This is a genomic window from Bacillus cihuensis, from assembly GCF_000504145.1.
Taxonomy (GTDB): domain Bacteria; phylum Bacillota; class Bacilli; order Bacillales; family DSM-1321; genus Peribacillus; species Peribacillus huizhouensis.
This window is the reverse complement of record NZ_AYSD01000010.1, coordinates 1-115343: the sequence shown is the minus strand read 5'-3', so window position 1 is coordinate 115343 and position 115343 is coordinate 1. Positions and strand designations below refer to the sequence as shown.

101 protein-coding genes, 3 riboswitches and 1 other annotated feature are annotated in these 115343 nt (G+C 38.0%); of the genes, 15 read left to right on the top strand and 86 right to left on the bottom strand.

Annotated features, from left to right (window positions below):
* Positions 1-149 precede the first annotated feature (149 nt).
* The 13 genes from V179_RS26765 to V179_RS0100465 form a co-directional block, all read right to left on the bottom strand.
* Positions 150-1490 carry a sialidase family protein gene (locus tag V179_RS26765; RefSeq protein WP_051404775.1) on the bottom strand — a complete coding sequence of 447 codons (1341 nt, stop codon included), beginning with the start codon at positions 1488-1490 and terminating at the stop codon, positions 150-152.
* Positions 1491-1759: 269 nt separating this feature from the next.
* Entirely contained in the window at positions 1760-3451 is a 1692-nt protein-coding gene (locus tag V179_RS0100520; protein ID WP_028389785.1) for a type 2 periplasmic-binding domain-containing protein, read from the bottom strand.
* Between the two features lie 14 nt (positions 3452-3465).
* A complete protein-coding gene (locus tag V179_RS0100515; RefSeq protein ID WP_028389784.1) occupies positions 3466-4350 on the bottom strand; it encodes a carbohydrate ABC transporter permease in 885 nt (294 codons plus the stop codon).
* 16 nt (positions 4351-4366) lie between these two features.
* On the bottom strand, positions 4367-5320 hold the full coding sequence (locus tag V179_RS0100510) for an ABC transporter permease (protein ID WP_028389783.1): 954 nt from the start codon (positions 5318-5320) through the stop codon (positions 4367-4369).
* A 342-nt stretch (positions 5321-5662) separates the two neighbouring features.
* Positions 5663-8401, bottom strand: a complete 2739-nt coding sequence (locus V179_RS0100505) for a sensor histidine kinase (RefSeq protein ID WP_028389782.1) — start codon at positions 8399-8401, stop codon at positions 5663-5665.
* An 18-nt stretch (positions 8402-8419) separates the two neighbouring features.
* Entirely contained in the window at positions 8420-10009 is a 1590-nt protein-coding gene (locus tag V179_RS0100500; RefSeq protein ID WP_028389781.1) for a response regulator, read from the bottom strand.
* A 356-nt stretch (positions 10010-10365) separates the two neighbouring features.
* Positions 10366-10818 (bottom strand): GNAT family N-acetyltransferase, encoded by a 453-nt coding sequence (locus V179_RS0100495; protein WP_028389780.1) that lies wholly within the window; start codon positions 10816-10818, stop codon positions 10366-10368.
* A 334-nt stretch (positions 10819-11152) separates the two neighbouring features.
* Complete coding sequence (locus tag V179_RS0100490) at positions 11153-12016, bottom strand: sugar phosphate isomerase/epimerase family protein (RefSeq protein WP_028389779.1); 864 nt, start codon at positions 12014-12016, stop codon at positions 11153-11155.
* Positions 12017-12088: 72 nt separating this feature from the next.
* Complete coding sequence (locus V179_RS0100485; RefSeq protein ID WP_028389778.1) at positions 12089-13072, bottom strand: Gfo/Idh/MocA family protein; 984 nt, start codon at positions 13070-13072, stop codon at positions 12089-12091.
* A complete protein-coding gene (locus V179_RS0100480) occupies positions 13069-14076 on the bottom strand; it encodes a Gfo/Idh/MocA family protein (protein ID WP_268745164.1) in 1008 nt (335 codons plus the stop codon). Before V179_RS0100480 ends, V179_RS0100485 begins: the two co-directional genes overlap by 4 nt.
* Positions 14077-14263: 187 nt before the next feature.
* On the bottom strand, positions 14264-15244 hold the full coding sequence (locus tag V179_RS0100475; RefSeq protein WP_028389776.1) for a Gfo/Idh/MocA family protein: 981 nt from the start codon (positions 15242-15244) through the stop codon (positions 14264-14266).
* A 212-nt stretch (positions 15245-15456) separates the two neighbouring features.
* The gene (locus V179_RS0100470) at positions 15457-16488 is read right to left on the bottom strand and encodes a Gfo/Idh/MocA family protein (protein ID WP_028389775.1); all 1032 of its coding nucleotides are present in this window, start codon (positions 16486-16488) and stop codon (positions 15457-15459) included.
* Between the two features lie 22 nt (positions 16489-16510).
* Positions 16511-17359: a sugar phosphate isomerase/epimerase family protein gene (locus tag V179_RS0100465; protein WP_028389774.1), complete on the bottom strand. Its 849-nt coding sequence runs from the start codon at positions 17357-17359 to the stop codon at positions 16511-16513.
* Positions 17360-17600: 241 nt separating this feature from the next.
* Between V179_RS0100465 and V179_RS0100460 the strand changes: the two genes are divergently transcribed.
* Positions 17601-18506, top strand: coding sequence for a helix-turn-helix transcriptional regulator (locus V179_RS0100460; protein WP_028389773.1), 906 nt, complete (start codon positions 17601-17603; stop codon positions 18504-18506).
* Between the two features lie 349 nt (positions 18507-18855).
* On the opposite strand, the gene V179_RS0100455 is transcribed toward V179_RS0100460, so the two are convergent.
* The 4 genes from V179_RS0100455 to V179_RS0100440 form a co-directional block, all read right to left on the bottom strand.
* Positions 18856-20094 carry an alpha-L-fucosidase gene (locus V179_RS0100455; protein ID WP_028389772.1) on the bottom strand — a complete coding sequence of 413 codons (1239 nt, stop codon included), beginning with the start codon at positions 20092-20094 and terminating at the stop codon, positions 18856-18858.
* A 126-nt stretch (positions 20095-20220) separates the two neighbouring features.
* Complete coding sequence (locus V179_RS0100450; RefSeq protein WP_028389771.1) at positions 20221-21960, bottom strand: glycoside hydrolase family 35 protein; 1740 nt, start codon at positions 21958-21960, stop codon at positions 20221-20223.
* A gap of 335 nt (positions 21961-22295) precedes the next feature.
* On the bottom strand, positions 22296-22919 hold the full coding sequence (locus V179_RS0100445) for a hypothetical protein (RefSeq protein ID WP_028389770.1): 624 nt from the start codon (positions 22917-22919) through the stop codon (positions 22296-22298).
* Between the two features lie 506 nt (positions 22920-23425).
* The gene (locus V179_RS0100440) at positions 23426-23848 is read right to left on the bottom strand and encodes a YbaK/EbsC family protein (RefSeq protein WP_407637225.1); all 423 of its coding nucleotides are present in this window, start codon (positions 23846-23848) and stop codon (positions 23426-23428) included.
* Between the two features lie 973 nt (positions 23849-24821).
* Here V179_RS0100440 and V179_RS0100435 point away from each other — a divergent pair.
* The 4 genes from V179_RS0100435 to V179_RS0100410 all read left to right on the top strand — a co-directional run bounded on the left by V179_RS0100435 (position 24822) and on the right by V179_RS0100410 (position 28436).
* Positions 24822-25076, top strand: a complete 255-nt coding sequence (locus tag V179_RS0100435) for a hypothetical protein (protein ID WP_028389768.1) — start codon at positions 24822-24824, stop codon at positions 25074-25076.
* A 237-nt stretch (positions 25077-25313) separates the two neighbouring features.
* Positions 25314-25358, top strand: a riboswitch (PreQ1 riboswitch).
* 6 nt (positions 25359-25364) lie between these two features.
* Positions 25365-25850, top strand: coding sequence for a QueT transporter family protein (locus tag V179_RS0100430; RefSeq protein WP_028389767.1), 486 nt, complete (start codon positions 25365-25367; stop codon positions 25848-25850).
* Positions 25851-26019: 169 nt separating this feature from the next.
* Entirely contained in the window at positions 26020-27666 is a 1647-nt protein-coding gene (locus V179_RS0100420) for a PAS domain-containing sensor histidine kinase (protein ID WP_028389766.1), read from the top strand.
* A gap of 557 nt (positions 27667-28223) precedes the next feature.
* A complete protein-coding gene (locus V179_RS0100410; protein ID WP_028389765.1) occupies positions 28224-28436 on the top strand; it encodes a hypothetical protein in 213 nt (70 codons plus the stop codon).
* 244 nt (positions 28437-28680) lie between these two features.
* Here the strand turns inward: V179_RS0100410 and V179_RS31415 are convergent, their stop codons facing one another.
* From V179_RS31415 to V179_RS0100350, 12 genes are all read right to left on the bottom strand, one after another.
* Complete coding sequence (locus V179_RS31415; protein ID WP_028389764.1) at positions 28681-29175, bottom strand: SEC-C metal-binding domain-containing protein; 495 nt, start codon at positions 29173-29175, stop codon at positions 28681-28683.
* A 491-nt stretch (positions 29176-29666) separates the two neighbouring features.
* Positions 29667-30725, bottom strand: coding sequence for a toxic anion resistance protein (locus tag V179_RS0100400; protein ID WP_028389763.1), 1059 nt, complete (start codon positions 30723-30725; stop codon positions 29667-29669).
* A complete protein-coding gene (locus V179_RS0100395; protein ID WP_028389762.1) occupies positions 30722-31378 on the bottom strand; it encodes a 5-bromo-4-chloroindolyl phosphate hydrolysis family protein in 657 nt (218 codons plus the stop codon). The genes V179_RS0100400 and V179_RS0100395 overlap by 4 nt, the downstream gene beginning before the upstream one ends.
* 755 nt (positions 31379-32133) lie before the next feature.
* The gene (locus V179_RS0100390; protein WP_028389761.1) at positions 32134-33195 is read right to left on the bottom strand and encodes a C45 family autoproteolytic acyltransferase/hydolase; all 1062 of its coding nucleotides are present in this window, start codon (positions 33193-33195) and stop codon (positions 32134-32136) included.
* A 226-nt stretch (positions 33196-33421) separates the two neighbouring features.
* Positions 33422-33832: an SET domain-containing protein gene (locus V179_RS26755; protein ID WP_034300148.1), complete on the bottom strand. Its 411-nt coding sequence runs from the start codon at positions 33830-33832 to the stop codon at positions 33422-33424.
* Between the two features lie 363 nt (positions 33833-34195).
* Positions 34196-35020 (bottom strand): urease accessory protein UreD, encoded by an 825-nt coding sequence (locus V179_RS0100380; protein WP_028389760.1) that lies wholly within the window; start codon positions 35018-35020, stop codon positions 34196-34198.
* Position 35021: 1 nt separating this feature from the next.
* Positions 35022-35633, bottom strand: a complete 612-nt coding sequence (gene ureG / locus V179_RS0100375; protein WP_028389759.1) for an urease accessory protein UreG — start codon at positions 35631-35633, stop codon at positions 35022-35024.
* Between the two features lie 24 nt (positions 35634-35657).
* The gene (locus V179_RS0100370) at positions 35658-36344 is read right to left on the bottom strand and encodes an urease accessory protein UreF (RefSeq protein WP_028389758.1); all 687 of its coding nucleotides are present in this window, start codon (positions 36342-36344) and stop codon (positions 35658-35660) included.
* Entirely contained in the window at positions 36337-36792 is a 456-nt protein-coding gene (ureE, locus tag V179_RS0100365; protein WP_028389757.1) for an urease accessory protein UreE, read from the bottom strand. The genes V179_RS0100370 and ureE overlap by 8 nt, the downstream gene beginning before the upstream one ends.
* 10 nt (positions 36793-36802) lie before the next feature.
* Entirely contained in the window at positions 36803-38515 is a 1713-nt protein-coding gene (gene ureC, locus V179_RS0100360) for an urease subunit alpha (RefSeq protein WP_028389756.1), read from the bottom strand.
* Complete coding sequence (gene ureB / locus V179_RS0100355; protein ID WP_028389755.1) at positions 38512-38835, bottom strand: urease subunit beta; 324 nt, start codon at positions 38833-38835, stop codon at positions 38512-38514. The genes ureC and ureB overlap by 4 nt, the downstream gene beginning before the upstream one ends.
* A 21-nt stretch (positions 38836-38856) precedes the next feature.
* Positions 38857-39159: an urease subunit gamma gene (locus V179_RS0100350; RefSeq protein ID WP_028389754.1), complete on the bottom strand. Its 303-nt coding sequence runs from the start codon at positions 39157-39159 to the stop codon at positions 38857-38859.
* 211 nt (positions 39160-39370) lie between these two features.
* On the opposite strand from V179_RS0100350, the gene V179_RS0100345 reads away from it, so the two are divergent.
* Complete coding sequence (locus tag V179_RS0100345) at positions 39371-40315, top strand: urea transporter (RefSeq protein ID WP_028389753.1); 945 nt, start codon at positions 39371-39373, stop codon at positions 40313-40315.
* 101 nt (positions 40316-40416) lie between these two features.
* Here the strand turns inward: V179_RS0100345 and V179_RS0100340 are convergent, their stop codons facing one another.
* The 8 genes from V179_RS0100340 to V179_RS0100305 all read right to left on the bottom strand — a co-directional run bounded on the left by V179_RS0100340 (position 40417) and on the right by V179_RS0100305 (position 47359).
* Positions 40417-41424 (bottom strand): histidinol phosphate phosphatase domain-containing protein, encoded by a 1008-nt coding sequence (locus V179_RS0100340; protein ID WP_028389752.1) that lies wholly within the window; start codon positions 41422-41424, stop codon positions 40417-40419.
* Entirely contained in the window at positions 41418-42206 is a 789-nt protein-coding gene (locus V179_RS0100335) for a DeoR/GlpR family DNA-binding transcription regulator (protein ID WP_028389751.1), read from the bottom strand. Before V179_RS0100335 ends, V179_RS0100340 begins: the two co-directional genes overlap by 7 nt.
* Positions 42203-43207, bottom strand: coding sequence for an ABC transporter ATP-binding protein (locus V179_RS0100330; protein WP_028389750.1), 1005 nt, complete (start codon positions 43205-43207; stop codon positions 42203-42205). Before V179_RS0100330 ends, V179_RS0100335 begins: the two co-directional genes overlap by 4 nt.
* Complete coding sequence (locus V179_RS0100325) at positions 43204-43983, bottom strand: ABC transporter permease (RefSeq protein ID WP_028389749.1); 780 nt, start codon at positions 43981-43983, stop codon at positions 43204-43206. The genes V179_RS0100330 and V179_RS0100325 overlap by 4 nt, the downstream gene beginning before the upstream one ends.
* Positions 43980-44816, bottom strand: coding sequence for an ABC transporter permease (locus tag V179_RS0100320; protein WP_028389748.1), 837 nt, complete (start codon positions 44814-44816; stop codon positions 43980-43982). Before V179_RS0100320 ends, V179_RS0100325 begins: the two co-directional genes overlap by 4 nt.
* A gap of 20 nt (positions 44817-44836) precedes the next feature.
* Entirely contained in the window at positions 44837-45661 is an 825-nt protein-coding gene (locus tag V179_RS0100315; protein ID WP_028389747.1) for an alkaline phosphatase family protein, read from the bottom strand.
* Complete coding sequence (locus V179_RS0100310) at positions 45651-46760, bottom strand: ABC transporter substrate-binding protein (RefSeq protein ID WP_028389746.1); 1110 nt, start codon at positions 46758-46760, stop codon at positions 45651-45653. The genes V179_RS0100315 and V179_RS0100310 overlap by 11 nt, the downstream gene beginning before the upstream one ends.
* Before the next feature lie 326 nt (positions 46761-47086).
* Positions 47087-47359: a phage holin gene (locus V179_RS0100305; protein ID WP_034300141.1), complete on the bottom strand. Its 273-nt coding sequence runs from the start codon at positions 47357-47359 to the stop codon at positions 47087-47089.
* 687 nt (positions 47360-48046) lie between these two features.
* On the opposite strand from V179_RS0100305, the gene V179_RS0100300 reads away from it, so the two are divergent.
* Positions 48047-49258: an ROK family transcriptional regulator gene (locus V179_RS0100300; RefSeq protein WP_028389744.1), complete on the top strand. Its 1212-nt coding sequence runs from the start codon at positions 48047-48049 to the stop codon at positions 49256-49258.
* 403 nt (positions 49259-49661) lie between these two features.
* On the opposite strand, the gene V179_RS0100295 is transcribed toward V179_RS0100300, so the two are convergent.
* The 6 genes from V179_RS0100295 to V179_RS26745 all read right to left on the bottom strand — a co-directional run bounded on the left by V179_RS0100295 (position 49662) and on the right by V179_RS26745 (position 59527).
* Positions 49662-50753, bottom strand: a complete 1092-nt coding sequence (locus V179_RS0100295; protein WP_034300138.1) for a M24 family metallopeptidase — start codon at positions 50751-50753, stop codon at positions 49662-49664.
* A 10-nt stretch (positions 50754-50763) separates the two neighbouring features.
* Positions 50764-51756, bottom strand: a complete 993-nt coding sequence (gene galE, locus V179_RS0100290; RefSeq protein ID WP_028389742.1) for a UDP-glucose 4-epimerase GalE — start codon at positions 51754-51756, stop codon at positions 50764-50766.
* Positions 51744-52946: a galactokinase gene (locus tag V179_RS0100285; RefSeq protein WP_028389741.1), complete on the bottom strand. Its 1203-nt coding sequence runs from the start codon at positions 52944-52946 to the stop codon at positions 51744-51746. Before V179_RS0100285 ends, galE begins: the two co-directional genes overlap by 13 nt.
* Positions 52947-53003: 57 nt before the next feature.
* Positions 53004-54503, bottom strand: coding sequence for a UDP-glucose--hexose-1-phosphate uridylyltransferase (gene galT / locus V179_RS0100280; RefSeq protein ID WP_028389740.1), 1500 nt, complete (start codon positions 54501-54503; stop codon positions 53004-53006).
* A 386-nt stretch (positions 54504-54889) separates the two neighbouring features.
* Positions 54890-58063: a glycoside hydrolase family 2 TIM barrel-domain containing protein gene (locus tag V179_RS26750; RefSeq protein WP_051404774.1), complete on the bottom strand. Its 3174-nt coding sequence runs from the start codon at positions 58061-58063 to the stop codon at positions 54890-54892.
* A 459-nt stretch (positions 58064-58522) separates the two neighbouring features.
* Positions 58523-59527, bottom strand: a complete 1005-nt coding sequence (locus V179_RS26745; protein ID WP_034300135.1) for a LacI family DNA-binding transcriptional regulator — start codon at positions 59525-59527, stop codon at positions 58523-58525.
* Positions 59528-60050: 523 nt separating this feature from the next.
* Between V179_RS26745 and V179_RS0100265 the strand changes: the two genes are divergently transcribed.
* A complete protein-coding gene (locus V179_RS0100265; RefSeq protein WP_028389739.1) occupies positions 60051-61166 on the top strand; it encodes a DgaE family pyridoxal phosphate-dependent ammonia lyase in 1116 nt (371 codons plus the stop codon).
* A complete protein-coding gene (gene dagF, locus V179_RS0100260; protein ID WP_028389738.1) occupies positions 61159-61914 on the top strand; it encodes a 2-dehydro-3-deoxy-phosphogluconate aldolase in 756 nt (251 codons plus the stop codon). The genes V179_RS0100265 and dagF overlap by 8 nt, the downstream gene beginning before the upstream one ends.
* 131 nt (positions 61915-62045) lie before the next feature.
* Here dagF and V179_RS26740 read toward each other — a convergent pair whose 3' ends face one another.
* The 14 genes from V179_RS26740 to V179_RS0100185 form a co-directional block, all read right to left on the bottom strand.
* Positions 62046-62840 carry an ATP-binding cassette domain-containing protein gene (locus tag V179_RS26740; protein ID WP_051404773.1) on the bottom strand — a complete coding sequence of 265 codons (795 nt, stop codon included), beginning with the start codon at positions 62838-62840 and terminating at the stop codon, positions 62046-62048.
* Positions 62824-63816 (bottom strand): ABC transporter ATP-binding protein, encoded by a 993-nt coding sequence (locus V179_RS26735; RefSeq protein WP_034300133.1) that lies wholly within the window; start codon positions 63814-63816, stop codon positions 62824-62826. The genes V179_RS26740 and V179_RS26735 overlap by 17 nt, the downstream gene beginning before the upstream one ends.
* 14 nt (positions 63817-63830) lie before the next feature.
* Positions 63831-64736 (bottom strand): ABC transporter permease, encoded by a 906-nt coding sequence (locus tag V179_RS0100245; RefSeq protein ID WP_084552149.1) that lies wholly within the window; start codon positions 64734-64736, stop codon positions 63831-63833.
* 17 nt (positions 64737-64753) lie between these two features.
* Positions 64754-65701, bottom strand: coding sequence for an ABC transporter permease (locus V179_RS0100240; RefSeq protein ID WP_028389736.1), 948 nt, complete (start codon positions 65699-65701; stop codon positions 64754-64756).
* Between the two features lie 25 nt (positions 65702-65726).
* The gene (locus tag V179_RS0100235) at positions 65727-67322 is read right to left on the bottom strand and encodes an ABC transporter substrate-binding protein (RefSeq protein WP_028389735.1); all 1596 of its coding nucleotides are present in this window, start codon (positions 67320-67322) and stop codon (positions 65727-65729) included.
* Positions 67323-67465: 143 nt separating this feature from the next.
* Positions 67466-68659, bottom strand: a complete 1194-nt coding sequence (locus tag V179_RS0100230) for an acyl-CoA dehydrogenase family protein (RefSeq protein ID WP_028389734.1) — start codon at positions 68657-68659, stop codon at positions 67466-67468.
* A gap of 35 nt (positions 68660-68694) precedes the next feature.
* Positions 68695-70083 (bottom strand): LLM class flavin-dependent oxidoreductase, encoded by a 1389-nt coding sequence (locus tag V179_RS0100225; RefSeq protein WP_028389733.1) that lies wholly within the window; start codon positions 70081-70083, stop codon positions 68695-68697.
* Between the two features lie 416 nt (positions 70084-70499).
* Complete coding sequence (locus V179_RS26730; RefSeq protein WP_235178907.1) at positions 70500-71000, bottom strand: riboflavin kinase; 501 nt, start codon at positions 70998-71000, stop codon at positions 70500-70502.
* 97 nt (positions 71001-71097) lie between these two features.
* Positions 71098-71202: riboswitch (SAM riboswitch) on the bottom strand.
* Positions 71203-71446: 244 nt separating this feature from the next.
* Positions 71447-71653: a hypothetical protein gene (locus tag V179_RS0100215; protein WP_028389732.1), complete on the bottom strand. Its 207-nt coding sequence runs from the start codon at positions 71651-71653 to the stop codon at positions 71447-71449.
* Between the two features lie 123 nt (positions 71654-71776).
* Positions 71777-71992: a DUF5381 family protein gene (locus tag V179_RS31410; RefSeq protein ID WP_235178905.1), complete on the bottom strand. Its 216-nt coding sequence runs from the start codon at positions 71990-71992 to the stop codon at positions 71777-71779.
* Between the two features lie 573 nt (positions 71993-72565).
* On the bottom strand, positions 72566-72718 hold the full coding sequence (locus V179_RS30910; RefSeq protein ID WP_154663980.1) for a hypothetical protein: 153 nt from the start codon (positions 72716-72718) through the stop codon (positions 72566-72568).
* Between the two features lie 21 nt (positions 72719-72739).
* Positions 72740-73051, bottom strand: a complete 312-nt coding sequence (locus tag V179_RS26720; RefSeq protein WP_051404772.1) for a WXG100 family type VII secretion target — start codon at positions 73049-73051, stop codon at positions 72740-72742.
* A 491-nt stretch (positions 73052-73542) separates the two neighbouring features.
* Complete coding sequence (locus V179_RS0100190) at positions 73543-74520, bottom strand: ring-cleaving dioxygenase (RefSeq protein ID WP_034300130.1); 978 nt, start codon at positions 74518-74520, stop codon at positions 73543-73545.
* Positions 74521-74894: 374 nt separating this feature from the next.
* Positions 74895-75512, bottom strand: coding sequence for an acetate uptake transporter (locus V179_RS0100185; protein ID WP_028389729.1), 618 nt, complete (start codon positions 75510-75512; stop codon positions 74895-74897).
* Positions 75513-75874: 362 nt separating this feature from the next.
* Between V179_RS0100185 and V179_RS0100180 the strand changes: the two genes are divergently transcribed.
* The 4 genes from V179_RS0100180 to V179_RS0100165 all read left to right on the top strand — a co-directional run bounded on the left by V179_RS0100180 (position 75875) and on the right by V179_RS0100165 (position 78779).
* Entirely contained in the window at positions 75875-76204 is a 330-nt protein-coding gene (locus V179_RS0100180; RefSeq protein ID WP_028389728.1) for a hypothetical protein, read from the top strand.
* A 627-nt stretch (positions 76205-76831) separates the two neighbouring features.
* Positions 76832-77203, top strand: a complete 372-nt coding sequence (locus V179_RS0100175; RefSeq protein ID WP_028389727.1) for a GntR family transcriptional regulator — start codon at positions 76832-76834, stop codon at positions 77201-77203.
* The gene (locus tag V179_RS0100170) at positions 77200-78096 is read left to right on the top strand and encodes an ABC transporter ATP-binding protein (protein WP_028389726.1); all 897 of its coding nucleotides are present in this window, start codon (positions 77200-77202) and stop codon (positions 78094-78096) included. The genes V179_RS0100175 and V179_RS0100170 overlap by 4 nt, the downstream gene beginning before the upstream one ends.
* Positions 78093-78779, top strand: a complete 687-nt coding sequence (locus V179_RS0100165) for a hypothetical protein (protein ID WP_028389725.1) — start codon at positions 78093-78095, stop codon at positions 78777-78779. The genes V179_RS0100170 and V179_RS0100165 overlap by 4 nt, the downstream gene beginning before the upstream one ends.
* Before the next feature lie 178 nt (positions 78780-78957).
* On the opposite strand, the gene V179_RS0100160 is transcribed toward V179_RS0100165, so the two are convergent.
* The 3 genes from V179_RS0100160 to rlmD form a co-directional block, all read right to left on the bottom strand.
* A complete protein-coding gene (locus V179_RS0100160; protein WP_028389724.1) occupies positions 78958-79824 on the bottom strand; it encodes an MBL fold metallo-hydrolase in 867 nt (288 codons plus the stop codon).
* Positions 79821-81239 carry a Na+/H+ antiporter NhaC gene (gene nhaC, locus V179_RS26715; RefSeq protein ID WP_034300129.1) on the bottom strand — a complete coding sequence of 473 codons (1419 nt, stop codon included), beginning with the start codon at positions 81237-81239 and terminating at the stop codon, positions 79821-79823. The genes V179_RS0100160 and nhaC overlap by 4 nt, the downstream gene beginning before the upstream one ends.
* A gap of 170 nt (positions 81240-81409) precedes the next feature.
* Positions 81410-81603, bottom strand: a binding site (T-box leader).
* Positions 81604-81905: 302 nt separating this feature from the next.
* Positions 81906-83276, bottom strand: a complete 1371-nt coding sequence (rlmD, locus tag V179_RS0100150; RefSeq protein WP_028389723.1) for a 23S rRNA (uracil(1939)-C(5))-methyltransferase RlmD — start codon at positions 83274-83276, stop codon at positions 81906-81908.
* A gap of 214 nt (positions 83277-83490) precedes the next feature.
* On the opposite strand from rlmD, the gene V179_RS0100145 reads away from it, so the two are divergent.
* Positions 83491-83712 carry a methionine aminopeptidase gene (locus V179_RS0100145; protein ID WP_084552147.1) on the top strand — a complete coding sequence of 74 codons (222 nt, stop codon included), beginning with the start codon at positions 83491-83493 and terminating at the stop codon, positions 83710-83712.
* 290 nt (positions 83713-84002) lie between these two features.
* On the opposite strand, the gene V179_RS26710 is transcribed toward V179_RS0100145, so the two are convergent.
* From V179_RS26710 to V179_RS0100080, 13 genes are all read right to left on the bottom strand, one after another.
* The gene (locus V179_RS26710) at positions 84003-84725 is read right to left on the bottom strand and encodes an alpha/beta fold hydrolase (protein ID WP_051404771.1); all 723 of its coding nucleotides are present in this window, start codon (positions 84723-84725) and stop codon (positions 84003-84005) included.
* A gap of 13 nt (positions 84726-84738) precedes the next feature.
* On the bottom strand, positions 84739-85302 hold the full coding sequence (locus V179_RS0100135; protein ID WP_028389721.1) for a GNAT family N-acetyltransferase: 564 nt from the start codon (positions 85300-85302) through the stop codon (positions 84739-84741).
* Between the two features lie 261 nt (positions 85303-85563).
* Positions 85564-86487 (bottom strand): diacylglycerol kinase, encoded by a 924-nt coding sequence (locus V179_RS0100130; protein ID WP_028389720.1) that lies wholly within the window; start codon positions 86485-86487, stop codon positions 85564-85566.
* Between the two features lie 488 nt (positions 86488-86975).
* Positions 86976-88406, bottom strand: coding sequence for an Asp-tRNA(Asn)/Glu-tRNA(Gln) amidotransferase subunit GatB (gene gatB / locus V179_RS0100125; protein ID WP_028389719.1), 1431 nt, complete (start codon positions 88404-88406; stop codon positions 86976-86978).
* A 12-nt stretch (positions 88407-88418) separates the two neighbouring features.
* Positions 88419-89876: an Asp-tRNA(Asn)/Glu-tRNA(Gln) amidotransferase subunit GatA gene (gene gatA / locus V179_RS0100120; protein WP_028389718.1), complete on the bottom strand. Its 1458-nt coding sequence runs from the start codon at positions 89874-89876 to the stop codon at positions 88419-88421.
* 20 nt (positions 89877-89896) lie between these two features.
* Positions 89897-90190, bottom strand: coding sequence for an Asp-tRNA(Asn)/Glu-tRNA(Gln) amidotransferase subunit GatC (gatC, locus tag V179_RS0100115; protein WP_028389717.1), 294 nt, complete (start codon positions 90188-90190; stop codon positions 89897-89899).
* Between the two features lie 445 nt (positions 90191-90635).
* Positions 90636-91805: a CamS family sex pheromone protein gene (locus tag V179_RS0100110; RefSeq protein ID WP_028389716.1), complete on the bottom strand. Its 1170-nt coding sequence runs from the start codon at positions 91803-91805 to the stop codon at positions 90636-90638.
* A 10-nt stretch (positions 91806-91815) separates the two neighbouring features.
* A complete protein-coding gene (ligA, locus tag V179_RS0100105; RefSeq protein WP_028389715.1) occupies positions 91816-93822 on the bottom strand; it encodes an NAD-dependent DNA ligase LigA in 2007 nt (668 codons plus the stop codon).
* 17 nt (positions 93823-93839) lie between these two features.
* On the bottom strand, positions 93840-96065 hold the full coding sequence (gene pcrA / locus V179_RS0100100) for a DNA helicase PcrA (RefSeq protein ID WP_028389714.1): 2226 nt from the start codon (positions 96063-96065) through the stop codon (positions 93840-93842).
* A gap of 68 nt (positions 96066-96133) precedes the next feature.
* The gene (gene pcrB, locus V179_RS0100095; RefSeq protein ID WP_028389713.1) at positions 96134-96817 is read right to left on the bottom strand and encodes a heptaprenylglyceryl phosphate synthase; all 684 of its coding nucleotides are present in this window, start codon (positions 96815-96817) and stop codon (positions 96134-96136) included.
* 599 nt (positions 96818-97416) lie between these two features.
* Positions 97417-97722 carry a YerC/YecD family TrpR-related protein gene (locus V179_RS0100090; protein WP_028389712.1) on the bottom strand — a complete coding sequence of 102 codons (306 nt, stop codon included), beginning with the start codon at positions 97720-97722 and terminating at the stop codon, positions 97417-97419.
* 11 nt (positions 97723-97733) lie between these two features.
* Complete coding sequence (locus V179_RS0100085; RefSeq protein ID WP_028389711.1) at positions 97734-98807, bottom strand: DUF3048 domain-containing protein; 1074 nt, start codon at positions 98805-98807, stop codon at positions 97734-97736.
* A gap of 59 nt (positions 98808-98866) precedes the next feature.
* Positions 98867-100609, bottom strand: coding sequence for an adenine deaminase C-terminal domain-containing protein (locus V179_RS0100080; protein WP_028389710.1), 1743 nt, complete (start codon positions 100607-100609; stop codon positions 98867-98869).
* Positions 100610-100782: 173 nt separating this feature from the next.
* Here V179_RS0100080 and V179_RS29465 point away from each other — a divergent pair, with 173 nt between their 5' ends.
* Positions 100783-101094, top strand: coding sequence for a YgaP-like transmembrane domain (locus V179_RS29465; RefSeq protein WP_084552146.1), 312 nt, complete (start codon positions 100783-100785; stop codon positions 101092-101094).
* A 138-nt stretch (positions 101095-101232) separates the two neighbouring features.
* Here V179_RS29465 and purD read toward each other — a convergent pair whose 3' ends face one another.
* From purD to V179_RS0100010, 13 genes are all read right to left on the bottom strand, one after another.
* Positions 101233-102501 (bottom strand): phosphoribosylamine--glycine ligase, encoded by a 1269-nt coding sequence (gene purD / locus V179_RS0100070; protein ID WP_028389709.1) that lies wholly within the window; start codon positions 102499-102501, stop codon positions 101233-101235.
* A gap of 214 nt (positions 102502-102715) precedes the next feature.
* A complete protein-coding gene (gene purH / locus V179_RS0100065; RefSeq protein WP_028389708.1) occupies positions 102716-104251 on the bottom strand; it encodes a bifunctional phosphoribosylaminoimidazolecarboxamide formyltransferase/IMP cyclohydrolase in 1536 nt (511 codons plus the stop codon).
* Positions 104252-104520: 269 nt separating this feature from the next.
* The gene (gene purN, locus V179_RS0100060; RefSeq protein WP_028389707.1) at positions 104521-105108 is read right to left on the bottom strand and encodes a phosphoribosylglycinamide formyltransferase; all 588 of its coding nucleotides are present in this window, start codon (positions 105106-105108) and stop codon (positions 104521-104523) included.
* On the bottom strand, positions 105105-106139 hold the full coding sequence (gene purM, locus V179_RS0100055; RefSeq protein WP_028389706.1) for a phosphoribosylformylglycinamidine cyclo-ligase: 1035 nt from the start codon (positions 106137-106139) through the stop codon (positions 105105-105107). Before purM ends, purN begins: the two co-directional genes overlap by 4 nt.
* A 25-nt stretch (positions 106140-106164) precedes the next feature.
* Positions 106165-107571, bottom strand: coding sequence for an amidophosphoribosyltransferase (gene purF, locus V179_RS0100050; protein WP_028389705.1), 1407 nt, complete (start codon positions 107569-107571; stop codon positions 106165-106167).
* Positions 107556-109778, bottom strand: a complete 2223-nt coding sequence (gene purL, locus V179_RS0100045) for a phosphoribosylformylglycinamidine synthase subunit PurL (RefSeq protein ID WP_028389704.1) — start codon at positions 109776-109778, stop codon at positions 107556-107558. The genes purF and purL overlap by 16 nt, the downstream gene beginning before the upstream one ends.
* Positions 109762-110448 carry a phosphoribosylformylglycinamidine synthase subunit PurQ gene (gene purQ / locus V179_RS0100040; protein ID WP_028389703.1) on the bottom strand — a complete coding sequence of 229 codons (687 nt, stop codon included), beginning with the start codon at positions 110446-110448 and terminating at the stop codon, positions 109762-109764. Before purQ ends, purL begins: the two co-directional genes overlap by 17 nt.
* Positions 110445-110699 (bottom strand): phosphoribosylformylglycinamidine synthase subunit PurS, encoded by a 255-nt coding sequence (gene purS, locus V179_RS0100035; RefSeq protein ID WP_028389702.1) that lies wholly within the window; start codon positions 110697-110699, stop codon positions 110445-110447. The genes purQ and purS overlap by 4 nt, the downstream gene beginning before the upstream one ends.
* The gene (gene purC / locus V179_RS0100030) at positions 110687-111412 is read right to left on the bottom strand and encodes a phosphoribosylaminoimidazolesuccinocarboxamide synthase (protein ID WP_028389701.1); all 726 of its coding nucleotides are present in this window, start codon (positions 111410-111412) and stop codon (positions 110687-110689) included. Before purC ends, purS begins: the two co-directional genes overlap by 13 nt.
* 87 nt (positions 111413-111499) lie before the next feature.
* Positions 111500-112792, bottom strand: coding sequence for an adenylosuccinate lyase (gene purB / locus V179_RS0100025; RefSeq protein WP_028389700.1), 1293 nt, complete (start codon positions 112790-112792; stop codon positions 111500-111502).
* Positions 112793-112815: 23 nt separating this feature from the next.
* Positions 112816-113949, bottom strand: coding sequence for a 5-(carboxyamino)imidazole ribonucleotide synthase (gene purK, locus V179_RS0100020; protein WP_028389699.1), 1134 nt, complete (start codon positions 113947-113949; stop codon positions 112816-112818).
* Positions 113933-114421, bottom strand: coding sequence for a 5-(carboxyamino)imidazole ribonucleotide mutase (gene purE / locus V179_RS0100015; RefSeq protein ID WP_028389698.1), 489 nt, complete (start codon positions 114419-114421; stop codon positions 113933-113935). The genes purK and purE overlap by 17 nt, the downstream gene beginning before the upstream one ends.
* A 139-nt stretch (positions 114422-114560) precedes the next feature.
* A riboswitch (purine riboswitch) is annotated at positions 114561-114663 on the bottom strand.
* Positions 114664-114739: 76 nt separating this feature from the next.
* Positions 114740-114976 (bottom strand): NETI motif-containing protein, encoded by a 237-nt coding sequence (locus tag V179_RS0100010; RefSeq protein ID WP_051404770.1) that lies wholly within the window; start codon positions 114974-114976, stop codon positions 114740-114742.
* Positions 114977-115343 lie beyond the last annotated feature (367 nt).

The following is a 115343-nucleotide window of genomic DNA, read 5'->3' as shown; positions in this document are numbered from 1 at the left end:
ATCACTCCATACTTTTTTAAGTAGAACTTCAATCAGTAGGAGGTACTTTATCCCCTACTGATTATTAGTTCTGTTTTTCGGAAAATATCTAAACTTCTCCAGAAACCTTTACATGGTGAACTTAATTCTTCGTTCATATAGATAAAAAATTATGACTTCAGCCATTCTAAAGAAAATTTACTAAATTGTATATCCATTTTATTCCAATCGTTATAATCGTGAACTCGTTCGTATAGGACTCCAATCTCCCCATTTTGAAGGACAGTTAAGCAAGAATATCCATAAAATCCTTCTTCAATTACTTTACTGTACGGCCATGTTTTCCCACCATCTTCACTTAAGCGAACGGTTCCTTTGATCCTTGTCTCCTCATCATTTGGATTTGAGAATAATACCCTTACTTTTCCATCTCCTAGATCAGGATAAAGCATTACACTTGACTGACAAATTGGATCAACCAAAGCCATGTTAAAGGTTACTTCTCCCCATGTTTCCCCACCATCTTTACTAGTTGTTACGGCAGTCCTTTTAATTTCATAATGATTACGTAAATAATATTTCAATTCACCCGTAGGCAATTCAATTACTTGCGATTCTGTCAAATATTGTTTAGCTTCTGAGATTGTTTTTGCGGAAAGAATTTCACCGTCCAACTCTCTACCATCATTTGGTGATTCCCCGCGTTTCCATGTTAATCCATGATCATCACTATACATACAAGCACAGGACAGGTGACCTGCTTCATTAGAGAAGTAAATCGGAAAAACTAATCTGCCTGCATGTTTCCCTTGCTTTAATTGAATCCCACGCCCTGGACCTGAGCCAATAAACCTCATCCATTCTTCTTTCACCATGACATTCAACTCTCTTGGTTTCGACCAAGTAAGGCCATCATCATCACTCTGAATGATTTGTAAAAAGCAAGTCCTCGCTTCTAGTAAACTTTCATTTGCATCGATTCCTTTTTTCAAATAGATATTTCCATGTAGCTGATTCTCTTTATTAACATTTCCTTGATCGTCTACTGTATAGTCTGTTAAATTGTTGTCTGAATCATAGACTTGCCCATCTTTTGCAAGGAAATAAATATGACCGTTTTGATCATACAATTTCCGACGCCCATCTGAATCAAAGCCAATTCCTGATTCACTATTCCAAAGACCAACTCCGCCTGGACTATGGCAGAAAATCATAAATATCGTGCCAGTTTCTTCATCTTCTAAAAGTGATGTATCAATTGCCGCTGCTCCATCTAACCCTTCCCCTGGATAGGCAACTAATTTTTGCGCAGATCCCCATGTTTCTCCGTTATCCACACTACGGCGAATCGTCACGTCAATTTTATTAGGGTTGTCTCTTTGATCAACAAGCCTTGCATCAATTCCTGCAATGACAGTTCCTTTCGATGTTGTAATCATAGATGGTATTCGATATGATTTAGAATCTGCAAAACCTGGATAAAAGATCGCTTCTGAATGGATATTAGACATGTGAATAGCTCCTTTTATTTTAATAATAGATACTCTAATTTCATTATGTTCTACATTCAAGCTGGAATATGTAATAAAAAAAGAATGCTTAATACCCTTTTCTACGCTATTTTCCTGATAATGGACATATCTTTATCAACCATATCAGGTTATCTTTAACAAAATGACAAATCCCAAGAAGACTGCTTATTATGAAAGGGTCGTACCTAGTCATCTACTATAAAGCGTGTACAGGTAGACCCTTCCATAGAAAACTGCTTATTTCCTTATTACTTCATTAAATCTGATACTTTGTCTGCTTTATCCATCTCAGCAAGAACATCTTTTCCGCCATTATTCAACCAGTTTTCAACATATTTATCCCATTCTTTATCGATGTCAATCTCCCCTACAATCGCTTTCATTCTAAATTCATCGACGATTGTTTTTAGGTTTCCTTTGTAGCGCAACTGCATTTCTTTCATTTTTGTTTTATTTAAAACATCCCATTTATATGGACGAATTAACATATTTTCTTTTACATCATCACGAGCAAAGAATTCTTTTCTCAGATTCATCGTATATTCTGATGTAAACCACTGTACTCTTTCTTTATCATACGTACGGAAGTTATAAGCCCAGAAGCCAGAATTTCCTTCTTCAGCTGCATATTCAGGGCGAACTATTAAGGCAGATTTTTCAGGCTCTCCTTCCCAATCTGAATGTACGCCAACTTCGCCATAAAGCGTCCATCTTGCATCATTATCTAAGTTGATATAATCAAAGATTTGGAGAATTCTTGCTAATTCCTCATCTGTTACATCTTTAGAAACATAGAATGCATCTGCTAAATTACCAACTGGTATAAATGAGGCAACACCCTGCTTTCCATCTTTACCAATTTCCGGAGCAGTAGCTAAAATTTTTGCAGTAGAATTTGGATTTTCCACAAGGTTTTGTGGAGCTCGTCCTTTAGTCCAGTCATCATTTGCAAGATATGAAGATTGTGCAGTATAGTAACCGATTTTACCTTGTTTGTATTTTTCCCAGCTCTTTTTAATATCAAGTGTTGTAAATTCAGGGTCAATTAAGCCCATATCATACCATTTAGCTAATAACTTCAAATACTCTTTATATTTCTTAGAAATCTCTGTAACGACTAATTGATCATCTTCGATAAAGTTATAATCCGGAGCTAATCCAAATGCCCCCATTAATGAAACTGCCCAGTGCATTTGATCATTATATGGAGAAATCGCATACGTATCATTTTTGCCGTTTCCATCTGGATCATCAAATGTAAACGCTTTAAAAATTTCTTCTACTTCTTCAAGTGTATAAGCTTTATCCGTATAGTAAATTTTCTCACGTGCACCGCTTGGGCCAACTTGTTTAATTTCCCCTGGTGGGTCAATCCCTAGTTTTTCTAACCAGTCTAGACGGAATGTTGGTGTCCAAGTTAATCCATCAACATGTGAATATAAACCTATTAAACTCAAATATTCATTATCGGAGCCTGCTGATTTGTTCATATCAAGTCCAGGTGGATTTTCCTCTAACATTTTCATATAACGTGGTGCATACTTTTCAAGCATTTCTTTCGGGATTGTTCGAATTAGACCTGCATCAAACAACTCTTTCGCTGTCTTTGGTTCTCCATTAAAAGCAAATGTATCAGGTAAATCACCAGAAGCAACCATTAAGTTCACTTGGTCTTTATTCCAAGTATCTACTTTTGTGTTGATAATTTTAACGTTAAATTGCTCTTCTAATCTCTTTTGCACATAGTTACCATCTTCCGCTTTTCCTTTTGTCACTGATCCAGATAAGTTTAATTCAAGGTTATCTGAATAATCCCCAGCATCCGGCAAACTAGCAATATCAACCTTTTTCCCTGAAGTTGCTTCATTATTGGAGCAAGCTGTTAAAAATAAAGCACTTGCTAAAGCTGCAGTTGAAAGAACCTTTGCATATTTCTTCATTGTATATTCCCCCATTATCCTTTTAATGAACCAATCATAATGCCTTTAACAAAGTATTTCTGTACAAATGGATAGATTAAAACGATTGGACCGATAGAGATGATTACAGTAGCAGCTCTCACATTACTCAACATCAGATCAGCATTAGACATGCCACCTCCACCCATTTGGCTGCCCGCTTGTGTAAGATCCATCGCAACGAGCATATCCCTTACGACGGTTTGTAAAACATCTAATGCATCGTCTTGGATATAAATTAAAGCATGGAACCACTCATTCCAATGATATACCGCTGCCCATAATGCTACAGTTGCGATAACAGGTTTCGATATTGGAATAATGATTTTTATTAAGATTTGAAAATAATTGGCACCATCAACAATCGCTGATTCTTCAAGCCCTTTATCAATCGTCATAAAATAGTTTCGCATGATGATGATAAAGAATACATTAACTGCCGAAGGCAAAATTAATGCGAAGCGGCTGTCAATTAAACCAAGATTTTTAATAAGCAAATAATCAGGAATCATCCCACCTGAAAAGAACATTGCAATCAAGAAAAAGATTGTAAAAAAGTTTCGGTATGGTAAATCTTTTTTTGAAAGCGGATACGCAGCTAATACTGTAAATGAAACAATTAATACCGTTCCTAAAACGGTCCTAATAATTGTATTTAAATACGCGATCATAATATTTTGGTATGAAAATACAAATGCATATGCGTCTGGTATCCACCTGTCCGGCCATAAATTGACTCCGAGACTAGATGCTGCTTCGGCATCTGAGAAGGATAAAACAACTGTCTGCCAAAAAGGGTATAGTACAATAAGTGAAAATAAGGTAAACCCAGTTACATTTAGAATATCAAATAAAGATATTTTACGTTTTTTTACCGCCATCTTTATATCCTCCTTCCTACCAAATTCCGTGTTCGCTCTTTCTTCGAATAATCGCATTCGCAGTAAGGATTAACGCTATACCTACAACGTTTTTAAATAAGCCTACAGCTGTTGCATAATCAAATTGGAATTGCTCTAATCCACTTCGATACACATACGTATCGATAATGTCGGCAACCTCATATACTAGCGGGTTGTACAAGTTAAGGATTTGATCAAAACCAGCATTTAAAACAGCCCCTAGTCGAAGAATAAACATAATGATAACCATTGGCATAATCGATGGAAGTGTAACATGAATCATTTTACGGAATCTTCCTGCTCCATCGATTTCTGCTGCTTCATATAGCTGAGGATCAATTGATGTAATCGTCGCTAAGTAAATAATCGCTCCCCACCCAAGCTCTTTCCACATATCAGTAAGGATTAAAATCGGGATAAAAGAAGCTTTATCAGACATAAAGTTAATAGCATCGCCACCGAAGAATGTAATAATATAGTTGATAATGCCTCGTTGTGGAGAAAATACTTCGATTACCATCGCTGATAAAATAACCCATGACATAAAATGTGGTAAGTACGAAATTGATTGACTCACCTTTTTAAATTTTTCGCTTTTAATTTCATTTAATAAAATCGCAAAAATAATCGGTGCTGGAAACACAATTAATAACTTTAACAAACTAATAACGATTGTATTTTGCAACGCCCTAATAAATAAGAAATCAGAAAATAATCTTTTAAAATGTTCAAAGTTATTCCATGGACTCTCCCAAATACCTAATCCAGGAGAAAAGTTTTTAAATGCGATCAAAATTCCATACATTGGAATGTAATGAAAGATAAATAACATGACCATTGGAATCGCCATCATAAAATAAAGCATCTTCATCTTCTTCATTCGAATCCAATTAATATTTTCTTTGCGCTTGGGCTTTGCTTCAACCGCCCTCTCAATTGCTGTTTGCATTATATTTCCTCCTCCCTCTTTTTTTGAAAGCGTTTACTGTTTTCAGAATAATATAAAACCACTTAAAATAGTTCTACTATATTTAGAAAAAATATCACTATTTTAAGCATTAGTAAAAATAGTGTAAAGAATATTTCGTTTTACCTAAAAAAATAAGCTGCCAGATGAAATCTCCTACTTCTATTTAAAAAATATTATTTATTATTCAAAAAAGTGTCCCATTTGAAGTTCTAGCTCGCACTCACATTACTATATCCAGATAATTTAATACACAAATTAAACTAAGATAGTATTGTGGGGAGAGCTGACTCCATGACTTTTGGGACACCTTTTACGTAAAACTTATTTAACAATTGGAATAACGATTGAAACTTGTGTACCTTCTCCGAACTTACTTTCTATATCAAGGCCATATGTACTACCGAAATGAAGCTTGATCCTTCCATTAACATTGTAAATACCTGATTTATTCAACACCTCTGAGATGAGTTGTTTTTTTACTATAGAAAGTTCCTCTTCCTTGATACCAAGAGCATTATCTTTTACGACAATACACACAGTATCACCTATGCGTTTGCAGGAAATATGAATCGTTACCATATTCTTTGTTTTTCTAGCACCATGGTGTATCGAGTTTTCAATAACCGGTTGTATAATTAACTTAACGGTCTTATACTCCAATATTTCTTCATCAATATCCCAAATACACTCAAAATTATCAAAACGGTATGACATAATTTTAATATACGACTTTGTATAGGCTAGCTCATCTCGAATAGCAATCATTACCTGTTCTTTATTCGTAATATAGCGGAACAATCTACTTAATGAAATGATCATATCTACCGATTTATCCGTTTCATTCGCCTCAACGAGATAAATCAAATTATCCAAAGTATTGTAGAGAAAATGAGGGTTAATCTGTGACTGTAGAGCATTAATTTGAATCTCTCGCTTCTCATATTTCAGTTGAATTCGTTCTTTATTCGCCTCTAGCGATTCATGCAATAACCCTTCCATCCTCTGAATCATAGTATTGAAGTTTCTAGTTAGTGTATCTACCTCATCAATTCCAGAAAATTGTTCAGCAATTACATGATGCGACCCTTTTAAATCGAACGTATTGAATAACTTGTTCAACTGGCTAAACGGTCTCAATATTCGTTTAGAAATCCAGTAGGAAAAAACGAGTAACAATAGAATTATCATGAATAACAAATAAAGATTACTAATAAACAGTTGATTGACCTGCTTTTGAATATCAGTATAATTATATTTCGAAATAAATTTCCAACCTTGTTCTGTTATTCTTGTACTATAAATATGGTCATTTTCCGATAAATCTTCCTTCTGTTTTAAACCCCCACCAATTTTGATTGGATTTTGATGAGAGATAATTTTATTATTTTGATCTACTAACTGCAATTCCAGCCCTGATTTTCGCCAGTTTGAATAAAAGTTTGCTAGTTGATTACTATCAATATCAGCCGTAATATAACCTATCGCTTTTGAATAATTGTCAGGTGAAAATATTGGCATCCCTATTATAATTGTCACATTATTAAAATGGTTTCTTTCCAATGTATAGCTTATTTTTCGGTCAGAATTTAATAAAGTTTGATAAAATTCATCATTTAATCGTTTCGGATGACTATAGTTGTTCGTATACAAAAATTCACCATTTTGATTATAAATCCAAATATTCTGTTTCATTAATTCAGAATATTTCTTTTTATCTAATAGTTCCTGTCCTATTTCATCCTTTTTCTTCTTCTGTATTTTATACTGGAGCGTATTATTAAGTGCGATCCGCGCCATAATGAGTTCTCGCTGTTTAATCTCGTTACTCATAATCCGTGCCATCTTTTCATGTACCGTGTGATAACTTTCCTGTAAATCCTCCGTAACGATTTTAGATGTTTGCCAATAAAAGATCACCATAAATATAACAAGAGGCAGCAAAATGGTCATTAAAAAATAAAAAAAGAAACGTTCACGTAAACTCATTGTAATACGCCTATTATGATGATTTTGAAAAAGACTGCGATAATTTCTGCTTTCCTCATATTCTTTTAATGATGATAACAATTGATACAAAGGTTGAAGTACTTTTCTACCCACTATTCTTGAAAATATAAAAGCAATTAATACTGTAAAAATAAAAATAAGAGCAATCACTATCAATGTTGTTTGAATTTGTTTTGAATAATAGCCTAATTGTTCCGCATAAATGAGTTGGAATTTATAAAAAGGGATGCTGGTATAATGAAGTTCCACATCATCTCGCTTTAATGGCAATCCTTTTTTACGATGTTCCAATCGATCTATCTCGTTAGGTATATTTCCATCTACTTGACTTCCTTTGAAAAGCTGCTCTCCTTTTCTGTCAAATAAAGCAATTTGATCTGCATAAAAAATATGGTCATCTAAACTACTCATATTAATAAAAAGTAATATGACCCCTTTATGTTGACCGTCTGCCGAGACAATATTAGCTCCAAAATACATTTGATTATTCAAGTTATTCGAGTAAGTTCCCTCTTTCCAGTTCTCATCACTTGATGAAGGATGCACAATCATTTTGTCTGTCTCACCGATCGATACAAAATGATAATTACTTTCTACTTCATTTATTAATTTCATTCCATTAAACTTGTAATCTACATATTTGCTGTCTGAGCTAAATTGAGATTCAGGTGTAATGATCAGAATATTATCAACAAGTTCGTTGCTCTTTCTAATGGAATACAAATATTCTTCAAGACTTTTCAACTGATAATATTTTTCGGAAGGACTGAGGTCGGAATTAGTCAATTCGTCGATATATCGAATCACAATTTCATTTGCCTTTAAATTGTTCATTGTCTCGTATATATTATTAAACTTAATTTGAATTTCGTTAGATATTTGGTCGATTCTTAATTGAGTAGTCTCTTCTTTTTTTTCTTCAATAAAATCCTTTATTTTCACATAATAAATAGAACTTATTAGCAAAAGGAAAATCGACACTGCAATCAATGAAAACATTAGTAAAAAGTTTTGAAAAGGGTACTTTCCCACTATCCCTATTTTTTTCCTCATGCTTGACCTCCAACAGAGTTACCTTTTTTGCTGTCTTCTGAACGTAACTGGCGTGACACCCTTTTCATTTTTAAATACTTTAATAAAATATGAATGACTATGAAATCCAACCATATCAGAGATTAGTTTCACTTTATGATCCGTCTCTCTTAGTAGCTGCACCGCTCTCTCAATTCTTACCTCATTTACATAATCGATAAAATTTTGACCTGTCTCTTTTTTAAAAATCCCACTAAAGTATGCTTGATGAAGGAAGAGGATATTCGACATTTCTATTAGTGTAATCTTCTCCTGATAATTTGATTTCACATATTCTTTCGCAATTAGCACATAGCGATTAACATTCTGATCATCATTTTGCGTTAAATCGAAAGAAATATTTCCTAAAATTTGTTGAAGCCATCTCTTTAATTCCTTTAAAGAATCAATTTCATAGATTTTTCCAAGTACTTGCTGATTATCGATAGATGGGAGTGTGAATCCCTTCTCTTTAAACTTGAAGATTAGCATTATGACAAACTCGGAACAGGAAGCACGGACTTCTGAAATATTCTGTCCCTTTGATCGTTCTAATGCTCCAAAGAAATATTGGACATCCATTGAAATTTCCGCCATCTCTCCCTTAAGGACAGAATCCATCAATTTCCCCTCAAAATCGTTCACATAGTCTAGTATATTAGACTGGATTACCTTGTCATTGTTGAATCCTTCGTTAAGAGCTAAATCTTCAAGAAAGATGACCGTCTCATATTCACTAAAATATTTATAACTACTAGCATGAACCGCTTCATGATAAGAGCGGCTAATCTCTTGAAGCGATTGAGCTTCATTGCCAACACCGACAACAATATTTGATTCCCCTTTAAAAATTTCACCTAGATTATGTTGCAATGAGTCTGCAAACATTAAAATTTTCGGTTTTAGAACATTTCTTGTCATCAGCTTTTGGTCGGTAATTATTAAAATTAAACTATTGCCGTAAAATAATACCGGAACACGATATCGCTCCCAAAAATCAACCGCCAATTCTTTAATTTTCTGTCTAATTGAGAAAGTAGATGTCTCTTTAAATACTTTTTCAAATGAAAAAATTGCTACCCTAAAATTTTGGTTCTGTTCATGCCATTCTTCAGAATACTTTTGTAAATTTTCACCTTTTATTAAATCCAAAAGCATTAATTCTTGCGCATCCCATTTCTCATTTGTTTCATTTTCTTTTCTCAATTCTGTATCTTCATCTAATTCACCCGCAAGTTGGTTAAAAACAGTGTAAAAATCCCCTTTTGTTAACGGTTTCAACATATAGCCTTTCACACCATGCTGAATGGCATCTTGTGCATATTTAAAGTCATCATAAGCACTAAGAATGATCACTTTTATTTCGGGATATAATAATTTTATTTCTTTAGCAAGCTCTAAGCCTGTCATTTCAGGCATAAGCACGTCAGTCAATACAACATTGGGAAGTTCCTGTTTAATAAGTTCAAGTGCTTCACACCCATTTTCTGCTGAGCCAACTACTTCAAATCCAACATCAGACCATGGAAAAAAATGAGTTAATCTCTCTCTTATGCTTTTTTCATCATCGACTACTATTGCTTTATACAAAAACATTCAACTCCTTTTAGAAGAACCCCTATTTGTATCACTAAATTAGTTTATTAGCTGAAGTATGTTAATAATTGATGATCTATAACGACTTTCTGCCCTACCCTTTCTGACAATTGGTACTTTTCCTATTGTATAAGAAAACGGTTAAGTATAGGGGGAAAATTGTTGAGAAAGAGCGAATTATGGTAAAGGAGGGGCCTATTGGCTGTTATTTTTGTTTCTATTTCACAATCTCATCTATATACATGAATATACAGTTTTCTTGTTCAATTATTTGGCCCTAAAATAAAATTAACGCTGATCCTTTGTTATAGGATAGCGCCATTTCTAATTATTAGGTCACTCTGTTCAGTTTATAAATCTTGAGATAAGCGAATCATATCTCTACACTGTATACCGTTCTCAAAAATCTCTTCTGGATAATGCTTAATAAAAAAGTCCATATCAACACCAATAATTCTAAAACCACATTTTTGATAAAGAGCTAATTGTTCTATACTTGAATTTCCAGTACCAATTTCCATCGTTTTATAACCTTTTATCTTGGCTACCTGTATTGCATCCATTACTAACTGTTTCCCCATACCTCTACCATGTTGTTCTTTTACAACTGCAACATTCACCAACTCTACTGTCTCAGGTCTTGTTGGAAGTAATACATAAACTCCAACAATTTGCTGTTCACTTTCAGCTATAAAACAATCGCCTCTATTGACATATTCTTCAACAATATCTTTTGAAGGATCAGCCAATAACAACAATTCCATTGGAAATTTTTCACCTATATTCAGTTTCCTAATATTCATTATTAATCTCCCTTAATTAACTTGTAATTACTTTTATTTTACTACCTCCAGTTCGCTCATTTTACCTTATTCCATTTAATCGTCCTGTAACGGAGTAACATAACAGTTTTTTTCCAATCATAACACATGCTAAAGCGAAAAAGATCAAACTATATAATTATCAATCTTTATCCGAAAATGAAACTGAGCCCACTCCCCATAACATAATGGAAACCCTGAAACATAAACAGCCCGCAATAGCTTATTATGGCTTTGCAAGCTGATTATACAGATAAATTCAATGCTATCTCTTTTAAAATCCACAATGTTCACATAAAAAACTATTCTGGACTGTTTATAATTCTTCCCAAAGACGGCGTAAATTGTCCATTCCTATTCTTGATCCTTGTTTACATTCTTCCAGCCCTTCAAATTCGACCGAAATATACCCATCATAGCCTGATTGTTTAATAGTCTTCACAATTTCTCGCATATCAACATCTCCATGACCAACGATTGCACCTCGTAAATAATTACCTGAAGCAGTCGGAAACCAACCTTCCCCAGGATTTTTATAGGATGGTCTATGATAGAAATCTTTAATATGAATCATGGATGCTATTGAAATATTCTTTTTCACAGCTGAAACAGGATCCTCGTCAACGCACATAAAATTGCCAATGTCTAGAGTCGTTTTAAAATTTGCCCTATTTACATGGTTGATCACGGTTTGCACGCGATCACTTGCTTGAATAAAATAGCCATGGTTTTCTATACTTGTTGTTATTCCAAACATTGCAGCATAATCGGCAACTTGTCTACACGCATGTACGATCTTAGGCAAATCTGCCTCAAACTGAGCAATCGAAGCCTCATGAATCGGCCGGAATGCGACATCATGACGCATGAGTTTCACACCAAGAAGATTAGTGATATCAACTTGTTTTTTGACCCGTTCAATTTCCTGCTCATATTCTTCATTAGTCGCTGCAATGAAATTAGCGCTAATCGCATAATTCGATATCTCAATTCCTACATCTTCTGCACGTTGACGAATTGACTGAATCAATTGCGGGTTATCATCCAAACTAAACCCCAGTGGTACAATTTCAATATGTTCGCCACCATGGTCTTTGATCCATTGAATCACTTGCAAAATATCCATCTCTTTCGACTGTAAGGCCGCTAATAAACTATAAGAGCTTAAACCGAGTTTCATGCCTGTTCACCCCAGTACTTAGTTTCGGTACATGAATAAAAACACGCGAGATTGTAACCTGCAAACGGACACTTATATTCTAGTAAGAGTAACAGCTTGTTTTAATTTGTTTGATTCATAAGCGGCCTGCACTACTTCCAATGTACGAAGTCCATCTTCTCCTGTAATTGATGGCTCACGCTTATGTTTGACACAATCAACGAAGTCATTAATGAGCCCCAGATCCATATCATCGCCCCAACCAATATGCTGCACTCGCTTTTGCTGATCATTAAATAAGACGAGATGCTGTTTAAAAGCATCTAGCGAGATCGTACCGTTAGTCCCCACTATCTCCATTTTTACATCCCCCCATGTCGGAAATGTACTCGGTCTGGACCAACTAGGATCAATCGTTACGATCGTACCTGACTCTAGTTCCAAAGTGACAATCCCACAATCTTCAACAGCGATATCATAAAATCTTGTATCCAGCTCTGCATACACTTGTTTCACTTCATCCTCTTTGATCCAACGGATTAAATCCATCACATGAACAATATGATCAACTGCAGCTCCTCCACCAGATTTTTCTTTCTCTATAAACCAACCTCCAGGCATTTGACCATGATTGGTTGCCTGAATTGCAACAATTTCTCCCAATGCACCTGATTGAACCACTTCTCTTACCTTTTCTACCGCTGGAACAAATCTGACAGGAAAAGCTACTTGCAATATGACTCCTTCTTCTTCGCAAACTCGAATCATTTCCTTAGCATCATTTACTTCAGTTGAAATCGGTTTTTCACATAAAATATGTTTTTTCATCTTTGCCGCTTCGATAACATGCTGCTTATGGTTTACGTTTTCAGAACAAATAACAACGGCATCAATATTTGTTTCGAGAAAGCTAGTCAGATTAGAATAATACTTACAATGAAAACGCTCGGCCATTTTACTCCCTCTCTCAATATCTTCATCCCAAATAGCCGTTAGCTCTACATCGGGATGATGAGATAAATGCTCGGCATAACTCACTGCATGCATATGGGCAAAACTAATAATCCCAATCTTCAATTTAAGATACCCCCTTTGTAAAATTCCACAGGCTTGCCCGACTTCATCGATTCGATGATACATTCTGCTACATAAATAGCTGAAACCGCATCCATAGCTGTGACAATAGGGGATTCATTATTTTCAATACAGTCCATAAAATGTTGCAGTTGTCTTTTTAGCGGCGTATCCCGTACGATATAGCTTGGGACTGCAACTCTTTCCTGGTCTTCCCTTTCCTCGTTGAACATTTCTATCACAATCGGTACATGATCATTGCTTTGGTATGTAATCATTCCGTTGCTCCCTGCTAGTTCGAAGGAACTTACGAAGCTTTTAGCCCCCCATGATACGTCTAGATGACAAATAACACCTGATTGGAAACGTAACGTAATGAGGGCATAATCAAGATTCTCTCGTTTGATTTGTTTTGCCATTACACGCTCCACTTCACCAAAAGTCCAACGAAGCCAATCAATATCATGGATTGCTAAATCTAATACGACGCCACCGCTTTTCGCCTCATCTTTATACCAATCATCCCGCCCTTTAGGATATGGCCCCTTTCTCGACAACCTCATAATACCTGGTTTACCAATTGCACCACTTAATACTTGCTCTCTTGCTTCAACATATTCAGGAGAAAATCGCAATACATGCCCAACATAAAGTGGAACTTGATATTCGGCACATTGTTCAACCATTTTTTTTGCCAAAGCTGAGCTAATTGCTAATGGTTTTTCACAGATGATTGCTTTTTTCGCCATACAAGCGATCCCAACTACTTCTTCATGAAGATGCGTCGGAACACAAATGTCCACAACATCAATCTCTACTTGTCTAAGAGCTTCTTCTAAATCAAAGAAGCCCTTCACATGATATTTTGCTGCTAGATTGCTCAAATGTTGTTCCGTTCGACCAACTAAAGCGACTACTTCGCATCCTTTTACATGCAGCCATTCTTCTACATGTAAAGCTGCCATTGTACCTGTACCGACAACAGCAATCCTCGTCATCTTCCCCACCCCACTTTTCCTTTTATTAACATTACCTAACGGCAGAAGCTGAGATAAAGTGAAACTTCAATCAGTGGGGGTTTTTCTTCATCCCCCACTGATTGTTAGTTGAACCAATCGGGCTTTTACGGGCAGTTGTCCCCCACCTCCTCTTCTTCGATTCCTCTAAGCCTTGAGGTGGGGGGCTTACTGCCCGTTAATGCGGGGTAAATTGGGACATCTGAATCGCTTGACCTGTCTCACTTGAAGTATTCGCTGCTAATGTTGCGGCTAAAGTCTTCACTGCTTCTTCATAAGGAGCTAGCAGAAGGTCCCTTCTATTAAGACGTACTGCTTCAATAAACGCATCATCTTGCTCTTTATAAAAATCTACTTTCGATTTAAAGGTAGTCGTACGCTCTTTTTCAATGATGTGTAACGTCGTATTTTCAAGTAGTAATCTAAAATCCCGGCCTAAAATTTCAATACCTGAATAATGGTCTGCTTGTGTGAAAGATGAAGCAAGATGGCCAATCGCACCTGATGCTAATTTGAGGTTTACAGAAGTAACATCTGGTATATCAATACTAGGAATATCCTCCATCACCTGTAATGCCATATTCGCATATACAGTATCCACATCTCCTGCTAAATAACGAATTAAATCAAGCGTATGGGTTGATTGTTCCACTAATTGCCCACCAGACTTATCCATTTCCCGATACCAAGGTGTTTGAACAAACGATGTAATATAATGGCCGCGTATCATCGCGATTTGCTTATCTTGTAAATAGTCTTTTGCTTTTTTTACCGTATCTAAATAGCGCAAGCAATAGCCTGAGCCACAGATAATGCCCGCAGCCTCGATTGCCTTCTGTTTTGCTAGGACTTTTTCCATTTCAAGTCCCAATGGTTTTTCCACAAGTAAATGAATACCACGCTGCGCCGCTTTTTCTTCTATTTCACCATGCGCAAAAGGTGGCACACAAACGAATAATGCATCGATTATTTCGTTTCCGAGCATTTCATCTACATCCGTATAACTTTTGGCACCATACTGCTCGCCCACTTGTTTCACTCTATCTGCTGAAATATCACACACCGCTACGATCTTTGCATGTTCATTTTGATTAATATGTTTTAAGTGTTCCGCAGCAATCCCACCAACTCCGATAAATGCCACATTTACATTTGCCATATTCACAACTCCCCTAGATTGTTTATGTCTTTCTAATCTTTCTAGTAAAATAAAAACAATCATTGCTTAAATCGATATGTTATATAGGTCATATATACAGTAATCCAAGCAATCGCAATCTAATGACTTTTAAACTAACAAAATATTCATTTTTCCGATAACTCGACATGCCAAACTACTCGCGAATCGTGAAAGCTATGTCAATGATAGTGCTAGATCGCTGTTGTCGCCTTTTTAGATACCTCAACAAGTTCACCATGATGGTCAGCCGAACGTATTTCAGCTTCAATGATTTCAAGAGAACCTAAAGTACTTTCAGGTGGTGCCACTGTAATTTGTGTATTATTAATAATCGCATCAATAAAATAAGAAAGTTCTCGATAATACCCTCGATCTGCTGATAGCTCAGCGATAAATCCTGGTGCATCATTTGGATTAACTTTCACTTGATCGTTTTCAAAAATGATATTTCCACGTTCAAAATTGACACGATATGTCATCGAAAATCCAAAATCTCCTTGTAATGTCCAATCCGACTGAGCGTTTAATACTTTATCTCCATATATATAATTCGTCGAAACGATATCATAACCGCTCCCCTGTATAACGTTGCTTCCTAGTGAAGATACTTTTTCTGGTTTACCGAATAGCCAATGAATCATATCCGTATCATGAATATGCATATCAACTAAACAGCCGCCGCTCTTTTCTTTTTCTCTAAACCAGCCATTTGGAGTCGCACCGCCTCTAAAAAAATATCCCCCTGTTACTTTTCCATAACGTTCATCGTCTACACAGCTTTTCAAATATTCATATGCTGGCCAAAAACGGAGACAATGACCAATCATTAGTTTTTTCCCTGCTTTCTTTGCTGTTTCAACCATGCGAGTTGCCTCAATCGAGTTTAATGCCATTGGTTTTTCACAAAATACATGATAGCCGCGTTCCAATAAATCACATGAAACATCTGCATGTAAATAAGTTGGCAAGGCAATATCGACAATATCCAACTGTTCATTTTTGAGCATTTCTTCTATATCCGAATATAAGTTAAATGACGATAAATCATATGATGATTGATCTGTTGAAATATTGCCGGCCACTTGTTCATTTTTCAACTCTTCAATCCGAATATCACAGATTGCGGTTAACTGTACAGGAACTCCTTCTTTTGCCAAACGGAGATAGTTTTCAAAATGCATATGCCCCATAAATCCGAAACCGATAATCCCTACTTTTAACATACGATCTACCCCTTTCCTTTACTTACTCCACAGAACCTTTTAAAATAGCATCCATCGATTTAGAAGTATTATAGATAATTTGTGTAGAATGATGTGTATAACTCGGAATCATTTCAGCAATCACATAATTGTTATAGCCAATCTCATGAAGCGCTTTAACGACTGCTGGATAATTCACATCCCCCGCAAGTAAATCTACGAAACCAGCAAGTCCACCTACTTCACGGCGATAATCTTTAAAATGTACCTTTTTGATGCGCTCTCCTAAAATTTGAATCCAATGTTCTGGATAGCCTGAGTACACAACATTGCCCACATCGAAATACGAACCAACAAATGGCGAATCAATCGTGTCGATAAAACTTCTCATTTCTAATGGTGACAATAAAAACTTATTCCAAACATTCTCAATCCCAATATTGACACCAGCTGCTTTAGCAGATTGTGACAATTCCTGCATGGCATTAAGTGCATACTCATAAGCTCTTTCATAATTGACAGTTGGGAAATTCGGTTGGAAATCTACGCCGACACCGCCTGGGATCACTAAAATCGTATCGACTTCAAAAGCCGCTGCAAGCTCTAACTGCCTTTTACAAATATCGATCGCCTTTTGACGAATTGCCACATCTCCACTTGTCATCGAATAAGACCAATATAACCCAGTCGCAAGTCCGCTAATTTCAATACCATGCTCATCCGCCATAGATCGAATTTCTTTTATTTTTCCATCTTGAATTTCCAGACCTAATTCCCCTGTTTCTGTTAAAGCCAGTTCGATTCCATCAAAGCCTGCATCTTTCGCAATGCGCATACATTCCGCGATTGCCATCTGTTCTGGAAAAGACCAAATATTTATCCCTTTTTTCATTTGAAATGCCTCCCTTTTTATCGTACTTACCATACATAAACGAAATATCCCGATTCGGTCCGCGTTTGATTACGCTTACATTTCTAGTTGCACTTTCCAAGATTAAGATATAGCTGTACCACCTATTTTTTGTACAATACCTACTTGATTGTTATTAGGGTTTAATTATGCTAATAATTAAATAACTACAACAATTATAACAATTTTTCACAGAAAGAATTTAGAGGAAGGAGAGTCCTTTTTGCATAATCCCGAGTTTTTTCCACCTAAAAAAAAGCAAGCGGCATTCAGTGAGTGGTCGCCAAACATTCATTATGCACAATCTCAAAAACTGCCTCCTTGCAAATTACCTAAAAGGCGGATTTACGATTTCGAATTACTATATGTCCAACAAGGCGAAGCAGCAACGATACTGGATGGCAAACACTATAGTTTATCTGCTGGACAAATGATATTCATCCCTGCTGGCATCTATCATCAAAATGAAGTCGTTTCATCTCCATTTGCTCAATTCATCGGAATTCATTTTGACTTCTTTGGAGATTTAGATATTCAGACAGAAGCGGATATAGTGGTGAATGAGTCAGCTGTACAGTTTGATAAGTTCGGGGTTGAAGCGATTGCTGAATCATTTGCTCCCCTTTCAATGAATCCGTTATACACGCCCTCATTATCTTGTGTTCAATTGATGAAACAGCTAGTCCATGAATTTACGATGCGCCCTCTCGGGTATACTTTAATTTGCAAAGCACTTTTATTAAATATCCTTGGTCTTTTGCTGCGTACACAAACCGAATATAATCCAGCTCATTTTCCAATGCACGGTGATCGAATCCTTGAATTAATGGTACTCATTGAAGAAAAACCTGCCGAAATGTGGACCAATCAAAAACTCGCTAAACACTTAAATATGAATGATGACCATATGAGTAAAATTTTTAAAAGAATTGCGGGCATGCCTCCTGGTGAATATGTTCAAATGATTCGGCTTCGTAAAGCAAGATTACTATTGCGTGAAACGAATCTTTCAATTGAAGAAGTTGGGAGAGAAATCGGTTATGCCGACATTCATTACTTTAGTCGCCTCTTCCGAAAATATGAAGGCATATCGCCAAGTAAATATCGCAATCTATCACGGATTTTATAGATTCATGTGAAGTGATGAAAGAACCTTATATTTATCTAGCTTTTTATTTGTTAAAACCATTACGAGCCAGAAATCGAATTTGCGTGCCAAATTTGGATATTTCCGTGCCAGTATGAAGAAGGGGGTTCGTGCGGGAATCTACACTTTTTGAGCGAGATTTGAGATGCGTGCCAGATTAATATTTTTTCCTTCCCTTTACCTAGCTTCTAATTATTATCAAAAACAAGCAATGCCCTTCAGCTCACTTGGGCCAAAGGGCATTGCTTGATCTTAGATGTCGTATAAGTAATGGAAACTGGCAGCTCAGATTAAGAACCATAAGTAATTTATCTTCTACTCCTATTAAAGGCTACCTCCCCGTATTATAACAGGCAAACTCCAATATTTTAGGCGTTTTTATTGATTCTACTACTATTAACCTTAAAGCATTCGTACGAATCGAGTCTAATTTATCAATTTTTTTATGCCCAATTGCTGTTCCATTAGCCACGTTATGCCAAGTGCCACTTTGCCAAGCTTGGACCTCATACTTTCTTATTCTTTCACCAAATTGGATATCTTCCTTTAAGATAACATGATCTATATCCATTTCAGATGGTAATTCCAAAATCAGTTCAGTTCCTTCTCCAGAACAAATGGCAAGCGGATTTGAAAATCTATTTTTTACTTCATTACCGAATTCCAGTAATCTATCTACATCAAGTTTAGGAATTAATCCTCTAGTATCAGGCGCAGCATTTAATAATAAATTTGTCCCATGTCCAACTGAATTATAGTAGATATTAAGTATTTCGTCGATGGAGAGAAGACTATCTTCGTCGTTAGGATGCCAAAACCAATGATTTTTCCTGATAGGAACATCACACTCAGCCGGTAGCCATTCAGGTGTTCCAGGTAGCCAATTTACTTCTTCATTTGTAAACATACTGGTTCTCGCTTTTCCTTTTGAATTCCAACATGGATAAGGTGCCACACCATCTTCATTCCCTACCCATCGAATAGTCGGCTGCCCCATGTTAAATATCATCGCATCTGGTTGATATTTTTTCACAACTCCTGTAATTCGCGCCCAATCGTACTCTCTCCCTTCAGAGCCAGCACCATCGAACCAGACCTCAACAATAGGTCCATACCCTGTCAATAGTTCAGTTAATTGAGTACAATAAAAATCATCATACGCTTTCTTGTCCGAATAACATGGTTCATGACGATCCCAAAGTGACAAATAGATTCCAAAAAGGATGCCTTCTTCCTGACACGCTTCTGCACACTCTCGAACAATGTCACCCTGACCATTTTCCCATGGACTATACTTCACTGAATAGTCCGTCGTTTCAGTTGGCCAAAGGCAAAATCCATCATGATGCTTAGCAGTGAGAATAAAGTATTTCAATCCTGTCTTTTTGGCAATCCTTACCCATTGTTTTGCATCCAGTTCTGTCGGATTAAATACGTCTGGTGAATCCGTCCCTTCTCCCCATTCTTGATCGCAAAAAGTATTAATTCCGAAATGAACAAACATCCCCATTTCAAGGTTTTGCCATGCAATTTGCTGCTTTGTCGGTACGGCAATCTTTTCTTCAACCATTTAGTAACCCCACCTAACGCTTCATATTGTCTGCATACTTCATCCTTGAACTGAAATCTTGTTGGAATAACAAGCAAAATATAAAACAAGCATTATATCATTTCTCTTACAGTGCACTCAGAACGATTACCCTAAAATAGGCGTATCAACAAATGTTACTCCTTGTTTATGTTTGTGTAATTCTAATAAAATTATCTCATTTTCTCCTTCACGCAAGAAAGGCGCTGGTACATAAAGTGTTTGTTGCGGTCCAATCTCCCAATATCGACCAAGATTATGACCATTTACAAACACGACTCCTTTTGTCCAGTTCGACACATCTATGAAAGTATCTGCCACCTCATTTATTGTCAAGATTCCACGGTGAAAATAAGGATGGTTTTCTTTCGTTTCACAATTGGAAAACTGTAAATGATTGATTTCATTTAATGGGATTGGGTAAACTGTCCAATCAAATAAAAATTGGTTCCCCATTCTTACCCCTTCTGTTATCCCTTTAAAATCGACAAGGAATGGACCATAATTGATGCGTCCCATATTCTCCACAATAATTTGCAACGTTGTCTCTTCCTCAGTGATATCAACATCTATCCGGGAATCACCACTAATTCGGTCGACTAAGCCAACATACTTGCCATTCAAATAGACTTGCCCACGATCATGGACATTTTGAACGGTCATCGTTTGTTTGCCGTAAGCTCCTTTTATGACTGTTTCATACACAATAAATCCATAGTCCTGACCATAATACTCCATCGTTAAAGGAGCTTGGCTATGCTGTGGAGTAGAAAGGTGATTCAATGAATCTAACAATGCAACACGCTCCATAAATTGGACTTCACCGTATTGTTTCTTCGGTATGATTATCGGTAATTTCATCTCTGGCAGTTCAACATATTTTTCAAAAACCTTCCGTACAGCAAAGAATTTGTCGGTAACATCTCCTGATTCCGTCAATAAACCATCATAATCATAGCTAGTTATCGTAGGCTGATAGATTTCCTCATTATGGTTTGCTCCATTATAAAAGCCAAAATTCGTCCCACCATGTGCCATATAGAAATTAACAGAGCCATTTTGTTGCAATATTTCCTCTAACGCCTCCACAACATTATCCGAGGACCTTGTATGGTGCTCCTCCCCCCAATGATCAAACCAGCCATGCCAGAATTCCATACACATTAAAGGAGCTTTCGGCTGATAAAGCTTTAATTGTTCAAATGCCGATTCCGCTCTCGATCCAAAATTCACTGTTTCGAGCACATCTTCAATCATTCCGCCATTTAACATACTGTGGTCAGGACCATCAGATGTGAAGATCAGTTCATCACCTATTCTTTTTTTGATCTCGTCTTGCATATGCTGTAAATATTTTTGATCATTACCAAAGCTCCCATACTCATTTTCAACCTGTATAGCAATAATTGGTCCGCCATTTGAACGTAGGAGTGGCTGCAAGCGCTTAAATAACTCATCGAAGTATGCCCCTACTTTTTCTAAATATGGCTCATTGTAGCACCGTAATTTTATGTTCGGAACAGTCATGAGCCAGTATGGAAAACCACCAAATTCCCACTCTGCACATATATAAGGACCAGGTCTTACGATAACATGGAGGCCAACCTTCTCGGCCGTTTTAATAAAACGCTCAATGTCTGCAATGCCTTCAAAAACAAATTTCCCTTCCTCTGGTTCATGTAAATTCCATGCAACATACGTTTCTACTGTATTAAATCCACACTCTCTCAATTTGATAAGCCGATCTTCCCAATATTCAGGTACTGTTCTAAAATAATGCATCGCACCACTTAATAATAAAATTTCTTTTCCATCCATTAAAAATGATTTTTCATTGAACGTTAACATTGGCAATTTCTCCTTCTTCCAAAAGCAGACCATTCGTATAGCGACGGAGAATTCTGTTTAATAAAGGTGTGATATATTTTCATTTACCTTCACAACTAGGTTTGCTTTATCGTTTTTTTGTAGTATTGAACGGTGGATTGAGCATATGTAACGGCCATTTTTAATTGATCTCATTCAATTATCATAGCTTTGTTCAATTTAGAAATGGCTCTTTAATAAGATGACTCTGTAGATACATCTGTAGTATCTATATGTAGAACATTTTCTTTCACCCTATAATTGAAGGAATATTCCGTAATTATAATCTACACTTCTTTATTAAATGCTTCTTCTTTTCACTCAGTAAGAAGATGAACGAAATTCTCTACACCATCCATTCGTTCTGTATTTGCCATAACAACAAATATAAGCGGTTCGCCTTTTGTAACTATTGAGGATAGAATAGGGACTTCTGAAACATCAATACCGGTTATTGTGGTAGAATCGTTATCTGTAGGATACTTTATTGTTTCCCAATTATCGAACGCATGAAAGTTATTCAAATTATATAAATTACCCTCTTTATTAAATTGATGAAACACATCTTTATCTACCAAAAGAACGTCCACCTCTTTTGCTGTTATTTCAGCGCCTAGCTTTTGGAGTTTTATAAGTGCTTCTGAATTCTCTCTAATATCCTTCATATTTATAGTCTGGACAGAAAGAATCTCTTTTTTATTATCAATAAATACTTTTTCTAGACTTCTGTGTAACTCCTTTGCTTGTTTATCGCTAATATCATTTTTAACAATACGAATAGATAACAATTCATTTGGTTGATTAGTAAAGTTATTGAATCCCATCACTAAGACAGAAAGGACAACAATTACACCAATTATATGAAATGAATAATACTCAATTAAATACTCGACTTTTTCTTTCATCGTTAAAGATCGCAATTGTTCTATTAACTTTTTCAAAAAACTCCCTCCTTTTTTGGCTTGATTATATCATACGTATAGATCATATAATAAAACGCTTTCATTATTAAATAATTATATAGCAAAAATTTCTCTCTATTAAATTCCTAACACATCCATAGTTCTTTTCTATCCGATAGAAACTACTGATAATATACAATAATCTCCTTATTCTATCCCAAATGATTTCACCATACAAAATTATTATTTAAGTTGTTACTACATTTATCAGTTTTTTGTCTGTCCTATCCGTGCTTCTCATTTTTAAGGCTTCTGAAAAGTAGCAGGATAAATAAAGCGATCCAAAAGAGTCTGAACACTTATACACAGTTCATTAAACAAGTAATTTGAGTATATTGTGGTACGGGCTCTGACTCTTTTGTTATGGTCCTCCTTTTAACAACTGATGGCGAATTTCATATAATCACAATAAAAGATCAATGGCTCATTAATTATGTCTTTTCTATTTTTGCAATGGCTTATTCAATGTGAATAAACCTATCAACTTATCCTTCCCCCCACCCTTTACAAACATCAACCCACTCCAATGCATTTGAATATTGAAATAATTCATCACATGTAAGTTCGATTGCTGAATTTGTGCTTCCACAAGCCGGGAACACCGTGTCAAATCGTTGCATCGAGATATCAAGAAAAACGTCTAGGTCACGCACTAGTCCAAAAGGACAGACACCACCGATTTCGTGACCAGTTTGCAAATATACTTCTTCTGGAGGGAGCATTCTTGCTTTGAATCCAAATAGGTTCTTGAATTTCTTATTATCAATCTTTGCATCACCTGCCGCTACAATTAAAAGCGCATTTTCCCCTTCTCCTCTAAACGATATCGTTTTAGCAATGCGAGCCGGAATAACCTGAATCGTTGCCGCTGCCTCATCTACTGTTGCGCTTGAAGTTGCGAATTCCATCACATCATCTTCACGATCATACTTTTTAAAATGAGCTCTTACCTTTTCAATTGCCAACCAAAATCATCCTTTCTGCTTCTAATTTATCATTTTAGGCGCGAAGACCCTCACTTCAATTTTGTGCAGGCCATAACAAAAAAATAAGTGGGAGATGTTCGCCTTTTTGTGTAGCGAAACATTTGCTCTTATGATAGAACGTTCCTGTAAGTTGTTCTTTGAAAGCTGAAGATATAAGGTTGTGACAAAAAAACATCTCTCATATAAAAATCTTCAACGTTCTAAGCGTCCCACGTCTTTCGAAATAGCGATAACCAGGCAAAGTAGAATGTCTGGGGGGAATTCAATTATTAGGATACACTCCTTACCCTAGTATAGCAACATGAATGAATGGCATTCTATACCTATCGTATTATTCCTAATACTCCTATTAGCGTATCCAACTATTATATAAATGAGTGCAAAACCCGAGCTACGTGGTTCGAAATCATCCCGAGATTAATATTGAGAAAGATTGAACAACTTTAATTTTTCTATTAAACTCTTGTTTAAGCCTGCACCATTTATGTATCCAGCCTTCAGTTGAATTAAATTCTACTTCACCATGGAAATACTCGTCTAAACTTCAATTTCATCACGAAGTTTTTCAGTTCGCAACTAAGCATGGAAAGATGCGCATCAAAAATTGTCCCTCCGATACTTTCAGATATGCAACTATACTTTTAATCATCCACTTTTTCCAATAAAAATAGAAGTGGATGAGTGAAAAAACCAATCGAGTGGATGGTCAAAAAGTTCAAAATTATATTATGATGGAAGAGTAGATCAACTTCCTCAATAATTTATCGAGAATCAAGCGTCCTGGTCCTCCCATTCAGATGTATATTTTTCATATACTTTTTTCAAAAGTAAGAATAAAGCCATAAAATAGTTGGCCCCAAAATCTACTTATCTTTTACTTTAGGAGTGAATATTAATGATTACATTCATGATCATCACTGTTATTTTGGTAGGTATCTTAGCACTTGTTGGAACGTTATTAATCGGGAAAGGTATTAGTACTCAACTAAAAGATTATGAAGAAAAAGAGGATACTATTAAAAACGAACTAAAGAGATCTCATGAATATGAAACTAGTTCACTGCGTGTAAACATTAAATCATTAACATGGATTTATGTAGGTTTGGCTCTAGTCTCATTTGTTGTTTGTCTTGGAATTTACTTTTACTAAATCATCGAAAACAAGTATGTTGGGTGGAGGAACCTTATCGTTTTTCCACCTTTTTTGTTTAAAGTAAAAGTGTTACTCCCCGCATAATTAAAATGCAATCTTTCAATCCATCCCGATTGTTCATTTCAAAACTAAAAGAATATAATCGATATATAATTGTGAAAATTCATCATAATTGAATTCATTTTTTTAACATATACGAAAGTATTTCACTATGGTACACTTATTAGACTTTCGTTATACGTGGTTCGCAACCATCCCACGATAAAAAACTAGGGAGAGATATGTATGAAAACAAAAACATTAGTAGTTAATGCGATTTTAGCTGCTTTGTATATTGCAGTGTCTTTTTTGATTCAACCATTTGGATTTACCAATATTCAATTTCGGGTTTCAGAAATGTTTAATCATCTAATCGTATTCAATAAGAAGTATTTTTACGGAATTGTACTAGGAGTCTTTTTAACGAATTTACTGTTTTCACCGATGGTGCCGTATGATTTAGTTTTCGGAGTCGGACAATCAGTGCTTTCGTTATTGATTACCATATTTGCTGGACGTTATATCAAAAACAAACTGGCGTTAATGATGGTGAATTCACTTGTGTTTACGTTCACAATGTTCATGATTGCTCTTGAGCTAAATCTTGCATTAGACTTCCCATTCCTATTCACATGGTTCACAACAGCTGTAGGTGAATTCGCAGTCATGCTCGTTGGAATTCCTGTGATTTATGCGATTCACAAACGTGTGCATTTTAATAAGTTGTTATAATTCTAAAAGGCCTCCAATCAACTGGGTGGCCCTTTTTACTTTTATCTCCCTTCTTTGGTAATATTATCATTTTTATTTCTTTCTTTTCCCCATCTCAATTCTCATATGGTAAAATTTATAGTTAAGAACACCCTTCCTAAGCTGAGCACCTAAAAAAAGGAGTGCGCCCATGCCAAAATTATTTGTATACATATACGTTATCTGCTGTTTATCCATTCTGCTTTTGATAGAGTGGTATCTTACGATTACTAATTTACCTTTTCATAAGTTGATGATCATCCAAAGAATCGAAGGGATTCTTTTCATTATTATTACAACTGTTATTCTCTATTTTTTTCTAAAAAAGAGAAAAAGCTATACATTGTTAAAAGAAGAGCAAGAACGGCTGCAAACCTTGATTCATTCCATGGCAGACTTCGTTAATTTCAAAGATGGCCAAGGTCGTTGGACCGAAGTTAATAAATTTGGCCTTGAACTATTTCAGCTGGAGCAAGTAAATTATAAAGGGAAAAAGGATAGTGAACTAGCTCAATATACTGATTTTTATAAAGAAGCACTAGAGTATTGCGAGACTTCAGATGAAGAAACATGGGTAAGTCGGCAAGTTACTCGGTGTGAAGAAATTATTCCAATGCCTGATGGGGATCACAAAACATTTGATACGATAAAAGTTCCTCTTTTTCATGAAGATGGTTCCAGAAGAGCATTTGTTGTAATTGGGAGAGATATAACAGAACGAGTGAAAGCTGAGCAGCATTTATTACAAAGCCAGCAACAATATAAATCGCTCTTCGATTATAATCCAGATCCTTTGCTTATGATGGATATTCATGGGATCATTTCAAATACTAATCCGCGCTTTAAGGGCATAACTTGTTGGGGCTTTGACGATATTATCGGTGTTTCAATCATGGATATATTAGCAAATTCGAATGATAAAGAATCATTTCAAAAGTCATTCACTGATGTCATTGAGACTAGAACAGGTATTACACATGGAGACATTAGCATTCTCACCAAACATGAAGAGGCCGTAATTCTTTATTTCACACTCGTTCCAATGCTAATAAATGACCAGATAGTCGGAGTCATTGGCTATGCACAAGACGTTACACTTATGCGTGAAACTGAAGAAATGCTGCGAAAAACAGAAAAATTATCGGTTGTTGGGGAGTTGGCTGCAAGTGTAGCTCACGAAGTCAGAAATCCACTTACTTCTTTAACAGGATTCGTACAACTCCTGAAATCCAATGAGATAGAATATCAGCATTACTACTCCATTATGTTAAGTGAGTTGGATCGAATTAACTTAATTGTCAGTGAACTGCTCGTCCTTGCCAAGCCACAGAAAATAAATTTTAGCGATCACAATATCGTGATGCTGATGAATGATGTCGTGACGTTACTTAAGCCTGAAGCGAACTTGAACGGAGCTTCCATTTCGATAAAAGAACATGAACCCATTCCGGCAATACGTTGCGAAGCAAACCAATTAAAGCAAGTATTCATTAATATTATTAAGAACTCAATTGAAGCGACTGCAACGTCAGTTTCCATCGAATTTTCTACGAAAAGTGATCAAGTTACTGTGAAAATCAAGGATAATGGACACGGGGTAGGAAAAGCAAGAATCCAACATCTTGGAGAGCCGTTTTATTCTTCGAAGGAAAAAGGAACGGGACTCGGATTGACAGTTAGTTCGAGGATCATCGAAACCCATCGTGGAAATATTTCCTTTGATAGTACGCTTGGTAGAGGTACTGAAGTGCTCCTAAGTTTACCAATCAATTGTCATTCACAACAAAGCACTGGCTAATGGGCCGGTGCTTTGCTTACCAAAATGCATTTTCCAGATACAACTAACTTCCACCTCTACATAATTCCTCGTCACATTCATGTCGAAATCCTTAATTACTTGTAGGGAAATCCCTTACAATATTTTCACGTCATAATACTGCCTTTTTCATAATCAGACGGTGATTTAAGAGGCATTTAATTAATCGATTAATTAATTCTATTTTGGCAGTACTTGTCGTTTAAAACAAGTTCTGAAGGTACAGCTCTTAAGTCAATTCGTACTGTTAAGTAATAGACGACTCGATTTGGTAAAAGGACAAGATTGGTTCTTTGAATACTTCTCACTTAGTAAGTAAACCAAACACTCATTCATGTAAAGGACCGATAGAGTAGTAACGCCTCATTTTTAATTCAACACCAAAGCCCATCACAATTTCACTTAATCCCCGCATATCCATTCCACTTTTGCTTTAGCTAATATTCCTTGTATGTTCAAGGATACAATACCCATTTTTTCAAATGAAAGGACCTAATTCTACAAACCATCATAGGCTATATGAAGTGAGGTGAGAGGAAATGATAAGGAAACGATTGGACAAAACAGAAACACAGGTTGAAGAGGCAGTGGACCAAAAAGATGCATCCTCGTCCAAAGATGACCATAACCAACTAGTTGACTTTTTAAAGGCTAACCCATATTTAAAACCACTCGTTCAGCAGATTAAAGAGAAAAGACAAACACTTCATTTCAAAAACAAACCTGCTGACAATCAAGAACACGACGAATAGCACACTTCAAAAAAGGGGGGCCTAAAGCAAAGATCAGCCCCCCACAACTAATACAGTATAAGATAGGTGTATGAAACACTACATACGGATTTTGAGTGCGAGGTCAGACCCTTTTGTGACAACTTCTTATTTGTATTTATTAAGAAAGCTTAAATCGCCATCAACTTGAAAAGGATTAATAAGCATGATAAATTCTTCTGAGAGATAGATTCTTAGCATGTCTATCATTTGAAGAATCTTCTACCTATGCAACTCCACAGCATTTTTTATATTTCTTTCCACTACCACAAGTACATGGATCGTTTCTTCCAATTACATTCTCATTTACAATTGGTTTTTTCGACTCTTTTGCTAAAATATTATGCCCTTCCAACTTCATTTGCGCATATCGTTGTTTAAATAGCTCGATAACTTCTGGACTATAGTTTAGAGCATCAGCTGCAACCTCATTTGCCTTCTGTTCTGGAAGATTTCGATCTTCAATAACTATTTCATCATTTTTAAATGATTTTCTCACACCAAAGTGTCGTCCCGTAGTCTCCGAATTTTCATCTTCTTCAACAAATTTCAAGTAAACATCGTCACAATGGCAAGCTGCATGCATGCAATAATAGTCATAAATCCAATATGTCTTCCCTTCGTAACTACTTTTCAACGCAATATTATCCTGTACCCCGAACACATCTATATACTTAATCGCTTTGCCATCTATTATCTCTGATGTATTAATTGTTCTCATGATTCACACATCCTCAAAAAGTATTTCATTGCCTTAGTATTGTATCGCCTATTTAACAATCAGTCACTTATTTATCTTCTAGCTATGGTGGATTTCATTAGTATTTCAAACTATATAAACAAGGAATCAACAATCTACGAACATTCTATAGTAAGCTTGTCGCTATAGAATTTATGTAAAGGCTGTTTTCACATACTTTGTTGCTTTTCAATCATTTTTACACTAATAACCCGGGTTGATTTCCGTTGCAGGTACTCGCTTTCCGCGGGCGGTCTCAGAAGCCTCCTCAGTGCTTTGCACTTGCGGGGTCTCCCTCAACACGCTTTTCTAAGCAGGAGTCTCGCACCTTCCACTACAATCAACATCTGTTCGAATTGGTTTCTTGCTAAAAACAACAATCTCTACGAAAAGAGCCTATGTAAAAAAGAGAAAGGCATTCGTGCACCTTTCCCTTACTCACATTATAAATCTCGACTTGTTTAAGTTTCACTTTATCTTTCCATCAGCTTTTGTTTTAACTCTGTTTCATTCGAACGAATCTTTTGCTCTACATGTTGGCGATTCGTACTGCCTTCAGCTTGAATTTCCAATGTTTCAGTAATTGTAGATTTTAAACTTTCTTGCGCATGCACAAGTTGCTCCAATTCTTTGTTTGCCACAAGTAAATTATCCGTTTTTTCAGCAACTCGCTTATGAGCATTTACCGCATAGTTTTGCCTCAAAACTGAGAGAGCAATCGACATTTGATTTTTCCAAAGCGGAATCGCCGTCATAATTGATGTTTGGATCTTTTCGACTAGTAATTGGTTTGTATGCTGGATAAGACGTATTTGCGGAGCACTTTGTAAAGTAATTTCTCTACTTATTTTTAAGTCATATACACGCTTTTCCAGTAAATCTGTAAAAGATAAGAGATCATCTAATTCCTGTTTTTTTAACGGATCCATTTCCATTTTTGCGATATGTTCCGCTTTTGGAATTGAATGGGCATGTAATTCTTCAAGCCTTGATTCTCCTGCAGCGATATAAATATTGAGCATATGAAAATATTCTTCATTACGCTCATATAATCGGTCAAGCATGACGATATCAGCCAGTAGAATGTTCTTGCTTCGATTCAATTTCACATGAATTCGATCAATTTGAGCACTTGCCTTTTGAAATCGAGACACCGTTTCTTGTGAAGATTTTGTTTTTTTTCTAAACCACCGTGCAAAGATAGAGCGGCGAACGGGCGCCAATTGATCAGGGTTCACTTCATTCAGCTTTCCAATTAGATCAGCTAATATTTCACCGACTTCTAAAATATCCTGCTTCTTTACTTGATCAAGCATTGTATTCGAGAAGGTAAGCAATTTAGATTGCGCCGGCATCCCAAAAGTGACTAGCGCCTGACGGTTATGCAATTGCAATTGCTCGGCAAGCTGTCTCGCCTTTTGTCTACTTTCTGCTGAAATTGTATCGATTAACTTCTTACCCTCACTCGGAAGTTCTGTAGTGAAAGGATGTTCGTCTATTTCTTGTCCGAGTGTTTTCTCATCTGCACTCATTTCCATTTCCTGCTTCCATTAATCAAACTCGATTCTTTTGTGTTCTTTAACGTCTGCTTTGCAACATCAATTTCATAATCAAGTTCTTGAATATCATTCGAAATTACTTCGTACAGATCTTCTTCAACTAATTTCGTTAGCTGTTCTAAAGTTCTTCTAGTTTCAATTAACGAAAGATCCAATTCTTTATTTTTCTTCGGTTGAGCCGCTAAAAATACATATTTCTCCGCTAATTCCAAAGTAGAATCCAAATGGGAGAAGTAAAATTTTTCTGCCTGATAAAAGCGTTTCGGCTCTTTTTTTGTTAAGCTGTAAATCTTTCTAATCATCCTTACAAGTTCAATTCTTTCCTTTAAAGATGGCAGATGTCGAATGGATAATAGCGCTTTGCACGCACGAAAAATTTTAGATTTTGCTTCTTTTATATTTCCTTTGATATATTGATACTCTTTTCTACTCAATCCATGTTTCTTCAAAAAACGAGCAGACATGAAGAGGGAACTTGCAAAAAAAACAAGAACGCCACCTGATATAGACCAAAGAGTAGACATAATCGCGGATTGACCAAAACCATAAAAACACACCGGCCATATGATTACAGCAATAGGACCTGATATAACGATTCCAACAATGGAGGTTACTAATCGGTTCATGTATCGACACCCCTAATATAATCTCTATCTATTTATACGTTTCATTCACAATTAAGTTTCATTTCCTTATATCGTAAACGATATAGGATTTATGTCATTCCTGCAAATATTTATATAAAGTGAAACTTCAATCAGTGGGGATTTTCTTCATCCCCCGCCTATCTTCTTTTAGCTTGCTCAGAATCTCGAGGTGAGGGTCTTACTGCCCGTTAAGAGTGGGACAAAATTTTTAGGCTTTGACTTATAAAGTTTACATAATTTCATATATAAATGTCCTGAATCACTTATTAATAAGTTCTTTAAATTATTAGCCCTTATATTTAAGCGGGCAGTTTCAGGAGCTTCGCATATCAACTACAATCAACATCTACTCAAATTTGTTACTTGCTAAAAACAACAATCTTTACGAAAAGAGCCTTATATTTTTATCATCAGTAATAATCCAGATGCAACATTGTCGAAACAGAGAATTATTTCTCAGGCAATACTTCCCCTAAATCAACATATTTCTCAAAAATATTTTTTACTTTCCCTTTATTCACAAGCTTTCTAATCAAATAATAGCCGTTTTAATTAATCGATTAATTAAAACGACTTTTTGTAAATCCAGCTAGAAATTTGCAATTATTTCCCTACTTGCGATTGCCTTTCTACAGGCAGGAAACCTTAGACCACTTAAACAAAGTAAAAAAAGATACAAGGCACCATCCAAATTTCGAATCGCGCCTTGCCTCTTCATCTTCGCCATGTAGTATTCACTTTTGAAACCAGTCCGCATTTTCATCCATGTGCAGAAACGGAATGTCTGTATCAATCTCACCTATTATTCGGTCAACCACTACATCATGTCCATCGAGCCATTTCGCAAAATCAAAGTGAATCGGCTCTTGATCTCCACCTAAAGCAATCCATACTTTCATATCTTTTGGCAAATAAGCAGACGTATGAATCGTTCCAGCCCAACTACTGTATAAATCAGAAAAGATCCCTTTATCCTTTGCATTTAATAACCGAAATGCATCCTTGACATTCATGTTCTCTTGTTGTTCAGCCAAGATTTCAAATCTTCGTTTAGAATCGATAAGATGATTACGATTTTCATGCTTCATGATCTCAAAGTGATTTGTGCAGGCACTTGATTGACGTACCTCCACTCCACGGGGAGACGTTTCTATAATATACGACTCACCCAATTGATCATAGACAACGTAACTAAATGAATGTCGATGTGGGATTTCCTTAAGCATCGCTACTGCTTCTACAGCATTGGCACACGACTCTAAAATCAACCTGCCGATCATGCAGCAAATGAATCCATCGCCTGGTTTTTTCCGATGCATAAAGTTATAGCCAAGTGCGAGACCTTTTTCATTCATGCCATCCATTCTTCCCGTAACCCGTTGACTTGGACCTGCTGTCGCATACCCTTGATCTGTTGGTTGAAAGAAAACATAGCGTCCTTCATAAGTCTTCGGATGATAATCATAATTACGGATTAAATAATGTTCACCTGTCAATATCGAGCAGCCAGATTTCACGTAATTCAAACGGTAGCCACCATATTCCTGCAACACATGTTCCATTGGCCATTCAAGCGCAGCTTGCAGTCCAAGCAACTCCTCCCACAAGCCAGGGGCGAACGGAGTGATTGCACGCTTGACCTCTTCAGCCTTTACGGTAAACCGTGGCAGCCTTACTTTCCATTGATTTTCACGATTTTTAACAGTAAGCGAATCCTTTATTTTCTCACCTTGCATAAATCCAAACTCAAAATGTGTACCACGAAATTGAATAACATCACTGTATATTTGCTTCATGTTCTATCCCTCTTTTGCATGATTCATTCAAGTGAGTTGATCATTTAGATTTAGCTTGAACGATTCCGTTTAGGGAAGGAGGTCCTGCAATAAGCATTACATTAGTTTGATTCTATATTTTGCTTCGCTTGAGGTTTCATAACACCAAATCAATGCTTGATACAGTAATTTAGTAATTTCTTCCTCAAAATAGGTGATCGTTCAAATCCCGTTTAACAGGTTGCAATTAATTCGTTTCTGTTTTACCGCTCCCACTACCATCTTCCATATTAAACCAAAGTGGTTCGTTATCATCAACTTCGCCATTATAGTTGATTAGTATCTCTTCACCGGCTTTTATATCTTTGTATGCATAGAAGTCAAACGTGTGGTTCTTAAAATTAATATCGTATGTTGCATTCGGAGTGTATGAGTGGTTAAACAGCATTCCATACCCTAAGAGGATTGCGGTGTGGTTCACACCGTACTCAAACGCGTAATCTGCAAGGATTGTCTTCTCTATATGTTCATGCTCCTTATTCGGGTAAGAAATGACCGGTGCCTCATGTACAAGCTCCCCTTTTGCTATATCACGTGTTGCGAATACCCCTCTATTGAACTCCCCATCGCTGAGTGTGGAAGTCTTTATCTCAATCATGTAAGTCACCTTCGCCTTCTTTTCTATGGAGTTCATTATCTACTTAAGTTTGCCAATTGAATAGAAAATAAGCAACTGTTTTATTCTATTCCTTTTTAACCACTGTTCAGTGAACTCCTATATCTAATTAAATATGTCCTAGATATGTGGTCATTGCAAACACATACAAAATCATGCACCATGAAGGATAAATTATTTTTGTAGCACGCAACACGCACCTAATCACAGTGCAAAGCTGAAATTTTGGGTACTTTTGGATAGCTACAAAGATGGCTCATTAATAAGTCACATCACCCGTCCCTATATCCATCACACAAAAAAGAAGTATTGGCAAGTAGCCTCAACTTCTTTCTCATTCAAACATTAATATTTTCTTAGAAAACTTGGCCTTGTTCCAAACCATTCTTCACAAATCATTTGATGACAATCCGCAAATATTCGTTCAATTATTTGGGTTGAGTTTGCTAACACTCTTAGGGTAAACCCTTCAACAGGCAGTAAAGAAAAACCAACATCATATGCATCTGTTTTCGGATTAAGGGCATAATATAATCGATCCAGAAGCTCTGGAGTCATTTGCTCCCCAACGACCATCATGGAACCTAAATGTGAATACCCTTCCATGAAACCTAGTGCTTCCATATGTTGCTTTGCTGGATGCAATTTAATATGATCCAACGACACTAGTTCATCATCCAGATAAATTTCATTGATTAATTGAACTTTATCATAACTGAACCTTTTACCATTAGGTGACCAGCCTGGGGTAATAATGTCCGAATAAAGTAATGTAGCACCTTTCTCCATCCGAATTATATTTTTTTGTTTATAGCGAGCATCCTGATACGCGATTAACGGATCAGGAAAATACTCTAGATAACTACCTGCTTTAAGAAAGATTTCTGTTTCCTGGTAAGCATATGAATAGGGTGTTTTATAAACTTTTGTCGCAGATTGTGTGGTTAAAGTTAGCCTAGCTTGTTTCTCCAATGAAATCTGCAGGTGATAGCGATCTCCGTCTAAATAGCCGCCACCTGGATTTAAAATATAATAACAAACTTGTCCAGAATCGTCGTGGTAAACTGGACGCATGACTTTCAATGCGCCCTGAAAATAAACATTCTTTGCCACGGTTTTTCCAAGTCGTTCTTCAAGGTCTAAACGTAAAACGCCTGTCCAGTCTCCCATTTTAATCTAGCCCTTTTAAAAGAGCATTTTTCTTAAGCCAATCAATGACTTGGTCAAGCCCCGTATTATCCTTTAAATTAGTAAAAACAAACGGTTTATTTCCACGAAAAACCTTCGTGTCTGACTCCATTACTTCTAAACTTGCACCAACATAAGGAGCTAAATCCGTTTTATTAATAATAAATAAGTCAGATTTAATCATCCCTTGTCCGCCTTTGCGTGGGATCTTTTCACCTTGAGCAACATCAATAATATAAATCGAGAAATCAACAAGCTCTGGGCTGAATGTTGCCGCAAGATTATCGCCGCCACTTTCAACAAAAATAAGCTCAACATCTGGATGTTTCTCGATTAATTCATCGATGGCAGCAAAATTCATCGAAGCATCTTCACGAATCGCTGTATGAGGGCATCCGCCTGTTTCAACCCCAATAATACGGTCATCAGGCAGCACCCCATTTTGCATTAAAAATTTTGCATCTTCTTTGGTGTAAATATCATTCGTCACAACCGCCATGCTAATCTCATCTTCTAATTGCCGGGTCAACTTTTCAACGAGCATTGTTTTGCCTGCTCCAACAGGTCCTCCTACCCCAATCTTTATAGGTTCCATATAAAGCACTTCCTTTCTTTTATGTTAAGACATGAATATACGAATATTCACACGCTCATGTTTCATTTGAGATAACTCCAGTCCAGGCGAAATGATGCCAAAATCTTCATCATCCAAGCTTTGAATTTTTTCTGTTGCATCTACTAATTCCCCTTGAAATTCCTGAATTATTTTCTGTCCAGCTGTCTGGCCTAAGGGAATCGCTCGGACTGCATTTTGGACAAGGCTCGATACAGTAGAATACAAATAATAGAGGGTGGTTGTTGATTTTGGAACGCAAAGATGATGTCCAATCATTGTAAAAATAATCGCCGGATGTCCAAATGATTGCTTCTCTTTTATTCGTTTTTTATACTGTGAAAGAATAGGCACCTCGTATAATGTTTCTACGAGGTTTAACATTCGCTCGCCCATTCTTTGTGTGCCTTCTCGCGTTTCACGTGGCAAATTTTGTACAGTCAACATCCGATCTACCTTCCACACTTTTTGGAGGTCTTGATTCTCTAATGCCTCATATACAAGAAAAGAAGCAAGCCCATCCGAATAGACGAGCTGTTCATTCAAATAAACGTGAAGCCATTCTGAGAAAGTAGCTTGATCATGCACTTGATCCTCTTGAATATAACTCTCTAAGCCATATGAATGACTAAAGGCACCAGTCGGAAAATTAGAATCACAAAGTTGAAATAGAGAAAGTGTGTGATCAGTCATGGCTATGTCCAATATGCCGAAATGCCTGTTTCACTTTCCGTTCTTCTCTTTTGAAAGGTATTTGAAGCTCTTGAAGCAATTCTTCTACAAGATAATCATATTGAACAAGCATTTCGTTTTCTTCAAATTGTGCAGGTAAGTGACGATTCCCTAATTGATGAGCAATCGTTCCCATTTCTTGCAACGATCGTGGGCTAATAATCAATAAATCATCAGATAAGACATCAATGATAATCATGTCATGATCATCCATATATAATACATCACCTGCGACAAGGTCACGGGGATCCTTCAAACGGATCCCTATTTCCTTGCCGTGATCGGTTGTCACCCTTTGAATACGCTTCATTAGATGAGCGCTTTCTAGATAGACTTTTTCTATATGGCGTTTATCCAGTTCCTCTTTTGCCATTTGATCAATATTCGTTACAATTTTCTCAACGATCAATACATTCACCTCAAAATAAGAAATATCGTTGTGCCATCGGCAATTTTTCAGATGGGGTACCCGTAATTAATTCTCCGTTTACCCTTACCTCATACGTTTGTGGATCAACTGTTATTTCAGGCGTTTCGGAATTAAGCTTCATATCCTTTTTCGTTAACTTTCGAATGCCGCGAACGGGTAAAATCAATTTTTCTAATCCTAATTTTTCATGCACTTTCTCGTCAAAAGCAGCTTGGGATATAAACGTAATTGAACTTTTGGACAATGCTTTCCCTACCTGCGCGTACATCGGACGATAAATCATCGGTTGCGGAGTAGGAATGGAGGCATTGGCATCTCCCATTAAACTCTCGACTGCAAAGCCATTTTTCAAAACCATTTCAGGCTTTACTCCGAAAAATGCCGGTGACCAAAGTACAAGATCGGCAATTTTTCCTACTTCAACAGACCCTACATATTCAGAAATCCCATGTGCAATCGCTGGATTAATCGTATATTTAGCAACATACCGCTTCGCACGATTGTTATCAGCATGCTGGGTATCACCTTGCAACAAGCCCCGATCTTTTTTCATTTTGTCCGCTACTTGCCATGTTCGTAGAACTACTTCACCAACTCTTCCCATCGCTTGAGCATCCGAACTAGTGATACTAAATATCCCCATGTCTTGGAAAACATCCTCAGCTGCAATGGTTTCTTTTCTAATTCGTGAATCAGCAAAAGCAAGATCTTCTGGAATCTTCGGATTTAAATGGTGACACACCATTAGCATATCTAAATGCTCATCAACCGTATTAACGGTATATGGCAATGTTGGATTTGTTGAGGCTGGCAGTACATTCATATAGCTTGCTGCTTTTATTAAATCTGGAGCATGCCCTCCACCTGCACCTTCAGTATGATACATATGGATGACTCGGTTTCTGATAGCAGCCATCGTATTTTCCATAAAGCCGCCTTCATTTAATGTATCCGCATGAACGGCAATTTGAATATCATATTTATCAGCTACACGTAATGCATAATCAAGTGCAGAAGCTGTAGCTCCCCAATCTTCATGAACTTTCAATGCAATGGCACCTGCTCGTATTTGTTCAGCAAGCGGCTCTTCAGCTGCTGCTTGTCCTTTTCCTGAGAAGCCTACGTTGATTGGTAAGCCTTCTGATGCCTGGAGCATTCTATGGATATTCCATTCTCCTGGCGTAACTGTGGTCGCTTTAGATCCAGCAGCTGGGCCTGTTCCTCCACCAATTAAAGTTGTTGTACCGCTAGTTAATGCCGTTCTAACTTGTTCCGGATTAATAAAATGCACATGGGTATCGATGGCACCAGCCGTCACAATCAATCCTTCTCCAGCAATGATTTCTGTCGATGCACCAATGACAATATCCACATTATCTTGTACTAAAGGATTCCCCGCTTTCCCGATTGCGGCAATTTTTCCGTCACGGATTGCAATATCTGCTTTAATAATACCTGTGTAATCCAAAATCACCGCATTGGTAATGACGACATCCGGCACCCCATCCCCCCGGGTCACAAGCGGATGTTGCCCCATTCCATCACGAATCACTTTTCCGCCACCAAACACGACTTCTTCCCCATATGTTGTATGGTCTTTTTCAATTTGGATAAATAAATCTGTATCCGCTAAGCGTATGGCATCCCCTGTCGTTGGACCATACATTTGCGAGTATTGTTGTCTTGACATTTTAAAACTCATGAGTTAAATCCTCCTTGAATAGACCCATCTACCTTATTGTTAAATCCATACACACGTTGTTCTCCAGCAAAGCAAACTAATTCTACTTCTTTTTCATCGCCGGGTTCAAAACGTACTGCTGCACCTGCTGGGACGTTCAATCGTTTCCCGTACGCATCATCTCGATTAAACTGTAAAGCTTCATTTACTTCAAAAAAATGAAAATGGGATCCAACTTGAATAGGACGATCCCCCGTATTAGTGACAGTAACCTTAAATATGTCACGTCCTTCATTACAAATAATATCTTCATCTTTTAAAAAATATTGTCCTGGTATCATTAAGATTCCTCCTGTCATCCCTTACCTGATTGGGCTATGAACCGTTACCAATTTCGTTCCATCTGGAAAAGTTGCTTCTACTTGAATATCGTCAATCATCTCCGGAATACCATCCATCACATCCTCGCGAGTCAAAATAGTAGCTCCATATTCCATTAACTGAGCTACCGTTTTGCCATCCCTTGCACCTTCTAATACTTCATATGTAATAAGTGCTATCGATTCTGGATGATTTAATTTCAGTCCTCTATCTTTTCGCTTCTTAGCTAGATCTCCTGCCACAACGATCATCAGTTTATCGATTTCACGCGGTAAAAGCTGCATCGTACTCCTCCTCATTTTCATGTAATTACCAACAGAATCTTTTCTAAAGATGAAAATACTAAGATGTAGATATTTGTTTGAATAAAAAAACAGACATATTTAGCATTTCCAATTCATTTGTATTTAAACAACTATTTCCTTTTACAATTGAGTTTTTATTTTATTTATGAGGATTCATTAAAATATGAGTGAAAATTGAGGGGGGATTTACATGGAAAAAAGAAAAAGCAATTTATCATATGAGCATTCATTTTTTTCTTTCATCATAGCCACTTTAAATGGCATCTCTCAAGTTATATTGATTGAAAATCCATTGACTGGAGTTTTAATTTTACTTGCGATTACGATTTCGGATTATTTCTTAGGAATGATAACCCTTGTATCAGCTATAATTGGTACACTTATCGGAACAATAGGAGGGGCAGATAAAAAAATTGTGAATCAAGGTTTATTCGGATATAATTCCGTATTGACAGGAATTGCACTCACCGAATATTTAAATGGACCTTATCAGTGGATCATTGCATTAATCGCATCTGCTATTGCTGCACTTTTTACAGCTGCCTTGATGCACATTATGCGAAAAACAGAAATCCCCATTCTTACTTTCCCATATTTTGTCTTGACGTGGTTTATATTGCTCGCTTCATATCGATTAGAAACTTTCCATTTAAGTGCAGATTTGGAGCCTCAATCATTAGCCAATTGGACGTTAAACATAGCCGGAAAAGGTAATTGGATAGAAGGAAGCTTTAAAGGAATTGGACAAATTTTTTTCCTTGATAATACTTTATCTGGGGTACTCCTCTTTATCGCTATTTTTTTTGCTGGTTGGAAATTTGGTCTTTATGCCATTATCGGAAATATTACTGCCTTACTGGTCTCCTATCAATTAGAAGGAGAACACGGACTAATTTTCATGGGACTTTATGGATACAATGCAATCTTAGCCATTTTAGCAGTTTCAATTGTTTTCAATACAGAAAGGACAAAATTTTCATTTATCACAGGGATCATTGCAGCTTGTTTAACCGTGCCCATCATGGCTGGCTTAAGCACTTTGCTTTTACCCTACGGTCTACCAGCGCTAACAATGCCATTCGTTCTCAGTACCTGGCTTTTACTAGGAGCGAAGAAAGTCCTGCCTAAAATTTGACAAATTAGTACTCAACATAAACGTATGAACCGGGGAGACACTACGTATACGTAACGACCAGATATAGGAATGGGAACACTCTTCAAAAAAACAGACCCATCTTACTGGATCTGTACTAAAATTCTTTCTCTTTGGTTAAAGGTTGCTACTTGTGAAACACCTAATCTTTGCAATAACTTCTTGTTCTCTGCTACATATTTGCCAAGATCATCTGGATAATGAGAATCGGAAGAAAGGGTTATGGGTACATCTTTTGCAACAATCGTTGTTAAAAAATCAACAGATGGGCACATTTCTTGAACTGGATAGCGATAGTATAAACCGGCATTCACTTCAGTAGCGGTATTCGTTTCTTGTAATGCTTTAGCAATTCGTTCATACCATTTATGATTAAAGGATTCATTTTCCACTTTAAAATTAAATACTTTTAAGTTATCTAAATGGGCAACAAAATCAAACATGTTGGAACGAATCATCTTTTCAACCGTTTCATAAAAACGTGTATATAGGACTTCTAGGTCCATTTTTTCAAAGCGAGTTGCTGTTTGTGGATTATCGAATCCCCATCCATCCACAAAATGAACAGAACCGATCACATAATCCCATGGTTTTCCGGTTAAAAGTGCTGCAAGTTCCTGCTCTTGTCCGACAAAATAATCCGCTTCAATCCCTAGCTTTAATGAGACTCCTTCTTTTTCCCAGCGTTTTTTTGCGGCTGAAATTGCGGAAGTGAAATCATCCATCTTTTCCGTCATGACATTTCTTAACCAATACGCTTGCAATTCCCCAATTGAATCGTTTGGATCCAAATTCAACGCTTTTTCAAAATAATTTTTTGTTTCTTTAAAACGATATAGATGATCGACAATCCCGACTTCTTTCAAACCGATTTGCTTGGCCTTTTTCAAATATAAATCCAACCACTCTTCACTATAGCATCCGGCATTTAGTCGCTTTTGAAGCTGACTAATTTGTTTTTCAATCTTATCTCTGGAACCATGCTCCAATACTTCATTATCTCGGAAATGCTCCATTGCTTTCGACGTACGTTCGAGCCAAGCAAATGAATAAGGTCCTTCTTCTAGATGTACGTGATAATCGATTAACATTCTACTCGACTCCTCTTTGTTATAGTCCAATGTTTATACCATTCTTGCCAATCTTTCGGACAAGGTTGATCACTTATTACCTCATCAAATTGGCTAGCTTGTCCGAATGAAAAGAAAGACGGGACGCCTATTTTCGATGCATCCGCAAGCAAAATATTCTTCTTGCTGATTGCCATCATTTTCGCGGAAACGAGCGACTCATCTAAATCATAATCATAGATTGTATCCGCCACGATTCCCCCACAAGAAATAAAGGCTTGGTCCACATGCATATGACTTAGCCACTCAAGTGTCATAGCACCCGAGACAGAAGATTGTGCAGGGTTCGTTAAGCCACCTAACATAATGACCTTTCCTGTCATTCGTTTCTCTTCAATCGCTTGATTAAAACGATCGGCAGCTGCAATCGAATTCGTCACCACTGTTAAGTTTTGTACGTTTTGAATAAAATCAGCTATATGAACGGTCGTCGTTCCAACATCAATGGCGATTGAATCGCCATCCTTAATACGCGATGTCGCCATTAAAGCAATTTGTTCTTTTTCTGCTCGATTCATATCAAGTTTTCGTAAAAAAACCTGTTCTTCCTCTAGTTTTGTATATAAAACAGCTCCACCATGTACTCTCGTTAATTGTCCCTGTTCTTCTAACTCGGTCAGGTCGCGGCGAATCGTTTCTGGTGTGACCGAAAACATTGTCGCCAGTTTTGCGACAGATACACGTTTCTCCTCATTTACCCATTGAATAATTAAACGCTGACGTTCTTCCTTTAATTCATTCATGATAAAGCAATAACATCCTTTGGTTCTACGAATAATTGATATTCCGTGCCTTTTTCAAATGCAGAGGATTGATGATGCAATTGTTCCATCGTAAATTGCTTATTGTCGGCATGAAAAGTTGTACGAATTACATTTCCATTCATTATAGAATCGCCAGCAATTGCACGTATTGGATAAGAGGATGTTTGAGGCCGAAATTGAATCGATTCAGGACGAATTGCATACTTCGCTGCTAAGATCGTCATCTTTCCTCCAAGTAAATTCTCTATCTGTTCTTTTGTAAAAACATTATATCGCCCAATAAAATTGGCAACGAATTCAGTTTTAGGTTGTGTATAAATTTCAAAAGGTGTTCCTTCTTGTGCAATTTTCCCTTGATTCATGACGAAAATACGATCAGAAACGGTCATCGCTTCTTCTTGGTCGTGTGTCACAAGAATCATGGTCATTTTCAGCTCACGTTGTATTGTTCGAAGTTCAACTTGTAGGTGTTTCCGAATTTGGGCATCCAGCGCACTTAATGGTTCATCGAGCAACAGTACTTTCGGACGAACAACTAGTGAACGAGCAAGTGCAACCCGCTGTTGCTGACCACCTGAAAGCTCATGTGGAAATGCCTCTTTCTTCTCTTTTAAACCAACGAGATTGATCATTTTCTCTACATGTTCTGCAATTTCATTTACTGGTTGTTTACGCATTTTTAAGCCGAACGCTACATTTTCATACACGGTCATATTCGGAAATAAGGCGTAGGATTGAAACACCATACCTACTTGCCGATTTTTCGGAGGGACTTTCTTCATGTCTTTCCCATCAATCATCACATTGCCGCCCGTTGCCTCTGTCAGTCCGGATAAAATACGTAGGATCGTACTTTTTCCGCAGCCACTCGGGCCAAGTAACGTGACAAATTCCCCGTCTTCAATGTTCATGTCAATCCCAGAAAGAACATGTGCATCTTTATATTGTTTATGAACGTCTTTTAATACAACTTTACTCATGCGTGTCTCATTCCCTTCGCCTTTTTCGTTAATGTCGCCATCACTAGCGTCAGAATGCCCATCAATACGATGTATACGAACACAATCGCACTCGCAATATGACCACTTGTACTTAATTTTTCCATTAAATAAATTTGAACTGTTTCAAATCGAGAACCAACAACAAGGTTAATCAAAACAAATTCACCAAATAAAACAGAAAAGGATAAAAGTGATGCGACAAATAATCCTGGATAAACCGATGGAAGTAACACTTTACGGAAAGCATCCATTTTTGAGGCGCCTAATAGCTCCGCCGCATCCATCAATTGCCGCCCTTGCACATTACGTAAGCTATTTCGTGTTCCTTGGTACATAAACGGAAGTACACTAATGACATACACTCCTGTCACAGCGAGGATCATTGGTAGACTCGTCCCCGAATAAAACCGAATGATTCCGACTGATAAGATAATCCCTGGGAAGGCATATACCATCACAACACTTGCCTGAAACCACTTTTCCAATGCTGGAAAGTATAGAACAATTACAAAAATGGCTGGCACAATAAACAAAATCGAGATGAAAACAGCACTACCTGAAAGAAGTACAGACCTGCCGAATGCTTCAATAAAGCGAGCATCTTGAAATAGTGTACGAATCCATTCAAACGTTAATCCTTCTGGTAAAATGGTTTTATTCCATTCCGTTGAAAATGCATACAACGCTGTCGCAAAAATCGGTAAAGCTAAATAGATACCGATTAGGATTAGCATGACGATTGTAAATTTCTTCATCGTTTCGACAAATCCTTTCTCGTTTTCTTGATAAGCCATTCACTCAGTAACATCCCGATAATCATAATTACCCCAAGTAAGACGGCGATGGCACTCGCTAATTCTGGTTGAGCAAAGATATCCCCTGAAATAAGTGACCCAATACGAATGGCTGCTAAGTTAAAATTACTTCCTGTTAATGCATAAGCAGAAGCATACGCACCCATCGCGTTGGCGAACAATATCGTGAATGTACCTGCAATACCTGGAAGTATAATGGGCAGGCCGATTTTTCTCCAAAACATCAACGGTGAAGCACCTAATAACGCAGCGGCATCTTTCCATTGTTGCTGAATTCCATAATAAATTGGATAGAGAAGCATGATCGAAAGCGGGAGTTGAAAGTAAATATAGATGAGTAATAGCCCTGACCAGCTATAAAGAGAAAAAGATAAATCCCAGCCAAATGAATCAAGCGCTAAAGTAAATAGACCACTGTTTCCCAACAACACGATAAATGCAAACGCAAGCGGTACACCTGAGAAATTAGAAGTTAAATTAGATAAAATTAATAACTTTTCCCGCACTGGTTCGGAAAAATTCGTCATCGCGTATACGCCTAGCAACGAAACGACTAACGCGATGAACGCTGACACGACGGACAAAGCTAAACTGTTTTTAAACCCTTGTAAAATATAAGAACTAGATAACGCTTCTTGATAATGTTCGAACGTAAACCCATCACTATTTGAAAAACTACTCATTAACATGTGAATAAGCGGTACGAGAAAAAAGAACGTCATCAACAAAGCGAACGGTACTAATATGAGCAATACGCCTTTTTTTCCAGACATGTTCATGATGTCTCCCTTCCTTAGTCGACTAGGCCAGGTATGAGTAGAGGGACCATCGCTTCTGATGGATCGATTCCAAGTAAATGACAAGCAAGTGGAGCCATTTGCAGCTGTGAAACAATCTGATCTTGAACAATCGGCTTTACTTTTTTAGAAGCAATAAATAATGGAACATGGCGATCATTTGTTGTATTCCCACCGTGATTCCCATCAACTGTCATCCCATGGTCAGCGGTTACGATGATGTCATAACCGAGATCCATCCATTTTGGCAAGGTAAGAGCCAATAGAGTATCTGTAGCTAAAACACGATTACGATATTGTACAGAATCAGCTGTAAATTTATGGCCATCATCATCTACATTCATCGGGTGTATATATAGAAAATCTGGGTTCTTTTCAGAAACAAGCCACTGTGCTTCGGCGAATAAGTGACTATCTGGATAATGATCTTCAAAATAAAACAGGCCATTTTCAATCGGTGCATCTTTGTCCAATTGAATTCGATCGATATCATGACGAAACGGCGCATGATTATACAGTTCACTTACCCAATAATAAGCTGCTGCAGCGGTTGTCTTCCCGCTGCGTCTAGCTAAATGAAACAGACTTTCTTGCGTCGATAATCGAACGACTCCATTACCGACGATTCCATGGACTAAAGGAGGTGTTCCAGTCAAAATGGTTTCATAAAGCGGCCTAGATAGTGAAGGTACTTCCGACTTCACTTCATAACGTGCGACCTTTCCTTGTTCAACAAGATGTTGCATAAATCCCATATGCGAACACGCCGTATCAAAACGAAGCGCGTCTACTACGATCATAATTAAACGATTATTTGACATGGATTAACACCTGCTCTTGCCACATTTGAGGAATCTTTTTCGTTGTATCTTCCCAAGCTTTTTGATCGCCAACAGGCTGTGCATTTTTATACATATTTTCTGGTAATAGCAGGGATTTAACTTCTTCTGGTAACTTCACATTTTCGCGAATTGGGCGTGCATACCCTTTTGCTAAATTTTCTTGCCCTGCATCCGAAAGAATGTATTCACGAGCTAACATAGCAGCATGCGGGTTCTTCGAATATTTGTTAATAACCGTTGCATAGCCAGATGTTACAGATGCCTCTTCCGGAATCGTTATGTCGAAACGCTTTGCATCAATTTGTTGGCGATACCCTAGTGCATTAAAATCCCAAAGTAAAGCAACATCAATTTCACCTTTTTCTAGGTTAGCAACACTTGGATCCCCAGCCGATAAACGACCTTGTTTCGCTAATTCTGCAAAGAAATCAATACCCGGCTGAATATTCTTTTCGTCTCCACCGAAAGCATACGCAGCTGCTAATATAGCAAATTGTGCTTGGTTTGCTGTTAATGCATCACCAATACTAACTTTGTAATTGCCATTTTTTAAATCGTCCCATGATTTTGGAGCATCTTTTACATTATTCTTGTCTGAAATAAAGGCCATCGTACCTGTATAGCCAACAACCCAGTCTCCATTATCATCTTTGGCCCATTTTGGAATGTCATCCCAATAAGACGTTTTATAAGATAATGTTAAGTTTTGTTCCTCTGCAATCGGTCCAAAGGCAATTCCAACATCACCAATGTCAGCTGTTGCATCCTTTTTTTCTGCTGCAAATTTAGCTAACTCCTCAGCACTGGACATATCTGTATCTGAATGTTTTAGTTTATATTTTGTTTCTAAATCGCTCCAAGTTTCACCCCAGTTTGCCCACGTATCCGGCATCCCAACTGAATTAACTTCGCCCTCTTTTTTTGCTTTTTCTTCTATTTGAGTCAATGTCAAATCATTATAATTACTTTCTTTTCCTGTGCTTGATCCTTTAGATGCATCGTTTGCTGAACACGCCGCTAACATTGATATAGCTGCTACTCCGATAATTCCTTTTTTCCAAGTACGATTCCATGACATTGTTTTTCCCTCCAGAAGATATTTGTTTTTGTTTTGTATTACACTATGAATATACAAAACAAATATTAAGCAAAAAACATTCCCACACTAAGAATGTGTAAATTTCACTTTACAGAACATTTACATCCAACATAGATACCTAAAAAAATACGTGTCAAACTTATCATGTAATTGATATGATAAGTTTGACACGCACTAACATTTATACGCTTCACTTCAATTAAATGTGGATCCATTAAAACTGGCACCCTATCACTACATTAAAGCGATTTTGTTTAATGTAGTTATGTTTTTTGGCAAAAATCTTGTTTAACAGCTACAACATATTACTGAGGCTGGTCGTATTGTTTTGCCCTCTCACTATCCTTTATTCCTTTCGTAGTTGGATCAATCACACTACCAACACCAAAGAAAGTAATAGCGATAAAGTTGACAATCCCCAACAATCCATTCATCGCATCTTCAGTAATAGAAAAACCAATAGGATGAATATACGTGTTAATAAATGCGGCAATCATTTGCACAAGAATTAAGACCCCAGGTATAAATACTGTAAAAATAAAGATTGGATTTTTAAAACGTACTTTCCAGTTAATCATGTTGTCACCTCCTAGTATGCAAAACATGGGGGAGCTTAACTTATGAGAAACAAATTGATTTAGCTGTTGGTTTTGAAAGAAACACAACTTGCGTCATATTGTAATTGTTCCATTTCTTGGGATGAAATTTCTCCCTTCTTAATAGTTTATGTAGCTTGTCTTATTCGGCTAAGGCTAATGATGGATAAATCATCTACATTTCATGCTTGTTTAGAGCTCGCTCTGTAATCATACTGAACTTGTTAGTGGGAATTCTACGATTATCCCGCATTAACTGGCAGTAAGACCCTCACTGTTTGAACGAATAACTAATTGCTTATTCTGGCGCTCAAATCTCCTTTAAGGATCGTAATGTCCCTAATCTCGCCCAAAAATCCAAATTTTGGATCATATTCTTGATTTACAATGCCTTTGCTCAAACTTTTGTAGAGTACTAAGCTCCCAAACTGATAATTTCTTTTCTATGATGCTAATTATTGTTCTGTGTTTCCTTTTATTTAGTCTTAATCTGAGGAAATACTAAAATCTTACGTAATAAAGAAGAATTCTATCAATTTCTTTTCCTTTTCAATAGTCCCGTTCTAGCGCCGCTAATACCCCGCTTCGATAGATCCGTTTTGCCGTTTACATCATTATAGTTTATAATTATATTTAATTAACTATATATTCCAGACAAGGAGCAAGGAAATGGAACCCAATATTGTAACAGGAAGCTTCCAATTAATGAAGTCTTTAAATAGATCCGTCATATTGAATACGATTCGTAAAAAAGGGGGCATTTCGAGAGCCGATATTGCAAAAACAACAAAGCTCACTCCTCCAACCGTTAGCAATCTTGTGAAGGAGTTACTTGAAACAGAAATGATCATTGAAACGTCTTTAGGTGTTTCAAGTGGAGGCAGAAAACCGACATTACTCACTTTAAACAGTGACATGTTTCATGTTATAGGCCTCGATATAGGTTCCCACCATCTCAAAATTATTCTGACCGACATAAATGGCAGAATCCGAAAAAAACAGATTCACCCTATTCCAGACTCCATAACAAATGATGGCCTGCTTGATTTAATGATTACCTCCATCTATGCCATCCAAAAGAATGAACAAATAGATCGGAACAAAATCATTGGGATCGGAATTGGGATGCACGGTATTGTGGATGTTGATCAGGGTGTTTCCGTTTTTGCCCCCAACTTAAAATTAAAAAATATCGGGATTAAAGATGCCCTAGAAAAAGAATTTCAGATGGTGGTCCTGATTGAAAACGATGCAAGGGCCATGAGTCTTGGAGAACTTTGGTTTGGAAATGGTCATGGTGATGATAGCATTGTCTGTATTAATGTCGGCAGAGGAATTGGTGCTGGAATCATTATTAACGGACAAGTGTTCAGAGGCGAACACTATATTAGCGGAGAAATCGGTCATATGGCTATTGATCTTAATGGCCCGAAATGTACATGCGGCAATTATGGGTGTTTGCAAACATTCGCTTCCGGTCCCGCAATTGTTGAAAGTCTTAAGAAAGAATTGAAACTTGGAGAATCTAGTATACTTAGTAACAAGGAAAATGAAATCGATGGTGAAGTCATTTATCAGGCTGCATTAGCGGGAGACCTGTTAAGCAAGAATATTTTAAATAAAGCTGGACGTTATCTTGGTGTAGGCGTCACGAATTTAATCCATACCGTAAATCCAAAGCGGATTGTAATTAGCGGAGGGGTTTCAAATGCCAAGGAATTCATTCTTGAAAGCGTAAAGAAGACGATTGAACAGCGTGCACTGACCGATTCAGCGAAACAGACAGAGGTCATCATCTCAAAGTTTGGAGCAGACGCCACTGTTATGGGTGCAATTGCATTAATCCTTGCTCAATTGTTTGCAACACCTGGCAACACCTGACATCTCATTTTCTATTTTTTTAGTAAAGCCATCACTAGTCTACGCTATATGAAATACCGGTTAAAATCTTAACGAGTCCACTTCAGAGGTGCATACAATCAAACACAAAGGAAAACACACTGGATTTCACAGTGTGTTTTTTATTGTAATATAAAGGATTATCAGCATTTGTGCTACTTTTTCACACTGGAATGCTAATCGGATAAAATAATTTTGGAGTGAGTGTGATTTCATTTATAATGTGAATTTTAATATATTATGTTTAGTAGCGCATCCATGATATGTCCGTGAATTTAGTGATGATAAACACGCGAATGAACCAACGTTTGACAAGTTTCTTCCGTTTTTACACCTCACAAGTAAACCTGTAAAAAACTATGGCCGTTTTTTCGTTTGGTAAAATTTAGCGTACTAGGATATCCGGGCGTACATACGTTTTCCCATTGTGATTCACCGTTAAATATACCCACTCCCCCGTGTAAGTTAGGTACTCATTTCCTTCCCTACCGACAAGGAACGTATCCTCAGATTTAATGCCACGGATGGCAGGATTCCAAGCAAATGCCTGATTTTCCAGAACCGTTCCTTCTGCATTTGGAGTGGCAAGGAATTCCCGGCTCGCATAACCCGTTGGTCCGCCTTGATGCAGGAAGCGCCAATCTTCGCCATACCCTACTTCCTCATACTTAGCAAACGCTGTCTGTAATACATCCTTAATCGCAGCTCCAGGTCTTGTAGCTGCATTCATCGCCACATCAATCTGAACTAGCTTTTGCTTGTTTTCATATAGTTCTGCAGGCAGTTCACCAAAATGAACGAAACGAGTAACGTTGGAGACGAGTCCCCATTTTTCCGCACAAAGAACAATCATTGCATAATTAGCTAATTTTTTCTCTGTTGGAATAGGGTGGCGGTATTTAAATACCCTTTCATCCGTTGATACAAGAATGAGTTGAGGATTAATCCCCTCTTTAATAACTTTTGCTGCCAGATGAGCCTGGATCTCAAACTCTGTCCACCCTTGTTGAACTTCACGACATGTCGACTCAACAGCCTTCGCTGCCTGCTTAGATAGCCAACGGTACCGGTCAACTTCCTCACAAGTTAATGTATAACGAAGGCTAGTGAGTTCATGACCGAAGTCTAGAAAGTTGCCGATGGGTACATCGCTTGCGATTTTTTTTCCGTCTGTTAGACCTTGTACAATGGAATCCTGATCTTCATACCATTCAAGAGTCATAAATTCATAGCCCAGGCCTAAAAGCTCCTCGTCATGAATGCGTGCCGATTCCATTTTTGAAGTAATGCAATATTTTTTATCGGCCAATATTAATAAATCAGCTACACCCTCTTCTATTGTATTGACTATATGATTATCCTTTCCACCAGTAACCCAGGCAAAATTGCTCCGTTTTCGGAAAAACACACCGTCAATCTGTTTATCTGCAATAAACTGTTTCACTTTCTCTAGCGGTGTTCCAACGATAGTCTCCATAATGATCCCCCTATCTTTTATCCTCGTAACCGTTTGGATAAGCTTGATGCCAGTTCCAAGCGGTATCTATAATTGTTTCCAAATCGTTAAACCTCGGCTTCCACCCTAAAACAGACTGTGCCTTTTCAGAAGATGCAATCAAAATAGCTGGATCACCTTGACGCCTCGGGCTTACCGACTCTGGGATTGGATGTCCAGTTACCTTCCGTGCTGTCTCGATGACTTCTTTCACCGAAAAACCCATTCCATTTCCAAGATTGAACACGTCACTTGTCTCATTTTTGCGTAAATGCTGAAGGGAAAGCCAGTGTGCATTAGCGAGATCCATCACATGGATATAATCCCGAATACAAGTCCCATCTTCAGTAGAGTAGTCAGTTCCAAAAATTCCGATTGACTCCCGCACTCCTAAAGCAACTTGCAAAACAATTGGGATTAAATGACTTTCCGGCTGATGATCTTCCCCTATACTTCCATCTGGATGAGCACCTGCCGCATTAAAATAGCGTAGCGAAATAGACTTTAATCCGTAAGCGTTATCACACCATCTAAACATTTTTTCCATTGCCAGTTTCGTTTCACCATATGGACTTGTTGGATCGGTCGTATCTGTTTCCTTGATTGGAATCTGTTTCGGCTCTCCATAAGTGGCGGCAGTTGATGAGAATACGATTTTCTTAACGCCATGTCGAAGCATAGTAGATACAAGTGTATGTGATGCTATTAAGTTATTTTCATAGTAATCTAACGGATGTAACACACTCTCTCCAACTAACGAATTTGCTGCAAAGTGAATAACTGCTTCAATTTCATGCTGTTCAAAAACATGGTTTAAAAAGGTGCGGTCACGAAGATCGCCTTGATAAAATTGCCCTCCCACTACAGATCCTCTATGGCCAGTTCTTAAGTTGTCTATGACAATGACTTCTTCACCTTGATTTAATAGCTCTAATACCGTGTGGCTACCTATATAACCCGCTCCACCTGTTACTAAAATCGCCATCCCTTATCCTCCTTAACTATTTCTTTTGTACCATCACCAATTTCACATATATAGAAAGTCGGCTCGATACCTGTCTTAGCTGTATAATTCCTTGCTACTGTCTCTGTAAATGATGGAACATCCTCATTCTTCACAAGACTAACATTACAGCCTCCAAAACCTGCTCCTGTCATCCTTGTACCAATACAGCCTTCAGCTTTCGCTGCTTCTTCAAATAGAGTATCTAACTCAATTCCTGTCACTTCATATAAATCACGTAAAGATTCGTGAGATTGCTTCATTAAATTTCCAAACATGACAAGATCGTGTTTCTCTAATGCTTCCATTGCAGAAATAACCCGTTCATTTTCTGTCACTACATGTTCCACTCTTCGACGAATGATTTCGTCTTTAACCATATGTTGAACCCTTTTCCAATCAGCAACGCTAATATCTCCTAATGACTGAACATCGGGTAATTGTTGTTGGATGATTCTTAATCCTTCCTCACATTCACTCCTGCGCTCATTATATTTGGAATCAGCTAGACCTCTTCGCTTATTTGTATTAATAATCACTAGCTTGTAGCCATCAATTCTCACTGGAACATATTCGTATTCAAGCGTATCGCATTTCAACTTAATCGCGTGCTCACTTTTGCCCATTCCTACAGCAAACTGATCCATAATGCCACAGTTAACACCAACAAAGCGATTTTCGGCACGTTGGCCTAACTTAACTAGCTCAACCATTGGAATCTCCATTCCTGCAATTTCACTCAAGGAAAGCGCTGTCACAAGTTCGATTGACGCAGAAGAAGATAGCCCAGCTCCATTTGGAATATTTCCGTAAAACAATATATTTGCCCCTGTATAATATTGCGCTTTTTCTGGACCCGCGACTTCAAGTAGCTCGTTCAGAACACCCTTTGGATAATTGGCCCAGTCATGCTCTTTTATATACGCTATTTCTGAGACATGACAGCTCACCTTTAACTCGAAATTAGCAGAGCGAAAATTGTATATTCCATCCTGGCGCGGACTTACGATAGCCCAAGTTCCGAAAGTTAAAGCGGCTGGAAAAACATACCCCCCATTATAATCCGTATGCTCTCCAATTAAATTCACCCTACCTGGAGCAAAGTACACGCGCCATTCATCTGTTATTCCGTATTCTTGATCGTATAACTTTTTTAATTGATTTATATCCATGTAAGCTCTTCCTTCCCCTTTTTCCATTTGCCTAACTGAAGTTCTTAAATATATAATCTACAGTGAATTTAAAAATGTAGTAAAAGCTCGTTTTCCTTCTTCCGTGGTTTTAAATACGCCAGCATCTTCAAGAACGCGTTGAAATTTCATTCCCACTTCTTCTTTTAGAATAACCATTACATTTTCTTTCGTGATACGATCTAATCTTTGACACATATCCTCATACCACTCCCAGTGTTTGAGCAACTCTTTGTTCCACTTTTCCTTCTGTATCGGCTTCACAAGATAGTCGGCGATTTGCTCTAATTCCGTTGCAAGCCTCCCCGGTAGCACAGCAAGTCCCATCACTTCAATCAATCCAATATTCTCCTTTTTAATATGATGGAGATCACGATGCGGATGGAAAATTCCGTCTGGATGCTGCTCTGTTGTGCGATTATTCCTTAAGACAATGTCCATTTCATATAAATTGCCCCGTCGACGTGCTATAGGTGTCACAGTGTTGTGTAAAGTGTTTCCTGTGTATGCAACAATATTTGCCTCAAGATCGACATACTTTTTCCAACTTTCATAAATATGCTCAGCAACATTTGCCACATCTTCCTTACCCCCTTGGATACGGATAACTGACATTGGCCAATTCACAATACCAATCCTTGTCGATGGATATGCATCGAGAGAGATCGTTTCAACCATTTCTGCCTTTTCGACCGCAAATGTGTATTTGCCGCCTTGGAAATGATCATGCGATAGAATAGAACCGCCAACAATAGGCAAATCAGCATTGGAACCAATGAAATAATGCGGAAATTGATCAACAAAGTCGAGTAGACGATCAAACGTTGCTCTAGACATCTTCATCGGTGTATGCTCTTCTCGAAAAATAATACTATGTTCGTTGTAGTATACATATGGCGAGTATTGAAATCTCCATTCCTCATCATGTAAGCGAATCGGAATCGTTCGATGCGTCGCTCGTGCAGGATGCCTAAGTGTACCTTTATACCCTTCATTTTCAATACATAATAGACAAGTAGGATAGGAAGATGAAGGCGCTTCCCTCATTTCCGCAATTTCTTTCGGATCTTTTTCCGGTTTAGATAAATTAATTGTAATATCGATATCACCGTAAGGAGTTGTTACTTGCCACTCTTTATTTTTAGCTATCCGGTCCAAACGTATATAGTTTGAAGCAGTAGAAATATTATAGAAGAATTTCGTCGCTAGTTCCGGATGATTCTCATATTGATTCTTAAATAGGCGAATTACCTCAGAAGGCCGAGGCATCAGACAGTTCATAATTTCCGTATCAAGAATATCCCGTTCAGAAACCGTATTAGATGTAAGTAAGCCTTGATCATGTGCCCAATCTAATAGATTCGTCAAAATTTCTACTAAAGAAGGTAGAGGGTCTGTATGATGACACTCTTCCCATTCATCAAGCCCCAAAAGAGACAGAACACGATTTCTCACGTAAATTAGATCTTCTTGCCTAAACAAGTCATTTTCACGACCATAGTATAGTAAATTTTGGATATGTTGATAAATATCTTTCATACATGACACCTCGATTTAAGTAGTTTGGGTGGAATATTAAAAGGATATCGAATTCACTTCATATGTTTTATAACTTAATTAAATTAATTAAGTATGTATTTATTATTTTATACTTTATTTCAAAATTTTACAATATGTATTAAATAAGATGTCATTCCAATATGAAAGAAAACATTTTTTCGGTCTTCTAAAATTTTTCAAATTTCTTTCTCGACAAATAGAATCAAGACAAAGTTTCAGCTTTCACCTACGATAGACCGAATGTATAGAATTTACATAATCAGATCAAGTGAAATTTCAATCAGTGGGATTTTTACTCCCCACTGATTGCTCGTTTCCTTTCCTTCCACTATATATAGCTACATTATAAAACGGATTTTTTTATCCTAGATGCGATTTAAAACCTGGCTTCCCTCTTTTACTGGATTATCAATCGCATTCTTGTTTTGAAATTTTTTACTTAATACGACTGGCGAGTTTGCATTTTGATGATATGGCTGAATCACAAATGAATATTGGAAATCTTCATTCTTTAGTCGATATTGTTCTTGAACATCTTGACCACAACTAGCTGATCCTAAGCCATATTGTTGTTTATCAATGTGTAAAGTGATATATGGTTGCGTAACAAGATCATATGTGTGTTTGGCCTTTTCAAGTTGTTCAACTGTATAATAGCTTGCTGAGAAATCAAAAGAATTTCCACTAACGAGCATACTTTCACCATTCTCTTTTGATAAGCTTGCCCATTTCGTTTGATGGCGGTTGCCGTTTTCTTGTGGGAAAATATATGGCGTATACAAACCATCAATTGTTGATGACCATACCCCCATCTTGGCAGCTAATCGACTATCTACATAAGCTTCATTCGGTCCTAATCCGTACCATTGTACAGCATCAAAGCTATTTTCTACGATCATCTCTACACCAACTCGTGGCAGAGATTCTGGACCATTTCCAGTTGTAACACCTTTAATATCAACTAACACTCTTCCATCCGCATAAACCTTATATTCATACGATACATCAAATCCCCAGGCAATAACTGGCGGAGCTACTCTTGCTTCACATGAAATCACAGCAACTTGAAGATCTTCTTGCTCCGTCATGACCGTTTGTTTGATTCGATGTTGCATGACGTCAATCCCATATTCTTTCCATTGTTTAGTGACTGGCTTTGCCAAAAATTCATTAGAGCCTAAAATATCATTATCAATAGGTGCTCTCCAGAAATTTAATCTTGGTCCTTTATGGAGCATAAGTTGACCATTATAATAATAGTCTTCTATGCGACCGTTTTGCTTATTAAAAGTTAATTCGAAATTGGATCCTTCAATTATTATTTTAGCTAACTCATCTTTTACATGTAATTGACCATTAGCTCGTTGTTCAGTAAAAACATATTGAGAAATCGGAAGTTCATGTTGTGACCAGGCAACAATATGACCTGAAGCCGCCCATTCAGTCGTTTCTTTCGTTGTCCAAACGAGATTCAACCAATAATCCGTATTTTCACGCACGACATGTGGTACTTGAATAGGTAACTCTACCACTCTCCCGGAATTTTGCGGAATCTCTGGTACGTCCACAATTCCACTGCCGATAATCTTTCCATCAGCTTCTATCGCCCATTGACATTGTAGAGAAGATAAATCAGAAAAATCAAAGCGGTTTTGAACTAGAATCGTCTTTTCAGCAAAATTAAAATCGGTTACGACAACTGGTTCAATGACTTTTTTCAACTCGGCTAATGCTGGAGAAGGCGTGCGATCAGGTCGTACTAATCCATCAATGACAAAATTACCATCATGTGTTTTCTCACCAAAGTCGCCTCCATATGCAAAATATTCTTCACCATCTTGCGTATGTTGCCTTAAACCATGGTCAACCCATTCCCAAACGAAGCCACCTTGAAGTCGATCAAACGTATAAAATGTTTCCCAATATTCTTTCAGTCCTCCTGGACCATTTCCCATTGCATGGGCATACTCACATAAAATATGCGGTTTCTGTAAGTTCGTTAATCCACCAATGGCTTTCATTTGATCAATGGACGTATACATGGACGTGTGAACATCCGATGCAATCGGATCCTTCGTTGGTACGAAATCATCTTCATACAAGATTTCTCTCGTCTCTCCTTCATAATGGACCAATCTCCTCGGATCTCTTTTCTTGGCCCATTCATACATGGCAACATGGTTTTGGCCAAATCCTGATTCGTTCCCTAATGACCACATAATAATCGACGGATGGTTTTTATCCCGCTCAACCATTCTTTCCATACGATCAACATATGCTGCTTGCCAATTTAGATCGTCGCTGAGTAGATGTGGTTGACCAACCATGACTAGTCCATGACATTCAAGATCTGTTTCATCAATTACATAAAATCCCAGTCTGTCGCACAGATCATAAAAACGCGGATCATTCGGATAATGAGCTGTTCGCACCGCATTAATATTATGCTGCTTCATTAATAGTAAATCTTCCAGCATCGAACTAACTGGAACAGCGCGGCCAAAATCAGGATGGGCATCATGTCGATTCACACCTTTAAACATAACAGCTACGCCATTCACTAATAATTGTCCACCTTTTATTTCAATATTTCTGAATCCAGATTTTTGTGGAATCACTTCAATGACTTCACTATTTGAATTCAATAATGTAATTACTACATCATATAAATACGGTGTTTCTGCATTCCATTGTTTAACGCTTTCAATTGGAATAGAGCCTGTCACTACTTGACAATCGATAGTATGTTCATGTTCAGCTATTAAACTACCGTTTTCTAATATTTCTACAGTGATTCGATGCCCTTGATAGTCTCCTTGAACTGCTAATTCATAGTCTAATTGCCCAGATTTGACATCGTTTTCTAAATAACTATTAATAAAGACATCTTGGATATGAGTATGAGGTTTTGAGACAATATAAACATCTCTAAAAATACCACTTAGCCACCACATATCTTGATCTTCAATATAAGAAGACTCCGCCCATTGATAGACTTTGACCGCGATTTTATTTTTTCCTTCTTTCACAACATCGGTAATATCAAACTCAGATGGCAGTCTGCTTCCTTGACTATAGCCAACCGGATGCCCATTCACCCAAACATGGAAAGAACTATCAACACCTTCAAACATCAAATGTAATTTTTCTGATAATGCTTCTTTCGATAGCGTAAACGTTCTTATATAGGCGCCAGTTGGATTTTCAGACGGAATGTATGGTGGCTCTACAGGAAAAGGGTACTTTACATTTGTGTAATGAGGATTACCATACCCATTCAATTGCCAATGAGAAGGAACTTGGATTGTTTCCCAATTTTCTGTACAATAGTCTTCTTCATAAAAATCACTAGGAGATTCGATCGGTGAATTGGCATAATGAAATTTCCAATCACCATTTAACAATAAAAATCCTAGTGATTCTCCTCGATCATACGAAAGAGCTAGTGATTTGTTTTTATAGCCGAAAAAATACGCTCTTGATTTTAGTCGATTCTTTTGTAATATATCTAAGTTTTCCCAATCATTTCGTAATGTCATAGCAATTAAATCCCTTCTATTTTTTATTATCCTTGTACTGATCTACCTTATATACAAAATGAATATGGCGTTATAACTCAACCATTTGCTATGAAGGCTAAATCGTGTACAACACTGCACTCACCTAATCACAATGGCGGCACTGCGAAGCCGAATTTAGAACTATTTCTCAATAATATAGGTATGCTTGATAAGAAAATTGACTATATTATGAAGTTGTGAAGCCCCGCCCCATGTCCGCATACAAAAAAACAAAATAATTACTGTTACGATACTTCCTACATCATTAATTTTTGACTGTAAAACAGAGTTGAACAAACTAGCTTTTTAAGCGTTGTGGTTACGTGACCACATTGGTCATAAAAAGAATTCTTTTGAACAATATCAGGTTAGATATGTTCAATTAGAAATCTTTAGTAGTAATATTCAAAATATAAACCCTAATGAAAACGTTGTCAATTATTTAATGTTTTTAACAGACTCTCTTTCTATTAAAGTAACATCAGCTTCTATGATTGATTTAACCTTCTTTTCATTGAGAAGTTGATCTAATAATTGTTCAACTAGTATTCTGCCGATTTCCCTTTTTGGGATATTCATCGTTGTTAATGTTGGGGTGACGATATTCGCTAGTTCAATATTATCAACACCGATAACGGATATATCATCAGGCACTTTTTTTCCACTTTCAATGATGGCCCTCATCGCACCCGCTGCTAACAAATCATTCGATGCTGCAACGGCTGTAAATGATTGACCATTTTCTAATAGCGACTTGATCGCCGCATACCCCGTAGTCAATTTGTCATCATACATTTCGATATATTTCTTATAATAGTCCTTAATTGGTAAATGATGTGCTTTCATTGCACTCTCATATCCTTCGTATCTAGCATTCTCTATATCATTATCGAAATAATGCCCTAAAAAAATGATTTCTTTATGACCGCGTTGAATTAAATGCTCGACAGATTGCTTCATCACTTTATTCAAATCTATAAAAACATGAGGAATGTCTGTTTCTAGTACACGGTCCAAATATAGTGATAGTGGCATATGCAGCTCATTTTTATCAAAATCCATTATTGCACTAATTTCATACGAAGCAAGTAAAATCATGCCATCATAAGGCCCCTCCAATACTTGTTTCAAATAGTTCTTTTTCTCTTTTGTAATATTATATAACGATAAAGAATATCCTCTTTCTAATGCCATTTCTTCTATCCCAACAAACATTTCCGTAAAAAAGGAATTCGTAATAGATGGTGTTATACAAGCTATTTGTTTATAAGACTTCATCCGTAAATTTTGTGCTGCTCGATTAGGTATATAATTCAATTCAGCAATGGCAGCTTCCACTCGTTCTCTAGCTTCTATTGCAACATATCCATTATTATTAATGACGCGTGATACGGTTGATGGTGAAACACCCGCTTTTTGTGCAACCTCTCTCCTTGTAACCATTCGTTCTCCTTTCTAACACTTTTTACCCTCTATATTCTTTATGAATTACTATGATTAAACCACAAAAAAGTGGCTGTAACCTCTTTTTTGGTCATAATAATAAAAAAATAGCATTTACAAAGTAGAATTAGACTTCTGTTGTACTATTTTAAACATCATAACGTTAAATTGACCAATATTAATTCATATGCTACTCTCAATTTTAATTAGAAAGAAATTTCAGTGATTTATTACCAACTACATAAATCTTTAAAAGCACCAAAGCTCTTCTATTAACAGGTAGGCATGACCAAAGCACCCTGTTTATAGTAGATTCTATATCTCGGGTATTCACTAAAAGTATTCATTGATGCTGTTCTGTTCCTCAAGCCAAGTGGCTCAATAAACCCGATTTTGGAATCAAATAGGTGCCATAGTTCTTCTCAAATGATTCACAGTTTTAGAATAATCCCGTAGTTTTAATAGATTCTGAAGATGTAAAAAAACAGTGAACAAAACATTGTGATAAAAGGAGCCGTCGTACATGGAGAATTCATTAAATGCCAAATACGGTTTAAAAAGAGTGATCAATGCAAGTGGAAGAATGAGTATATTAGGAGTTTCTGCCCCAACAGATTCTGTCATGAACGCAATGAAGGTAGGCGGGCAAAATTATGTTGAAATAGCTGATCTCGTCGACAAAGCTGGTCAACATATCGCTCGATTACTACAATCTGATGCAGCGATTGTTGTTAACTCTGCATCCAGTGGTATTGCTCTTTCCATAGCAGCCATTGTAACAGAAGGTAGCCAACGAAAAAGCGAAAAACTGCATCAAATATCCATTCCCAAAAATGAAATTATTATGTTGAAAGGCCATAATGTACAGTACGGGGCACCGATTGAAACGATGGTCTATCTCGGCGGTGGAAAAGTAGTTGAAGTTGGTTATGCAAATGAAGGCAGGGCAGAGCATATTTCAGACGCTATTAACGAAAATACCGCAGCCATCTTATATGTTCAATCGCATCATGCCGTACAAAAAAATATGATTTCCGTTGAAGAAGCTTGGGAAATTGCCAAAGCGAATCATATTCCATTCATCATCGATGCTGCTGCAGAAGAAGATTTGCAAAAGTATGTACAAGTATCTGATTTAGCTATTTATAGTGGTTCAAAGGCAATTGAAGGACCAAGCTCTGGAATCGTTTGTGGTAAACAGAAATATATCGAATGGCTTAAAGTTCAATTACATGGCATCGGCAGAAGTATGAAAGTGGGCAAAGAAACAACATTTGGCTTATTACAGGCAATGGATGAGTATTTTAATAAAACCGATAATAGTAAAAAAGAAAAGGAAAGTTTACAAGTTCTCACAACATTAGAATCTATCGATGGTGTACACGTATCCATTGTACAAGATGAGGCTGGTCGTTCCATCTATAGAGCTCGAATCATGATTGATCCAGAACTTACGTATATAACAGCAAGAGAAGTAAATGATCAGCTTAAGAATGGTGAATTAATCGCGATTTATACTCGTGATTACGGCGTTCGCCAAGGCTTTTTTGATATCGATCCACGCCCTTTACAAGGTGATGATATATACGTGATTGAAGATCGTTTGCGAACCATTTTAGGAGGAGTGGACAATGTCTAATATGAACAAACGCTTTTACCAAAATCGAATAGCTTTAAATGTACTAGCTAATCATATTGATAACGCCGTAGAAGTTTTTGAGGCAGCAGAAGGTCACGTATTAGTTGGGATTCTATCAAAAAACTACCCTACCGTTGAATCAGCAGTAGCAGACATGAAAGCATATGGAAAAGAAATTGATGAGGCCGTTTCAATTGGCTTAGGTGCTGGAGACAATCGCCAGGCAGCAATCGTTTCCGAGATTGCTAAACATTATCCCGGTAGTCATATTAATCAAGTATTTCCTGCGGTAGCAGCTACACGGGCTAATTTAGCAGAAAAGGAAAGTTGGATCAATGCACTGGTATCGCCAACTGGTCAAGTCGGTTATGTGAATATATCAACCGGTCCTAACAGTGCTAAAGCCGATGATTTAGCCATCGTTCCTATCAAAGCAGCGATTGCTCTAGTTCGAGATATGGGCGGAAATGCACTGAAATACTATCCGATGAAAGGGTTAGCATGTGAAGATGAGTACCGCGCAGTCGTCAAAGCTTGTGGTGAAGAAGGCTTCGCATTAGAACCGACTGGTGGAATTGATTTAGACAATTTCGAAAAGATAGTAGATATTGCCCTAGAAGCAAATGTGCCAAAAATCATTCCACATGTTTACTCTTCCATCATAAATAAAGAGACTGGTAGGACAAATGTAGAAGATGTGCGAACACTACTAGCCATTACAAAAAAATTGGTTCAAAAACATGGCTAAGTCTTTGGAGTCGTGATGACTCGTAACACGAGCTATGACAAAATCAACTGGGCTGCCCGACATGGACAGCCTTTTCTTCATTCGTTAAACAACCAACTAACTATAGTCGATTTTATCGACCTAGCCCCATCTTAAACTCTCACAGATAATACAGAATCTATTAAGTTTCGGGTAGATGGATGAACGGACTTTGCATGCAGTTCATCTGATTGTAATGATTCAATAATTCGGCCGTTCTCTAAAACAATGACTCGATCACAGAAAAATTCAACAATCGCTAGATTATGACCAATAAATAAGTAAGTTAAATTGAACTCCTCTCTTAAATCTAGCAGTAAATTTAAAATCTGCGCTTGAATGGACACATCTAAAGCAGATGTTGGTTCATCTAAAATAAGAAATTTCGGGTTCACAGCTAAAGCTCGAGCGATGCCTATACGTTGACACTGACCACCGGAAAATTCATGTGGATATCTAGAAAAATGATCTTTCTTCATGCCTACTTTCTCGAGTAAGTTGTATACGGCTAACTCAGCAGCTAATCGGTTATCGCTAACGCCAAGTCGTAGCATCGGTTGAACAATTTGTTCACCAATCGGCTTTCTTGGGTTTAACGATGATTTGCTATCTTGAAAAATCATTTGCATATTTCGATAATAAGGAAGCAGCTCTTTATGTGAAAGATTTGTAATCTCTTTTCCATCAAAAAACACACTGCCCACACTCGGTTCAATTAATCTAGCTATTAATCGCCCTAAAGTAGATTTACCAGAACCAGATTCACCAATTAAACCGACGATTTCTCCTTGCTTAATCGTTAAATCAACTTGATCTACAGCGGTGAGTGATTCGTGTTTCATTCCAAAATGCTTCTTTGCTCCAGGGTATAATTTGCTTACTTTTTTCGTTTCAACCAGTATGGTCACGTCGCTCAACCTCCCTATTGAAACAAACCGCAAAATGCTCGTTCCCAAAAGCTACTTGATTTGGAACCTGAGTAAAACAACGACTAGTAGCTTCTCTACATCGCGGTGCAAAACTACAGCTATTTGGTAATGTTAATAAGTCAGGCGGGCTTCCATCAATCTGAACTAAACGATGATGCAATTTTTTCATGCCAATTTCCGGAACGGCCTTTATTAACCCTTGTGTATATGGATGCCTTGGCGCTGAGAAAATTGAACGAGTTTCACCATATTCAATAATTTTCCCTGCGTACATCACAGCCACTTTGTCGCTAAGATTGGCAACAACTCCAAAATCATGAGTGATTATAATGATGGATATATTTAATTCCTGATTAATTTTTTTTAATAATGTTAAGATTTGCTTTTGAATTGTTGCATCAAGAGCTGTTGTCGGTTCATCAGCAATTAAGATTTTCGGCTGACAGCTAATCGCCATGGCAATGACAACACGCTGTCTCATCCCACCACTTAATGCATGGGGATACGCATTCATCACCCGATCAACATCCGAAATACCGACCTTTTCTAACCAATAACTAGCTTCTCTTTTTGCCTCTTTTGGCTTGATGTTCTTTCTATAAGCAATCGTTTTAGAAAGTTGTTGACCTATTTTATAGGTTGGGTCTAAAGCAGTTAACGGATTTTGAAAGATCATCGCCATTTCTTGACCACGAATCAGATTATAATCTTTTTCAGTTAGTTTCGTTATCTCCCTTTCATTCAATCGAATGCTTCCTTCGGTTATTCTAGCGATTTTTTTAGGCAATAATCCCATGATTGACATCGCCGTCATACTTTTCCCAGATCCAGACTCACCAACTAGTGCTAGTATTTCTCCAGATTCTAATTGAAAATCCACTCCATTAATGGCCTTGACCATACCCCTTGGCGTTGTGATTTCTGTATGAAGATTACGAACTTCTAATAATGGCAAAGAATCTCCCCCCTTTATCTTTTATGTGGATCAAGCAAGTCTCTTAATCCATCCCCTAGCCAATTGAAACCAAGTGAGACAATTAGGATCACAAAACCAGGAATCGTCGCCGAATGGAGGGCTCCTCTTGTTAAGGCTTGCATTCCATCTGCAGTCATTTTCCCCCAATCTGCATCAGGCGGCTGAATCCCGAGTCCAAGAAAACTAAGTCCGGATGAAAATACAATCATGACACCAATTAACGAAGTTGAATAAACAATTAAAGGAGAAATCACATTCGGCAGTAATTCTTTGAAAAGAATAGTAAAACGAGATGCACCTAGTATCCGAGCAGCATCTATATATTCTTTTCCCGTTTCAGCAACAACTGCAGCATATAGCACTCTAGTCATATAAGGAATATTGGCAATTGCAATAGTAGCCATGATCGTATACATCCCTGAACCTAGTACAGCCGCAATGGAAATCGCAAATAAAATAGTTGGAAATGCTAATAATACATCTAAAATTCGCATAATAAATCCGCCAGTTCTTCCTTGCATAAATCCCGCAGTTAACCCTAAGACAACGCTAACGATAAATGCGATACATATTGGAATAAGTGTAGTCCACAATGAGATCCTTCCACCCCATATAAGTCGACTTAAAATATCTCTGCCTTGATCATCTACACCTAAAGGGTGACCAGCCGTCCCAGGAGGAGCAAGACGCAATTCCCCATTTCCAACATTAGGATCATAGGGAGATATCCACGGTGCAAAAAGTGCGAATACAACCGTCATTATGACAATCAATCCTCCAACGAAAAAGAGTTTATCTTTAGAGACAAATATCCAAAGGCGTTGTAAAAGATCAACGATTGTTGTCCTCTTAGAAAGGAACGGCAATCCAGATTGACTAAAACCACTAGCTTTTCTCATACGAAGTATTCACCTCTCTAGCCTCTTAGACGAGGATTTAATAACATAACGATAATATCGGTTAATAAATTTACAATTACAAAACAAGTAGCTACAAAGAGAACACCCGCTTGGATCATTGGGATATCTTGAGCCGTTATCGAGTTATAAAGTTGTGTTCCGATGCCTGGCCAAGCAAATACTGTTTCAACGAATAAGACACCTCCAATTAAATAACCAACTTGCAGCCCTGTAATATTAATCACAGGTGATAAAATGTTGCGAAACAAATGTCGCTTAATAATTAATCTTTTAGGGATGCCATATGAGCGAAATGTATTCATATAATCCGCATTCATAACATCGATAACACTTGAGCGAGTCAACCTAGCTATAACAGAAAGTGATGCCGTAGCGGCTGCGAAAGCCGGTAATAATGTGTGTTCAAGTAAACTTGTCAAACTGCCCTCATTTCGTAAATCGTACATACCTGAAGAAGGAAGCCACCCTAACTTTAACGAGAAGAACCACATGAGAACAATCCCGAGAAAAAATCCTGGAATATTGGCGCCAACTTGTGCAAAAAACATACTCGTTTTATCAAACCAAGATGAAGGCTTTAAACCTGAGAGAGTACCGAGCGTAATCCCAATAACTACGCTAATGATTAAACTGAAAATCGTTAATATCAAAGTATTTTTTAATTTTATTAGTAATACTTCAGAAACAGGAACGTACATGACGATCGACTGTCCTAAATCACCTTCCAATAACTGACCGAGCCAAACTGTATACTGCTTCCAAAATGGTTGATCTAATCCTAATTCTTTGTTTAAAGCTGCGATACTTTCTGGTGTCGCCGTTTGCCCCAATATGTTGATCGCTGGATTTCCAGGTATTAGATAGACAATAAGAAAGACAAAGAAAGTAACACTTAATAAGACAGGGATCACGGAAAAGATCCGTTTAACAATATACATCAACATAGGATGGCTCCCCTCCTCTCACTGTTTACTTCTTGAGCCAGACTGTATGTAAGTCATACCAATCTTGAGCAGGTACTACAAAACCTTCTACATTTTTGCCAAATGCGTATGGTGTTCGATTATTGGAAAGTGGAACAACAGCAGCATTTTCCGAAACAATTTCATTCGCTTTTTTCCAATATTCAATCGCCTTTTCCGGATTCACTTCATGAATCCCACTATTAACCGCCTCATCAAATGACGGATTATGATATTTTCCTACATTAGACCCACTCTCAGAGTGCGCCACAATATACAACCAATATGGTGTAACAAATCCCCAAGACATACTGTTTAAGCCGACTTCTTCTTTCATTCCGGCTCCCCATTCAGATAAATAGGAATTCCATTCATACGTTTCAATATTTAATTTAATCCCTACCTTTGCTAAATCTCTTTGTACCCATTCAGCAACTGCTTCTGTTCCAGCGTAAGTCTGTAATGTGGTAGTAAATCCATCTGGGTAACCAGCTTCTTTCAATAATGCTTTTGCCTCGTTTGGATCATACGTATAATCCTGAAATGCTGGATCATAGGCTTCATTACCAGGTGATTGAATACCGTACGCAGGGGAAGCTGTATCTTTCAATAAATTTTTCGTTAGCCCTACCCGATCAATCGCATGGATGAATGCTTGACGAATTTTTTGATCTTTAAAATACGGATTATTAAAATTGAAAGAGAAATAAAATACTTCAGGAATATCTCCTTCTCCAATGTTAAACCCTTTTTCTTTTAACTGAGCAACACTGTCCGGGAAGGGCGATGAAATAATATCTACTTCACCTGTTTCTAACGCTGTCACTCTAGCAACTGCATCAGGGATCGGTCGGAAAATGACTTTATCAACATGGGCTTTATCTCCCCAATAATCATTAAATCGAGCGATTTCAATTTTTTCCCCGCGAATTCTCTCGACAAACTTAAATGGACCTGTTCCAGTAGGATGCTCTCCATACCCATCATTTCCCCATCTTTTTAATGCTGTCGGGCTAAGAATCAATCCAGTTCCCCAACTACCTTGAGCGAGCATTCTTAATAAAGGAGAGAAAGGTTCTTTTAATATGAGTTGGATCGTATATTCATCAACGATGTTAATATCCTTCAAAGATTGATAAGTCAGTGCCATTTTAGAGGCGCTAATCTGATCATAATATTCAAATTGTTGATCCCATGAGCGACGGATATTAAACTCAACTGCTTCTGCATTAAAAACTGTACCGTCGTGAAATTTCACACCTTCTCTTAGATGAAACGTATACGTTAAACCATCTTCAGATATATCCCATGATTTGGCTAATTGTGGCTTAAGAGCGGGTACCTTTGCATCAACAGACGATTTAGATAAATCCTCCGTTACTAGTGATTCATGAATTTGCCGGTTCACGCGAAATGTTTCCCATCCCCCTTCTCTTGTCGGGTCAAGAACATCAACATCTGATCCAAGGCCAACAATTAATGTTCCCCCCTCATTCCCCTGATTGTTTGAACTAGTATTAGCTGTATTTTCCGAACAACCTGATAAGATCGTTGCGAAAAGAAGCAGTAGACTTAGACTGATATATAATCGACTCTTATTCATAGTTTCCTCCTTAAAATCACTATATTTTTCAAGTTAAATAGAGTAAAAGCGCAAAACAAAAACAAGATTATCGAACTAAACCTTGTTTTAATACAGAACACAATTGCTACATCCTTTACTTAACACGATTAGATTTATTAGAATTATGCATAGGCCCCTGGTGCTGGGTATTCTCCCTTCAAGAACCATTTTCCAACTGTATGTCGTTTGTATTCAGCAGGATTATGTAACGTATGTGTACGTACATCTCTCCAGTAACGATCGAAGCCATTTTTCCTAGTGGCTGAACGAGCACCCATCACTTCAAAAATACCATTGGTAATCTCAAGTGCTACCTCACCAGCCAATACATTCGCAGCTGCAACAAGTACAGCTGTTTCACCCCGTTCTTCTGCTGATAAGCTTAAACCTTTTTCCCATGCTTGGGAGAATTTTTCAGCCGCTCGATCTGCTAAGCCAATCGCTGATTGAAGATTAATCCAGTAATGTCCATATTTATTTTGAATCGATGGATCTTCTATTGCTTTTTGATAGCCTGATGTATACCAAGGTTTGGATTGGGTTAGCGTATACTGCCTAGCTTCTTCTAAGGCTCCTTGTGCAATCCCAACGAAGACATTCAACAGCACAGTTTGAGAAATAGTGGCTCCGAGTGTGGAAAATGCAGATGTTCCTGAGCCATTATCTGAATATCCCTCAGGGAAAACCTCACTTTTCTCAACCATTACATTTTCGAAAGTAACCGTCCCACTCCCTGTTTGTCTTTGACCGATTCCATCCCAATCATCTAGAACAGTCACCCCAGCGCGATTCGTCGGAATAGCCCCGATAAATAATGTTGGATTTCCTTTTTCCTCCCATGAAATTAACAAATAATCGGAGTCTGGGGAGCCTGAACTAAATGATTTTTTACCATTTAAAATTAATTGATCTCCTTCATCCGTAGCGAATAAACTACGATCTAACGGATTCGACGCATTGCCCCAAAATAAATTTTCTTCCACTGTTTTTTTTAGGTAATAAGCTCTTTGTTCCTCTGAGGCAATCAAAAAGAAATCAGCTACAAAAAATGTATGATAGCCAAATATATGGGCAACTGAACCATCCACCTTTGCCAGTTCCCGAATTACTTGACTTACAGTCACCCAAGATTCCCCATGGCCACCATACTCTTTCGGAATTAGAAGTTGTAATAACCCACTCTTTCTTAATGCATCCTTTTGAGCTTTAGGAACCCCGCCTTTTTTATCACGCTCTTTAATATCAACAGCAAACTCAGCTGCAAGCCCAGCCGCTATCTCGACATAATTTTTTACTTGATCTATCACTACAGTCATTTGTCTCTCTCCTTTGTTTTCAATTATTCACCATGTCAGACGCGCTCTAATAAATGAATGTTTCGGTAACTAGATCCAATATGATTTTCAGGTAATTTCGCCTGACCTTTGCCAAAAATCTTTTCTCGATACGTACCTTCTTCATATTCCGTTTTAAAAATCCCACGTCTTTGTAGTTCAGGAATAACAAGATCTACAACATCCTTAAATGTGCCAGGCGTTATGGCATAGGCTAGGTTAAATCCATCGATATCCGTCTCAGCTACCCATTCTTCAAAGGTATCTGCAATTTGTTCAGGTGTTCCTACTACGACAGGACCTATCGCACCAATTCCAGAGAATTGTGCCAATTCACGTACTGTCCACTGTTTATTTGGGCTCGATTTCGTAATAACCTCGACAGCTGATTGCATAGCATTTGTTTCCATATATTTGATCTCTTGATCTAAATCATATTTTGAGAAGTCAATACCGGTCCAACCGCTTAATAAAGCTAAGGCACCTTCAAGATTGATATAGCTTACTAACTCCTCATATTTGGCCCAAGCCTCCTCCTCCGTTTGACCAACAATAGGGGTCATTAAGGTGAATATTTTTACACTTTTTGGATCTCGTCCTTCTAGAGCCACTAGATCTCGCAAAGATTTTACATATGCAGCTGTTGCTTCTTTTGTTGGTGAAGAAATAAATGTACATTCCGCATGTTTACTTGCAAACTGACGCCCCCTCGCTGAACCTCCTGCTTGATACAAAACAGGGGTTCTTTGTGGTGAAGGCTCGCATAAATGAATGCCTGGCACATCAAAATATTTGCCATGATGATTGATTTCATGCACTTTTGTCGGATCAGTAAAAACCCTACTCTCTTTATCTTTTACAACCGCATCATTTTCCCAGCTTCCTTCCCACAGCTTATAGCAAACTTCTAAATATTCCTCCGCGATATTGTAGCGTTCCCCATGTTGAAACTTATCGCCGATCTCGATATTTTTAGTGCCGCTTTCTAAATAGGAAGTCACTATATTCCAACCGATTCGGCCGTTTGTTAAATGATCCAATGTTGACATTCTTCGAGCAAATGTATAGGGGTGTTCGAAAGTTGTCGAACAGGTTATCCCAAAGCCTAAGTGTTTCGTCGCACGAGCCATTGCTGAAACAAGCATCATCGGATCATTGACAGGTACTTGTGTTGCTTGGCGGACTGTAGCAGTCTTATCTCCTCCAAACACATCATAAATGCCAATTACATCCGCAATAAACAAACCATCAAATCGTCCTCTTTCCAATAATTTCGCGAGTTCTACCCAATACTCTATATTGTTATATTGATGTGATTGATCCTCTGGATGTGCCCACAGCCCAGGGGACATATGTGCCACACAATTCATATCAAACGCATTTAGATAAATTCTCTTTTTAGCCACTTTCCTCTCTCCCCATTCGCTTTTTGACTTCTTCGCTTTACTAGTTTCAATTATAATTAAACATATTTGTTTAGTTGGTTTTAGGTAAGTATTTAGCCCCTTTGCTAAATACATTTCCTATTGTTATACATATTTTGTTACGACAACTATATTGTTAAAGTCGATCTTTAGATTCCATTTTATAAACGTCCAAGAATTCATGCAGTTTTTTGACAAGCCCGCCACTTCCAAATCGGATTACTTTATCTCGCTTCAGCTCCGATTCTACTTCTTTGGCAAACTCTAAAAAGGACAATAGATAAATTCTGCGTGAGAGAATATTGACTATGCCATACTCGTAAAACCAGTTATCAATTGTATTATAAATTCCTTTGTTTAACCCATACTGTAAATGGCACCAATTAAAGAATTGTAAATCAGGCAGATTCAGATATTTGCTTTTTCCTAAGGGTTTTCCTTTCTCCGTCTTTATAAAAATCCTCAAATTGTTTAAATTCTTCGATTGCACGATTGATGTCCTCCGTAATTTGTATTTTTAATAAATCAATTGAAGCAAACTTTTGCTCCTCCCTGACTTTAAAAAGAAGTTGACACTCTATGAACTCTCCATATAGGTCATCGGAGAAGTCGAGAAGATGAACCTCAAATGTTTTTTTCAAAGTTGATCCAAATGTTGGTTTAACACCAACATTCATAACGCCTCGATATTGCTTTTCTTTTACAACTACCTGTACGCCATATACCCCATTCGCTAACAAGACATTTTCTGCATCTACATTGGCTGTAGGAAAACCTAATTGCCGTCCCATTTTCCTACCATGTACCACTCTCCCAAAAAGAGATTCAGTAATAACTTCCTTCCCTTCACCAAGTAAAATAGTGTCAAATTCGAATGGTGCATCCTGATTGTTCATCATCTACACATCCCCTTTTATATTTTGTAAATACAAAAAAACTCTTCTTATTAAAGTGATAAGAAGAGTGAAATGTACACAAACAAGCTACCATTGTCTCCTCTTATCTTTCGAACCATTAGTTCGCTGGAATTGGCACAGTACTCATAAAGAGCCTTTTGCCGAGATTTCATTGGACCAGTTCCTCCATCTCTCTTGATAAGATTCTATATATATGAAATTTTAAATCACATCGGATTACTTAGAATAATTATTACATTCAATATATAAAATGTTCAATTTTTTGTCAAGTATTTACTATCTGATTTTTCTGATACTTCACAATACATGTTTAACGTTGATAAAAGATTGCCATTAAGTTATTACTAAGACTCCTATGTTAACAGAGCGAATTCTTTAAGGAATATGTCTGGCAGGAGTTCTTTAAGAAAGCTGCCTTAGGGTATTCTTTATTTTTTTTCATGAATTGTGATTTCCCTCTTAACTTCCTCAATATTGGTGTCACTATAAATTTCTGTACCATGTCCACCCGTGGTTTTAGCTAGCAATTCTTTCACCTCATTATAAGACATACCTGAACGTTCATTTTTTCTTTTAACTGCATCAATGTTTGTTCCCGCCACCGTAAATGTATCTTGATGATTGTTGTTTTCCATTATAAAGAAACCTCCATTCCGTTTCCCTTAATTTCTCCTCAAAAGTTCTTTTTAATCCGAAACATAAAGAGAAAAGGCCACTATACGGAGTTTGGAGGTTAGTTCTGCAACAATCATAAAGCTCTAATCAATCTTCCGCTCCTGCCGTTCATATCTTACTTCCTTCAACAATACATTTAAATCCACTTTACGATCCCAAACTTTTCTCGCGTTTTCTGTCATATATGGAAATATAAATTGATCAACCATTACTTGATAATCAAAATCATCAAGTAAATTATAAGTTGGAATCCTTACTTTTTTATCATCATAAGTTTCGATAACAACATAATTTATCAAATTGAATTGATTTCTCAGCAAATCAATATTACGAATATCGTTAATAGAACTTTACCTGGATTAAAACCAGGCAGTATCTAGAGGACCAAATACAGGAAAATAGGAGTTAGCATAACGCCTCCAAAGATATAGATTAACGAATAATTCGAATAGAACTTAAATCCCTCAATTATTAATACCGAACAGCTTATTAATCCTCCTACATAGGCTACAGCTACCCAGACATACATAAATATGGATCCCTTTACTTAAATAAGCTCGTTTTCCCCCTTTATATTTAGCAAATGATGCACCTACTTAAGCAAAGAATGTTTTATTATTGAGCAATAGATTGTTAATCATGACTCATTTACTCTTTGAAAATTTAAATCTACCACTTCTTTTGCTAACAATGAGTAAGATGCAATTTCTAAAACCATTTTCAACTCAGAATCATTCATAGTTGCAAAGTTAGCTTCTTTAATCGAAATACCATGTTCATATACCCCTTCACTAGAAAATGATAAGATTAACTCTTCTATGCTCAATTGAATCGAATTGATGAACCATTACCTCATCATTCATTACTTTATATTAAGATAGATTAATAATGATCTGATAACCTAATACGGACAGTTGCAAAGGCCATAGAAAAAAGTCAATACATCCAGGTACGCATCCATCATCCATGCCCTGTTTTCCGTCATCTTTTTTCTTTTTTTTCGCTTTATAATTATAATTCTTCATCATACACCTCTATCCATTCAACTAGATAAGTGTCACCATATCTTTTAATACTTTAAAGTATCCTAATTTACTCCTCATACAAGACAGTCCTTCTAACTCTCTTTGTCTTTTAACCACTTCTCTGATCCGATCTACTTCATTTGCCGCACTTTCCAATTCTCTGCTGATTGAATAGAGATTGTCAGAATGTCTTTGGAATAAAACAGATGCTTCATCTACTACGGAATCAAATTTTTTCCTACTCTTTCCTGTCCATGTCGCTACATCTGTATGTACACTTTGTATTAATTTAGATTCATTTATTTCTAATGTTTCTGATGATTCTTGGAACATCCCTACACGTGCTCAAATTCCTTCAAAATCTATATTTGAACTACACTAATATGCTATTTAGCCATATTGAAATACTACTATAATCTCCTATCCTTTACCATAAGTCTCCAGTAATGAATTAGGAAGAAAATGTAACGATTATTTCAACTTGTATATATGTAAGGTTATTTTTAAAAAAGCTTAGAATACTAGAAAACATGCATGATTTAAGGTTTACATATTTTTTTGCAAACAACTCAAATATCAAGACGCCCTCTAAAAGAAGCTTTTAGACCCATCCGATTAAGTTCCAGTGAAATGAGATCCTCGCATTGGCCCTTAAGACTAAACTATTTTAGATCAAATTTTGGATAAACAAGTTATAACAATAATAACGTAATGTGGCATTTAAATTATGGAGGGAACGAAGGGATATCTTTTCATACAAAACAAGCCATCACATACGACTTCATAAGAAATCTCGTACATGATGGCTTCGTAGAGTTATTTTATTACTCTTTACTGAATTCTTTTGTACTTCTAACTGTATCAATCGGGCGAACTAATTTTTCAATTTGTTCACGTTTCGGTTCTAAGAATGGAGGTAATGATAATTTTTCACCAAGTGTTTCATACGGTTCATCACCCATAAACCCTGGACCATCAGTAGCAAACTCAAATAAAATATGTGGTGCAACTCTTACATACAATGACCCGAAGAAGAAACGATCAATAAACCCTGATGTTTGGAATCCAAAGTTTCTTATATGTTTATCCCATTCTTCTAAAACAGATCGATCTTCAACACGGAATGCCGCATGGTGAACTGTACCAAAACCTTGTTGCGCTTGAGGAAGTTTGGCATTATATTCGACAACTACTTGAGCACCATTTCCACCCTCACCCACTTCAAATAAATGAAGTGAATCTTCATTAGCTATTTCTTTAAATAAGAGAACCTTTTCCAGCATTTCTTTAAAGTAATCAAACTGAGCAATCCGAACAAAGATTGGCCCTAATCCGGTAATCGCATACTCTAGTGGGATTGGTCCGTTTTGCCATGGTGTACCAGAAACAACGCCTTCATTGTTTTCATCTGAAATCAACTGATATTGTTGGTCATCAAAATCAACAAACGAAAGTGTCTTTTTACCAAATTGTTCTATAACTCCTGTGTGCTTTACTTCTAAACGTTCAAAACGTTTTACCCAATAATCGATTGCCGCATCACTTGGTACACGGAAAGAAGTCTTTGAAATCTCATTTGTACCATGCGCGCCTTTAGATATGCCTGGGAAGTCAAAGAAAGTCATATCTGTACCTGCACTACCAGTATCATCTGCAAAAAATAGGTGATATGTCTGGATATCATCTTGGTTAACGGTTTTCTTTACTAAACGCATGCCTAAAACATACGTAAAAAATTCATAGTTTTTTTCTGCACTACTTGTAATCGCTGTTACGTGGTGAATACCTTTTAATTCGTTCATTTTACATGCCTCCAATTGATTCATAATTTTATTTTTTCATACAGAGCGCTTCTTCCACTTAAGCTAATTTACTACTTAATTTATACTTTTATAAAATATTTTCCCTATATATTAATGGTCTAGTCATTTTTTTATAACAGCTTATCTCTAATTAAAATATCTTTAATTCGAAGTAAATATATCATGAATTAAATTAGCTGTCAATCATAAGAGACGATGATTACAAAAGTAAGGTAAAAAATAAAGTGAAACTTCAATCAGTAGGCGTCTTACTGTTCGTTAATGCGGGATAAAAAAAAGGTGAGACCTACTTATAGTAGATACTCACCTTTCCTTCATTGTCTGATAAACTTTTATCGTCCTCTTACTCAATGTTATTTTTTAAAAATTCCAAACGGTTTTCCGATCGGTAGTACAACTTGTCCAAAGTGTGTATTTAACACATTCGCAGCTGAACCATAGAAAGATAGCAAAGCGATACACATTTCAGCTACGGCAGCTATCATATGAGTTACATCATACATAATGTTAAAAGAACTTAAAGATAAGCCAATAAATAGGATATCAATAAAGACGAAAATAAAGAACAAAACTTTATTTGTTTCCATGGCCCCGATCGTCATAAAAAGACTGAAAATCAAATAGCCAATAAACGCAAAGCCAAGCTGTTTGGCATCACCATTTGCAGCGAGTTTTTCGCCGAAAAAGCCTAACTGAATCAACCATGTTGTTCCGACACCGAACCAAAATAATCCGAATGCTCCAAATGCAGTTGTCCCAAATATATTGTTATGTTTCGCATCTAGGACCGAGGCATAAATTTGAGCTAAACCGCCTAAGAAAAACACCCACGGTAAGAGATAAGAAAGCCCTTCTGTTAAACCTAATTTTTGCGATGATGCTACTAATGTTACCATCGCAAGACCGAACAATCCTAATGCGGATGGATCTGCTGTTGTTATTTTTACTTGTGTGTGATTCTGAGTACCCATTATTTCCTCCTTAAAAAACATACTTATGTAATGTATCGGAAAAGACAAAGGGTGTCAATACTGTCTTTTTCGATGAAACACAGAATCCTATGAATCCACACTCCCACTAAAAACGATGTTTTCGCTTATTTACTACCGTTTTCTCACGCTTTCATTTTCAGACTAAATTGAAAATCAAAGGAATATTGAACATTTGTTAAAAGATACCTTAAATAGACTATAGGTTAACTAAGTGAAGTAGTTCCATTCTTTGGACTTATACAAAGCCATATATACTGCAAAAATAGGAGAATTGTTTCTCGTGAAACAATTTGTCAATCGTGCACTTCGTCCCTTAACGAGATGGAAAAGCCGCATGGGAATTGGCGGAAAGCTCGAATGCTATCGCGACAATTGCAAAAGATTTAGAATCATTTCTCATTTCAGTGCGTAATGTCAATAATGTAATCCAAGGCGTACAGGCAGTAACAGAAGAAATGTCTTCATCGTCTGAAGAAGTGCACGCTTCAATGGAGGAAGTTATGTCGCTCGCAACCGATAATGCCAGTCGTACGCATTCTGTGGCAGATGCACCAGACTTACAAAAAGAGGCTATTCATTCTCTTGTCAGCATGATCCAATTGCTTAATCGGTCATCTGCAAATCTTCTCGCAGCACTTGAAAAGGTCAACCACACATACATGACATCATAAACAATGTATAGAGTGTTAGGTCGACACTTCTGGGACACCCATTGTATTGTTTTATTTTAAGGCTCTTTTCGTAAAGATTGTTGTTTTAGCAAGAAACCAATTCGAACAGATGTTGATTGTAGTGGAAGGTGCGAGACTCCTGCGGGAAAAGCGTGTTGAGGGAGACCCCGCAAGTGCAAAGCACTGAGGAGGCTTCTGAGACCGCCTCTGCAACGGAAATCAACCCGGGTTATTAGTGTAAAAATGATTGAAAAGCAACAAAGTATGTGAAAACAGCCTATTTTAAAATGATTCATGTGATGTTAAGGCGTATTTTATTCTATATAGAAACACCGTAAAGAAAGCATGTATCATCAAAAATTTTAATTACTCCCCCTTAGACTAAGCTACTAATTGATATCCCCACAAAACATTACTCTACATTTGAGAATTTGGGCTTTTATATAAATCTTCAGTTGCTTCACTTTTTAAAAACAACACAAAAATTCAATCTCTATCGCAAAAATTGAATATGATCGAATGAGGAGAACACCTATTTTTTTAAAATATACATTTGGTTATTGACATTCGTTCATCATCGTTATATGGTTAATTACATAAGTAACTAACCAATATGGCGGTGACACAATGAAAAACTTAATTGACGATGGCCGGCCAATTTTTGTCCAGATCGCGGAACGGATTGAAGATGACATTATTGAAGGTGGTCTGCCTGAAGAAGCACAAGTTCCCTCAACGAATCAGTTCGCCGCATTTTACAAAATCAATCCTGCAACTGCAGCGAAAGGCGTTAATTTGTTGGTGGATGAAGGCATTTTATACAAAAAGCGAGGGATTGGAATGTTTGTTGCAGAGGGAGCACGAGTAAAAGTAATAGAAAAACGGAAAGAGCTGTTTTTCGAACAGTATGTGATCACGATGATTCGTGAAGCAGAGAAGCTTGGGATTACAACTAATCAGTTGACGGATATGATCCAGAGAGGAGATAACAAACGATGAAAAACGTGATTGAAGTTACGCAGCTGAATAAATCTTATGGAAAATTTAACGCTATTCATGACACTAGTTTTAACATGCAAGCCAATAAAATCTACGGACTTCTCGGTAGAAACGGTGCAGGTAAAACAACTTTAATGAAAATGATCACAGCACAAATTTTTCCTACAAGTGGTGATTTGAAAGTATTTGGGGATAATCCCTATGAAAACGCCAACATCCTTAGCCAAATTTGTTTTATTAAAGAAAGCCAGAAATACCCTGATCATTATAGTATCCTTGATGTATTAGAAGTTTCTAAATCCATTTTCCCAAATTGGGATGTCAATTTTTCTAGGTTACTGATTGAGGACTTCAATTTACCCCTTAAGCGAAAAATAAAAAAGCTATCCAGAGGGATGCTTTCTGCAGTAGGAATTGTGATAGGGCTTGCAAGTCGGGCGCCTCTCACCATTTTTGATGAACCATACCTAGGTCTCGATGCGGTTTCAAGAGGGCTATTTTACGATAGATTAATGGAAGATTATGTTGAACATCCAAGAACAGTGATTCTGTCTACCCATTTAATTGATGAAGTGAGCAACTTACTTGAACATATTTTAGTCATTGACAATGGAAAGCTAATTCTTGATCAAGATGCAGAAGAGTTACGAGGTAAGGCTTTTACGGTCACTGGTCAAACATCTAAGGTAGAAGCATTTCTCATCGGAAAAGAAACGGTTTACCGTGAGCCGTTTGGCGGATTACTTTCTGCCACTGTTATGTGCAGTCAACACGGTACTGATCAAAAACAAGCAGCAGCAAGTGGACTTGAGATATCCCCTGTTTCCTTGCAGCAACTTATCGTCCATTTGACAAGTGGAAAATCTGAACAAAAAGGAGCGATTGCAGAGTGAATAATATTACTGGCGTCTTAAAACTTCATTATCGTGATAAATGGTCATGGATTTATATTCCAGCTATCATTCTGTTTTCTAGTTTCGCAGTAAATCTAATTGTAAGTTTCTTGTTTATGAATCAAGAAGATATGTATACAGGTGGAATCACTTCAATTGTCATTTACGTGTTTGTAGCAGGAATTATGGTAGTAGGGAAAACATTTTCATTCGCTATCGGTATGTCAATTAGAAGAATCGATTATTATATAGGAACGGCAATAATAGGAATAATCAGTAGCGCCCTCTTTACAAGTTTGATATTCTTATTTGCTCAATTAGAAAAAGTAACCGATGGTTGGGGTACTAAACTTCACTTTTTTCACTTTTCCTATATCAATGATGGGGCACTTATAGAGCAATTTACGCTGTATCTGATTCTATTCCTTAATATGTTCTTCCTCGGGTTCATCATTTCGAGTTTTGCACGGCGCTTTGGCTACAAAGGAATGTTCATTGGTGCATTGGTCACATTACTGCTCGGAAGTTTAGCGATCTTCCTTTTGCATCATTTCGAAGTTTGGGGAAGCATTTTTAGTTGGTTTGCCAACCATACCGCTGTACAAATTGCCTATTGGCTCGTACCTCTTACTTTGCTCTATCTACTCGGCTCCTATCGCATGTTACGACGGGCAGTCGTTTAATCTCTCACTGAAAAAATGCATTTCCAAAAAATAGTGTAAAATCATAAAGTGAAACTTCAATCAATGGGGGGTTTCTTCATCCCCCACCGATAGTTAGTCCCGTTCTACTGTCGCTAAATCTCCGATAAAGCGACAGTACGTACCATTTTTGCATCGAAGTTTCATTATGAGAAAATAATTATAATAAAATCTCCATCCCTTCAACAGCAATGTGAAACCCCCTGCCCTTTACTTGTTTGATATAGGGGCTTTCTGGATCGATAACCGGATTGGAGTGATTAAAATGTGTGAAGTAAATAGCTGTTTCCTCCACTAATCCTTGCAAACGGTCCATTGTTTCCGTCATCACTGGATGAGGTATTTCTTTATAGTCTCGCCCCATTCGTTCTATTTCTTCGATGGAATAGAATGTGCCATCCAATAAGCAAATATCTGCTTCCTTAGCCATTTCATAAATATCATGGTCCCATTCGTCCCATCTGTCGATATCAGGGATATAAAGTAGTTTACGAGTAGGTCCTTCAATCCAAAATGCAAATGTTTCAGAAAACTCATTGCGGTGGGGGACTTCCACAGGAGTTATTCGAACAATTGGTGTAAGTTCAGTAGAATGTTCATGCTTGATCTCGATCGGCGCAATATTTTCAAGATCAACTAATTGCTTCCATGGTGCATGATTTTCTAATAGCTGTTTCATTTTCCCCCCACAATAAACCGCAGTCCCTTTAGACCCGATCGCTTCTTTACCCAAAAACATTAAACCGGGATAATGTCCAATATGGGCATGAGTAAGCCAAATACTATTCATTAGTTTTTTTTGAAGCTCATATTTCATTTGGATAGATGCCATCTGCTCCCGAAGATCTGGTGTAGCATCAATCAAATGCCACTCTTTTGACTTTGGCAATATAATCGCCAAGGAGGCTGCAAATCTCCTATACTTTGAATCTTTTATTGCTTCTAGACAATTTTTACAAAAACAATTCGGGTGCGGCACACCAGCATCCTGTGCCGTTCCAATAATATTTACTATCACTTCACTCATATAAAATTCCTCCTACTAACTTCCTCTTGCACTTGATTCTCACGATAATCCTTCCTTGTTATCGTCCATCCAGTAACTCCATAGATAACATTTATAACAGGAACAATAAAAGCAAAGAATAGATACGGAATAAATTGTTCTACACTTACCCCCAACATATTCGCTGCAAATACAGCTGGCACGCTCCATGGAACTAGTGTGATACCGACTGTTCCTGCTGCTTCAACGCATCTAGATAAATTCTTCGTATCTATTTTTAAATCTTTATATGTTTGAACAAAAGTTCTTGCCGGTAAGATAATCGCCAAAAATTGGGCACCACTTGCGAAGGCGACGATAAAAGTGGATATAATTGTTGTAGCAATTAGTGAACTAGCTGATTTTATTTTACTAATGATCGGACGGACTAAAGTTTGAAAAACACTAGTACCTTCTAAAAGCCCGCCTAATGCTGTAGCAATGGTCAATAATCCGATTGTATTAAGCATGGAAACTAATCCACCACTATTTAATAATGAGTCAACCTCTTCGACACCAGATTGAGCATTAAATCCAGATGTCATTGTGTTAACCATAGAAGTTACGGATTGGCCTTGGATGAATATAGTTAATAGACCTCCGAGTAAGCCAACGAGCATTAATGTGGGCAAAGCGGGCATTCGTTTCATCATTAAAAAGATTGTGAGTATAGGCAATAGTAAAAGAAGCGGATGAATGATAAATGTCTTTTGTAACCCCGATAAGATCATATCGATTTTCCCTGTATCACCAGCACTATAGTGTGATCCATTACTAAAAAAACTATATAAAACTAATGTAATAAGAAAGGCAGGGATCGTATCCCATAACATATGACGAACATGGCTGAATAAATCCGTATCTGCCATAGCAGGAGCAATATTAGTCGTATCGGATAAAGGTGATAATTTATCTCCAAAAAACGCCCCCGAAATAACGGCACCAGCAATTAAACCTGGTGGAAAGCCCATTCCCTCACCTATTACCATAAACGCTAAACCAATCGTGGCAATAGAAGTAAATGAACTGCCAAGTGTGACGGCAACAATGGCTGTAACAAGAGCTACAGCTGGAACAAAGAAAGATGGATGAATAAATGTTAATCCATAATAGATCATTGTAGGGATTACACCACTAGAAATCCATGTTCCCACGATCACTCCGATAACTAGTAAAATAAAAATAGCAGGCATTGCCTTCGAAACACCTTGCACCATCATTTTCTCCAGCTCATCCCATTTAAATCCACTTTTCAATCCTACTAAGACGGTCCCAATGATGCCAATAATTAATGGAATAAACATACCAGCTTTCCAAATAAAGATGGACGCAGCACCTGCAATCATTAACGTAACAATGGGCAATAGCGCTAATCCGATTGATATTTCTTTCTTCATCTTACCTCTCACTCCTTTTATTTTGATTTAAATAAACTCTTCTCCAAAAATTAGTGCGGATAGTAATTTTTCTTATTCATGTTTCAAATTTAATGCCAGACTATCACTTGGATATGTGCACCATATTTGAAAACAAACTAGAAATAAAATAAACGGAGCCCCCCTCCCAAAAAAGGGACGAAGAGCTCCGCGGTACCACCCTGATTAACAAAAAATTTTTGTTCTCTCATTAGATTAACGGCATTGCCGGACAGAAGTCAGCTCCCTAATTGTAATTCACTGAATGCTTGGCTTAGTTTGCACCACCCACTAAGTCTCTAAATTTCCTAAACATTCAGCTACTTTTATAGTTCAACGCTTTTATACTTTTATGCTTTTGTGTATGAAAGTATATTAATATAAGCATACCATGTATGTCAATAACAAGCGTGTATTTTTTTAATAGAAGGCATCCAATAAACGAGGTTTATAGTAACTTTTATTCCGGACTAGACTTTAAATCGTTCATAACTAACTTCATCAATACTACAAAAAAAAGAAGAGGATGTCCCAGCAAAGGGTCAGAACCTGCAATAACTAAATACAGTATAGGATAAGTGAATGAAACACTACATACTGATTTAGAATGCAAGGTCAGACCCCGTTGGGACATCCTCTTTCTTTAAATTAACTTAAAACGAGTTTCACAACTGCTTCACAATGTGTCGTCATAGGGAACATATCCACAGGCTGAATTTCAACCGCATGATACCCACCATCTTCTAAAATACGTAAATCACGAGCAAGTGTAGCCGGGTTGCACGATACGTATACGACCTTCTTCGGTTTCATCTCGATAATGGTATTTAATAAAGTCTCCTCACAGCCTTTACGTGGTGGATCGACTACTAATACATCTGCGCGGTTCCCATCTTGATACCATTCAGAAATAACGTTTGCTGCTTCGCCAACTTCAAATTCAACATTATTAATTTCGTTGATAAGAGCGTTACGGCGTGCGTCCGCAATTGCTTCTGGTACAACTTCCACTCCAAGAACATGCTTAGCTTTTTGTGCAAGAGATAGTGAAATTGTACCAATTCCACAATAAGCATCAATAACAGTCTCTTCCCCAGTAAGCCCGGCAAATTCAAGCGCTTTGCTATAAAGAACCTTTGTTTGATCAGGGTTAATTTGGTAAAAGGATAGCGGCGAAATAGCGAATTTCACATCGCCAATATAATCATAAATGACATCATTACCCCAAAGCACCTTTGTTTTTTCACCCATAATGACGTTTGTCCGTTTCGAATTCACATTATGAACAATCGATTTAACATGGGGCAAACGAGCCGTGATCTCTTCAACAAGATTATTCTTTTGAGGAAGTCTAGCCGCTCTTGTAATAAGTACAATCATCAGCTCCCCAGTTTGTTTTGCGTAACGAGCCATAATGTGACGAAGAACACCTTGGTGATGTTTCTCGTTATATGGTTCTACTCCGAGTTCATTACATATTTCTTTCACAGCTTGAATCGCTTCATTCACAGCTGGATGTTGAATAATGCTTTCATTGGTATCAACAATGTCATGGCTCCGTGGTCTAAAGAAACCAGCGATCAGCTTTCCGTCTTTTTCTCCAACAGGGACTTGGGCTTTATTGCGGTAGTGTAAGGGTTGTTCCATACCAATAATCGGATGAATCGTCACATCCTTAAGTTTACCGATTCTTGCCATTACTTCACGGACTGTTTTTTCTTTAAATTTTAACTGACCTTCATAACTAAGGTGATGAAGCTGACTTCCACCGTATTTATGTGCATCTTCTTTTTTCACTTCAACACGGTCTTTACTTTTTTCCTTCAATTCCATTAAGCGACCAAAACCGTAGCCCTTGTTCGTTTTCGTTACTTTGATTTGTGCTTTTTCCCCCGGCAACACGTAGGGAACAAAAATGGGATAGCCTTCGACCTTGGCAACACCCGACCCATCATGTGTTAGGTCCTCAAATTCTACATCTATTACATCATTTTTTGAAACGGGAATTGTTTTTTCCATTGTATACTTCCTTTTCTATCGAAATGCTTACAGTATCTGTAGCAGTATCCATCATGTATTTAGAACTCTTATTTTATCACACATTTACTAGACAAACAAAAGCACCTTTTAGCGAGATTTTTCATAAAAATAAATAAAGGAATCAAAATAAATGTGGACATGCGTATAACATCTAATTTTTGATGCAAAATAAGGAAAAAGTGAGGTGAGCAAAATGGGATTATTCCAATCGATTTCTGCCTGGAATACAGCCAGACAGGAAAAACATATTGCACTCATGCAGGATAAAGGACTATGTCCAGATTGCCGCGGTCGGGGTTACAATTCGTATGCTCCTTATGAATACAGCTACACAAATGTGTATGATTGTCAAGGCTGTAACGGTAGTGGCTCCTATGTGGACTGGGCAGAAACAACTAGTCAAACGGACAGCTAGGAGTATAGATTAGCGAACACGCCTCTTAACAGCTTTTAAAGAAAATAGAGATTGCTCGATAAAGGAGTTCTTTGCCTTCATGGAGCAATCGACTTTTTTGTGGAAGCCAAAAGCGTTCGAATCATTAGTAAACACACCACCACCCTCTGCTTTATGGAACGGACTTGCTAGGTCTTATCTTCGAGCAGAAGGTCTGACCACAACTTTATCCACAGTTCATAGAGATACTTACACTTAAATTGAACTGGATATTAAAGTTGCGGTCTGCCCCTTTCGTTATGGATATTTTGTTAGTTCCTACAATTCTTTGCTTCTTCAAAGAATTGTTTTAACGCATCAAGTAATTCTTGAGACTCCAAATTAAAGATTCCTGATGAGTCATCAGAAATTGTTTTAACACGAGCGCCTGGGACAGAGCGAAGGTATTCCATCGCTCCTTCCTCTGTCAGTCCGATTCCCTCCTGATTTCCTCGAAGGATTAATACCGGACAATTAACATTAGCTAGTTCTTTCCAAAATGGATGTTCATGGGAATCATGTTCGATCGCTTTTAATGTATCGAGCGTCATATGAGTCAGCGCAGTTCTCCCTGTTTTCTGAACAAGAAGATTGGCCCATCCTTCTGGTAAATCTGTTTCTACAGCAGGGTAATCACCGATGATGAGTCCTTTTAAACGGCTTAGATTCTCCATCGCAAATCCTAAAGCATAAACCACACCACGATGAAAACCGAACAAAACGAAATTTTCAATATGGATATGATTAATCACGCTTTCAATATCAGTCACATGATCTTCTAGCGTATATCCCATCTCTGGTGCATCACTTCGCCCTCGTCCACGCATCGTAATAACTAGAGCACGACGGGGCGCAAGAGCACGAAGTATATCTTCATACTCTTCCCCCGTCTCCGTCAAACCAGGAATGATGACAAGTGGGGGTTCTATAGACGGTCCAGTGTTGTCGATATAATGGATTCGTATGTCTCCATTTTTAACCCAACCTTCAAGCATTGCATTCGCTCCCTCATGACAGATGTTTCACCATGTATTCATAATCATGCCCGTTAATTTGTCTACAATTCACAGATTTATATCCCAGCTTACTATATAAACGGTGTGCACGCGTATTTTTTACCTCAACGTTCAAAGACATCCTCCTATGACCTTTTGATTTCGCAAGCAGTTCAGCTGCTTCAATCAAGGCAGTCCCTACTCCATTTCCCCAATACTGTGGGTTTACACTCACTGTATCGATATAGAAATCTCCCGGTTCTGCTTCTTTCTCAGTCATTATCTCCGAATTATTATTCTTCTCTCTTAAACGTTTCACGATTGGTCTATCCAATTGCTCCGCTTCACTTCCGAGATAGGTCACAATAAGACCAGCTACATTCCCTGCAATTTCTATAATTAGCGTGTTCTCATAGCTTAACCGATTATTTGGATGACTAAAGAAATATTGCAGCACATCTAAAATAGCTTTTTCTTCCTGCTCATCAGTCAGAGCTTCAGCAATATCCTGAATCGCCAACCGAATTAAATAAGCGGAAATTGGAGCATCCGCTGGTTTTGCTTGTCTAAGTAACATTGGTTTAATCTCCTCAATCAGAAAAAGGATGGCCTAAAAAGGTCTGACCTACAATAGAATAAACAAATTATTAAATATATCTAACCCTGTTTATTGTTGTATGGTCGGCCGCTTTAATTTTGAGCCATCCTCAATTTTATCACGCATTCGTTCATACTTTCGCTAGATCGAAGCGAAAGCGAAGATCTTAACGACAGTAGAACGAGACTAACAATCAGTGAGGAATGCATCCCCCACTGATTGAAGTTTCACTTTATTCATTTATACATTCTGCTTATTTTCTGGATCATCATATAGCGTATTTTCAGGAATAAAAACATCGAAATGACGATACTGACTGACAAATTCAGCTGGAGCTAGTCCACCAAATTCACCGTCTAAATTTAGCATCATTTCATTTTTTGCGGTTACTTTAATTCGGTTTGCTTTAACATAAATAACATTTTTATCATGAATATGCTCCCCACGTAATGCAAGAGAGGCCACCCTGATAAAGTCGGCTAGATTTGTTTTCTTTAAAATTAATAACGTAAACATGCCATCATTTAACGAAGCGTCAGGTGCTAGTTTTTCAAAGCCGCCAACAGAATTTGTGTTCGCAACAAGGAAAAGCATAATTTCCCCTTCAAAAAACTTCCCATCATATTCAATCGTTACATCCGTTGCACGGATCGAAGGTAACATTTCAATGCCCTTCATGTAATAAGCCAATTGGCCAAGCATCGTTTTTAACTTTATCGGTACCTCGTAAGTAAGCTCCGTTAACCGGCCGCCCCCAGCAATATTGATAAAATACTTTTCGTTCATTTTCCCGATATCAATCGGCATCGTATGCCCCTTTGTAATAATATCCACCGCAGCATCAATCGAGCGTGGGACATGAATTGCTCGCGCAAAGTCATTCGTTGTTCCGGTCGGAATCACACCAAGTTTCGGCCGTTTTTCCGCTCCGGCTAGGCCGTTTACAACCTCGTAAATCGTTCCGTCGCCTCCTGCTGCAATTACAACATCATAGCCGCGTTCAACAGCAATTTCTGCAGCCCGTGTCGCATCACCAGCTCCTGTAGTCGCATGACAAGAGGCTTCATACCCAGCTGCTTCAAGTTTAGCTAAAACATCGGGTAAATTTTTCCGAATCATTTCTCGGCCTGATGTCGGATTATAAATCAATCTTGCTCTTTTCATTTCCATCATCCTAATGTTAAAATACGTTTCACTAAATGGTAACGATTTACCAAACAGAATGCAACGAGCAACAATAATCACGTTAGCATTACATTCGTAAACAGTAACCTAACTCCCGAAATCATTTCTGAACAAATTATATAGTAATTTTTTCAAAAACTCTAGTTTTAACGTCTATAATAGTTAGCTTTGATTATATATGAACATAACCATCTCCATTCTTAGTTTCCCCCTTCAAAGTACGATAAATCCATGAATTCTCGATTTATTGATTTGTTTTCATAAAATACATCCATGAGCTCTTCTCCGGTGGCGGTGCGGAGCTGAAATTCTGAATGATTTCTCGATCAAATCAGTATACCTCTAAGTAGACTGGCTATATTAAAGTTACGAAGCTTCCGTCCCCATGTCCTTTATACAAAAAACGCCCCATCCATCATCTTGTCTTTATGATGATGGATGGGGCGAGCCGAGTCTATTTCTACTTATTAGCGTTTGTTCAACTCAACTAATAAAATTTTATTTACTAGTTGTGGATTGGCTTGTCCTTTTGTTGCTTTCATGATTTGACCAACTAGGAAGCCAGTAGCTTTTTGTTTTCCTGCTTTGAAATCTTCAATCGATTGCGGGTTATTATCAAGTGCCTCATTCACGATTTTCGTAAGTGCACCTTCATCTGAGATCTGTACTAGACCTTTTTCCTTCACGATCGTTTCAGCATCTCCACCATTTTCAACAAGCTCTTTGAACACGGTTTTAGCAATTTTAGATGAAATCGTTCCGTTTTCAATCAGCTTAATCATTCCTGCAAGTGCTTGAGGTGTAAGGGCGATGTCATGGAGTTCTTTTCCTTCAGCATTAAGATAAGCAGAAAGTTCTCCCATAATCCAGTTGGACGCTTGTTTCGGGTCCTCTCCTTGCTCAACCGTTGCTTCGAAGAAATCAGCTGATTCTTTCGTTACGGTCAAAACAGCCGCATCATACTCAGGTAACCCTAGCTCTTCTACATAACGTTTTTTTCGTGCATCCGGAAGCTCAGGTATTTCAGCTGCAATCCGCGCTTTCCACTCTTCGTCGATATGAATGGTCATAAGATCTGGTTCTGGGAAGTATCGGTAATCATCTGAACCTTCTTTTACACGCATTAGAAGTGTTTTTCCTGTTGATTCATCAAATCGACGTGTTTCTTGTTCGATTACTCCACCTGCATTTAACACTTCAGCTTGACGAATTTCTTCATATTCTAAACCTTTACGAACAAAGTTGAATGAGTTCAAATTCTTCAATTCTGTTTTTGTTCCAAACTCTTTTTGTCCAACAGGGCGTAAAGAGATGTTTGCATCGCAGCGTAATGAACCTTCTTCCATTTTACAATCGGATACACCTGTATACTGGATAATCGATTTGATTTTTTCCAAATACGCATAAGCTTCATCAGGTGATGTAATATCAGGTTCCGAAACAATTTCAACAAGTGGCGTACCTTGGCGATTATAATCGCAAAGAGAATAGCCATCATTTGTGTGTGTCAGTTTACCAGCATCTTCTTCCATATGAATGCGTGTAATGCCGATTTTCTTCTTCTTGCCGTTGACTTCAATTTCAACCCAGCCATGTTCACCGATCGGCTGATCGAATTGAGAAATTTGATAAGCTTTCGGGTTATCTGGGTAAAAATAGTTTTTCCGGTCAAATTTCGTAATTTCTGGAACTTCACAGTTTAAAGCAATAGCTGCCTTCATGGCAAAGTCAACTGCCTGCTTATTAATTACCGGTAGAGTTCCTGGATAACCAAGGTCAATCACGGTCGTATTCGTATTAGGAGCCGCCCCAAAATGGTTCGGGCTTGCAGAGAAAATTTTAGAATCTGTTTTTAATTCAACATGGACTTCAAGGCCAATTACCGTTTCATAGTTCATCTTATTCACCCCTTACAACTTTGGAAATTGTTTATGAAATTCTGTCGCTTGCTCAAATGCATGCGCAGTACGATAAATAGTGCTTTCATCAAAATGCTTCCCGATAATTTGCAGACCAAGCGGCAAACCATTTGAGAACCCACATGGAATCGAGATTCCTGGTACGCCTGCAAGATTCACAGGGATCGTTAAAATATCATTTGCATACATTGTTAATGGATCCGCAGTGTTTTCACCAATTTTAAAAGCTGGAGTTGGTGTTGTCGGCCCAATAATTACATCATACTTCGCAAATACATTTTCAAAGTCCTGCTTAATTAGAGTACGGACTTTTTGTGCTTTCTTATAATACGCATCATAATAACCAGAACTTAATGAGAATGTTCCAAGCATAATTCTGCGCTTCACTTCGTCTCCGAAGCCTTCTGCACGCGTTTGCTTGTACATTTCAATTAAGTTCTCAGCGTTATCTGCACGATGTCCATAACGAACACCATCAAAACGTTGAAGGTTAGCAGATGCTTCTGAAGAAGATAGTAAATAATAAGCAGCTAATGCATATTTAGAATGTGGTAAGGATACTTCTTCCCACACAGCCCCTAAGCCTTCCAATACTTTTAAAGCTGCTAGCACTGAATTGCGAGCTGCTTCGCTAACTCCTTCTCCGAGATACTCTTTAGGTACAGCGATTTTCAGCCCTTTTACATCACCTGTTAAAGCATTCACAAAGCTTGGAACTTGGACATTTGCTGAAGTTGAGTCCATCGGGTCTACGCCTGAAATAGCTTCTAGTAAATAAGCATTATCCTCAACAGTACGGGTAATCGGTCCAATTTGATCAAGAGATGAAGCAAATGCAACAAGTCCATAGCGAGATACTCGGCCATAAGTTGGTTTTAAGCCAACGACGCCACAATATGCAGCTGGCTGGCGAATGGAACCACCTGTATCTGAGCCAAGTGAGAACAGAACTTCACCAGCAGCAACACTAGCAGCCGAACCACCTGAAGATCCTCCAGGAACATAATCGGTATTCCAAGGGTTGCGAGTAGCTTGATAAGCTGAATTTTCATTTGAAGAACCCATCGCAAACTCATCCATATTCAACTTACCGATTGTTACCGTTTCCGCTTGATTTAGCTTCTGTGCCACAGTTGCATCATAGATGGGATCAAAGTTCTCCAAGATTTTGCTTGCACAAGTTGTACGTAAATTCTTTGTTACAATGTTATCCTTCACACCAATCGGTAAACCAAAAAGCATGCCAGATTGTTCGCCACGAGCTAGTCTTTCATCTAGTTCCTTAGCTTTTACTCGTGCACGTTCTTCATCTAATGTTAGAAAAGCCTTCACTTGGCTTTCTACTTGTCCAATTCTTTCATACGATTCGTTAACAAGGTCTGTTACTGTTAGTTCTTTTTTATGTAAACGTTCATGCAAGTCCGAAACCTTATGTTCAAACAACGACATATTTATCCCTCCCTAATACCTTACTTTTCCATAATAGACGGTACGCGAATATGCCCATCCTTACTATCTGGTGCATTTCTCAATACTTCTTCTATCGGCAGTCCTTTTTGTGGAATATCTTCTCTCATAACATTTTTCATGTCCAACACATGAAAAGTTGGTTTTACTTCTTCTGTATCAAGTTCATTCAATAGCTCTGCAAAAGAGATCATAAGATCAAGTTCCTTTTGCATCTTCTCAGCTTCTTGCTCTGTAATGCCTAAACGTGCCAAATGAGCAACATGTTTAACTTGCTCCATTGATATACGTGACATTCTCTTCACCTCCATTGATGATTCAAAAGACTGCATGACTATGCTATATTTTTTAATTTGCACATTGAATTCCGATCATATTTCCGAAAAAACAATTAATTAAATCATAGCAGATTTTTACGACCTAAAGCAATACTTCCTAGTATAGCAAATGTCTAAATATCTGTTAGTTTATTACCCAGGAAAAAAACAGGTCGAATTTTGATTCTTTTACAAAGAAATACACAATTATTGTCTAGGAAATAATGAAGAATTTTGACAGAAATATTGATATTTATTAATCGGGCTCTGTTAAACTTGCCTGTCGATTGGTAAGGCGTTCGCTTTCCGCTCCAATCAACATAGTGCCAAAATCAAAAATGAGCTTTAACATAGCCATTCATTAAGTAAGTTCCTTTGACAGGAAAAAGCAGACCCAGCTAATGCTGAGCCCGCTCACTTTACCTTATTTATATATATGAACATAAGGTTCGCTATCACCTGGCTTACGAGTAATCAGCGCTTCTGGACCATTAACTGAAGTAATCGAAATCTGAATGGAAATATATTCATTAAAATGGTTCATGATCAGTCCCGTTACATATTGTGTAAATCCAATCGCCTCTGTATTTCCGTAAAACTGAATAGGGATATCAATATTCAATTCCTGCAGTTGTTTATTCACATAAAACGCTCTGCCAACTACTCCATTAAAGTTTGGAAAATAATTTTCTATATCTTGTTTAAAGTTTTTAAATGACCTTACATCGTCACGATAGGCTTTTTCAGCCGCAGTTGAAGGGAATAAATAATATTCTTCATCAACCTTTTCCCATTTCCCAATCGTACTTTTATTACCATCTATATGAGAATAATAAAGGAAATTCCCTGGGACGACTGAAGACCTTTCTTTTTGTTCAAAAAGGGCAATTGTAATAGGTACATCACTCATCTCTTTATTCTCTCGTAAACGCTGCACGACCTTTTCAGCAATCGCCTTTCCTTGCTTCTCTATTTCAGCCTGTTTAATCTTCGTTTCATACGTAGCACCATAGGCTTCTTTTTGATAATAATAAACCGAGTTAAGCGCTAGTCCAATGACAACCCCACCTAAACTAACCGTATTATCTTTGTTTTTCACTAAATAATCATGTTCAAGAATATGAGCTAAATATATTGGACTCTTTTCACTACGATCTGCAATATCGCCTTTTCCCGTATCGATTGGGTTAAGGCCTAGATTATCTTTTGCTGACAGTTTCTTTTCTTTCAGCTGATCTTCTGTATATTCTCTTCTAAGCCACTTAGTAATCGTACTGCCTTTAAGAATTTGTCCTTCCCTAAAAAAATAATTGTCTGGACTAAAATCCTTCTGGGCTATTCTCATTAATCCCGTTTCAAATTCCTCGATATCATAGCGGGTATTTAAATGAGATACAACTAGCCCGCGTGCATTTGATTCTTCAAATGGAAGCATCGTTTTATAATAATCCTTAGAAATTTGATAATTTGGCACAATCGCTTTTTCCGTACTACTATCCGCTTCACTCACAACCGCTTGCTCCTTATCAAATTTCGGGGCACACCCGGAAAGTAATAAAGCCAAGATCATTCCGAGGAAAATGATGTTTTTCATTCTAACACCTCTATTTAGTTAGTTCTTCGATTAATTTCTCCTCGCTCCACACTTCAATGCCTAAACTCTCTGCTTTTGTTAACTTAGAACCCGCAGCTTCTCCTGCAACGACTAAATCCGTTTTCTTACTGACACTTCCAGCAACATTGGCACCTAAGGCTTCTAATTTCCCCTGAGCCTCACTCCGCGTTAGTTGATGAAGCTTTCCAGTCAGTACAATGGTTTTTCCAGCAAAAAAGCTATCAATTGCATGAACTGCAACAGGTCTTGCACCTTTATATTCGAGATTTACTCCCGCTTTTTGCAATTCAATTATTAATGCTTGAACTTCTTCAAGTTCAAAATAAGCGACAATCGAGTCTGCCATCTTATCACCAATTTCATTAATAGCTGTTAAATCTTCACGGCTTGCACTACTTAATGCAGCAATTGTTATAAATTCTTGTGCTAATGTTTTCGCTGCCTTTGCCCCAACATGACGGATGCCCAAACCAAATAATAATTTTTCTAGTGAATTACTTTTGGAGGCTTCAATTGCTGTGATTAGATTATTGACAGACTTTTCACCCATCCGCTCTAAGCCTAACAACTGCTCATGAGTTAATTTATATAAATCGGCAACATCTTGTATGAGTCCCTCACTAAATAACTGACTGATTACTTTTTCTCCAAGACCGTCAATATTCATTGCGTTACGTGATACAAAGTGAATCAATCCTTCACGAATCTGAGCCGGACATTTTGGATTGATACAACGGAGAGCGACTTCCTCTTCAAGTCGGACAAGCTCACTTTCACATTCAGGACAATGGGTTGGCATGCTAAATTCAATCTCTTCTCCTGTACGTCGATCTACTAAGACATTGACAACTTCAGGGATGATATCTCCAGCTTTTTTGATGATAACTTGATCGCCAATTTTGATATCTTTTTCCCTTATCAAATCTTCATTATGAAGACTAGCTCGCTGAACCGTTGTCCCAGCTACTCTAACTGGTTCAAGTATAGCAGTGGGCGTTACCACCCCTGTCCGCCCTACACTAAGTTCAATATCTATCAGCTTTGTATTCACTTCTTCTGCCGGAAATTTATAGGCGATTGACCAACGAGGGCTTTTCGCTGTCCTTCCTAATTCTTCTTGTTGTTGCAGTGAATTAACCTTAATTACAATGCCATCAATGTCATACGCCAAGTTTGGACGCTTCTCTACCCAGCTCTCTACATATTCTAATACTTCTTCGATCGATGTACACGTTTTTCGTTCTTGATTTGTTTTAAAACCAAGACGATCCAGTAATTCAAGGCCCTCACTATGAGTCTCAACACCCAAATTCTCTACGTTAGCAATCGCGTAAAGAAAAATATCAAGCTTCCGTTTAGCTGCAAGCTTCGGATCAAGCTGCCTAAGAGAGCCTGCTGCTGCGTTGCGTGGATTCGCAAACGGCTCTTCATTTTGTTCTTCCTTTACCTTGTTTAATGTTTCGAATGACTTCTTCGGCATAAACGCTTCTCCGCGAACTTCGATTGTATAAGGTTCTTTAAGTTTTAAAGGGATGGACTTAATGGTCTTGAGGTTTTCAGTGATATCCTCCCCAATCGTGCCATCACCACGCGTAGCTCCAAGCCTAAAGTACCCGTTCTCATATTGAAGCGTAATCGCCAGTCCGTCGATTTTCAGTTCGCATACATAGGAAATCGAGTCACCAACCGCCTGTCGTACTCTTCGATCAAAATCCCGTAAATCTTGTTCATTAAATGCATTGCCAAGACTTAGCATAGGACTTGTATGTTCTACCTTCTCGAACATTTCGAGTACGGCACCACCCACACGCTGTGTCGGTGAATCCGGTGTTCTCAATTCAGGAAATTGAGCTTCGTATTCAATCAATTCTCTTAGAAGCTGATCGTATTCCGCATCTGAGACAGACGGCTGATCTAAAACATAATATTCATAGCCGTATTGATTCAATAGCGTTTGTAATTCAGTAACTTTTCTTGCAGCTTGCTGCATATCCATATATCCAGCCCTTCCTCTTATACTTTTTCAATAGGTGCAAACTTAGCAAGTAGACGTTTAATCCCAGTTGGACTTGGGAAAGCAATGTCTAATTCTTTGCCTTCACCTTCACCCTTCACACTAACAACCGTTCCAGTTCCCCATTTTTTATGGGCAGCCTTATCGCCAACCTGCCAGCCTATTTCATCCCCACCTGTTGCGTTCGGCTGAGCAACAACTTTACCAAATGAAGGTGTACGTCTTGAACCACCTGATAGGATTGGTTTGGAAGAACTTAAACCTGATTTTTTTGGTTTTGGTTTCATATCTTCTACAAGTTCTTCTGGAATTTCAGCAATAAAGCGTGAAACTGGATTCATATTCGTACGACCAAACAATGTCCTCATTTGGGCATTTGTTAAATATAACTCTGATTCTGCACGTGTAATGCCCACATAAGCCAACCTGCGTTCTTCTTCCATTTCTTCTTCATCCATCAATGAACGACTATGTGGGAATACCCCTTCTTCAAGCCCTAGTAAAAATACAACTGGAAATTCCAGCCCTTTTGCAGAGTGCAATGTCATTAGCGTCACTGAATCCTGAGCTTCCTCTGTATCATCTAGTTGATCAATATCCGCTACTAGAGCAAGATCCGTTAAAAAACCAACTAAGGATTTATCATCATTACTTTGTTCAAACGATTTAGTTACAGATAAAAATTCATCGATATTTTCTAGGCGGCTTTGTGACTCAATTGATTTTTCTGCTTGAAGCATTTCACGGTACCCTGTTTTTTCAATCACCTCTTCAACAAGCTCGGTAACAGACAAATATTCTTGTTGATTCGTATAGGTATGAATTAAATCGCGGAATTCACGTGCTGCTTTAGTGATTTTTGGACTTAAGCCGATCATATCAATATCCTGGAGAGCTTGATACATCGAACCATCTGTCATTGCCGCATAATCAGCAACTTTATCAAGTGAAGTAGCCCCGATTCCACGTTTTGGTACATTAATGACCCTACGTAAGCTGATATCGTCATCTGGATTGGCAATCAATCGTAAATAAGCAAGGATGTCTTTAATTTCTTTACGATCGTAGAACTTAATTCCTCCCACAATGGTATACTGCAGGTTGGATTTTAATAAAACTTCCTCCATAACCCGTGACTGGGCGTTTGTTCTATATAGGATTGCAATATCAGATAATTTTCTAGCACTGTCTCGAACTATTTCGTTAATCTTCCCAGCAACAAACTGTGCTTCGCCTTGTTCACTGTCAGCACGGAAATACCTAATTTTATTCCCATCCATATTTTCCGTCCAAAGATTCTTCGGCTTCCGATTGCGGTTATTATCAATTACTTTATTTGCAGCCTCTAAAATTTTCTTTGTTGACCGATAATTCTGTTCAAGAAAAATCATCGTTGCGTTTGGGTAGTCTTTTTCAAATGATAAAATGTTGGCGATATCCGCACCACGCCAGCGATAGATGGATTGGTCGCTATCCCCAACAACGCATAAATTTCGGAATCGTGAAGCGAGAAGTTTCACGAGCATATATTGAGCTCGGTTCGTATCTTGATACTCATCAACGTGAATATACTGGAATTTCCGCTGATAATATTCAAGAACTTCTGGTACACGCTGAAATAACGTGATGGTCAACATAATTAAATCATCGAAATCGAGTGCTTGGTTCTTTCTAAGCCGTTTCTGATATTCCGTGTAGACATCTGCTGCAACATTCGTATAGAAGTCACCTGCTGTTTTATGGTATTCCTCAGGAGTTACGAGTTCGTTCTTTGCTGAACTAATCGTTCCTAAAAGCGCGCGATAATCATATTTCTTAGGATCGAGGTTTTTGTCTTTCAAGATTTGCTTAATAACTGATTGTTGATCGGTTGTGTCTAAAATGGAAAAGTTGCGATTATAACCGATTCGATCGATATCACGTCTTAATATCCGTACACACATAGAGTGGAAGGTACTGATCCAAATCTCATCTGATGCTCCGCCAAGGATGCCACGTATCCGTTCTTTCATTTCACGGGCTGCCTTATTCGTGAAAGTAATCGCCAAAATATTCCACGGCGCAACTTCCTTTTCTACCATTAAATATGCAATTCGATGCGTAAGTACCCTTGTCTTACCACTTCCTGCTCCAGCCATGATGAGGAGTGGCCCATCTGTTGCCTTCACTGCTTTTTGCTGTTGATCATTTAAACCTTTTACTAATTTTTCTGCTAAAAATTGCATGAAAGCACCACCTTCCGAACATTTGTTCTTTTATTGTACTATAGCCTGACTATATTTTAAAGAATCATCTATTTCACAGCTGTAACTGTCTCAAGTGCTGCCTTTAGATTGTCATAGATAATATTCCCAACTACAACAACATCAGCAAACTCTGCCATTTCTTTTGCTTGAGCAGCTGTTTCGATTCCACCGCCATAGAAGAAAATAGTCTCTTTTAAGTTTTGTTTTGTCTTCTTCACTACTTTTGGATCGCCATACATCCCACTGTATTCCAGATAGAAAATCGGCAGGTGAAACATTTTTTCTGCCATCATGGCATATGCAGCAATATCATCCTCATCAAGATTCGTATCCGCATCCGTCAGTTTAGCTGCTTTACAATCTGGATTTACAATGCAGTACCCTTCCACAAACATTTCAGACCAATCCATGATTTCACCATATTCCTTTACAGCCTGTTGATGTAATCGCATCATCCATTTTGAATCTTTGCTGTTTAATACACTGGGGATGAAATACAAATCAAATCCTGGGGTAACTGTTTCAACAGATGACACCTCAAGGACACAAGGAACCGTGTATCGTCTGACTCTTGCCATCAAATCTAACACATTTTCAAGAGTAACACCGTCTGTTCCCCCGATTAGAATAGCGTCAGTACCCGACTCACAAATACTTTCTAAATCTATATCATTTATCTCTTTATTAGGATCTAGCTTAAACACATGCTTCCACTTACGAAAATCGTACATCTTATATCCTCCATTAAAATTTCTCATAGCCCCATTATAGCATTAAGATTTTTGATAAAAAAAGTTTTATAAGAAACAACATAATAGCTAACCAATTCAAGCAGGTATGATTTTTTTAGTCAAAATTGAGCACACGCCGGTATCTAATTGAATCTATAGTTTCAAACCGGATTCCCTATGTTAGACACGCTAAGACAGCATAACCAATTGTGCCCTAGGATACACCAAAATTCATTATAAAGTGAAACCTCAATCAGTGGGTGTTTTCTTCAACCCTTACTGATTGTTAATCCCGTTTTCTGTCGCTAAGATAACAGCCGTAAGTTTTACTGTATCTCACCAATCGTGATTTTACTAAAAGGCGAGAAGACTGCTTTAAGGAAAGCCTACTAAGAATGCTCACGTCCTGTGTGTAACATAGACGCCATCACATTCCGTTATAGTCCGCAAAGCAAAGCATAAGCTGGGGGTGTTACTGCCCGTTAATACGGGATAAAAGATAGATCGTTATGGTTATACTCTGAAAAAAATAAAAAAGCCAGGGAATCTCTCCCCCGACTCTTCCTAAAAAAATACTACTGAATGATCGACTGATTTGCTTATTCTTCTACAGACTCTTTCTTAATTCGATCCAATGCCATAGTATAAGCATCATTCCCATAATTTAAGCATCGTTTCACACGCGATATCGTCGCTGTACTAGCACCCGTATCGGTTTCAATTCGATGATACGTTTTACCTTCTTGGAGCATGCGCGCTACTTCAAGACGTTGTGAAAGAGATTGTATTTCATTGACTGTACATAAATCGTCAAAGAATCGATAGCATTCTTCGAGATCTTTTAGAGAAAGTATAGCTTCGAAAAGCTGATCAAGACCTTTTCCCCTTAATTTATCAATTTGCATAGTTTTGCCCCCTAGTTTTCTTGAACACCAAGTTGGACAAGCTGGCTAATTCCAGGCTTATCCGGCAAAACATTCACCCATGTTTTGCCTGGTACCAAACCAACTTCTTTTCCATTTTCCATTGGAATAATTCGACCTTCACTATTTTCCCATTGAATTTCATTCCATTTACCTTTTTGCAGTAAATACGCCTTTCCACCCACTTTTAAATCAATATCGCGCCTTCCAACACGATCTATGACTTTATGAGGAGCTTCGATAATAAAAATATTGTCTATCTTAATTGGCGTTTCATCTTTGTATTCAATCGTTTGTTGATTATTAGAATATCTGGAGTACGTCTCTGATTGTTCATCATACGAAAATTCGACATCAAATAAGGATGATCCATAAGAAATCTGCACTGAAGAAGCAGGTTCACCTTGCAAATGCTCCATTTCGGATTTCTCCAAAAATGTAAAGGGTTTAGGCTTTTCTGTCAAATCATATGAATTTTGCTGGGAACCTAATTCGATGTTCTCAAAAGTAATATAGGAATTATGAGGTGCCTTCCGCTCACTCGAACGTTTGAAAAGCGTTCCATCATACTGTAAACCATTCAAATGGTCAATATATCCCTGATCAAGCATTTCTTTAGCATCCGGGCTATTTCCGTGACATACATAAACACAATCTAACCCTTTTGCTAATTTAATAAAGTAATCTCGAGCGCTGCGAACCGGTCCAACCTCTTGTGGCATTTCACTTTGATAAACTGCTAGGAAACGTGTTACTTCTGCTTCCGCATACATTTCGTAGACAATATCTGCTTTTGAAAGGCCAGATTGCGGCCGTGCTTTCGGGTGATTATTAATCATTACAGCAATTGCTCTATGTTCGGTATCATCGTTCGTTGCAATGCCTGTTAAAGGGAATAAGTTTGTATACTGATCACTGTCAGCTGGTTCTTGAGCCGCCGTTTCATCTTGCCCGACAATTTCACTTGAAGAATTATCGATCGGCCGATCGGTCTTAGCTTCTTTTTTTAGACATCCACTCATTAATAACATAACAGCAAACAGAATAAGCGGTAAACTTTTTTTCATTCCTGTACACTCCCTACCAGTTTCCAGGATAATTTCTTAAAAAAGTCTTCTTTTACATTTTAACGCATTATTGTAGGAAAGAGAACTGTTTTATTCATTATATCATACATGCCCGTTGGGGTTACACGGATGTACGGAAGATGTGTAGCCGAGAAAAACAACAATGTGTATATTGGATCAGAAAAAACATATCCTCTTTCCTGAAGCAGTTGTTTCAATTCCTTTTCCTCTTTAATTAGCTCTGGCATTGATTTTTCAGAAATCAGTCCTTTTAATGCTAAGCGCATTTCAAAAATGATTTCCCCTTGCTCAGCTATTACAATTCCTCCGCCTATTTCCTTCATCCTCTGAAAAGCAAGAAGCATATCTTCTTTTCGTTTTCCAATTAGGACAATGTCCCCCGTATTCGAATACGTGCTTGCAAACCCGCATAATTGATTGGCAAAGCCTTTGACCATCGTATTAATTCTCCACTCTCCACAACGATCGATCATCACAAAATAGCATTCATCATGTTCAAATGACAGATTTCCATCTGAGTAATCTGATGTAATCGAGTATGGTTTCGTAATCACATCATTGATCATTTCAAAACCGAAAGGCATCGAAAACTCTAAATCATTACTATCTAATTCCCAATCCAACTGTAATTCCCCAAAACCATATTCAGCCCAATGAATAACGGATGAATCATCAAGTTCCACCCCGTCACGTTTCACCCATTTCCCTTTCGCTAGAACAGAAACAGGAGCCGGTTCCGTTTCACTGCGAAGGAAATTAATATTGGCCACTCTACCTGTTGCAATATTTCCATGTAAGTACTCGATATTATAATAGCGGGCAACATTAATTGTCGCCATATTATAGGCATCTATAATCGGAACACCCTGTTCAATTGCGATTTTAATCATAACATCAATGAAACCCCTTTCATAAAACAAGGGCGGTGAACCATCCGTCGTAAAGAAGAAATTGTCGTATTGATCAATCCCAAGCTCGTGTATTTGTTTCAATATATTCTCCAAGTCTGGCCGGATTGAAGAATTTCTCAAAGAAACCGTGTATCCTTGCATTAATCGTGACAATACTTCTTTTCCTGTCATCGCTTCATGATCGCAATCAGCGCCAAATAACATCATTTTTGCTAGCGTTTTTTCCGACGCTCCAGGGAAATGGCCTTCTATTTGTTTTCTCATCCGCTTTGCTTCTTGAATCCAATGAAGCATCATATCATCTCCAGCAAGCAGCCTTGGCCATGCTGTCAGCTCGCCCCCTTGTAGAACAGCATCATGTTCTAGCCATGCTTTTACATCACCATGAGTAAAAATCGTTTCTTCATTACGCAGTTCAGTTTGCCCGTCAAACCTACACCACCAGTACATACTCGAAGGGATATTTCGCAATTCTTTCAATAAAGAAAACGCTTTCTTTTTTTCTAATTGCAAAAACAGCATCAAATTATCATTAATCAAAGTCGTTGTTCCAAAATACGACGCATAACGAGCTAATGTCTGGGGATTATATAATTGAAATGGATGCGAATGGGGCTCGATATAGCCGGGAACCAATAAGCTATCTTGGCAATCAACAATTTCGCAATGGTCTAATTTGTCAGGAAGGTTTTCCCCTACATAGACGATGCGATCATCATAAATCCAAATATTTGCTTTTATCCACTTTCGTAATGACTGATTTAAATACGTTGCATTTTGTAGAAGAATATGTGGAGCTCTGTTTCCGTCAAGTACATCTACATGCTCTCGCAAATGTTTATTCTTCCATCGATAACGTTGCTCTAACAAGAAGATCCCTCCCAATTTTAGATTTATCTACTATATTTATGTTAAAAAATCATGTAAAGAATTAGAAATAAGTAGTATTCACCCATTTTTTATAATCCTAACATATTTAATGAGTTAATACATTAAAGTTTTGTTAAATAATGTGAATAATTTATGAAAGGTGTTTGTCTAGTATGAATAACAAAACCAATATCAGTATCCTAAACGCGTTACTCAGAATCACTTGTGGATTTACTCTCTTGGCATGGTCGATTTCAAAAATGTCAAGAAAACCATGGAATGAATCCTATTTAGTTGTGGCTATGTTTTCTAGTATGAAAATCGGAGAAGGGATTCTTCGTTTTTGTCCTGTTGTTGCGCTCTATGAAAAATGTCAAGGAACATTACGTGGGGAACATAGCATCATCAAAAAAGGAGTGCCCTTATTGACTCAAATGGGAATGGGGAATGACCTTATTTCAGATAATGACAATACAGAAACTTAAAAAAGGTACAATGAAGGTCAGATAGGGTCAAACCCCGCAACAACTAAATCCAGTATAAGATACGTGTATAAAACACTACCTACTGATTTAGAGTGCGAGGTCCGACCCTTATGACGTTCTAATTCTTTGGGATACCCTTTATTTAGCCACTAAGATGGCTCGATAACCAATGTCTTTTCTCCAGAATAATTCTTGGGTAGGAATCTTTTCTAATTCTTTGTAAACCTTCGCCTGTGCGCTTAGAAGATCCGTTCCCTTTGCGGCAACAAGTAGTACTCGACCACCGTTTGTTATAAATTCACCATTATCATTTTTCGATGTACCTGCGTGATAAATATCAACATCTTGACTTATTTCCTCTAGACCGGAGATCAGTGCTCCTTTGACATATTCACCTGGGTAACCAGCTGCTGCGACTACAACCCCGATTACAGATTCACCGTCCCATTCAAGCTCGTAGTCCTTCCCGTTTAAGACAGCAAGAAGCGTTTCAACAAAATCATTCTTTAGTCTTGGCAAGACCACTTGAGTTTCTGGATCGCCGAAACGTGCATTAAACTCAATCACTTTTGTGCCTTTATTCGTAGCAATTAACCCTGCATATAAAACACCCGTGAAAGAACGCCCCTCAGCAACAAGTGCAGAAGCTGCCGGCTTTACAATTTGTTCAACCGCCGCAGCAACCATGTCTTCTGGAATTTGAGGAACAGGCGAGTATGCACCCATTCCACCTGTATTCGGACCGGCATCACCATCATAAGCCCGCTTATGATCTTGAGCGATGACCATTGGATAAACTTTCTCTCCATTTACAAATGCCATTAATGAAAATTCCTCACCTTCTAGGAATTCCTCGATGACAACTTGTGCAGAAGCTTCACCGAATTTCTCATCAACTAACATTTCATGTAATGCTTCCAGTGCCTCTTCCATCGTGTGGGCAACGACTACCCCTTTCCCAGCTGCAAGTCCATCCGCTTTTATCACAATTGGAACACCAATTTCAGATAAATATGTTTTTGCTGACTCGATATCTGTAAAAGTTTCATATGAAGCAGTAGGAATTTCATATTTTTTCATTAAATCTTTTGCAAAGGTTTTACTACCTTCAATGATTGCTGCTAATCTATCAGGTCCGAATACCTGTAGGCCAGCTGCTTTAAATTCATCGACAATTCCATTCACCAAAGGTGTTTCGGCTCCAATAATAGTTAAAGTAACATTCTGTTCTTTAGCAAACACAATCAGTTCCTTATGATTATTTTCATCGATTTGAACGAGCTCTGCCACATCCTCCATACCTGGATTACCTGGAGCTACGAATACTTTATGAACCTGCTTGCTTTCAAATAGTTTCTTTGCTAGTGCATGTTCACGGCCACCCTTGCCAACAACTAACACGTTCATGGAATCACCTCTTTCTAATATTAAAAACTATTAACCTAGTTGATACAAAACGAATATGGCGTTAGAACGCCACCATTTACAACATGTAGCACGCTATACTTGCCTAATCAATAGCACGGTGCGTAGCCAGTTTTTGAAGTACCTTCTTAATAAAGTACGTATATCTGCAAAGTAGATTGCTATATTAGTAAGTTGCGAAGCCCCGTCAAAAAACTTAGTGTTTAAAGTGGCGAACACCTGTAAACACCATGGTAATGCCGTATTCATCTGCCTTTTTAATCGAGTCTTCATCACGGACGGATCCACCAGGTTGAATGATAGCTGTGATACCAGCAATAGCCGCCGCTTCAACAGTGTCATCCATTGGGAAAAATGCATCAGAAGCGAGAGCCGCACCTTTTGCTTTTTCGCCAGCTTGTTCTAAAGCAATCTGCGCTGCTCCCACGCGGTTCATCTGTCCAGCACCGATACCGTATGTCATCTGTTCACCGCTAACGACAATTGCATTAGATTTCACGTGTTTTACGATTTTCCAGCCTAGTTTCATTGCTGCCCACTCATCTTCTGATGGTTGGCGTTTCGTCGGGATTGTTATGGATGCATGTTCTAAGCCATAAGTATCCAAATCTTGAACAAGTAATCCCCCTTGAATAGATGTTGTTTTTCGTTCGGTTTTTTGCTTGCCGTCGAAAGCTACTGTTAACAGACGAATATTCTTTTTCTCAGTTAAAATCTCGAGAGCTTTATCGGAAAAGTGAGGAGCAATGATTATTTCAAGGAAAATTTCGCGAAGCATTTCAGCTGTTTCTTGGTCCACTTCACGATTTAAAGCGATAATACCACCAAAAATGGACGTAGAATCTGCTTCATACGCTTTTTTAAACGCTTCAGCAACCGAATTGCCAACCCCAACTCCACATGGATTCATATGCTTAACAGCAACAGCTGCTGGCTCTTCAAATTCTTTAACGATCTGTAATGCGGCATCAGCATCATTAATATTGTTATATGACAGTTCTTTACCGTGCAATTGTTGTGCATACGCAACAGAAAAAGTTGAACCTAATGGCTTCTGATAAAATGCAGCTTGTTGATGCGGATTTTCACCATATCGGAGTGATTGTTTTAACGTATAAGTGAGAGTTAAACTTTCAGGATTTTCTTCCTCTGCAAGCTTTGTCATGTACTCAGATATTACCGCATCATAGGAGGCTGTATGGCGGAATACTTTTGCAGCAAGTTTTCGTTTCTTTGCAGCCGAAACATCTCCATTTTCAGTAAGCTCGCTAAGCACTGCTTCATAATCTGTTGGGTCCACAACAACTGTTACAAATTCATGATTCTTAGCAGCTGAACGGAGCATCGTTGGACCGCCAATATCAATATTCTCAATCGCATCTTCAGGAGTCACATCGGGTTTCGCGATCGTCTCTTGGAATGGATACAAATTGACACAAACGAGATCAATTGGTTGAATATGATGTTCTTCTAATTGAGCTTGATGTGCATTATCATTCCTTCTTGCCAATAATCCGCCGTGAACATTTGGATGCAACGTTTTAACCCTACCATCCAAAATTTCAGGAAAATCTGTTACATCACTAACCCCTATTACGTCAATTCCATTTTCTACAAGCGTTTTTTTCGTGCCCCCAGTAGATATGATTTCAAAGCCCGCCTCTTTAAGACCAATTGCAAATTCTACGATACCTGTCTTATCTGAAACACTGATTAATGCACGTTTTGCCATAATTACTCCTCCTTATAAGAACAACCGTCACCAATCCTTGACTGCAAAAAATTGATGATTTTAAACATCCCTTTATTAGCCAAGGTAACACGCATGAATCTAAAGGGTGTCCGATAAGAGTCTGACCTCGAATTATCAATCAGTATGTAGTGTATCTTATACTGTCATTCGTTGTTGCGAAGTCTGCCTCTTTGCTTTTAAGACACCCTCAAATGACCACGTGTATCTTATAGAAATTCTTTACTCAACAATCCTGTTATACTTTCAAATTAATGAGCAGAGATCAATTTCTCCTGCATAAACAGCTGTTGAAGCACCTCTGGATAGGTGGTATGCTCTGCTTTTTGAATTCGTTCTTGTAAACGATCTCTCGTATCATTTGCAAGGACCTCAATTTCTTTTTGGGCAATAATAGGACCTGTATCCATTCCTGCATCCACATAATGAATTGAAAGGCCAGTTACCTTTACACCAGCATCGAACGCTTGACCAATTGCATCTTTACCAGGAAAAGCTGGCAATAAAGATGGATGGATATTTACGATTGCTTCAGGATATTCCTGTAAAAGTGTCGGTCCAATCAATCGCATATATCCTGCTAAGACAATAAATTCAACAGCCTTAGATTTAAGTTGTTTCACGATTTCCAGTTCAAATGCTTCTTTGTCATGAAAAGACTTTGGAGAAAAGCAAAAACTTTCAATCTTCTCTTTTTTGGCTCTTTCTAAAACAAATGCGGATTCTTTATCACAGACAAGTAAACGGATGTCCGCTGCGAGCGTACCAGCCTTAACCGCATCCACGATTGATTGAAAGTTACTTCCGTTTCCCGATGCAAATACCGCTATTTTTTTCATGATTCACCCGTAATACTTACACCAGGTTGACTGATGACCGTACCAATTTGATACGCCACTTCACCGTGTTTTTCAAAAAAGGCTAGAAGCTCTGACGCCTCTTCCTGCTTCACCACAAGAGCCATTCCGACACCCATATTGAAAATATTGTACATATCCTCACGACTAATGTTTCCTTTTTCTTCAATAAGAGTGAATATCGCCGGAATCTCCCAAGATCCTGACTTTATCTCGATTCCTAAATTTTCAGGCATCATTCTTGGTAAATTCTCAATAAATCCACCGCCAGTTATATGAGCCATCCCTTTAATTTCAAACTCACTCAACGCCGCTAAAATTGGCTTCACATAAATTTTAGTAGGCTTTAAAAGCTCTTCTCCTAGTAAACAGCCAAGCTCAGGAATAAATTCATTTACGTCCATTTCAGCGTCTTCTAATAGAACTTTACGTACAAGCGAATAGCCATTACTATGGATACCGCTTGACGCTAATCCGATAAGACAATCACCTTGGTTGATTTTCTGACCTGTAATCAGTTTCGTCTTTTCACATGCTCCCACTGTAAAGCCAGCTAAATCATATTCTTCCTCACTGTACATACCAGGCATTTCAGCAGTCTCACCACCGATTAATGCACAACCTGCTTGCTCACAGCCTTCTGCAATCCCTTTTACAATGCTTTCAATTTTCTCAGGCTCTGCTTTTCCACAAGCAATATAGTCTAAAAAGTAAAGTGGCTCAGCTCCTTGAACCACGATATCGTTCACACACATAGCCACACAATCAATCCCAATGCTGTCATGCTTATTCATCATCATGGCAAGCAATAACTTCGTTCCCACTCCATCCGTTCCTGAAACAAGGACAGGCTCCCGTAAGTTCAATTGTGATAAATCAAACATGCCGCCAAAACCACCAAGCCCACTCAACACTCCTGGACGCATCGTTTTCTGAACATGCTTTTTCATGCGTGATACCGCTTCATAACCAGCTTCAATATCGACTCCCGCCGCTTTATACGCATTCGACATGGTCATCATCCTCCTTCATTCAACTTTATACAGTCGCTGACTGCTCATTAGCATATATTTCTGTCGGATAATTCCCAGTAAAGCACGCGAGACATTGTCCTCGACTCTCGCCTTCAAACGGTCTTCCAATCGCTTCAACCATTCCCTCAACACTTAAGAATGTAAGCGAATCTGCTCCGATGATCTCCCGAATTTCTTCAACTGAATTTTCAGAGGCGATTAATTCTTCACGACTTGATGTATCAATCCCATAAAAACAAGGGTTCTTAATCGGAGGAGAACTGATTAGTACATGTACTTCCTTAGCACCAGCTTCCTTCAGCATCGTGACAATCCGCTTACATGTCGTACCTCGTACAATGGAATCATCAACCATAACAACCCTTTTTCCATCCACAACACCGCGTACTGCAGAGAGCTTCATTCTCACACCCTGTTCTCTTAGAGATTGAGAGGGCTGAATAAAAGTACGACCTACATATCTATTTTTAATTAGCCCCATTTCATAAGGAATGCCACTTGCCTCTGCATAACCTATGGCAACGGAGTTCCCTGAATCTGGAACACCTGTTACGACATCTGCTTCAATTAATTTTTCTACTGCTAGCTGTTTACCAAGGTTTTTCCTTGCTGTATGAACATTAATTCCATCGATATTGCTGTCTGGACGGGAAAAATAAATATATTCCATCGTACACATTGCACGCTGTGAAGACATGACGAAACGTTCGCTTTTAATCCCGTCATCATTAATGACAAGGAGCTCTCCAGGTTCAATATCACGGATAAATTCCGCACCGACAATATCAAATGCACATGTTTCAGATGCTATAACATAAGCACCGCCCAAGATACCTAGAGATAAGGGTCTAAGTCCGTTCGGGTCTAGAGCAACGAGCATTTCTGTTTCTGTCATAATCAAGAAAGCATAAGCCCCTTTTAACGAGCTTAATCCGTTCGTAACACGGCTTTTCAAATCTGAAAAACCGCCTTTACGAATCAAATGTGCTAATACCTCTGTATCAGATGTACTATGAAAGATGCTTCCTTGCGCTTCAAGCTGTGCCTTCAATTGACTTGCATTCACAATGTTGCCGTTGTGGGCAAGTGCCATGGCTTCACTTTGGAAATTGAATAAAAATGGTTGGACGTTTTCATAACCGCCTCCGCCTGCCGTTGTATATCGAACATGGCCGATTGCAGCATTTCCGGATAAATTCTTCATTTTCTCAGCGGTAAACACTTCCGTGACCAATCCTTCACCCTTCATCCCTGTCAACTTTCCATCCTTAGCCAGAACCATTCCTGTACCTTCTTGACCACGGTGCTGCAGACTATGCAAACCATAATAGGTGATTTGTGCAGCATCTGGGTGTCCCCAAATGCCAAACAAACCACATTCTTCATTTAATCCCTTTAATTCAGCAAGCATGGGATCGCCCCTCTCCAAGCAGCTTCTAATTCTTGAACGCTAGCGTCTATCACTAGACCGTCCTGCTTGTGGGAAATTGTCAATACTCCATTATTGTTTACTTCACCAATGCAATAACTATCTTGAACCATTCTTTCAAATGCTTCGCGATTCTCAGGAGATACGGATACTACAAATCGGGACTGTGTTTCGCTAAATAACTCCGTAATGGCCTCATTTTCAACAATTACACGTGCTCCTAAATTTTCGGTTCCAAAGAGAGCCTCAGAAAGAGCGACCGCTAATCCGCCTTCTGCAACATCATGTGCAGAAGCAACATACCCACTTTGGATTGCAAGTAAAAGCTGCTTTTGACGTTGTTGTTCTATTTCTAAATCAATGGACGGCGATTGACCATAGATTTTTCCTTCAATCATTTTTTGCAATTCGCTACCACCAAATTCTTCTTTCGTCTCACCAATCACATAGATTAGGTCCCCAGAATTTTTAAATTCTTGGGTAGTGATATGGGAAAGGTCATGTACAAGTCCCACCATTCCTATAACAGGTGTTGGATAAATGGCTTCACCATTTGTTTCATTGTAAAGAGACACATTTCCGCCAATAACTGGTGTGCTTAATTGTCGACACGCTTCACTTATTCCGTCTGCAGCTTTCTCAATTTGCCAGAAAATCTCCGGCCTTTCAGGATTCCCAAAGTTCAAGTTATCGGTAACCGCTAACGGTTCTGCTCCGGAACAGACGATATTACGTGCCGCTTCAGCAACGGCAATTTTCCCGCCTACTTCTGGATCTAAATAAAGGTAACGAGAATTACAATCCGTCGTCATCGCAAGTGCTTTATTCGTCTCACGAATTCGAACGACTGCAGCATCTGAACCTGGAGCTACAACGGTACTTGTTCGTACCATATAATCATATTGATTGTAGACCCACTCTTTACTTGCAATTGTCGGTTGAGACAATAGATTGATAAGGGTTTCTTTAAAATCAACAACATTTGGAACTTCAATTTTCATTGCTTGAAAATCTCTGTACAATTGAGGTTCGCTTGATGGCTTATGGTACACAGGAGCATCCTCTGCTAATGCATCAACAGGAACATTCGCTACAACATTGCCTTTATGAGTAAGCTTTAGATATTTCTCTTCCGTTACCACACCTACAGCAACTGCTTCCAAATCATATTTAGAAAATAAATCTGTAATTTCCTGTTCGCGTCCTTTTTTAACGACAATCAGCATCCGCTCTTGTGATTCTGACAGCATCATTTCATACGCAGTCATCCCAGTTTCACGTTGTGGCACAAGATCAAGGTTCATCTCAATCCCTGAACCAGCTTTAGAGGCCATCTCTGCCGAAGAACTTGTAAGTCCTGCCGCTCCCATATCCTGAATCCCGACAAGGGCATCATTATGGATTAATTCAAGACATGCTTCAAGAAGCAGCTTTTCCATAAACGGATCGCCCACTTGTACAGCAGGACGATTTTCATCAGATGATTCAGTCAATTCTTCAGAAGCAAACGTCGCCCCATGAATCCCATCACGTCCAGTTTTCGCCCCTACATACATGACCGTATTGCCGACTCCGCGCGCTTGCCCTTTTTGAATATCTTCATGGTTAATCAAACCAACACACATGGCATTTACAAGCGGATTTCCCTCGTAAGAAGGATCGAATTGAATCTCGCCACCAACTGTTGGGATACCGATACAATTCCCATATCCAGCAATACCTGCAACGACTTCTTTAAATAAATATTTGACACGTGCATTATCCAACTCACCGAAACGAAGTGAATTCAGAATCGCAATTGGACGGGCACCCATTGAAAATACGTCGCGAATGATGCCGCCGACACCTGTTGCCGCTCCTTGATAAGGCTCAATCGCAGAAGGGTGATTATGGCTTTCAATTTTAAAAACAACCGCCTGACCGTCTCCAATATCAACAATCCCCGCACCTTCACCAGGTCCTTGAAGGACTTTTTCCCCAGTTACCGGGAACTTTTTTAAAACGGGCTTGGAATTTTTATACGAACAGTGCTCTGACCACATTACTGAAAATAAACCGGTTTCTGTATAATTCGGCGTACGGCCCAGGATGTTTTCTACCATCGCAAATTCTTCATCCGAAAGACCCATCTCTGCATACACACGCTGTGATCTAATTTTTTCCGGGCTTGGTTCAAGCATTAACGACATGGTTTTCCCTCCAATTTCTTACGATTGATTGAAATAATTTTAATCCATCTGCACTTCCAAGTAATTTATCAACTGCGCGCTCGGGATGTGGCATCATTCCCAAAACATTTCCATTTTCATTCGTGATTCCTGCAATCCCTTCAAGACTGCCATTCGGATTTTCACCGTCATACGTAAATACAATCTGATTGTTTTGCTTTAAAAGTTTCATAGTTTCTTCATCGCAATAGTAATTCCCTTCACCATGGGCGATTGGAATTGTAATAGTTTCACCTATTTCATAGCCACTCGTAAACATTGTTTTATTATTCTCAACTACTAGCTGAGCTGGTTTACAAATAAACGCTAACTCCCGATTTCTTCTCATCGCACCTGGCAGTAGCCCTGCTTCGAGTAAGATTTGAAATCCGTTGCATACACCTAATACAGGCACTCCTTCGTTCGCCGCTTTAACCACTTCACCCATCACGTTAGAAAAACGAGCTATGGCGCCAGTACGAAGGTAATCGCCATATGAAAATCCTCCAGGCAATAAGATGCCATCAAAACCAGCTAGGCTGTCTGCTGTATGGGGCACATATTCTACCTCTTCACCCAATTCATCCTTAATTGCATGGAACATATCAATATCACCGTTGGAGCCTGGAAACACAATTACAGCAAATTTCACAGCGAGACAACCTCCTCGATTTCATAACGGTAATCTTCAATAACCGTATTTGCTAACAGACGCTCGCACATTTCTTTTACTAGAGCATCAATATCCTGATTATTTTTTTCAATTGTCAATTCCATGTATTTACCAATTCTCACATCTGACACCGTATCGTAAGACATGCTGTGTAAAGAAGATTTAACCGCTGTTCCTTGTGGATCTAAGACACTTTCTCTTAACGTGATATATACCTTTACTTTATACATGCTTTTAGACCTCCGAGTTTTGAATAGATTTTTTCATAGGCTTCCACTACATTTCCTAAATCGCGGCGGAATACATCCTTATCGAGCTTTTCTTCCGTTTTTCCGTCCCATAATCGGCACGTATCTGGAGATATTTCATCCGCTAACACAATTTCACCATCTGCAAACTTGCCAAATTCTAGTTTAAAATCAATTAAACGAACTCCTATTTCATTAAAAAAGCTTGATAAAATTGCATTCACATCTAAAGCTTTTTGTTTCAAAATCTGAACTTCCTCTTCAGACGCTAGCATCAATTCTTTAATATGGTCCTCTGTTAACAATGGATCACCGAGCATATCATCTTTGTAATAAAATTCGATGAGTGCCTGCTTTAACGGCTGTCCTTCAGGCAATCCAAGGCGTTTAGATAAGTTTCCTGCTACTACATTTCGTACGACAACTTCAAGGGGAATAATGGAAACCCTTTTTACAAGTTGCTCTGTTTCGGAAATTTGCTTGATAAAGTGAGAAGGGATACCAGCTTCTTGAAGCTTTAAAAATAGCAAACTAGTAATTCCATTATTCAGCACACCCTTACCGGCGATTTCTGCTTTCTTTTCACCATTGAAGGCCGTCAGTGAATCTTTATATTCTACCCAGACAACTTCTGAATTCTCTGTTGCATAAATTCTCTTAGCCTTTCCTTCATAAAGCAATTCTCGCTTTTCCATCTATGAGGCCCCCATAATAAAGAATATTGGCAATTTTTAAGATACACTTAGGATTTGCTGCCAGTAAATAACCGGCAGCGTTCCTATTTACAGACCTAAACGATCAAAAATCATATCAACTTGCTTCAAATGGTGATGATAATCGAAGCAATCATCTAATTCTTCTTTTGTCAGCAAGCTTGTAATTTTGTCATCTTGTTCAAGCAAACTACGGAATGGAACTTGTTTCTCCCATGCCTCCATCGCTTTTGGCTGAACCGTATCATATGCTTCTTCACGTACAAGACCTTTATCAATTAATGTAAGCAATACACGCTGTGAATAAATCAAACCAAGCGTACGATCCATATTGCGCTTCATATTTTCCGGGTATACCGTTAAATTTTTCACAATATTCCCAAATCGATTTAACATATAATTCAATGCAATCGTTGCATCAGGTAGAATGATTCTTTCCGCCGATGAATGGGAGATATCACGCTCATGCCATAATGGAACATTCTCATACGCGGTCATCATATATCCACGAATGACACGTGCAAGTCCGGTCATGTTCTCAGAGCCAATCGGGTTCCGTTTATGCGGCATAGCAGATGAGCCCTTTTGTCCTTTTGCAAAAAATTCTTCCACTTCACGTGTTTCGCTTTTTTGCAATCCGCGAATCTCAACTGCAAATTTTTCAATGCTTGTCGCAATCAATGCAATGATACTTAGATAATGAGCATGACGGTCCCTTTGCAGCGTTTGTGTAGAAATCGGTGCTGCTTCAAGCCCTAATTTTTCACAAACGTATTTTTCAACAAAAGGATCGATATTAGCAAATGTACCAACTGCTCCCGACATTTTTCCTACCTCAATGCCTTTTACCGCTTCTTTAAAACGCTCTAAGTTACGCTTCATTTCTTCATGCCATAACGCTAATTTCAAGCCAAATGTTGTCGGCTCTGCATGCACCCCATGTGTACGTCCCATCATGACCGTATATTTATTTTCCTGCGCTTTATTTTTCAAAATATCGACAAATCGCTCTAAGTCAGCTAGTATTATTTCGTTTGCTTGTTTCAGGATATAAGAAAGAGCAGTATCAACAACATCGGTTGATGTCAATCCGTAATGAACCCATTTCCTTTCTTCACCTAACGTTTCTGAAACCGCTCTCGTAAAAGCAACGACATCATGACGCGTTTCTTCTTCTATTTCTTTAATGCGATTAATATCAAAAGACGCATTTTCCCGAAGTAGTGCAACATCTTCTTTAGGTATGGCACCCAGTTCTGACCATGCTTCACAAGCAAGTATCTCTACTTCAAGCCATGCTTTAAATCGGTTTTCTTCCGTCCAAACCGCTCCCATTTCTGGGCGTGTATAACGTTCAATCATCGCATTGCCTCCGTTTCGGCTTGTTACTTATTCCAAATTCCACTTTGTTTAATCTCATCCAACGCTTGCTCAACTGAGTTTCGCAAAACATTTACATGACCCATTTTCCGTTTCGGACTAGCTTCACTTTTTCCGTATAGATGAATCTTCCAATCTGCTAACTCTGGGATTGCATGAAGGACATCTTCTAAATGTTCGCCAAGTATATTTACCATCACGACAGGCTTTAACAAATCTGTCTTACCTAATGGCCAGTTGCAGACAGCTCGGATATGTTGCTCAAATTGCGAAGTTTGGCACGCTTCCATCGTATAATGACCAGAATTATGAGGTCTTGGTGCCAACTCGTTTACTATAATCTCATCCTCATCAGTTAAAAACATCTCAACCGCAAGCGTACCTACAAGGTTCATGTTTTCAGCCAGCTGTAAAGCCAACTGCAACGCTCTTTGTGAAGCTTTCTCACTTATTCTTGCTGGAACAATGCTTTTGTGCAAAATATTCTCTTGATGAATATTTTCCGCAACAGGGAAATGCTCAATCTCACCATTTGATTTTCTAGTGATAATTACAGATATTTCTTTTGCAAAAGGAATCCATTTCTCTACTACACAAATCCCATTTTCTAAAAGGTTGCCAACAAAAGCTAGATCGGACTCTTCACGTAAAACAAGCTGCCCTTTACCATCATAGCCTCCACGCGCAGTTTTTAACACACATGGGTAGCCCAAATTGTCGATTGTATCATAAACATCGTTCAAGGTCTCTGCGATACCATATGGAGCTACAGGGACACCTGCTTTGGAAATCGCCGCTTTCTCTGTTACGCGGTCCTGAGTAATTTTTAACAGTTCCGCTCCTTGCGGCAGATAACTATTCTCTTTCAACCACGCTAAAGCTTCAAAACTCACATTCTCGAATTCATAAGTGATAACATCGCTCACTTCTGAAAGTTTTTTTATCGAATCTAAATCATCATAAGCACCATTTATTTCAATATCCGCAACTTGCCCACATGGACAATCTTTTGTCGGATCCAAAACTGCAATACGAAACCCCATTGCCTTTGCAGATAAAGCCATCATTCTTCCCAACTGGCCGCCACCAATAATCCCGATTGTTTGTCCTGGTAAAATTACTTTATTTAAGCTGTTCACTGCTACTTAGCACCTTTTCCTTTGTTTCATTTCGAATGGCTTCTAATTTGTCTGCAATTCCAGTATCACTGCTACCGAGAATTTGAGCAGCCAACAGGCCAGCATTAACAGCTCCAGCTTTTCCAATAGCTACTGTAGCGACTGGTACCCCCCCAGGCATCTGTACGATAGAAAGCAGTGAATCCATTCCGTTTAATGCCTTCGTTTGTACGGGCACTCCAATAACAGGCAATGTCGTTTTGGCTGCTGTCATACCAGGTAAATGAGCAGCTCCGCCAGCTCCAGCTATAATGACTTTAATGCCTCTTTCTCGTGCACTCTCTGCGTAATCAAACAATAAGTCTGGTGTTCGATGTGCAGAAACTACCCGTTTCTCATATGGAATATTTATTTGATCTAACGCTTCACAAGCATGTTTCATCGTCTCCCAATCAGAAACACTTCCCATTATTACACCAACCTGTGCTTTCACTGTCTTCCCCCCAAACTTTTATTAGAAGCTATATTATATATGAAATGAAAAACCGGGCAGTCCTTTTCTACATACAAGAGAAAGGAACCTGCCCGGGATGATTAGCCCTTTCTTACCAAAGGACATACATATCCTGAATAAAGGAATCACTTTCTCTCATAGTCCAATAATTTACGGTTATTGGGTAGAAACTTTTGGGCCATATTCCCAAGGATTATATGAGAGATATTAAGTTCACTATCATCTTAACAATCGATACATCTTACGTCAAGTTTAAAATCGAATATTATAAAAAAATGATTACATAATGTTCGTGTTTTACTCGTTTAACAACGCTTCAAAGACAATTTTTCGAGAGACAGGCTTATAAACGGTCTCTCCTTTTTCCTTTTCTTCGGCAAAAATCGGTTTTTCTATCCTTTTGATAGGGGAATAACCTGCCGATTTAATTCGATCCAGACAAGCATCAATGCTTTCTCCTTCTTCCACTTCAAAAACTTCCTTCTTTTTTTTATTCACAAAACCGTTCCTTTCAAAAAGAATTTTTCTTTTCATTTTTTGATTTCCTTTTCTAAACTATACCAAAAAGTCACTTTTCATGAAAATTTATTAACTGTCGCGTTATTTCGTAAGACCCTAAATTTTATTCTGGTAATCTTTATATAATATCCCATCCTGAATATATTAACCGTCAGCTAATTCTAAAGCCTAAGAATGTCCAAAAGTAACTCATGAGGTCGGATCTTTACATTTACATTAGATGCGGACATCAAATTAAGTGCTCCATGAATTCACACAAGGTGAAACTTCAACTAGGGAGGTGTTACTAGCCGTTAATGCGTGATAAATAAAATTTCTAAACAGCAAAAAAGACCAGCTAAAATTAGCTGGTCTCTTGAATTGCTTGGCGGCGTCCTACTCT

What these genes read in the sequence shown, in the direction of transcription:
- V179_RS0100330 (WP_028389750.1), bottom strand. Translation starts at nt 43,207, where the DNA reads ATGAGTAAAGTTGTATTAAAAGACGTTCATAAACAATATAAAGATGCA.
- V179_RS26720 (WP_051404772.1), bottom strand. Translation starts at nt 73,051, where the DNA reads ATGTTCCAAGAATCATCAGAAACATTAGAAATAAATGAATCTAAATTA.
- V179_RS0100310 (WP_028389746.1), bottom strand. Translation starts at nt 46,760, where the DNA reads ATGTCATGGAATCGTACTTGGAAAAAAGGAATTATCGGAGTAGCAGCT.
- rlmD (WP_028389723.1), bottom strand. Translation starts at nt 83,276, where the DNA reads ATGGAAAAAACAATTCCCGTTTCAAAAAATGATGTAATAGATGTAGAA.
- purF (WP_028389705.1), bottom strand. Translation starts at nt 107,571, where the DNA reads ATGCTTGCTGAATTAAAGGGATTAAATGAAGAATGTGGTTTGTTTGGC.
- gatC (WP_028389717.1), bottom strand. Translation starts at nt 90,190, where the DNA reads ATGTCACGTATATCAATGGAGCAAGTTAAACATGTTGCTCATTTGGCA.
- V179_RS0100520 (WP_028389785.1), bottom strand. Translation starts at nt 3,451, where the DNA reads ATGAAGAAATATGCAAAGGTTCTTTCAACTGCAGCTTTAGCAAGTGCT.
- V179_RS0100345 (WP_028389753.1), top strand. Translation starts at nt 39,371, where the DNA reads ATGGAAAAAAGAAAAAGCAATTTATCATATGAGCATTCATTTTTTTCT.
- purC (WP_028389701.1), bottom strand. Translation starts at nt 111,412, where the DNA reads ATGGAAAAGCGAGAATTGCTTTATGAAGGAAAGGCTAAGAGAATTTAT.
- V179_RS0100490 (WP_028389779.1), bottom strand. Translation starts at nt 12,016, where the DNA reads ATGAAACTCGGTTTAAGCTCTTATAGTTTATTAGCGGCCTTACAGTCG.
- V179_RS0100245 (WP_084552149.1), bottom strand. Translation starts at nt 64,736, where the DNA reads ATGAGAAAAGCTAGTGGTTTTAGTCAATCTGGATTGCCGTTCCTTTCT.
- V179_RS0100235 (WP_028389735.1), bottom strand. Translation starts at nt 67,322, where the DNA reads ATGAATAAGAGTCGATTATATATCAGTCTAAGTCTACTGCTTCTTTTC.
- pcrB (WP_028389713.1), bottom strand. Translation starts at nt 96,817, where the DNA reads ATGTACGATTTTCGTAAGTGGAAGCATGTGTTTAAGCTAGATCCTAAT.
- V179_RS0100240 (WP_028389736.1), bottom strand. Translation starts at nt 65,701, where the DNA reads ATGTTGATGTATATTGTTAAACGGATCTTTTCCGTGATCCCTGTCTTA.
- V179_RS26730 (WP_235178907.1), bottom strand. Translation starts at nt 71,000, where the DNA reads ATGATGAACAATCAGGATGCACCATTCGAATTTGACACTATTTTACTT.
- galT (WP_028389740.1), bottom strand. Translation starts at nt 54,503, where the DNA reads ATGAAAGATATTTATCAACATATCCAAAATTTACTATACTATGGTCGT.
- V179_RS0100395 (WP_028389762.1), bottom strand. Translation starts at nt 31,378, where the DNA reads ATGAACCGATTAGTAACCTCCATTGTTGGAATCGTTATATCAGGTCCT.
- V179_RS0100475 (WP_028389776.1), bottom strand. Translation starts at nt 15,244, where the DNA reads ATGGCAAATGTAAATGTGGCATTTATCGGAGTTGGTGGGATTGCTGCG.
- V179_RS0100350 (WP_028389754.1), bottom strand. Translation starts at nt 39,159, where the DNA reads ATGCAGCTTTTACCGCGTGAAATCGATAAACTGATGATCGTTGTGGCA.
- V179_RS0100320 (WP_028389748.1), bottom strand. Translation starts at nt 44,816, where the DNA reads ATGTCTGGAAAAAAAGGCGTATTGCTCATATTAGTACCGTTCGCTTTG.
- V179_RS0100335 (WP_028389751.1), bottom strand. Translation starts at nt 42,206, where the DNA reads ATGAATGAATTAAAGGAAGAACGTCAGCGTTTAATTATTCAATGGGTA.
- V179_RS0100390 (WP_028389761.1), bottom strand. Translation starts at nt 33,195, where the DNA reads ATGAAGCAAATATACAGTGATGTTATTCAATTTCGTGGTACACATTTT.
- V179_RS0100470 (WP_028389775.1), bottom strand. Translation starts at nt 16,488, where the DNA reads ATGTTAAAAGTAGGGATTATCGGTTTCGGATTTATGGGGCATATGCAT.
- V179_RS0100400 (WP_028389763.1), bottom strand. Translation starts at nt 30,725, where the DNA reads ATGAGTGCAGATGAGAAAACACTCGGACAAGAAATAGACGAACATCCT.
- purN (WP_028389707.1), bottom strand. Translation starts at nt 105,108, where the DNA reads ATGAAAAAAATAGCGGTATTTGCATCGGGAAACGGAAGTAACTTTCAA.
- purD (WP_028389709.1), bottom strand. Translation starts at nt 102,501, where the DNA reads ATGAACGTGTTAGTTGTTGGCAAGGGTGGCCGTGAACATGCACTAGCA.
- purM (WP_028389706.1), bottom strand. Translation starts at nt 106,139, where the DNA reads ATGTCGAATGCGTATAAAGCGGCGGGAGTCGATATTGAAGCTGGTTAT.
- V179_RS0100130 (WP_028389720.1), bottom strand. Translation starts at nt 86,487, where the DNA reads ATGAAAAGAGCAAGATTGATTTATAATCCGACATCAGGCCGAGAAATG.
- ligA (WP_028389715.1), bottom strand. Translation starts at nt 93,822, where the DNA reads ATGGATATGCAGCAAGCTGCAAGAAAAGTTACTGAATTACAAACGCTA.
- gatB (WP_028389719.1), bottom strand. Translation starts at nt 88,406, where the DNA reads ATGAACTATGAAACGGTAATTGGCCTTGAAGTCCATGTTGAATTAAAA.
- purL (WP_028389704.1), bottom strand. Translation starts at nt 109,778, where the DNA reads ATGTCGTTAATGCTTGAACCAAGCCCGGAAAAAATTAGATCACAGCGT.
- V179_RS0100510 (WP_028389783.1), bottom strand. Translation starts at nt 5,320, where the DNA reads ATGCAAACAGCAATTGAGAGGGCGGTTGAAGCAAAGCCCAAGCGCAAA.
- V179_RS0100085 (WP_028389711.1), bottom strand. Translation starts at nt 98,807, where the DNA reads ATGAAAAAAAGTTTACCGCTTATTCTGTTTGCTGTTATGTTATTAATG.
- ureC (WP_028389756.1), bottom strand. Translation starts at nt 38,515, where the DNA reads ATGAGTTTTAAAATGTCAAGACAACAATACTCGCAAATGTATGGTCCA.
- V179_RS0100440 (WP_407637225.1), bottom strand. Translation starts at nt 23,848, where the DNA reads ATGGAATTCGCAACTTCAAGCGCAACAGTAGATGAGGCAGCGGCAACG.
- V179_RS0100295 (WP_034300138.1), bottom strand. Translation starts at nt 50,753, where the DNA reads ATGGAGACTATCGTTGGAACACCGCTAGAGAAAGTGAAACAGTTTATT.
- V179_RS0100380 (WP_028389760.1), bottom strand. Translation starts at nt 35,020, where the DNA reads ATGGGAGACTGGACAGGCGTTTTACGTTTAGACCTTGAAGAACGACTT.
- V179_RS0100285 (WP_028389741.1), bottom strand. Translation starts at nt 52,946, where the DNA reads ATGGATATAAATCAATTAAAAAAGTTATACGATCAAGAATACGGAATA.
- V179_RS0100185 (WP_028389729.1), bottom strand. Translation starts at nt 75,512, where the DNA reads ATGGGTACTCAGAATCACACACAAGTAAAAATAACAACAGCAGATCCA.
- V179_RS0100370 (WP_028389758.1), bottom strand. Translation starts at nt 36,344, where the DNA reads ATGACTGATCACACACTTTCTCTATTTCAACTTTGTGATTCTAATTTT.
- V179_RS26745 (WP_034300135.1), bottom strand. Translation starts at nt 59,527, where the DNA reads ATGGTTACAAGGAGAGAGGTTGCACAAAAAGCGGGTGTTTCACCATCA.
- V179_RS0100435 (WP_028389768.1), top strand. Translation starts at nt 24,822, where the DNA reads ATGATTACATTCATGATCATCACTGTTATTTTGGTAGGTATCTTAGCA.
- V179_RS0100430 (WP_028389767.1), top strand. Translation starts at nt 25,365, where the DNA reads ATGAAAACAAAAACATTAGTAGTTAATGCGATTTTAGCTGCTTTGTAT.
- V179_RS0100340 (WP_028389752.1), bottom strand. Translation starts at nt 41,424, where the DNA reads ATGTTAATCGATTATCACGTACATCTAGAAGAAGGACCTTATTCATTT.
- gatA (WP_028389718.1), bottom strand. Translation starts at nt 89,876, where the DNA reads ATGTCGTTGTTTGAACATAAGGTTTCGGACTTGCATGAACGTTTACAT.
- V179_RS31415 (WP_028389764.1), bottom strand. Translation starts at nt 29,175, where the DNA reads ATGAGAACAATTAATACATCAGAGATAATAGATGGCAAAGCGATTAAG.
- V179_RS0100515 (WP_028389784.1), bottom strand. Translation starts at nt 4,350, where the DNA reads ATGGCGGTAAAAAAACGTAAAATATCTTTATTTGATATTCTAAATGTA.
- galE (WP_028389742.1), bottom strand. Translation starts at nt 51,756, where the DNA reads ATGGCGATTTTAGTAACAGGTGGAGCGGGTTATATAGGTAGCCACACG.
- nhaC (WP_034300129.1), bottom strand. Translation starts at nt 81,239, where the DNA reads ATGAAGAAAGAAATATCAATCGGATTAGCGCTATTGCCCATTGTTACG.
- V179_RS0100230 (WP_028389734.1), bottom strand. Translation starts at nt 68,659, where the DNA reads ATGACTGTAGTGATAGATCAAGTAAAAAATTATGTCGAGATAGCGGCT.
- V179_RS0100455 (WP_028389772.1), bottom strand. Translation starts at nt 20,094, where the DNA reads ATGGTTGAAGAAAAGATTGCCGTACCGACAAAGCAGCAAATTGCATGG.
- V179_RS0100190 (WP_034300130.1), bottom strand. Translation starts at nt 74,520, where the DNA reads ATGAACGAATTAAAAGGTATTCACCACGTAACAGCGATTACAAGTAGT.
- V179_RS0100505 (WP_028389782.1), bottom strand. Translation starts at nt 8,401, where the DNA reads ATGAGGAAAAAAATAGGGATAGTGGGAAAGTACCCTTTTCAAAACTTT.
- purS (WP_028389702.1), bottom strand. Translation starts at nt 110,699, where the DNA reads ATGTATAAAGTAAAGGTATATATCACGTTAAGAGAAAGTGTCTTAGAT.
- V179_RS29465 (WP_084552146.1), top strand. Translation starts at nt 100,783, where the DNA reads ATGAATAACAAAACCAATATCAGTATCCTAAACGCGTTACTCAGAATC.
- ureG (WP_028389759.1), bottom strand. Translation starts at nt 35,633, where the DNA reads ATGGAACCTATAAAGATTGGGGTAGGAGGACCTGTTGGAGCAGGCAAA.
- V179_RS26750 (WP_051404774.1), bottom strand. Translation starts at nt 58,063, where the DNA reads ATGACATTACGAAATGATTGGGAAAACTTAGATATATTACAAAAGAAT.
- V179_RS0100465 (WP_028389774.1), bottom strand. Translation starts at nt 17,359, where the DNA reads ATGAAAAAAGGGATAAATATTTGGTCTTTTCCAGAACAGATGGCAATC.
- V179_RS0100420 (WP_028389766.1), top strand. Translation starts at nt 26,020, where the DNA reads ATGCCAAAATTATTTGTATACATATACGTTATCTGCTGTTTATCCATT.
- V179_RS0100110 (WP_028389716.1), bottom strand. Translation starts at nt 91,805, where the DNA reads ATGAAAAACATCATTTTCCTCGGAATGATCTTGGCTTTATTACTTTCC.
- purB (WP_028389700.1), bottom strand. Translation starts at nt 112,792, where the DNA reads ATGATTGAACGTTATACACGCCCAGAAATGGGAGCGGTTTGGACGGAA.
- V179_RS0100300 (WP_028389744.1), top strand. Translation starts at nt 48,047, where the DNA reads ATGGAACCCAATATTGTAACAGGAAGCTTCCAATTAATGAAGTCTTTA.
- V179_RS0100325 (WP_028389749.1), bottom strand. Translation starts at nt 43,983, where the DNA reads ATGAAGAAATTTACAATCGTCATGCTAATCCTAATCGGTATCTATTTA.
- V179_RS0100160 (WP_028389724.1), bottom strand. Translation starts at nt 79,824, where the DNA reads ATGAGTGAAGTGATAGTAAATATTATTGGAACGGCACAGGATGCTGGT.
- V179_RS0100175 (WP_028389727.1), top strand. Translation starts at nt 76,832, where the DNA reads ATGAAAAACTTAATTGACGATGGCCGGCCAATTTTTGTCCAGATCGCG.
- ureB (WP_028389755.1), bottom strand. Translation starts at nt 38,835, where the DNA reads ATGATACCAGGACAATATTTTTTAAAAGATGAAGATATTATTTGTAAT.
- V179_RS0100145 (WP_084552147.1), top strand. Translation starts at nt 83,491, where the DNA reads ATGGGATTATTCCAATCGATTTCTGCCTGGAATACAGCCAGACAGGAA.
- V179_RS0100305 (WP_034300141.1), bottom strand. Translation starts at nt 47,359, where the DNA reads ATGATTAACTGGAAAGTACGTTTTAAAAATCCAATCTTTATTTTTACA.
- pcrA (WP_028389714.1), bottom strand. Translation starts at nt 96,065, where the DNA reads ATGCAATTTTTAGCAGAAAAATTAGTAAAAGGTTTAAATGATCAACAG.
- V179_RS0100315 (WP_028389747.1), bottom strand. Translation starts at nt 45,661, where the DNA reads ATGTCAAATAATCGTTTAATTATGATCGTAGTAGACGCGCTTCGTTTT.
- V179_RS0100010 (WP_051404770.1), bottom strand. Translation starts at nt 114,976, where the DNA reads ATGAAAAGAAAAATTCTTTTTGAAAGGAACGGTTTTGTGAATAAAAAA.
- V179_RS0100090 (WP_028389712.1), bottom strand. Translation starts at nt 97,722, where the DNA reads ATGCAAATTGATAAATTAAGGGGAAAAGGTCTTGATCAGCTTTTCGAA.
- V179_RS0100265 (WP_028389739.1), top strand. Translation starts at nt 60,051, where the DNA reads ATGGAGAATTCATTAAATGCCAAATACGGTTTAAAAAGAGTGATCAAT.
- V179_RS26755 (WP_034300148.1), bottom strand. Translation starts at nt 33,832, where the DNA reads ATGATTGAGATAAAGACTTCCACACTCAGCGATGGGGAGTTCAATAGA.
- V179_RS26765 (WP_051404775.1), bottom strand. Translation starts at nt 1,490, where the DNA reads ATGTCTAATATCCATTCAGAAGCGATCTTTTATCCAGGTTTTGCAGAT.
- purH (WP_028389708.1), bottom strand. Translation starts at nt 104,251, where the DNA reads ATGGCAAAACGTGCATTAATCAGTGTTTCAGATAAGACAGGTATCGTA.
- V179_RS26710 (WP_051404771.1), bottom strand. Translation starts at nt 84,725, where the DNA reads ATGCTTGAAGGTTGGGTTAAAAATGGAGACATACGAATCCATTATATC.
- V179_RS0100450 (WP_028389771.1), bottom strand. Translation starts at nt 21,960, where the DNA reads ATGTTAACGTTCAATGAAAAATCATTTTTAATGGATGGAAAAGAAATT.
- V179_RS0100495 (WP_028389780.1), bottom strand. Translation starts at nt 10,818, where the DNA reads ATGAATATTAGGAAACTGAATATAGGTGAAAAATTTCCAATGGAATTG.
- V179_RS0100135 (WP_028389721.1), bottom strand. Translation starts at nt 85,302, where the DNA reads ATGTTACTTAGACAAGCAAAACCAGCGGATGCTCCAATTTCCGCTTAT.
- V179_RS30910 (WP_154663980.1), bottom strand. Translation starts at nt 72,718, where the DNA reads ATGAAGAATTATAATTATAAAGCGAAAAAAAAGAAAAAAGATGACGGA.
- V179_RS0100215 (WP_028389732.1), bottom strand. Translation starts at nt 71,653, where the DNA reads ATGGAAAACAACAATCATCAAGATACATTTACGGTGGCGGGAACAAAC.
- V179_RS0100410 (WP_028389765.1), top strand. Translation starts at nt 28,224, where the DNA reads ATGATAAGGAAACGATTGGACAAAACAGAAACACAGGTTGAAGAGGCA.
- V179_RS0100170 (WP_028389726.1), top strand. Translation starts at nt 77,200, where the DNA reads ATGAAAAACGTGATTGAAGTTACGCAGCTGAATAAATCTTATGGAAAA.
- dagF (WP_028389738.1), top strand. Translation starts at nt 61,159, where the DNA reads ATGTCTAATATGAACAAACGCTTTTACCAAAATCGAATAGCTTTAAAT.